This window comes from Marinobacter orientalis, assembly GCF_004792665.1.
In the GTDB taxonomy this organism is placed as follows: Bacteria; Pseudomonadota; Gammaproteobacteria; order Pseudomonadales; family Oleiphilaceae; genus Marinobacter; species Marinobacter orientalis.
The window spans coordinates 338,408-453,750 of the sequence record NZ_SRZX01000001.1; the positions used below are offsets into that span (position 1 = coordinate 338,408).

The 115,343-nt window shown below is 58.0% G+C and carries 108 protein-coding genes and 1 pseudogene (2 of these 109 running past the window's edge); 48 read left to right on the forward strand and 61 right to left on the reverse strand.

Translation table 11 applies throughout. The features are described from left to right. A protein-coding gene (locus tag DIT72_RS01660; RefSeq protein WP_135953464.1) for a nitrate reductase subunit alpha crosses the window boundary here: on the reverse strand, positions 1–282 show its 5' end (the start). Its footprint begins 3,462 nt before the window's first position; the window shows 282 of its 3,744 coding nt (coding positions 1–282); its start codon is at positions 280–282; its stop codon lies off the left edge, out of view. Positions 283–423: 141 nt separating this feature from the next. Then, the gene (locus DIT72_RS01665; RefSeq protein ID WP_135953465.1) at positions 424–1,698 is read right to left on the reverse strand and encodes an MFS transporter; all 1,275 of its coding nucleotides are present in this window, start codon (positions 1,696–1,698) and stop codon (positions 424–426) included. A 731-nt stretch (positions 1,699–2,429) separates the two neighbouring features. On the opposite strand from DIT72_RS01665, the gene DIT72_RS01670 reads away from it, so the two are divergent. From DIT72_RS01670 to DIT72_RS01690, 5 genes are all read left to right on the forward strand, one after another. Then, entirely contained in the window at positions 2,430–4,286 is a 1,857-nt protein-coding gene (locus DIT72_RS01670) for a histidine kinase (protein ID WP_135953466.1), read from the forward strand. A gap of 36 nt (positions 4,287–4,322) precedes the next feature. Further along, positions 4,323–4,982 (forward strand): two-component system response regulator NarL, encoded by a 660-nt coding sequence (gene narL / locus DIT72_RS01675; protein WP_135953467.1) that lies wholly within the window; start codon positions 4,323–4,325, stop codon positions 4,980–4,982. A 69-nt stretch (positions 4,983–5,051) separates the two neighbouring features. Beyond that, the gene (ubiT, locus tag DIT72_RS01680; RefSeq protein WP_168355000.1) at positions 5,052–5,534 is read left to right on the forward strand and encodes a ubiquinone anaerobic biosynthesis accessory factor UbiT; all 483 of its coding nucleotides are present in this window, start codon (positions 5,052–5,054) and stop codon (positions 5,532–5,534) included. A 63-nt stretch (positions 5,535–5,597) separates the two neighbouring features. Continuing rightward, a complete protein-coding gene (locus DIT72_RS01685) occupies positions 5,598–6,311 on the forward strand; it encodes a succinate dehydrogenase iron-sulfur subunit (protein ID WP_135953468.1) in 714 nt (237 codons plus the stop codon). Between the two features lie 120 nt (positions 6,312–6,431). Next, complete coding sequence (locus DIT72_RS01690; protein ID WP_135953469.1) at positions 6,432–7,601, forward strand: cytochrome P450; 1,170 nt, start codon at positions 6,432–6,434, stop codon at positions 7,599–7,601. A 67-nt stretch (positions 7,602–7,668) separates the two neighbouring features. Here the strand turns inward: DIT72_RS01690 and DIT72_RS01695 are convergent, their stop codons facing one another. Next, a complete protein-coding gene (locus DIT72_RS01695) occupies positions 7,669–7,872 on the reverse strand; it encodes a YgaP family membrane protein (RefSeq protein ID WP_135953470.1) in 204 nt (67 codons plus the stop codon). Positions 7,873–8,006: 134 nt separating this feature from the next. Then, complete coding sequence (locus tag DIT72_RS01700) at positions 8,007–8,369, reverse strand: DUF488 domain-containing protein (RefSeq protein ID WP_135953471.1); 363 nt, start codon at positions 8,367–8,369, stop codon at positions 8,007–8,009. A gap of 184 nt (positions 8,370–8,553) precedes the next feature. Between DIT72_RS01700 and DIT72_RS01705 the strand changes: the two genes are divergently transcribed. The 5 genes from DIT72_RS01705 (at position 8,554) to DIT72_RS01725 (ending at position 15,148) form a co-directional block, all read left to right on the forward strand. Beyond that, complete coding sequence (locus tag DIT72_RS01705) at positions 8,554–9,453, forward strand: mechanosensitive ion channel family protein (RefSeq protein ID WP_135953472.1); 900 nt, start codon at positions 8,554–8,556, stop codon at positions 9,451–9,453. A gap of 93 nt (positions 9,454–9,546) precedes the next feature. Beyond that, the gene (locus DIT72_RS01710) at positions 9,547–10,173 is read left to right on the forward strand and encodes a TetR/AcrR family transcriptional regulator (protein ID WP_168355001.1); all 627 of its coding nucleotides are present in this window, start codon (positions 9,547–9,549) and stop codon (positions 10,171–10,173) included. Next, positions 10,157–11,530: an efflux RND transporter periplasmic adaptor subunit gene (locus DIT72_RS01715; RefSeq protein WP_135953474.1), complete on the forward strand. Its 1,374-nt coding sequence runs from the start codon at positions 10,157–10,159 to the stop codon at positions 11,528–11,530. The genes DIT72_RS01710 and DIT72_RS01715 overlap by 17 nt, the downstream gene beginning before the upstream one ends. Next, positions 11,527–14,628 carry an efflux RND transporter permease subunit gene (locus DIT72_RS01720; protein WP_135953475.1) on the forward strand — a complete coding sequence of 1,034 codons (3,102 nt, stop codon included), beginning with the start codon at positions 11,527–11,529 and terminating at the stop codon, positions 14,626–14,628. The genes DIT72_RS01715 and DIT72_RS01720 overlap by 4 nt, the downstream gene beginning before the upstream one ends. A gap of 49 nt (positions 14,629–14,677) precedes the next feature. Then, positions 14,678–15,148, forward strand: coding sequence for a cytochrome c (locus tag DIT72_RS01725; RefSeq protein ID WP_168355002.1), 471 nt, complete (start codon positions 14,678–14,680; stop codon positions 15,146–15,148). A gap of 6 nt (positions 15,149–15,154) precedes the next feature. On the opposite strand, the gene DIT72_RS01730 is transcribed toward DIT72_RS01725, so the two are convergent. The 3 genes from DIT72_RS01730 to DIT72_RS01740 all read right to left on the reverse strand — a co-directional run bounded on the left by DIT72_RS01730 (position 15,155) and on the right by DIT72_RS01740 (position 17,363). Continuing rightward, on the reverse strand, positions 15,155–16,045 hold the full coding sequence (locus tag DIT72_RS01730; protein WP_135953477.1) for a U32 family peptidase: 891 nt from the start codon (positions 16,043–16,045) through the stop codon (positions 15,155–15,157). Positions 16,046–16,058: 13 nt separating this feature from the next. Then, positions 16,059–17,054 (reverse strand): ubiquinone anaerobic biosynthesis protein UbiU, encoded by a 996-nt coding sequence (ubiU, locus tag DIT72_RS01735; RefSeq protein ID WP_135953478.1) that lies wholly within the window; start codon positions 17,052–17,054, stop codon positions 16,059–16,061. Positions 17,055–17,180: 126 nt separating this feature from the next. Next, positions 17,181–17,363 (reverse strand): CsbD family protein, encoded by a 183-nt coding sequence (locus DIT72_RS01740; RefSeq protein WP_135953479.1) that lies wholly within the window; start codon positions 17,361–17,363, stop codon positions 17,181–17,183. A 309-nt stretch (positions 17,364–17,672) separates the two neighbouring features. Between DIT72_RS01740 and DIT72_RS01745 the strand changes: the two genes are divergently transcribed. Then, positions 17,673–19,694 (forward strand): methyl-accepting chemotaxis protein, encoded by a 2,022-nt coding sequence (locus DIT72_RS01745; RefSeq protein ID WP_135953480.1) that lies wholly within the window; start codon positions 17,673–17,675, stop codon positions 19,692–19,694. Between the two features lie 65 nt (positions 19,695–19,759). On the opposite strand, the gene hemN is transcribed toward DIT72_RS01745, so the two are convergent. Beyond that, on the reverse strand, positions 19,760–21,178 hold the full coding sequence (gene hemN / locus DIT72_RS01750) for an oxygen-independent coproporphyrinogen III oxidase (RefSeq protein ID WP_135953481.1): 1,419 nt from the start codon (positions 21,176–21,178) through the stop codon (positions 19,760–19,762). A 351-nt stretch (positions 21,179–21,529) separates the two neighbouring features. Here hemN and DIT72_RS01755 point away from each other — a divergent pair, with 351 nt between their 5' ends. Beyond that, positions 21,530–23,062, forward strand: coding sequence for a cryptochrome/photolyase family protein (locus DIT72_RS01755; protein ID WP_135953482.1), 1,533 nt, complete (start codon positions 21,530–21,532; stop codon positions 23,060–23,062). Between the two features lie 9 nt (positions 23,063–23,071). Here DIT72_RS01755 and DIT72_RS01760 read toward each other — a convergent pair whose 3' ends face one another. The 16 genes from DIT72_RS01760 to DIT72_RS01840 all read right to left on the reverse strand — a co-directional run bounded on the left by DIT72_RS01760 (position 23,072) and on the right by DIT72_RS01840 (position 40,120). Further along, positions 23,072–24,760: an HAD family hydrolase gene (locus DIT72_RS01760; RefSeq protein WP_135953483.1), complete on the reverse strand. Its 1,689-nt coding sequence runs from the start codon at positions 24,758–24,760 to the stop codon at positions 23,072–23,074. Between the two features lie 162 nt (positions 24,761–24,922). Continuing rightward, the gene (locus tag DIT72_RS01770) at positions 24,923–26,425 is read right to left on the reverse strand and encodes a complex I subunit 5 family protein (RefSeq protein ID WP_206081038.1); all 1,503 of its coding nucleotides are present in this window, start codon (positions 26,423–26,425) and stop codon (positions 24,923–24,925) included. Then, positions 26,422–27,918: a complex I subunit 5 family protein gene (locus DIT72_RS01775; protein WP_135953484.1), complete on the reverse strand. Its 1,497-nt coding sequence runs from the start codon at positions 27,916–27,918 to the stop codon at positions 26,422–26,424. The genes DIT72_RS01770 and DIT72_RS01775 overlap by 4 nt, the downstream gene beginning before the upstream one ends. After that, a complete protein-coding gene (locus DIT72_RS01780) occupies positions 27,915–29,384 on the reverse strand; it encodes a complex I subunit 5 family protein (RefSeq protein ID WP_206081039.1) in 1,470 nt (489 codons plus the stop codon). Before DIT72_RS01780 ends, DIT72_RS01775 begins: the two co-directional genes overlap by 4 nt. Beyond that, on the reverse strand, positions 29,381–29,701 hold the full coding sequence (locus DIT72_RS01785; RefSeq protein ID WP_135953485.1) for an NADH-quinone oxidoreductase subunit K: 321 nt from the start codon (positions 29,699–29,701) through the stop codon (positions 29,381–29,383). Before DIT72_RS01785 ends, DIT72_RS01780 begins: the two co-directional genes overlap by 4 nt. Continuing rightward, positions 29,698–30,399 carry a Na(+)/H(+) antiporter subunit B gene (locus DIT72_RS01790; RefSeq protein ID WP_135953486.1) on the reverse strand — a complete coding sequence of 234 codons (702 nt, stop codon included), beginning with the start codon at positions 30,397–30,399 and terminating at the stop codon, positions 29,698–29,700. The genes DIT72_RS01785 and DIT72_RS01790 overlap by 4 nt, the downstream gene beginning before the upstream one ends. Continuing rightward, complete coding sequence (locus DIT72_RS01795; RefSeq protein WP_135953487.1) at positions 30,396–30,671, reverse strand: Na(+)/H(+) antiporter subunit B; 276 nt, start codon at positions 30,669–30,671, stop codon at positions 30,396–30,398. The genes DIT72_RS01790 and DIT72_RS01795 overlap by 4 nt, the downstream gene beginning before the upstream one ends. Beyond that, the gene (locus DIT72_RS01800; RefSeq protein ID WP_135953488.1) at positions 30,664–30,984 is read right to left on the reverse strand and encodes a cation:proton antiporter; all 321 of its coding nucleotides are present in this window, start codon (positions 30,982–30,984) and stop codon (positions 30,664–30,666) included. The genes DIT72_RS01795 and DIT72_RS01800 overlap by 8 nt, the downstream gene beginning before the upstream one ends. Next, positions 30,981–31,292, reverse strand: a complete 312-nt coding sequence (locus DIT72_RS01805; RefSeq protein WP_135953489.1) for a monovalent cation/H+ antiporter complex subunit F — start codon at positions 31,290–31,292, stop codon at positions 30,981–30,983. The genes DIT72_RS01800 and DIT72_RS01805 overlap by 4 nt, the downstream gene beginning before the upstream one ends. Further along, positions 31,289–31,789, reverse strand: coding sequence for a Na+/H+ antiporter subunit E (locus tag DIT72_RS01810; RefSeq protein ID WP_135953490.1), 501 nt, complete (start codon positions 31,787–31,789; stop codon positions 31,289–31,291). The genes DIT72_RS01805 and DIT72_RS01810 overlap by 4 nt, the downstream gene beginning before the upstream one ends. A gap of 54 nt (positions 31,790–31,843) precedes the next feature. Beyond that, positions 31,844–32,404: a flavin reductase family protein gene (locus DIT72_RS01815; RefSeq protein WP_135953491.1), complete on the reverse strand. Its 561-nt coding sequence runs from the start codon at positions 32,402–32,404 to the stop codon at positions 31,844–31,846. 96 nt (positions 32,405–32,500) lie between these two features. Next, positions 32,501–33,622, reverse strand: coding sequence for a CapA family protein (locus DIT72_RS01820; RefSeq protein WP_135953492.1), 1,122 nt, complete (start codon positions 33,620–33,622; stop codon positions 32,501–32,503). A gap of 60 nt (positions 33,623–33,682) precedes the next feature. Beyond that, positions 33,683–34,537 (reverse strand): YihY/virulence factor BrkB family protein, encoded by an 855-nt coding sequence (locus DIT72_RS01825; RefSeq protein ID WP_135953493.1) that lies wholly within the window; start codon positions 34,535–34,537, stop codon positions 33,683–33,685. A 9-nt stretch (positions 34,538–34,546) separates the two neighbouring features. Next, the gene (gene ftsH, locus DIT72_RS01830) at positions 34,547–36,565 is read right to left on the reverse strand and encodes an ATP-dependent zinc metalloprotease FtsH (protein ID WP_206081040.1); all 2,019 of its coding nucleotides are present in this window, start codon (positions 36,563–36,565) and stop codon (positions 34,547–34,549) included. 42 nt (positions 36,566–36,607) lie between these two features. Further along, on the reverse strand, positions 36,608–38,716 hold the full coding sequence (locus DIT72_RS01835) for a 3-hydroxyacyl-CoA dehydrogenase NAD-binding domain-containing protein (RefSeq protein WP_135953494.1): 2,109 nt from the start codon (positions 38,714–38,716) through the stop codon (positions 36,608–36,610). A gap of 48 nt (positions 38,717–38,764) precedes the next feature. Next, positions 38,765–40,120: an acetyl-CoA C-acetyltransferase gene (locus DIT72_RS01840; RefSeq protein WP_135953495.1), complete on the reverse strand. Its 1,356-nt coding sequence runs from the start codon at positions 40,118–40,120 to the stop codon at positions 38,765–38,767. A gap of 171 nt (positions 40,121–40,291) precedes the next feature. On the opposite strand from DIT72_RS01840, the gene thpD reads away from it, so the two are divergent. Next, on the forward strand, positions 40,292–41,197 hold the full coding sequence (thpD, locus tag DIT72_RS01845; RefSeq protein ID WP_135953496.1) for an ectoine hydroxylase: 906 nt from the start codon (positions 40,292–40,294) through the stop codon (positions 41,195–41,197). A gap of 79 nt (positions 41,198–41,276) precedes the next feature. Here the strand turns inward: thpD and DIT72_RS01850 are convergent, their stop codons facing one another. The 5 genes from DIT72_RS01850 to DIT72_RS01870 all read right to left on the reverse strand — a co-directional run bounded on the left by DIT72_RS01850 (position 41,277) and on the right by DIT72_RS01870 (position 46,338). After that, positions 41,277–41,993, reverse strand: coding sequence for a glutathione S-transferase N-terminal domain-containing protein (locus tag DIT72_RS01850; protein WP_206081041.1), 717 nt, complete (start codon positions 41,991–41,993; stop codon positions 41,277–41,279). Positions 41,994–42,020: 27 nt separating this feature from the next. Next, positions 42,021–42,482: a universal stress protein gene (locus DIT72_RS01855; protein WP_135953497.1), complete on the reverse strand. Its 462-nt coding sequence runs from the start codon at positions 42,480–42,482 to the stop codon at positions 42,021–42,023. Continuing rightward, positions 42,442–44,073, reverse strand: a complete 1,632-nt coding sequence (locus tag DIT72_RS01860; protein ID WP_135953498.1) for a BCCT family transporter — start codon at positions 44,071–44,073, stop codon at positions 42,442–42,444. Before DIT72_RS01860 ends, DIT72_RS01855 begins: the two co-directional genes overlap by 41 nt. A gap of 79 nt (positions 44,074–44,152) precedes the next feature. Further along, positions 44,153–44,677, reverse strand: coding sequence for a hypothetical protein (locus DIT72_RS01865; protein WP_135953499.1), 525 nt, complete (start codon positions 44,675–44,677; stop codon positions 44,153–44,155). Positions 44,678–45,267: 590 nt separating this feature from the next. Further along, positions 45,268–46,338, reverse strand: coding sequence for a YncE family protein (locus tag DIT72_RS01870; protein WP_135953500.1), 1,071 nt, complete (start codon positions 46,336–46,338; stop codon positions 45,268–45,270). 529 nt (positions 46,339–46,867) lie between these two features. On the opposite strand from DIT72_RS01870, the gene DIT72_RS01875 reads away from it, so the two are divergent. Beyond that, positions 46,868–47,869, forward strand: a complete 1,002-nt coding sequence (locus DIT72_RS01875; RefSeq protein ID WP_228260707.1) for an ATP-grasp domain-containing protein — start codon at positions 46,868–46,870, stop codon at positions 47,867–47,869. A gap of 12 nt (positions 47,870–47,881) precedes the next feature. On the opposite strand, the gene DIT72_RS01880 is transcribed toward DIT72_RS01875, so the two are convergent. From DIT72_RS01880 to DIT72_RS01975, 19 genes are all read right to left on the reverse strand, one after another. After that, positions 47,882–49,234 (reverse strand): NADH-quinone oxidoreductase subunit N, encoded by a 1,353-nt coding sequence (locus DIT72_RS01880; protein WP_135953502.1) that lies wholly within the window; start codon positions 49,232–49,234, stop codon positions 47,882–47,884. Next, entirely contained in the window at positions 49,234–50,703 is a 1,470-nt protein-coding gene (locus DIT72_RS01885; protein ID WP_135953503.1) for a complex I subunit 4 family protein, read from the reverse strand. The genes DIT72_RS01880 and DIT72_RS01885 overlap by 1 nt, the downstream gene beginning before the upstream one ends. A gap of 15 nt (positions 50,704–50,718) precedes the next feature. Further along, positions 50,719–52,542, reverse strand: a complete 1,824-nt coding sequence (locus DIT72_RS01890; RefSeq protein ID WP_135953504.1) for an NADH-quinone oxidoreductase subunit 5 family protein — start codon at positions 52,540–52,542, stop codon at positions 50,719–50,721. Continuing rightward, the gene (nuoK, locus tag DIT72_RS01895) at positions 52,539–52,850 is read right to left on the reverse strand and encodes an NADH-quinone oxidoreductase subunit NuoK (RefSeq protein WP_135953505.1); all 312 of its coding nucleotides are present in this window, start codon (positions 52,848–52,850) and stop codon (positions 52,539–52,541) included. Before nuoK ends, DIT72_RS01890 begins: the two co-directional genes overlap by 4 nt. Next, entirely contained in the window at positions 52,847–53,383 is a 537-nt protein-coding gene (locus DIT72_RS01900) for an NADH-quinone oxidoreductase subunit J family protein (protein WP_135953506.1), read from the reverse strand. The genes nuoK and DIT72_RS01900 overlap by 4 nt, the downstream gene beginning before the upstream one ends. Continuing rightward, complete coding sequence (locus DIT72_RS01905; protein ID WP_135953507.1) at positions 53,383–54,279, reverse strand: complex I subunit 1/NuoH family protein; 897 nt, start codon at positions 54,277–54,279, stop codon at positions 53,383–53,385. The genes DIT72_RS01900 and DIT72_RS01905 overlap by 1 nt, the downstream gene beginning before the upstream one ends. Next, entirely contained in the window at positions 54,276–56,039 is a 1,764-nt protein-coding gene (locus DIT72_RS18390) for a heavy metal-binding domain-containing protein (protein WP_228260708.1), read from the reverse strand. The genes DIT72_RS01905 and DIT72_RS18390 overlap by 4 nt, the downstream gene beginning before the upstream one ends. After that, positions 56,036–56,398 carry an NADH-quinone oxidoreductase subunit A gene (locus DIT72_RS01920; protein ID WP_135953509.1) on the reverse strand — a complete coding sequence of 121 codons (363 nt, stop codon included), beginning with the start codon at positions 56,396–56,398 and terminating at the stop codon, positions 56,036–56,038. The genes DIT72_RS18390 and DIT72_RS01920 overlap by 4 nt, the downstream gene beginning before the upstream one ends. Before the next feature lie 97 nt (positions 56,399–56,495). Beyond that, positions 56,496–56,885 (reverse strand): cytochrome b5 domain-containing protein, encoded by a 390-nt coding sequence (locus DIT72_RS01925; protein ID WP_135953510.1) that lies wholly within the window; start codon positions 56,883–56,885, stop codon positions 56,496–56,498. Then, entirely contained in the window at positions 56,882–58,183 is a 1,302-nt protein-coding gene (locus DIT72_RS01930; RefSeq protein ID WP_135953511.1) for a ferredoxin reductase family protein, read from the reverse strand. Before DIT72_RS01930 ends, DIT72_RS01925 begins: the two co-directional genes overlap by 4 nt. 91 nt (positions 58,184–58,274) lie before the next feature. Continuing rightward, positions 58,275–58,661 (reverse strand): DUF302 domain-containing protein, encoded by a 387-nt coding sequence (locus DIT72_RS01935; protein ID WP_135953512.1) that lies wholly within the window; start codon positions 58,659–58,661, stop codon positions 58,275–58,277. A gap of 62 nt (positions 58,662–58,723) precedes the next feature. Next, entirely contained in the window at positions 58,724–59,965 is a 1,242-nt protein-coding gene (locus tag DIT72_RS01940; RefSeq protein WP_135953513.1) for a permease, read from the reverse strand. A gap of 99 nt (positions 59,966–60,064) precedes the next feature. Continuing rightward, positions 60,065–62,422 carry a heavy metal translocating P-type ATPase gene (locus tag DIT72_RS01945; protein WP_135953514.1) on the reverse strand — a complete coding sequence of 786 codons (2,358 nt, stop codon included), beginning with the start codon at positions 62,420–62,422 and terminating at the stop codon, positions 60,065–60,067. After that, positions 62,415–62,642 (reverse strand): hypothetical protein, encoded by a 228-nt coding sequence (locus tag DIT72_RS01950; protein WP_135953515.1) that lies wholly within the window; start codon positions 62,640–62,642, stop codon positions 62,415–62,417. Before DIT72_RS01950 ends, DIT72_RS01945 begins: the two co-directional genes overlap by 8 nt. Positions 62,643–62,671: 29 nt before the next feature. Further along, on the reverse strand, positions 62,672–64,027 hold the full coding sequence (locus DIT72_RS01955) for an APC family permease (protein WP_135953516.1): 1,356 nt from the start codon (positions 64,025–64,027) through the stop codon (positions 62,672–62,674). 11 nt (positions 64,028–64,038) lie between these two features. Continuing rightward, positions 64,039–64,395 (reverse strand): hypothetical protein, encoded by a 357-nt coding sequence (locus DIT72_RS01960; protein ID WP_135953517.1) that lies wholly within the window; start codon positions 64,393–64,395, stop codon positions 64,039–64,041. A gap of 159 nt (positions 64,396–64,554) precedes the next feature. Next, positions 64,555–65,304 carry a copper resistance protein B gene (locus DIT72_RS01965; RefSeq protein ID WP_135953518.1) on the reverse strand — a complete coding sequence of 250 codons (750 nt, stop codon included), beginning with the start codon at positions 65,302–65,304 and terminating at the stop codon, positions 64,555–64,557. Next, positions 65,301–66,977: a copper resistance system multicopper oxidase gene (locus DIT72_RS01970; RefSeq protein WP_135953519.1), complete on the reverse strand. Its 1,677-nt coding sequence runs from the start codon at positions 66,975–66,977 to the stop codon at positions 65,301–65,303. The genes DIT72_RS01965 and DIT72_RS01970 overlap by 4 nt, the downstream gene beginning before the upstream one ends. Positions 66,978–67,065: 88 nt before the next feature. Then, on the reverse strand, positions 67,066–67,593 hold the full coding sequence (locus DIT72_RS01975) for a cupredoxin domain-containing protein (RefSeq protein ID WP_135953520.1): 528 nt from the start codon (positions 67,591–67,593) through the stop codon (positions 67,066–67,068). 200 nt (positions 67,594–67,793) lie between these two features. On the opposite strand from DIT72_RS01975, the gene DIT72_RS01980 reads away from it, so the two are divergent. From DIT72_RS01980 to DIT72_RS02000, 5 genes are all read left to right on the forward strand, one after another. Then, positions 67,794–68,459 (forward strand): response regulator transcription factor, encoded by a 666-nt coding sequence (locus tag DIT72_RS01980; RefSeq protein WP_135953521.1) that lies wholly within the window; start codon positions 67,794–67,796, stop codon positions 68,457–68,459. Then, positions 68,446–69,774 carry a sensor histidine kinase gene (locus tag DIT72_RS01985; protein ID WP_135953522.1) on the forward strand — a complete coding sequence of 443 codons (1,329 nt, stop codon included), beginning with the start codon at positions 68,446–68,448 and terminating at the stop codon, positions 69,772–69,774. Before DIT72_RS01980 ends, DIT72_RS01985 begins: the two co-directional genes overlap by 14 nt. 301 nt (positions 69,775–70,075) lie before the next feature. Further along, positions 70,076–72,352: a copper amine oxidase gene (locus tag DIT72_RS01990; protein WP_135953523.1), complete on the forward strand. Its 2,277-nt coding sequence runs from the start codon at positions 70,076–70,078 to the stop codon at positions 72,350–72,352. Between the two features lie 85 nt (positions 72,353–72,437). Then, the gene (locus tag DIT72_RS01995) at positions 72,438–73,760 is read left to right on the forward strand and encodes an alginate export family protein (RefSeq protein ID WP_135954701.1); all 1,323 of its coding nucleotides are present in this window, start codon (positions 72,438–72,440) and stop codon (positions 73,758–73,760) included. Positions 73,761–73,795: 35 nt separating this feature from the next. Continuing rightward, positions 73,796–75,205 carry an aldehyde dehydrogenase family protein gene (locus tag DIT72_RS02000; protein WP_135953524.1) on the forward strand — a complete coding sequence of 470 codons (1,410 nt, stop codon included), beginning with the start codon at positions 73,796–73,798 and terminating at the stop codon, positions 75,203–75,205. A 57-nt stretch (positions 75,206–75,262) separates the two neighbouring features. Here the strand turns inward: DIT72_RS02000 and feaR are convergent, their stop codons facing one another. Further along, entirely contained in the window at positions 75,263–76,177 is a 915-nt protein-coding gene (gene feaR, locus DIT72_RS02005) for a transcriptional regulator FeaR (RefSeq protein ID WP_135953525.1), read from the reverse strand. 279 nt (positions 76,178–76,456) lie between these two features. Between feaR and DIT72_RS02010 the strand changes: the two genes are divergently transcribed. Then, positions 76,457–77,020, forward strand: a complete 564-nt coding sequence (locus DIT72_RS02010; RefSeq protein ID WP_135953526.1) for a ferritin-like domain-containing protein — start codon at positions 76,457–76,459, stop codon at positions 77,018–77,020. Positions 77,021–77,028: 8 nt separating this feature from the next. On the opposite strand, the gene DIT72_RS02015 is transcribed toward DIT72_RS02010, so the two are convergent. Beyond that, positions 77,029–77,949: an AEC family transporter gene (locus DIT72_RS02015; protein WP_135953527.1), complete on the reverse strand. Its 921-nt coding sequence runs from the start codon at positions 77,947–77,949 to the stop codon at positions 77,029–77,031. 190 nt (positions 77,950–78,139) lie between these two features. Between DIT72_RS02015 and DIT72_RS02020 the strand changes: the two genes are divergently transcribed. Genes DIT72_RS02020 through DIT72_RS02045 form a run of 6 tightly spaced genes read left to right on the forward strand, consistent with a single transcriptional unit; the run spans position 78,140 to position 83,692 of the window. Further along, positions 78,140–78,589, forward strand: a complete 450-nt coding sequence (locus DIT72_RS02020; protein ID WP_135953528.1) for a c-type cytochrome — start codon at positions 78,140–78,142, stop codon at positions 78,587–78,589. 10 nt (positions 78,590–78,599) lie between these two features. Continuing rightward, the gene (locus DIT72_RS02025; RefSeq protein WP_135953529.1) at positions 78,600–80,015 is read left to right on the forward strand and encodes a cbb3-type cytochrome c oxidase subunit I; all 1,416 of its coding nucleotides are present in this window, start codon (positions 78,600–78,602) and stop codon (positions 80,013–80,015) included. Positions 80,016–80,073: 58 nt separating this feature from the next. Then, complete coding sequence (locus DIT72_RS02030; RefSeq protein WP_135953530.1) at positions 80,074–81,030, forward strand: 4Fe-4S binding protein; 957 nt, start codon at positions 80,074–80,076, stop codon at positions 81,028–81,030. Positions 81,031–81,039: 9 nt separating this feature from the next. Beyond that, complete coding sequence (locus DIT72_RS02035; RefSeq protein ID WP_135953531.1) at positions 81,040–82,863, forward strand: nitric oxide reductase activation protein NorD; 1,824 nt, start codon at positions 81,040–81,042, stop codon at positions 82,861–82,863. Positions 82,864–82,867: 4 nt separating this feature from the next. Continuing rightward, the gene (locus tag DIT72_RS02040; protein ID WP_135953532.1) at positions 82,868–83,440 is read left to right on the forward strand and encodes a cytochrome c oxidase subunit 3; all 573 of its coding nucleotides are present in this window, start codon (positions 82,868–82,870) and stop codon (positions 83,438–83,440) included. A gap of 12 nt (positions 83,441–83,452) precedes the next feature. Beyond that, complete coding sequence (locus tag DIT72_RS02045) at positions 83,453–83,692, forward strand: cytochrome C oxidase subunit IV family protein (RefSeq protein WP_135953533.1); 240 nt, start codon at positions 83,453–83,455, stop codon at positions 83,690–83,692. A 139-nt stretch (positions 83,693–83,831) separates the two neighbouring features. Here DIT72_RS02045 and DIT72_RS02050 read toward each other — a convergent pair whose 3' ends face one another. From DIT72_RS02050 to DIT72_RS02070, 5 genes are all read right to left on the reverse strand, one after another. Beyond that, positions 83,832–84,206, reverse strand: a complete 375-nt coding sequence (locus tag DIT72_RS02050) for a hypothetical protein (protein ID WP_135953534.1) — start codon at positions 84,204–84,206, stop codon at positions 83,832–83,834. Next, positions 84,172–84,960 (reverse strand): CbbQ/NirQ/NorQ/GpvN family protein, encoded by a 789-nt coding sequence (locus DIT72_RS02055; RefSeq protein ID WP_135953535.1) that lies wholly within the window; start codon positions 84,958–84,960, stop codon positions 84,172–84,174. Before DIT72_RS02055 ends, DIT72_RS02050 begins: the two co-directional genes overlap by 35 nt. Then, positions 84,957–85,721, reverse strand: coding sequence for a type 2 periplasmic-binding domain-containing protein (locus tag DIT72_RS02060; RefSeq protein ID WP_135953536.1), 765 nt, complete (start codon positions 85,719–85,721; stop codon positions 84,957–84,959). The genes DIT72_RS02055 and DIT72_RS02060 overlap by 4 nt, the downstream gene beginning before the upstream one ends. After that, complete coding sequence (locus DIT72_RS02065; RefSeq protein ID WP_407657963.1) at positions 85,711–86,886, reverse strand: cytochrome D1 domain-containing protein; 1,176 nt, start codon at positions 86,884–86,886, stop codon at positions 85,711–85,713. The genes DIT72_RS02060 and DIT72_RS02065 overlap by 11 nt, the downstream gene beginning before the upstream one ends. 68 nt (positions 86,887–86,954) lie before the next feature. After that, entirely contained in the window at positions 86,955–87,305 is a 351-nt protein-coding gene (locus DIT72_RS02070) for a c-type cytochrome (RefSeq protein ID WP_228260709.1), read from the reverse strand. A gap of 230 nt (positions 87,306–87,535) precedes the next feature. Here DIT72_RS02070 and DIT72_RS02075 point away from each other — a divergent pair, with 230 nt between their 5' ends. The 9 genes from DIT72_RS02075 (at position 87,536) to DIT72_RS02115 (ending at position 95,784) form a co-directional block, all read left to right on the forward strand. After that, entirely contained in the window at positions 87,536–89,260 is a 1,725-nt protein-coding gene (locus DIT72_RS02075; protein ID WP_135953538.1) for a nitrite reductase, read from the forward strand. 27 nt (positions 89,261–89,287) lie between these two features. Next, the gene (locus DIT72_RS02080) at positions 89,288–89,752 is read left to right on the forward strand and encodes an AsnC family transcriptional regulator (RefSeq protein ID WP_135953539.1); all 465 of its coding nucleotides are present in this window, start codon (positions 89,288–89,290) and stop codon (positions 89,750–89,752) included. Then, entirely contained in the window at positions 89,749–90,261 is a 513-nt protein-coding gene (gene ahbB, locus DIT72_RS02085) for a siroheme decarboxylase subunit beta (protein WP_135953540.1), read from the forward strand. The genes DIT72_RS02080 and ahbB (DIT72_RS02085) overlap by 4 nt, the downstream gene beginning before the upstream one ends. Continuing rightward, the gene (locus DIT72_RS02090; RefSeq protein ID WP_135953541.1) at positions 90,245–90,736 is read left to right on the forward strand and encodes an Lrp/AsnC family transcriptional regulator; all 492 of its coding nucleotides are present in this window, start codon (positions 90,245–90,247) and stop codon (positions 90,734–90,736) included. The genes ahbB (DIT72_RS02085) and DIT72_RS02090 overlap by 17 nt, the downstream gene beginning before the upstream one ends. Then, the gene (gene ahbB / locus DIT72_RS02095) at positions 90,711–91,226 is read left to right on the forward strand and encodes a siroheme decarboxylase subunit beta (protein ID WP_135953542.1); all 516 of its coding nucleotides are present in this window, start codon (positions 90,711–90,713) and stop codon (positions 91,224–91,226) included. The genes DIT72_RS02090 and ahbB (DIT72_RS02095) overlap by 26 nt, the downstream gene beginning before the upstream one ends. Positions 91,227–91,239: 13 nt before the next feature. After that, positions 91,240–92,436 (forward strand): heme d1 biosynthesis radical SAM protein NirJ, encoded by a 1,197-nt coding sequence (gene nirJ / locus DIT72_RS02100; RefSeq protein WP_135953543.1) that lies wholly within the window; start codon positions 91,240–91,242, stop codon positions 92,434–92,436. Positions 92,437–92,447: 11 nt separating this feature from the next. Then, positions 92,448–93,311: a uroporphyrinogen-III C-methyltransferase gene (gene cobA, locus DIT72_RS02105; protein WP_135953544.1), complete on the forward strand. Its 864-nt coding sequence runs from the start codon at positions 92,448–92,450 to the stop codon at positions 93,309–93,311. After that, the gene (locus DIT72_RS02110) at positions 93,308–94,804 is read left to right on the forward strand and encodes a nitrite reductase (protein WP_135953545.1); all 1,497 of its coding nucleotides are present in this window, start codon (positions 93,308–93,310) and stop codon (positions 94,802–94,804) included. Before cobA ends, DIT72_RS02110 begins: the two co-directional genes overlap by 4 nt. Before the next feature lie 272 nt (positions 94,805–95,076). Then, a complete protein-coding gene (locus DIT72_RS02115; protein WP_135953546.1) occupies positions 95,077–95,784 on the forward strand; it encodes a Crp/Fnr family transcriptional regulator in 708 nt (235 codons plus the stop codon). 44 nt (positions 95,785–95,828) lie between these two features. On the opposite strand, the gene wrbA is transcribed toward DIT72_RS02115, so the two are convergent. After that, positions 95,829–96,428 (reverse strand): NAD(P)H:quinone oxidoreductase, encoded by a 600-nt coding sequence (gene wrbA / locus DIT72_RS02120; RefSeq protein WP_135953547.1) that lies wholly within the window; start codon positions 96,426–96,428, stop codon positions 95,829–95,831. Between the two features lie 170 nt (positions 96,429–96,598). On the opposite strand from wrbA, the gene trhA reads away from it, so the two are divergent. The 4 genes and pseudogenes from trhA to DIT72_RS18395 all read left to right on the forward strand — a co-directional run. Beyond that, positions 96,599–97,288, forward strand: a complete 690-nt coding sequence (gene trhA / locus DIT72_RS02125; RefSeq protein WP_228260710.1) for a PAQR family membrane homeostasis protein TrhA — start codon at positions 96,599–96,601, stop codon at positions 97,286–97,288. A 64-nt stretch (positions 97,289–97,352) separates the two neighbouring features. Continuing rightward, entirely contained in the window at positions 97,353–98,486 is a 1,134-nt protein-coding gene (locus tag DIT72_RS02130) for an NnrS family protein (RefSeq protein ID WP_135953548.1), read from the forward strand. A 256-nt stretch (positions 98,487–98,742) separates the two neighbouring features. Continuing rightward, positions 98,743–100,335, forward strand: a complete 1,593-nt coding sequence (locus DIT72_RS02135; protein ID WP_135953549.1) for an MFS transporter — start codon at positions 98,743–98,745, stop codon at positions 100,333–100,335. Positions 100,336–100,507: 172 nt separating this feature from the next. After that, positions 100,508–101,052 (forward strand): annotated as a pseudogene (locus DIT72_RS18395) (integrase core domain-containing protein); the annotation flags it as partial. Between the two features lie 265 nt (positions 101,053–101,317). On the opposite strand, the gene DIT72_RS02150 reads toward DIT72_RS18395, so the two are convergent. Both DIT72_RS02150 and DIT72_RS02155 read right to left on the reverse strand, forming a co-directional pair. After that, positions 101,318–102,820 (reverse strand): MFS transporter, encoded by a 1,503-nt coding sequence (locus DIT72_RS02150; RefSeq protein WP_135953552.1) that lies wholly within the window; start codon positions 102,818–102,820, stop codon positions 101,318–101,320. 27 nt (positions 102,821–102,847) lie between these two features. Continuing rightward, positions 102,848–103,309, reverse strand: coding sequence for a universal stress protein (locus DIT72_RS02155; protein ID WP_135953553.1), 462 nt, complete (start codon positions 103,307–103,309; stop codon positions 102,848–102,850). A 313-nt stretch (positions 103,310–103,622) separates the two neighbouring features. Here DIT72_RS02155 and DIT72_RS02160 point away from each other — a divergent pair, with 313 nt between their 5' ends. After that, positions 103,623–104,984 (forward strand): MFS transporter, encoded by a 1,362-nt coding sequence (locus tag DIT72_RS02160; protein ID WP_135953554.1) that lies wholly within the window; start codon positions 103,623–103,625, stop codon positions 104,982–104,984. Between the two features lie 136 nt (positions 104,985–105,120). Then, positions 105,121–105,951, forward strand: a complete 831-nt coding sequence (locus DIT72_RS02165; protein ID WP_135953555.1) for an ion transporter — start codon at positions 105,121–105,123, stop codon at positions 105,949–105,951. Between the two features lie 18 nt (positions 105,952–105,969). On the opposite strand, the gene DIT72_RS02170 is transcribed toward DIT72_RS02165, so the two are convergent. Beyond that, a complete protein-coding gene (locus DIT72_RS02170; protein WP_135953556.1) occupies positions 105,970–106,341 on the reverse strand; it encodes a SirB2 family protein in 372 nt (123 codons plus the stop codon). Between the two features lie 129 nt (positions 106,342–106,470). Here DIT72_RS02170 and DIT72_RS02175 point away from each other — a divergent pair, with 129 nt between their 5' ends. Continuing rightward, on the forward strand, positions 106,471–107,655 hold the full coding sequence (locus DIT72_RS02175; RefSeq protein WP_135953557.1) for an NnrS family protein: 1,185 nt from the start codon (positions 106,471–106,473) through the stop codon (positions 107,653–107,655). Positions 107,656–107,697: 42 nt separating this feature from the next. Here DIT72_RS02175 and DIT72_RS02180 read toward each other — a convergent pair whose 3' ends face one another. Continuing rightward, positions 107,698–108,210: an SRPBCC domain-containing protein gene (locus DIT72_RS02180; RefSeq protein ID WP_135953558.1), complete on the reverse strand. Its 513-nt coding sequence runs from the start codon at positions 108,208–108,210 to the stop codon at positions 107,698–107,700. Between the two features lie 180 nt (positions 108,211–108,390). Between DIT72_RS02180 and fabA the strand changes: the two genes are divergently transcribed. Together fabA and fabB are read left to right on the forward strand one after the other, a co-directional pair. Beyond that, positions 108,391–108,900 carry a bifunctional 3-hydroxydecanoyl-ACP dehydratase/trans-2-decenoyl-ACP isomerase gene (gene fabA, locus DIT72_RS02185; RefSeq protein WP_135953559.1) on the forward strand — a complete coding sequence of 170 codons (510 nt, stop codon included), beginning with the start codon at positions 108,391–108,393 and terminating at the stop codon, positions 108,898–108,900. A 10-nt stretch (positions 108,901–108,910) separates the two neighbouring features. After that, on the forward strand, positions 108,911–110,122 hold the full coding sequence (gene fabB, locus DIT72_RS02190) for a beta-ketoacyl-ACP synthase I (protein ID WP_135953560.1): 1,212 nt from the start codon (positions 108,911–108,913) through the stop codon (positions 110,120–110,122). A gap of 63 nt (positions 110,123–110,185) precedes the next feature. Here fabB and DIT72_RS02195 read toward each other — a convergent pair whose 3' ends face one another. Beyond that, positions 110,186–110,539: a helix-turn-helix transcriptional regulator gene (locus tag DIT72_RS02195; RefSeq protein WP_135953561.1), complete on the reverse strand. Its 354-nt coding sequence runs from the start codon at positions 110,537–110,539 to the stop codon at positions 110,186–110,188. Between the two features lie 180 nt (positions 110,540–110,719). On the opposite strand from DIT72_RS02195, the gene trhP reads away from it, so the two are divergent. The 4 genes from trhP to sufD all read left to right on the forward strand — a co-directional run. After that, positions 110,720–112,039: a prephenate-dependent tRNA uridine(34) hydroxylase TrhP gene (trhP, locus tag DIT72_RS02200; protein WP_135953562.1), complete on the forward strand. Its 1,320-nt coding sequence runs from the start codon at positions 110,720–110,722 to the stop codon at positions 112,037–112,039. A 493-nt stretch (positions 112,040–112,532) separates the two neighbouring features. Beyond that, entirely contained in the window at positions 112,533–113,981 is a 1,449-nt protein-coding gene (gene sufB / locus DIT72_RS02205; RefSeq protein WP_135953563.1) for a Fe-S cluster assembly protein SufB, read from the forward strand. A gap of 393 nt (positions 113,982–114,374) precedes the next feature. After that, a complete protein-coding gene (gene sufC / locus DIT72_RS02210; protein ID WP_135953564.1) occupies positions 114,375–115,145 on the forward strand; it encodes a Fe-S cluster assembly ATPase SufC in 771 nt (256 codons plus the stop codon). A 12-nt stretch (positions 115,146–115,157) separates the two neighbouring features. Then, a protein-coding gene (gene sufD, locus DIT72_RS02215; protein ID WP_135953565.1) for a Fe-S cluster assembly protein SufD crosses the window boundary here: on the forward strand, positions 115,158–115,343 show its 5' portion. The gene runs 1,101 nt beyond the window's last position; the window shows 186 of its 1,287 coding nt (coding positions 1–186); the start codon lies at positions 115,158–115,160; its stop codon lies beyond the right edge, outside the window.

Genomic DNA, 115,343 nt, shown 5'->3' on the forward strand with positions numbered 1-115,343 from the left:
GGGGCAGCCGCGGGGCTCGTGGTTGGGCAGATCCGGACGGGTACGTGGGTAGTCGGTCTGCTGGGTTTCCCAGGTAACCAGACCGTTCTTGACGTAAATCTTCCAGCTGCAGGAGCCGGTGCAGTTGACGCCGTGGGTGGAACGCACAACCTTGTCATGCTGCCAGCGCTGGCGGTAGGTGTCCTCCCACTCGCGGCTGACATCATGGGTTTCGCCGTGGCCGTTAGCGAACGACTCGCGCTTTTTCCTGAAGTAGCTCAGTTTATCGATCAAATGACTCATGGTCTCTCTCTCCATCTGCCCGTCTGCCGGATCACTGTTCCGATTCAGCTCCGATTTGAGACCATTGTGTGTGAGAAAAGCCCTGAAATCTGCGTGGTTACTACCACATAACCCGCATCTACCCCCCAGGTGGTAGAAGCACTATATACCCCTGTGTAACAGCGCCTGACGCTCCCTGTGGCGGTAGTCCCGGGCGAACAGCAACAGGTTGCCGGCCAGCAACAGGAAAATAATCATGAACATGGCTGTCCCCACCCCGAGCCAATGAATCATGGCGCCGAAAAGCACCGGCAAAAGGAAGGCAACCGAACACGCACTAAGCAACAATACTCCGGCCGCAAAGGCCGCCGCCTCACGATTTTCAGCTACCACCATGCGCTGAAGGCCACCCATTGCGCAGCCAAGTGCCAGACCAAGCAGTACGATGAAAATGCTCTCCACAAAGAGCGGCAGGGCGAACTCCACGTTAATCACCGTCTCTACTCCCTGCACGGACAGGGTCATAGGTGGATAAGACAGCACAAACAGGGCGACAAGACAGATCGCCAGTGACCGCACCACCACCCTGACAGCGCCATAGCGGTCCGAAAATGCTCCCCCTATGATCTGGGCCAGGGCACCGGGTATCACAAACCACAACGCCAGCCGTGCGCCTGTCTCCACGGTCAGCAGGAAACGGGACGACATGAAATCCGGCAACCATAACGCCAGAGCAAAAAAACTCCCCGCCACTACACCAAACTGCAGGCCCAGTCGCCACACCCGCAGGTTTTCAAAGCGACGGAGTAATTGGCCGGTCGTCGCTTCAGTATCGGGATCGGCATTCGCATCCGAATCGTCCGTCAGTAACACCAGGAGAGCGGCCACCAATAAAAGCGCAACCAGATAGGCAAGCGGCACGCCCCTCCAGGAGAATGCCTGTAAAATCAGCGGAACCAGATAATAATTGAAGCCAGCGCCCGTCACGCCAGCACCAAATATGCCCAGCACAAGCCCTATATGCCGGGGGGGCGCGTGGCAGGTCACAAACTGGAGACCGGCACTGTAAAACCCGCCCGCGAGGCCGAGGCCGGCGGCGACCACCAGGTACCCTGCCCAGGACTCCACCAGCAAAAGCAACCCCATGCAGACGGCAAGTCCGAGCAGGCAGGCAATCATCACCCGTCTGGCCCCCACCTTCTGGGCCGCGATACCTGCTGGCACCGCCAGCAGGGCCCCCACCGCCATGGGCATTGCCAGCAAAAGGCCGAATTCCAGGGCCCCCAGGGCCAGGGCATCCCGCAGGTGCGCGCCGGCCACAGCGAAGATGGTCCAGCAGCCGGCAGCTACAACAAAGCCGACAACCGCCAGCGGAAGAACCACCGCCAGCGAGGTCAGGTTGTCATCTTCATGATCACGAATGGAGTTGGACTGCATTGGCTCACTCGCAAAAAAATACCAATTTTCAGTTTCCTGCTTTGCCCTGCATAGGGTCAAAGACTATGATGGGCTATTGCCAATGGGGGTAATTGACTATCCTCAAGGAGGTACACTCCCATTAGAATTCAGGCGGGAATTATGTCCGGGTTACCTCGTTACCATATGAAGGAGGGGGCCATACAGATTCATTGCAAGACGCCCTCCTACCCGGACCACTGGCAGGCCCTGGTCGATCAGCAGCGTGACCGTGGTTTGGCGGCCAGAGTTCTGCGAGCACAATTGAATCGACGCCCGGGCAAGCCGGTCATGTTAGCCCTGCCAATCTCCTTCTGAGAAGGCGAAATCAAATATTGATGCCAGCTTTACCCACGGGCCGGGCTCCATATCGATGGCACCAGCAGAAGAGTCCTCCGTGAATATCTGCTTGCCTGAGTGCCGGATCGCAAGGCCATTTTTTTCAGCGACGCCTGCCGCAAATCACGATGCTTGTTGATCAATATCAAAAAAAATGTAACCTTCTGTTGGATACCGAACAGACAACGTCAGCAATTGGCGTTCTTGCGGCATCATGGAGGAAGAAGCTGATGCAAGCGGCACTGAGTAAACGACAGATGGAAAGGTGTAGCGCTCCAACTACAAAATCTTGCCAGGCTTGCTCAGGGCCCTGCATGATATGACGTTAAGGTAAGCCCACTATGTCTTGGAATGGACGAATATGAAGATAGCAGATGCGACGAAACAGCCCCCTCGTTAAACGGATTGCCATTGTTACCGGGGCCATTGTGCTGACAGCCATGGTGAGCATGGCAACGACACTCGCGGTGTCCCGCAGCATTGAGGGTAATGCCACGGCAATCAATATTGCCGGATCATTGCGCATGGGCGCTTATGAACTGCTTGCCCGCTTCGCTGCTGATCTTACTGTTGATCCATCCAGGGTCAAGACCCGGCTGGATGCTCACGAGGCACGCATGGCCCATCCCGAATTCAGCCGTGTAATCCCCGATGTTGCCGACCACCCGCTGGCAGAACAGCACCGGGAGATGGAATCACTGTGGCAGGATGTGCTCAGGCCGGCACTGATTGCCAGTGCAGCCAATGGCACCCGCGTCACCGACGAACTGATTACAGCTACGGAGCGTTATGTTGCCGAGGTGGATGGGCTGGTCAGCATGCTGGAGCACCGGACCGAGGCCCGCATTGACCTGTTGCACCTGATACAGATCATCAGCCTGGTGTTCTCCATAGTGATAATCTTCGGGCTATTTCTGGATCTCAAGAACCGCGTGCTGCGGCCACTGCGCAAACTGGTGAACATCGCCGACGCGGTAAAGGAAAAGGATTTTTCGCACAAGGCCAATCTGAAAGGTTCGGATGAGCTGTCACAACTCGGCACTGCCTTTGACCAGATGACCAGTGAACTGGCATTAAGCTACCGCGAACTGCAGGAAGAGGCGTTAGCAAAGACCCGTGAACTGGAGAAGAGCCACGCTGCCCTGGAACTGCTCCACTCTTCCAGCCGCTCCCTGTTCGCCAATCACGACCTGTGCAACGGGGCTATCCCCATGCTTCATGATCTGGAGCAGTTGCTTGGAATTGGCCCCATCCGGTTATTTCTTCATGACAAGAACACCAGTGAGCCGGTAGAAGCCATTACCACCTCGACCCTGGAACGGCCTTTCTACTGCAAGGATCATCATTGCAATGCCTGCCTGATAACACCGGAAGTGTTTGACGACCTGCCCTCTGAGGACAACGACGGCCGCAGGCTGCTGTTACCCATTCGCATACCGGGGCAGCTTCTGGGCACCCTTGAAGTCTGGTATCCGGCCAGCAAAGGGCTTTCCCAGACCTCCCGCCGTTTGCTGGAAACCCTGAGCGATCAGCTGGCCACGGCAATTTTCCTGGAGCGGCAGATTACCGAAGAGCAGCAACTCACCCTGGCCGAGGAGCGCACGGTAATTGCCCGGGAGCTCCACGATTCCCTGGCCCAATCCCTGTCCTATCTGAAAATGCAGGTTGCGCGGCTTCGCCGCCTGGACATCACAGGGGAACATGAAAAAATCCACAATGACATTCTGGAAGAACTGAGCACCGGGCTGAACAGTGCCTACCGCCAACTGCGAGAACTGCTGACTACCTTCCGGCTGAAACTGGATACCCCCGACCTGGCCACGGCCTTGCGGCAAACTGCGGAAGAGTTCTCTGAGCGGCTGGGCAGTGAAGTACAGCTGGAATACCGCCTGCCACCGCAGACACTGTCACCCAATGAAGAAATCCACACCCTGCAGATCGTCCGTGAGGGCCTGGCTAATGCAGTGAAACACTCTCAGGCATCGGAGATTCTGGTGCAGGTGCTGTTTGAATCTCCGCGGGTACAGGTCAGAATACTCGATAATGGCAAAGGGCTCCCGGCCGGGGACCAGCCGGCACAGCACTACGGCCTGATCATCATGCAGGACCGGGCCCGCACCCTGGGTGGTAAAGTCAACGTCCGCAACCGTGACAGCGGTGGTGTGGAAGTGGCACTGAGTTTTGTACCCAAGAGCAGGCACCTGATCACATCCGAAGCCGCCAGCGGCTGAGGGTTGCAACACTATTTTCAAAAAATGAGAGGAACCATGGCTGACTCACCGGCGAGCATCCTGTTGATAGACGATCACCCTTTGCTTCGTCAGGGCATAAAGCAACTGATCGAGATGGAAGACGACATGCAGGTGGTTGGCGAGGCCAGCAACGCGGCTGACGGTATACGTCTGGCACAGCAACTTGAGCCCGACCTGGTTCTGATGGACCTCAACATGCCGGAAATGAACGGTATTGAGGCCCTGAAAAAACTTCGGGAAGAAAGCATCAGCTCCCGCATCATCATGTTCACGGTGTCCGATCATGAAGACGACGTGGTAGCAGCCCTGAGAGCGGGAGCCGACGGTTACCTGCTCAAGGATATGGAACCGGACGACATGATCCAGCAGTTGCACCAGGCTGCTGTAGGCAAAATGGTGATCAGCGACCGCCTGACTGCCCTGCTGGCCCAGGCACTGCGCTCCCAGAAACCCCAGCAGGCTGCGCGCCCGGACTTTGACAGCCTCACCCCGCGGGAGAAAGACATCCTCCGCCTGATTGCCGAGGGCCTGTCCAACAAGATGATCGGCCGCAAGCTGGACATCAGCGATGGCACCGTGAAAGTCCACGTGAAGCACCTGCTGAAGAAGCTGAGCCTGCGCTCACGGGTGGAAGTCGCGGTATGGGCGGTAGAGGAAGGCCTGCATAAGGGCTGAGTTATATCAAATCACTGACGCATGGTTTGGATTACTCTGGGCAGGTTTTCTGACCGTCCGGAGTAGCTCATGGCTTTTTCATTCCCTGCATTTTTATCTGCCAACAGTGCCCTGTTCGAACAGTCGCTGGCGGTCCTGAAAGAGTACCTGCCCTCACCTGTGCCAATGCTGGGCGTTATTGACCGAAAGATTCCGGTTCCCTGCAAACAGATGTTCGCCGAAGCGCCGCTAAACCGCCTGTTTGCCGATGCAATCGCTGAGGGTGAATTTGACGACTTTGAGGGCCGCCGTATCCGGCTGGAAATTAATGGCGGACAGCCAGGCATTACCATCGGATACTGGGCCGGCCGGCTGCGGGTTATCGAGGGCCCGGGGGAAGCCACTATTCGCGGTTCTGTGTCGGCATTCAAAACTCTTGCAGAACGCCGGCAGGATCCGGATCAACTGTTTTTCCAGCGGCGCCTGGTTATCGAGGGTGACACGGAACTCGGGCTGGGCGTGAAAAATCTGCTGGACAGCCTGGAGTGGAGTTTCACACCATTCAAGCGCTAGCACTGAAGCAATCCTCTGCTAAGATTCATTTCATACCCTTTTAAAAGCCCGGAAGGTGCCCTCATGGCAAATTTCACTGTTCGCCTGTTCCGCTACCACCCTGAACATGACGAAACACCTTACAGCCAGGATGTCGAGGTTGGTGAAGAATTCCGCAACCGCATGGTGCTGGATGTGCTGGAGCACCTGAAAACCCGTGATACCACCCTGACATTCCGGCGCTCCTGCCGCGAAGGCGTCTGTGGCTCCGACGGGCTCAGCATTAACGGCCGCAATGGCCTGGGCTGTATTACCAACGTAGCGGATGCCCTGGGCAAAAAAGATGTTCTGGAAATCCGGCCACTTCCTGGCATGCCTGTGATCCGGGACCTGGTGGTTGACCAGTCACTGTTCTTCAAGCAGTACGAACGCGTCATGCCCTGGCTGATCAACGACACGCCAGACCCGGCGATTGAAAGGCTGCAAAGCCCGGAGGACCGCGCAAAGCTCGATGGCTTATATGAGTGCATTCTCTGTGCGTGCTGCACCTCCGCCTGCCCCTCCTGGTGGTGGAACCCGGAAAAATACATCGGGCCATCGGGGCTGTTGCAGGCGTATCGGTTCCTTGTGGATTCCCGGGATACCGCCACAGGCGAACGCATGGAAAAGCTGGAGGACCCGTTCAGCGTATTTCGCTGCCGTGGCATTGGAAACTGCACAGCCTACTGTCCCAAGGGCCTCAATCCCATGAAAGCCATCGGTCATATCAAGGCCATGCTGCTCCGGGAACAGATCTGATTGCCCTTGCCAGCTCACTGATTCGTAGTGTTTAACCTGGCAGCAATTGATTTATCTTCAAGAAGACAATGCGGCTCCCTGTTAATCTGGCAGAACCTGTTTTCTTCCCGAGGATTAGCAATGGCAGACGATCCCCGCAGCCCTGACTGGAACCCCAGAAGCGATGAGGTCCTGGGTGACCAGATACGGGCGTACGATACCATGCGCGCCCAGTGTCCGGTCGCCTGGAGCGACTACCAGCACTGGACGTTGTTCAGACATCGCGACGTTATGCGAGTGCTGGAAGATCACCAGACTTTCAGCAGTGCGGCATCAAACCATGTTTCCGTCCCCAATGGCATGGACCCGCCTGAGCACACCCCCTATCGACGGGTAATCGAGCCTTATTTTTCAAAACGGGCAATGAGTGAATTTGAGCCAACCTGCCGCAGTATTGCCCGCAACCTTGTCAATAGCCTGCCCGACGGTCAGCCGTTTGATGTCGTTGAAAAATTCAGCAGAGCCTTTGCCCTGCAGATACAATGCGCGTTTATGGGGTGGCCGGACTCCCTTCACGAACCACTGCGACAGTGGGTACTGAAAAACCATCGGGCCACCCTCGCCCGTGACCGCCAGGCCATGGCTGAGGTTGCCCATGAATTCGATGACTATATTCATGATTTGCTGGAAACCCGACGCCAGGCCGGAGTTAATGCCCCCGCGGACGTCACCACGTCGTTGATGGAAGAGAGGGTCAATGGCCGCCCGATGACCGATGCAGAGCTCACCAGCCTGTTGCGGAACTGGACTGTCGGCGAACTGGGGACAATCAGCGCCAGCGTATCGATTCTGCTGAATTACCTGTCTGAACACCCGGACATCAGGCAGAGCCTTGCCAACGGTACCGCTGGATTGTCGGACGCTATCGACGAAATACTGCGCATGGACGCGCCTCTGATGTCCAACCGCCGGATCACAACCCGGGATGTGGAGATTGGAGGGAGGCAGATTCCGGCAGGCGAGAAAATCACCATTTTGTGGGCATCCGCTAATCGTGACGAGAGGGTCTTCGGTGACCCGGATGCGTTTTGCCCGAAGAAGAACCGTGACCAGAATCTGCTGTATGGTGCTGGCGTTCACGTCTGCCCTGGTGCCCCGCTTGCCAGGATGGAGCTCAGGATTGTGATGGAGGAATTTCTGGCCGCTGTCGACACCCTGAAACCTGCACCCGATGAGCAGCCTGAGCGGGCAGCTTTCCCGACTGGCGGCTTCAGTTACCTGCCGATGATCATTGGGAAACGTCAAGGATAAGGGGCGCAGCACCTGGCTCCTTAAATACAGCGGCCCCCTATGGCGGCATAATCAGTCGTCCATAGGATCAGTTAACCGGTTTTTCTTCCCTGAAACCCAGTTTCTTGAGAACCACCATAGCCGGGCACCATTTGGTGAAGGAAGACTGGATCAGGTTAAGGGCAATAAAACCGGTAAAGAAAAGCCAGTACGGACTTACATAGTGAGCCAGCAGAATGGAAATCAGTGTGAACACACCGGCTATCAGGCGAAGACCTTCATTGACTGTCATAGTGACCTCCTTTATGGAATATCGTTATACCCTCAATGAATATGGCTCACTACGCAATGACTTAAATCATGATTTACACACAAGGACGCGAAACTGATCCGGTCAAACACTGCCTGACAGCGGCTGCGTCAGTTTCATAGCCGGTTATCCAGAATAAAATCCCGTAGCGCTACCGCATTGTTATGCTCGGTATCTTTTGCCGCGAACACCAGCGTAATCCGGTTGTGTTCTTCAACCAGGTTTTTGAGCTTCTCAAGATCTTCAACCGCGTCTTCCGAGGCCAGCTCGCTGAGGTATCGTTCCCGGAACTCCGACCATTTATCCGGATCGTGGCCGAACCATTTCCGCAATTCAGTGGACGGTGCCAACCCTTTCAGCCAGTGGGCGATATCGGCATCGTCTTTGGCCACCCCCCGGGGCCAGATGCGGTCTACGAGTACCCGCGGGCCGTCTGAACGGGCGGGGACTTCATAGGCTCGTTTAAGGCGGATGTCCATAATTCCCTCCCTCCTGGTTATGCGAGTGTATTGTCGAGGTTACTCCCTGAATTCCATGCCCGCAAAACGTCAGGTCATCTATGGACAGCACTTACAGCTCTTGACAAGCCTGTTCATAAGCGATGTGATCGAATAACAGTTTTTCAAGGGATACATCCGGACTAGTCATCATCAGGAGGATGAAATGGACGCTCTCGTCAATTCCCTGTCCGCCATCAGTTGGCACAACATCCTTGCCGCAGGACTCCGGATACTGATTGTCCTGGTAGCTGCCTGGATTGCAATGCACCTCCTCCGCCGGGGCCTGCATCGCCTCGAACGTCAACTGGCACTTCGCACCCGCAAAGAAGGCGAGCCGCTGAGCGAGTCGGCCAAGCGCATCGACACCCTGATCCGGCTTTTACGCCAGGGCATTTACCTGGTTCTCTGGGTAATTGTGGTCCTGCTGATTTTCAGACAGGCTGGCATTGACATTACGCCGCTCCTGGCGGGCGCCGGCATCATTGGCCTCGCGGTAGGCTTCGGGGCACAGAGCCTTGTGAAAGATCTGATTTCAGGTTTTTTCTTCCTCCTGGAAAATCAGGTCCGCGTTGGTGATGTCGCCATGGTTAACGGCACCGGAGGCCTGGTCGAAGCGATCAACTTCCGGACCATCATTCTCCGGGATCTATCCGGGACCGTGCATATTTTCCCCAATGGCAGCGTCACAACCATGGCGAACATGACACGTGAATGGTCTGCCTACGTGTTTGAGCTCGGCGTGGCCTACAAGGAAGACACGGACAGGGTTGTGGCTATCATCAACCAGGTTGGCGCGGAAATGAAGGCGGACCCTGCCTACGGCCGTTTCATGCTGGATGAATTGCCGGAGCTGTTCGGGGTGGACAAATTCGGCGATTCGGCAGTGATCATCAAAGGCCGCCTGAAAACCACACCCATCAAACAATGGGAACTTGGCCGCGAATTCCTTCGTCGCATCAAGAAAGCCTTCGACGACCAGGGTGTGGAAATTCCCTTTCCTCATCGAACGCTTTACATGGGTGATGCCAGCAAACCCTTCGACATCAGAACCTCGGAAAAGTAAATCGCCTAAAAACATGCTTGAAAAATACCGGTTATTCGATCAAAGTAGAAGTAATTAATTACTTTCTTTTGTGAGATACGGACGGCTATCCCCTTGGAACCCACCAGACGCACTTACCAAAGTACCGAACAGCGCCAGTCCGAAACTGTCGAGGCAGTGGTGCACCTGTGTGCGGAGCAAGACCCTTCCACCCTGACCACCACCCGCATTGCCAGTGAGGTGGGGCTTTCCCAGGGCGCGCTGTTCAAGCACTTCCCCAACAAGAACAGCCTGTGGGAGTCGGTGGCAGTCTGGGTATCCGAGCAGCTCACCCAGCGGGTTTTCAGTGTGGCGGATCAACATGATCACGCCGACCAGGCCCTGGAAGCCATGTTTCTGGCTCATATCGGCTTCATTGCCCGTCACCCGGGCATTCCGCGGCTGATGCTGGGAGAACTCCAGAAGCCGGGAAATGGCGCGGCCAAACGGATCGTTCGCGAAACTCTGGCCAACTACCGTCAGAAGGTCATTTCTCTGCTGAACCTCGGTATCGACCAGCAGCGCATTACTGCCACCATCGACACCGAGGCTGCCGCAGTGCTCTATCTGGGGGCCATTCAGGGGTTAGTGGTCCAGGGCATGATAGGCGGTGATATTCGCAGCCTCGAACAGGCCGCACCGCGCATTTTCAGACTTTTCAGTGCCAGCTTTCAGGAGATTCCGGATGCACCGCAAACATAAGTTCATCGTAGCCCTGACGCTGATCGCGGGTATCGCCTTCGTGGTAATAATGGCGAAAATGAAGCAACCACCTGAGCGCACAGCTGAACAGCCCTCAGCAACACCAGCGACAATCCTTGAGGTCACTCCCCTCACCGTTCGCACTGAAGCCCGCGGCTATGGCCAGGTGTTACCGGCGCGAAGCTGGCAGGCAGTGGCCAACGTAGGCGGGCGTATCATCTGGAAGCACCCGGATCTGGAAAGCGGCAACATGATTTCCGAAGGCACCCGCCTGCTGCAGATCGACCCGACCCGTTACGAACTGGCCGAGGCATCCGCCAGGGCGGATATTGCCGCTCTTGAAGCGGAACTGCGGCAACTGGATCAGGAGAAGCGCAACACCCGGGAGCTGCTGGAACTGGAAAACCGGCGGCTGGCCCTGGCCCAGCGGGAACTGGAACGGGCAAAAACCCTGGTGGACCGTGGCGCTCTGTCGGAAACCCGGCTTGATGAACAGCAGCGGGCTACCCTGCATCAGCAGCAGGCGGTGCAGTCGCTGAAAAACCAGCTCAACCTGATTCCCGTACGCAGGGATACCCTGAAAGCGCGCCTGGCCCGGAGTGAATCGGCATTGGCCAACGCCCTGGAAGATCTTGAAGATACCCGCTTCGGGGCCCCATGGGATATGCGGGTTCACCGGTCTGAAATCGAAACGGGGCAACAGGTCAGTCCCAATCAGACCCTGCTTGTTGCGGATGACATCACCGCTGCGGAAGCCACAGTGCAGCTGCAGATGTCTGAGCTTCGCAATGTGCTGTCCCAAATCCCGGGTGCGCCTGATCCGGCAGACAATGACGAAACACACCGGGGTTTTACCGACTTCCACCGGCAGTTGCCGCTGGATTCGCTGACCGTATCCGTGCAACCGACCAGTGCGCCCGACAGTCACTGGCGCGGCAAGCTGACCCGGATTACCGGCAGCCTCGATCCGGCCACCCGCACCATCCAGGCAGTGATTACAGTGGAGGAGCCATACCGCGACGCCAATCCCCCGGCCCGGCCGCCGCTGGTGCGAAACATGTTTGTGCAGGCAACGATCGCAGTGCCGACACCGGAGCCGGTGCTGGTGGTGCCGGCCAGCGCGATTCATCAGGGCGAGGTATATCTGGCCGATGACAATGACCGCCTGCAACGGCAGCCGGTTACTCTGGCCTGGCAACAGGGTGAGCTTGCGGTGGTCAGCGACGGACTGGAAGCCGGCGATCGGCTGATACTGGATGACCTGGTACCCGCCATAGAAGGCACGCTGCTGAACCCCCGGCCAGATGAACAAACCCGTCAGTGGTTGCAGAAAAAGGCTGCAGGAGAGCAGCCATGATCCGCTGGTTTGCCGGCCACCCTACCGCGGGCAATCTGCTGCTTGTTCTGATTCTGGCAATGGGCCTGTTTGCCGCGCCACAGCTGACCCGGGAAACCTTTCCGGAATACCTGCCGCCGGAAGTCAGCATTACCATGGAATACCGGGGTGCGACTGCAGCGGATGTGGAAGAAGCCATCTGCCAGCGCCTGGGTGAAGCATTACAGCGTGTGGACTACATGGAGGAAATCTCCTGCACCGCCCGGGACAATCAGGCCCGGGCCATTGCCAGCATGGCGCCCCAGGGCGATATGGGCCGCTTTCTGGATGATATCCGCACCGAAATCGAAGCCCTGACCGATCTGCCCGAAGAAGCCGAAGATCCGATCATCCGTGAGCTTTACCGCACCAGCCTGGTGGCCGCCATCGCGGTTTACGGGCCCATGAGCTTTTCGCATCTGGAGACTTACACCAACGAGCTGGAAGACCGGCTTTTCGCCATCGATGGCGTGGCTGATGTCATTCCCGTTGGCCTGTCCCAGCGCCAGTGGCACATCGAGGTTTCCCGGGACCTGCTGCGCCAGTACGGTCTGGGTGTGCGCGACATTGCCCGCGCCATAAACAGCCAGAACCTGGACATGCCTCTGGGCAACATTGAAACCGACAACCAGGATATCCAGCTGCGGTTTGTGGACGAGCGACACTCGCTGCAAGCCCTGGCCCAGCTTCCCGTTATCGGCGGCGAAGCCGGGGCCGTGCTCACCCTGGGGGACCTCGCCAGCATTACCGAGACCCATGAACGGGAAGAAGAACGGGTGGAATTCAACGGCCAACGCGCCATCGTTCTTGAGATCCACAAGAACCGGCACGACGATGCCCTGCGGGTAATGGATTCACTGCAGGCCTTTGTTGATGAGGAAGAGACCCGCCGCGGTGGCACCGTGGAACTGGAAATCACCCAGAACATGACCTCTATCGTCCGCGACCGCTTGCAGATGCTCGTGGGCAACGGCATCACCGGTTTGCTGCTGGTGGGCCTGGTGATGGCGCTGTTTTTCCGCCCCCGCCTCGCCTTCTGGGCCCTGTTCGGCCTGCCATCCGCCTTTGCCGGCGCGTTTGTGATGATGGCTGTTACCGGTCTGTCCCTGAACATGATCACCCTGGTGGCTCTGCTCATGGCTATCGGTATCGTCATGGACGACTCCGTGGTGATCACCGACAACATCGCCCGGCACGCTGCCGAGGGCTGTGGCGCTCTGGAAGCGGCAGTCAAAGGCACACAGCAAATCCTGCCAGGCGTGCTGTCGTCATTTCTGACCACGGTTTCCGTGTTTATCCCTCTGGCGTTTCTGGCCGGAGAACTGGGCGCGGTACTGGAGGTCTTGCCGGTTGTCCTCATTGCCGCCCTTGCCACCTCACTGATCGAAGCTTTCTGGATACTGCCCCATCACCTCAAAAGTGGCCTGGGCAAAAAACGCGAGCGAGCACCTTCCCGCTTCCGTACGGCATTCGATAATGGCTTTGGAAAGGCTCGTGAGAAGGTGGGGCGCTTAGCTGACGGCGCCATCCGTTTCCGTTATGGCGTATTGGCTGCGATGCTGCTGGTAATCCTTGGCTCAGTGGGCCTGATGGCCGGCGGCCATATCCGCATGGAAGCCATGCCGGAGATCGAGGGCGATGTGCTGGAAGCGCGGGTACTGATGCCCCAGGGCACTCCCCTGCACCAGACCCGGGCCATTACTGACCGTATCACCGCGGCCATGAACAGGCTGAACCAGGAATACGCGCCGGAACAGCCAGGCCAGCAGGCTCTGGTGCAAAACATTCAGACCCGCTTTAACCAGCACGCCGGGGCTGGCGAGAAAGGCGCCCATGTGGCGACTGTGATGGCCGATCTACTAACCGCCGAAATCCGCACCGTGGATCTGGCCACCCTGACCGACCGCTGGTACCAGGAAATCGGCGAAATTCCCGGCCTGATCGCCCTGAACATCCAGGAACCCGGCTTCGGCCCGGCCGGCATTCCCATCGAAGTTCGCCTGCAGGGCACAGATCTGGAGGAGCTTAAGGCCGGGGCCCGTTACCTGAGTGAGGAAATCGCCCGCTATAACGGCACGTTCAACGTGCTGGATGATCTCCGCCCCGGCAAGCCGCAACGGATCCTGACACTGAAAGACAGTGCCCTGTCCCTGGGCCTGAACGCCGCCGAGGTGGCCCGCCAGATCCGCACCGGCCTGCTCGGCGATATCGTGGATACGGTACAGATCGGTGACCAGCACATCGAAATCCTGGTGCGCCAGACCAGCGCCGAACGCAACACCCGCGAGTTCCTGGAAGATGCCGTGATCACCACCGGGGAGGGCCGGATGGTTCCATTGCGCGAAGTGGCCACCATCACCAGGGAGCGGCAATGGTCACAGGTCACCCGTATTGACGGCCTGCGTACGGTCACGGTAACGGCCGATGTAAACAGCCGTCGCACCAACGCCAATGCCATTGTGACCGATCTGCAGAACCGGGTGTTCCCGAATCTTCGTGAGCGCTGGCCAGAAATCAGCCTGCAGGTGGAAGGCCAGACCGCCCGCTCCCGGGAAACCGGCCAGTCCATCGCCCGGGGGCTGTCGATCGGCCTGCTGGGGATCTTCCTGATCCTGTCGTTCCAGTTCCGCAGTTACCTGGAGCCGATCATTGTCATGCTCGCTATTCCGGTGGCCTTTATGGGAGCCGTGTGGGGCCACCTGATCATGGGCTACAACCTGTCCATGCCGTCACTGATCGGCGCGGCCTCGCTGGCGGGTATTGTGGTGAACAACGCGATTCTGCTGGTGCAGTTCATCAAGGGTTACCGGGAACAGGGCATGAGTGCCGGAGAAGCCGCCGGTGCCGCCAGCCGCGCCCGCTTCCGCGCCATCCTGATCACCACCAGCACCACCGTGGCCGGCCTGTTGCCCCTCCTGACCGAAACCAGCACCCAGGCTATGGCAGTCATTCCGCTGGTAATTTCAGTGGTCTTCGGACTACTGGTGTCCACCGTCGTGATACTGGTGGCGTTGCCGGCACTCTACGCGATTCTCGAAGATCTTGGCTGGGCGAGAGTGCCAACCCATGACAGGCAGTAACATCACTGCTATGTTGTTTTTAAACCTGCAAATAAAAGGAATCATTCAAATGACAGCTAGAACCGGAAAATTCCTGGCCGCCGTACTGTTGGGCCTGACAGTGTCAACCAGCTCACTGGCGGCGGAACCTGTCACACCGAAACTCACTGATAAACTGAGCCAGCTGCTTCAGAAGGAGATGAGAGCTGTGCAGGGGGGTATGGCCTCCATTCATTCCGCCATGGTAATGGGCCAGCATGAGACTGTTGCAGAGAATGCCCAACAGATTCACGACAGCTTTATCCTGCAACAGGAGCTGACGGAGGAGGACCGCAAAGACCTGATGTCCGCTGTTCCGAAGGGCTTTATCAAACTGGACAAGGAGTTTCACAAGCTCGCAGCTTCACTGGCAGAAGCTGGAAGAAACGAAGACACCAAAGAACAGCACAAGCTGTTCAGCAAAATGACGGGCAACTGTATTCAGTGCCACAGCAAGTACGTGTCTGACCGTTTCCCTGGCGTTAAATCCGTCAAGGAGTGATCGGCCCTAGCCGACCAGATCCATGCCCGGCTTGCCATACCAGTATCCGTTGCACGGTGGTGCCTCCACCAGCTGCAACGGGTCGGTAACCGGTGCTTCACCACGACGCACCTGATCGAAGCGCCTGACCACCTCCTCCATACCGAGATGTTCCGGGCTCAGGCGCACGGTAGCCACGCCCATGCGCTCCATATCAGGCAGTTCCCGCATCAGGTCATAGCGCGAGCCAGACAGTGTGGAAATACCATTCAATCGGAACAGCTCCTGGCTTTCACGGGAACGCAGTTCCATGCCATCGGGATGCTCCAGGCAGCGGAATTCGCAGTTGTCTTTGGGCAGGTTGTAATGGCGGGCGGTAAAACAGCGGGAAGACCAGGCCAATGGCAGGAAGCCCCAGGCAAACACTTCCGCAGGCAAGTCCAGGCCTTCGTCTTTCAGGCCCCTGATAAGCTTCTCCAGAGATTCCCGGCCCAGCTCCACCGGCAGGTTCCAGCCCTTCAGGCCCTGTCTTGCCAGCACCTTCAATGAGGCGACATTGTAAAGGTTCATGGATGGGCCGGTCACAAACGGTATGTTATTGCGGATGGCAACCTGAAGGGCACTCTGGTCATTGGCTTCCACCATGAATTCGTTCTGGTCGCAGATCCGGCGCAGGCGCCTCAGGTCCGCGTCGGACTCGATCAGGGTCTGGGTAGAAAGTACCACCTCTTTGCCACAGGCTTTCAGATCACGGGCAAGATCGAACCAGTCATCGGGCTTCATTTCCCGCCGGCGGGAGCAAACGGCCTCTCCCAGATAGATGGTATCCACCGGCCACTCGGCGGCCTTGCCATAGAAATCAAAAACGCTTTGCTTGGACCAGAACCACAGGATGGGACCCAGGGATAACTTCATCATAATCGGCAAAACCTTATTTCCACTTGCGATGGTAGGCGCCCAGTGTCGTCAGGCCGCCTTCAGACAGCCCTGAAAGGGTATTTCTCCAGGCCGGATCAACCTTATAGTCATCCGGTCGGGCCTCCAGTTTGTCCAGGGCATGGCGCCACGTGCGGGCCACATCGGCAATGTACGCGGGGCTGCGTTGGCGGCCCTCGATTTTTACAGCACTGATGCCCAGTTCCTGCAGTTTTGGCAGCATATCCAGAGTGCTCAGACTGACCGGCTCCTCGATGGCATGATAGACGCTGCCTCCCACTTCGAAGCGGCCTTTACACAGGGTAGGATAACCGGCGGATTCACCCGGTCCATAGCGGTCAATCAGCACATTGTTCAGACGGGACTCCAGCCCCCGGGAAGTTTCCTGCCAACGCACGGCCTTGGCTGGCGAGCAGGCGCCACGGGTATTCGGGGATTCGTCGGTAAGATAGGAAGACAGGTAACAGCGGCCTTCCGCCATGATGCACAGGCTGCCAAAGGCAAACACTTCCAGCTCAACCGGGCTGTGTTTTGAGACGCCCCGGACCTGATCGAGGGAAAGCACCCGGGGTAACACGGCACGGCGGATATCAAAGGTGTTCTTATAGAAAGACAAGGCCTCGTAACTGGTGGCAGAGCCCTGGACAGACAGGTGGCGGGGAATATGCGGATACTTGTTGGCGGCGTAATCCAGCAGCCCCATATCGGCCAGGATGATGGCATCCACGCCCAGGCCTGCGGCACGATCTACTGCCCTTTTCCATTGTTCCCAGCCATCCGGCTGCGGGTAGGTATTGATGGCACAGAACACACGGCTGCCCCTGGAGTGGGCGTATTCAATACCTTCACCGGCGCGCTTGTCATTGAAATTCAGCCCCGCAAACTGGCGGGCATTGGTGCTGTCGCGGAAGCCGAAGTATACCGCATCAGCGCCGTTGTCCACGGCGGTTTTCAGGGCCGGCAGGCTGCCGGCGGGGCATACAAGTTCCATGATTTTCTCCACTGCGAGAGTGCAGATACCATACCGCTGCTCCTGCAGGAAGTGCCTTGACCTTTGTCAGCGTGCGGCTCGAGCGGACACCCCGGGGGTCTGTTTCTTAGCGACAGGTTCCTGGACCTACTCCTCAGTCCAATCACAGATGATGGTGGACCGTTCCTTCACCAGGCCCGCCTGCTGATCCTGGCAGCCCTCGGCCTGCGGCAACCCGTCTTCCGCCGGTTTGCCCCAGGACTGCTTTGCTTTGTCGATCTGTTGTTCACACCTGCCTTTCATGCCATCCGCACTGAACAAGCCCATCATTACGCCTCTCTGGTTTGTCGCTTTGAAATGTTGAAATGAGAGTAGCGTGCTACCCATTTCCGGTCTGTACGGTGGCACACCGAAGGCGGGGGCTGCTGACTCAAACTTCCGGGCGTCGGGCTACCTCTTCGAGAGTACCCTGCCCAGAATGACCTGGTGTTAGATTTCTCATTTAAACTCATGGAGATAACATTAAATTACAGAGACTTACAGGCCAGTGACTACCACCACAGCTACCCACTCACGTGAATACCACCCCCTTCGATTCTTCCGGACAATCAGCGCACGTTTCACAGATGAGAATCGACAATGGGCCTGATCAACAATCTTTCCATGCGGGGCAAGCTACTGGCACTGGTATTGCCGGCGCTTGTCGTTATCGCCTACTTTGCAAGAGACACGATCGCCACCAGCTACGATGAGCTGGGCAACATGCGAGAACTGCGCACTATGGTGGAGTTGGCTGATATCAGTGACCCGCTGATCGAAACCCTGCAGAAAGAGCGAGGCCGATCGGCTGTGGCTTTTGCCAGCCGGGCAGGAACCGATACTGCCAAACAGGCAAGCCGGGATCTGGGGATGCAACGGCAACAAACAGATATCCGTTTGCGGGGGTACAGCGCGCAGCTGGATACTCTGATGGTGGAGGCAATCTTTGACGCCAGCGTCAGCGATAACATCCAGTCTGTGCAGCAAGCACTGGGTAATCTGAACTCCCTCCGCCAGTCGATAGACAGCCGGAGCATTGCCGCCACCGAGTCCGCCGAGCGCTATACCGCGCTTATCATGGAGCTGCTGGAGCGAATCCCCCTGATTATCCGCCGCTCAACCGACGCAGGTCTGACCCGGAAAGTGAACGCCTACTACGCCCTTGCAGAAGCCACCGAGCGGGCTGGCCGCGAGCGGGCGGCGGGCGCTTCCCTGATTCGCAGTGGAGACTTCGACCTGCCCTCCATTCGACAGATCGCCGCCCTCGGCGGACAGCAGGAGGCCTACCTCAATCAGACCCTGAGCATGCTTTCTTCAGATGCCCCACTGACCACCACCCTCAAAAACCTCGGGCAAACGGCAGCCAGCCGTGAACTTATGGAGATGCGCGAAACCCTGTTCAGCAGCCCCTCCGGCCTGTACGCGCTGGATGCGCCGGGGTGGTTTGCAACCACCACCCGTCGTATCGAGGCTCTCAACCAGGCCCGGGCGGACGAGCTGGAAAAAATACTGGCGCAGGCTGACAGAGGTGTTGCTGCCGCACGCGGTGAGCTGGTTACTGCGTCGACTATTGCGCTGGCTGCCATTCTTGGCGTCCTGGTGGCGACGGTGTTCATCACTCGTGTCATCAGCCGTCAGGTCGCCGAATTGCTTGCGACCGTCCGGTTTGCCATGGACAACAAGGATCTGACCCGCCAGGTTTCCATATCCAGTACCGATGAAGTTGGCACCATTGGCAAGGCCATCAATGAACTGTTCGGCCGTTTCGGTAGTGCTCTGCAGCACATCGACAAGGCCAGTGTTCAGTTGGCAACAGCCACCGAAGAAACCAGTTCCACCGCCGACCAGAATGCCGGCCAGGTAAAAAATCAACAGCAACAGATTGAACAGGTCGCCGCCGCAACCGAGGAAATGTCTGCGACATCCGAAGAAATCTCACGCAATACCCAGCAGGTGGCCGATGCTGCCGGCAGCGCCATGGAAAAGAGCCGCGCTGGCGAGGAAGTTTTGCACGGCAGTGTGCGCAGAATCCGATCCCTGGCCACGTCCGTGCAGGAGGTAAACGCGGTGATTAAGGAGCTGGAACGCCGCAGCACCACGATCAGCGATGTGGTGGATGTGATCCGCCAGGTGGCGGACCAGACCAACCTGCTTGCCCTCAATGCCGCTATCGAGGCTGCCCGTGCCGGCGAGCATGGCCGTGGTTTTGCAGTGGTTGCTGATGAAGTGCGGACCCTGGCACGGCAGACTCACGACTCCACAACCAAAATTGAAGGCATTATCAATGGCTTCAAAGACGTCACTGACAGCGCCAGCCGGTCCATCACCGCCAGTCACAAACTGGCCAATGAGACCAGTGAGCAGGCATCGGAACTGGAGCAGACGTTTGCCGATATACTCAGCGACGTAAACAGCATCTCTGACATGGCTTCCCGGATTGCCGCGGCCTCTGAGGAACAGGTGTCAGTGACCCGGGAGCTTGCGGGCAACATGGAGTCCGTGAGTGAGGCAGCAATCCTGACGCTGACCGGCTCCCGGGAAATCACCCAGGTAACGGGGGAACAGGCACGGCTTGCACGCCAGCTCCAGGACCTGGCCAATGAGTTCAGGGTGCCGGCCTGAGATTCGGCGAGCGAAAACAAAAGGGGTAGCCGCTCGGCTACCCCTTTTGTTTGCTCGTTGTCCCCTCAGATAATCCGAGAGAACCGCTGGCTCGCCCCTTCCTTCCGGTACAGATCAAAAATCTGGCAGATTGCCCGAATCAGCAACCGGCCAGCGGGCTGAACCTGCAGTGTGTTGCCATCATCCGCGATCAACTCATCCTCAATCATCGGCTTCAGGCGGTTCAGTTCATCGGTGAAATAGCGGTCCAGGTTCTCCCCCCACTCATTGGCAAACTGCTGGCGATCCAGCCGGAACTGGCAGATCAGCTGACCGATGACCCAGCGGCGGATACGGTCGTCCCGGGTCAGGTTCACGCCCTTGGTGATGGCGAGCTGGCCGGCATCGATAGCGGCTTCCCAGGAAGGCAGGTCATGATTGTTCTGGAAGTAGGCATCGTCGGTCTGGCCGATGGCGGACACACCCAGCGACACCAGGTCGCAATCAGAGTGGGTGGTATAGCCCTGGAAATTCCGGTGCAGCCGCCCTTCCCGCTGAGCCACTGCGAGACTGTCGTCCGGCTTGGCAAAATGGTCCATGCCGATGTATTCATAACCTGCCTCCAGCAGGCGATTAATGGTGTTGTGCAGGATGGTCAGTTTCTGCTGAGGCGTGGGCAGCGTGTCTGACAGAATACGGGTCTGCGGGTAGAAGCGGTCCGGCAGGTGGGCATAGCTGAACACCGAGAGCCGGTCCGGCGACATCTGGATCACCGCCTCCAGGGTTTCGGCAAAGCTTTCCGGCGTCTGGTGCGGCAGACCGTAGATCAGGTCCAGGTTGATGGAACGGAAACCGAGTCGGCGGGCTTCGTTGAGCACGGCCTCGGTCATTTCCCGGGGCTGGATGCGGTTAACGGCTTTCTGCACCTTTGGATTTACATCCTGCACACCCAGGCTGATGCGGTTGAAGCCCAGGTCCCAGAGTGTCGGCAGAGTATCCTGGTCCACTTCCCGCGGATCAATTTCCACGCTGTAATCCCGATCATCACCGGTCTGGAGGTTGAACAGTTGCCCGTACCCCGCCATCAGATGTTCCATGACATCCTTCGGCAGGAAGGTGGGTGTGCCGCCACCCCAGTGCAACTGTTTCACCGGCCGGTCCGCACCGAATAGCCGGGACTGGATCGCGGCTTCCTTCAGTATCCGCTCCACGTAGGGCATGGCCTTGTCGCGCTTTTTGGTGATCACCTTGTTGCAGGCACAGTAGTAACAGAGGTGGGCGCAGAACGGCAGGTGCGTATAGAGCGACAGGGGCCTGCCGCTGGCCTTGCTGCGAGCCGCTGCCTTTACCATGTCTTCTACCGGATAATTCTGCTTGAATTCCACTGCCGTGGGGTAAGAGGTATAGCGCGGGCCGCTGAGATCATAGCGGCGGATCAGCGCTTCGTCCCAGATGAATTCCGGGAGGGTGGATTCGGTGGCTTTCAGTGTGGCGGTGGCGGTCATAATACGAGCTCTGGTTCAAAAACGGGGGTCATCCGGGTAATGTCGACATTCTGGCGCATCCCGGCGCTTCGCATTTTGATGCGGGTCAGCTGAGCGATGGTTTCAGTTTACCAGCCCCCTTGATGAACCACCCTTGGGCTCTTGGCGTATCCTTGCTACCTCTTTTGGGGAGTATTTGGTGTTTGGCGCCCGGCAAGCGGAGGGGGTGCCCTGCCAAAATACGCTGTAAATACGTCCCTGTACGCTCGGCTCCGCCATCCATGGCTACGCACGATTTTGGCAGGGCACCCCCTCCGCTTACGTGACTATTCTGCCAAGCCCGCAAACCAAAAACGGAGCCTACCCTCTGCCATGCCAAACCTGATTCTGATTCTCGGTGACCAACTGACCACCAACATAAGCGCGCTGGAAGACGCTGACCGAAAGCAGGACCGGATTGTGATGGCGGAGGTCCATGACGAAGCCACCTATACCAACCACCACAAGAAGAAAATCGTGCTGCTGTTCAGTGCCATGCGTCATTTCGCGCAGCGGGTGGAGGCGGATGGCTGGCAGGTACATTACCAGGCCTACCATCCGGACAATCACGAGCAGAGCCTGGAGGCCGTCGTCGCCCGCCAGCTCAGAGAAACCGGAGCGGACAGAGTAATCACCACCGAATGCGGGGAGTGGCGGCTGCATGAGCAGATGAGTCAGTGGCATGAAAGGCTTGACGTGCCGGTGGAGATCCGCCCGGATACCCGCTTTATCGCCAGCAAGCAGGAATTTGCAGACTGGGCAGAGGGGCGCAAGCAGCTTCGGATGGAGTTTTTCTACCGGGAGATGCGGCGGAAAACCGGTTTGATGATGACTTCCGGGGGCAAGCCTGAGGGTGGGCAGTGGAACTTTGATGCGGACAATCGCCGCAAATGGACCGGCAAGCCACCCGCTCCTGCTCCCTTCCGGGTGGAACCGGACGAGCTGACACGGGAGGTTATTGACCTGGTGGAGGAGCACTTTGCAGATCATTTCGGTACCACGGAGGACTTCCATTTTGCGGTGACGCCGGAAGACGCTGAGCGGGCGCTGGATCACTTTATCGATTTCGCCCTGCCCTGCTTCGGCGACTTCCAGGATGCCATTTCTGATGACGAGGACTGGCTGTTCCATTCCATTCTGTCGCCCTATATCAATTGCGGCCTGCTGGATCCGTTAGCCGTGTGCGAAGCTGCCGCCCGGGCCTGGCATGCCGGGCGCGCGCCGATCAACGCCGTGGAGGGGTTTGTCCGGCAGATCTTGGGGTGGCGGGAGTTTGTGCGCGGTATCTACTGGATGAACATGCCGGGCTATGCGAAGGAAAACCGGCTCGGCAATACCCGTGCACTGCCCTGGTTCTACTGGACCGGGGATACCAAGATGCGCTGCATGCACAAGGCAATTGATGCCACCCGTCGCAACGCCTATGCCCATCATATCCAGCGGCTGATGGTCACCGGCAATTTTGCGCTGCTGGCCGGCGTCAGGCCGGAGGAGATCTGTGACTGGTACCTGGCCGTTTATGCCGATGCCTATGACTGGGTGGAACTGCCCAACGTGCTCGGCATGGTCATGCACGCCGACGGCGGCTACCTTGGTTCAAAACCCTACGCCGCCAGTGGCAAATATATCCAGCGGATGTCGGACCATTGCAGCAACTGTCATTACAAGGTAAACAAATCCACGGAAGCGGATGCCTGCCCATTCAACGCCCTGTACTGGCACTTCATCGACCGTCACCGGGATGATTTCGCCAGCAATCCGCGGATGGGCATGATGTACCGGAACTGGGACAGGCAAAAGCCGGAACGGCGGGAGGCTCTGCTCAGGCGTGGCGATGACCTGTTAATAGACCTGGAGCAGCTTTGACAGGGGTGCTCACGGCGGCCCGACCTCACAGGCCAGCACCAGCGCCCAGAACTCCGAAAAGTCATTGACCACCACATCGGGTTTGTCCGGATGCTTGTGGGTGCCGGGAAAAATCCGGTTCAGCCAGGGCAGATCCCATTGCGCGCCGTTGAAGAACACGGCGGTCATACCCGCACGCTTGGCGGCAATCACATCTGTGGTGCTGTCACCCACGTACCAGACGCTGGGATCGGGCGGATAATCCAGTTTTTGCACTGCAAGATAAAGCTGGTCCGGGTGGGGCTTTCTCAACGGCGTATCATCACCGCAAACGTCCACATCGAACAGGTGGGTCCAGCCGGTATCGTCCACCGCTGCGAGTTCGTGCTCGAAAAACTCGCGATCGCGATTGGTAATGACACCCACCTGGATGCCCATGCGGCGCAAACCTTCAAGCACCGCCCGCACTTTGGGCTCGAACGCCTTCACCGTGCCGTAGTGTTCCCGATAGTGGCGGTTGAACGACTTGTGGGCAATCTGTTTCGCGTCCTGGTCTTCACCGAACAGCACTTCAAAAATATCCGTGCGTGAAATCTTGCGATCCGCCCGGACTTTAGGGTGCAGCCTGGCAAATTCGCGAACATAAGCCACCAGGCGGGCGTCCTCGGGGGTTTTGCTGTCTTCCGGTGCCAGCATCCGATCGATCAGGCCCAGTTCCTCGAACTCCGGAAACATGTCATCCACCGCGTGGTACATGGCATCGAGCGTGTCCACCAGCGTGGCATGCCAGTCGAACAACACCACCGAGGGGCGAATCAGGCTGACTACCGCCGGGTGCCAGTCAGGCTCAATACGGGGCTGTGGTGGCTCCGGGCGAGGGTATGGTCGTGGCCGGACTTCCGCAGGGGTTGCCCGGAAAGCGTCGGGCTCCTGCCGTTCCAGCAGTGCCAGCAGGTTGATCAGATCCTCAAAGCTGTCGAGAATCGCCGCCGGCGCATCGCGATAGCTGAACCAGCTGTCAATCCGCTCCGACTCCCAACAGGCACCGTTGTAAAACACTCCGGAAACACCGGCACGGTTGGCTGTGAGCATGTCCACGTAACTGTCGCCCACGTACCAGGCGCGCCCGTCTGCAGGGAGAGCCAGCTTCTCCAGGGCGCGGACGATCACTTCCGGATCAGGCTTGTACCCGGTAACGTCATCGGCACAGACCGTGACATCAAAGAGGTTCTGCCACCTCCCCTCGTCCACCGTTTTCAGCTCCCTGTCCAGGAACTCCCGGTTGCGGTTGGTGGATACCGCCAGCCGGATGCCCATTGCTTTCAGGGCCGTGAGATATTCATAGGCGCCCTGCTGGAAGGGCCTCACCTTTCCGAAATACTTCCGGTAGCAGTTGTTGTAGGCCTCATGGGCGATAAGCCTGGCTTCTTTATCGTCACCGAAGATCGCGTTGAAGATATCGGTGCGGGAAACGCGACGCTCTGCAAGGATTCGCGGATGTAGCCGCCGGAAAATCCGGATGTAACGCACCAGGCGGGCATCGTCCGCAGTGCGGCATTTATCTTCAGGCAACAGCCGGTCCACCAGCCCCAGATCCTCCAGTTGCGGCAGCATCTCCTCCATGGCGCTGAACATGGCATCGTGGGTGTCCACCAGGGTGCCATGCCAGTCGAACAACAGCACCGATGGCGCAGGCAACCCGTCACTGAATCGGGCCATCAACAATCCCTCATGGCATGGAAAGCGTAAAGATGTTCATAGTCAGTAAAACCTATTTGGACCATATGCACAAAAACCCCACTTACCCGAAAAAACCTGCATAGTCTGTGAATGCCCCTTCTTCTGGCGCAAGAAGTGGGCGCGGGACTGGGCCAATGTGCGCTATTGCAGCGAGCGTTGTCTGACCAGCCGGCTTGCCAGCAGCGCCACCGCTGCCAGCGCAACAGCGATCAGCATTGGCCATGCCAGTGCCCACAGCTGGTATCCTGCCGGCAACCACTCCGGTGACTTGACCAGCCCTTCAACCTCCCAGGGCATCCACCAGAAAGCGACAAGGCTTACGCCAACACTTGCCAGCCAACCGGTCACCAGCATTGGCGGGTTTCGGCCGGTTTCGATCTTGCCGTTAAGCGTCCACAAATACCGCAGTACCAGTAGCAGGGTGGCCACCGCCCCGGCAACCATCAGAGGAGACAGGTAACCGGCCACGGCAAACTCCAGCCTCTCTTCCAACAGGCTTTCTTTCATCGCCAGTTTGGCGAGCGCACCGCTGGTGAATGGCAGCCCGGCCAGCGACAGGCCGGGCAAGGCAATGAGCAACCAGACAGCTGCCCTGCGCATGGCTCCCGAGGGCAAGGTTATACCCGCAGACAGGAACAGGCTGCCCTTGGCAAGGCCATGATGAAGAGCGTACAGGGCAATGATGGAAAACAGGACGGGTGCGCGTTCGGAATCCGCCATCGCGGCACCCACCATCAGTACGATCAATCCCATCTGGCTGATACTGGAATAGGCCAGTACCGTCTTCGGTTGTTGTTGACGTACGCCCAGAACAGCAGCACCGATTGCACCCACTGCCCCGGCTACTATCATCAGAGCTCCCCACCCCGGCAAGGCCGCTTCACCAAACGGCAGTGTAACCAGCCAGCCCAGCAACCCGGCCTTGATCATCGCGCCACTAAGTACGGCACTGGCCGGCGTGGGTGCCACCGGGTGGGCCAGTGGCAGCCAGAAATGCAATAACGGCAAACCGGCTTTAACACCGAAACCCGCTATCAGCAGTGCAATGATCAGATCCCTGCGGGGCGAACCAGCGATGGCCCTGGGCAGATCCGCAAGCATCTGACTGTCCGCGGCCACAGAGGCCAACAACAACCCTGCCAGAATCGCCATTTCCCCCAGCACAGCCATTATCAGATAGACCCGCCCGGCGTGAGTCGCCTCGTCCGTTCCCTCATGCACCACCAGGCCATAGCCGGCGAAGGTCATCAATGCGAAGAGGCTGTAGAAGCTGCCAATATCCACAGCCACCGTCAGGCCCAGATTCCCCGCCAGGGTCAGACCCCAGAACACGCAGAACCGTCGCAGATGATGAGCCTTCAGGTAACCCGCGGCGTAGATGCCGGCGACGGTCCAGAGCACGGCCGTCAGCAGCAGGAACAGCCGGCGCAGTTCATCCATCGCCCACAGCCCCCCATTGAGCAACCATGGCAGCTCCAGTTGCCAGCCGGGATCGGCGCCAACCGCCAGTACCAGAGCCGGCAAAGGCAAAAGCGGCAGCGCGAAGCGCATCGCCCTCACCCAGCCCGCATTCAGAGCCATCGCCGGATACAGTAACGGCAGAGCCACCGCCAGCAGAGCCAGAACCGACGCAGGAGACATCATGGCGAATACTCCCGTAGTGCGATCAGTTCAGCCCATGACAGGGGGCTGAACGGCAACGAAGCCAGTACACCGACCATCACCGTCATTACCGCCGTCAGCAGCGGCGGCCAGAACAGCCAGGCACTGGTTTCCAGGCGTCCCCAGTGGCGTTCCTCGGGCCAGCTTCCGGCAGGCTCCCGGAACCACAGCCGGTGCATGACTGGCAGAAAATAGGCGGCATTGAGCAGGCTGCTTGACAACAGCACCACTATCACCCAGTCCATATTGGCCGCCAGTGCTCCGGAACCCATGGTCCATTTGGTGATAAAGCCGGCCAGCGGCGGCGCACCAATCATGCCGAAAGCGCCGATGGTAAAGGCCACGGAAGTTCCGGGCATACGCCGCCCGGCACCGTCCATTTCATCAATGCGGTGGATGCCCAGTGTTTCAGCGTAGTTGCCGGCACAGAAGAACAGGGTGATTTTCATGATGCCCTGATGCAGCAGGTGAACCAGCCCGCCGGCGGCAGCAACCGGTCCGAACAGAGAAATCCCGAGGATGATATAGGACACCTGGCTCACCGTGGAGAATGCCAGCCTGCGCTTGAGATCAGTCTGCGACAGCGCGCGGAACGAGCCATAAAGAATGGTGAAGGCGGCCAGCCAGGCCAGCGGTTCCAGCACACCTAACGCGGAGGAAGCCTCAACGCCATAGATATCATAAACCACCCGCACAATGCCGAAGGCCCCCGCTTTCACCACTGCCACGGCGTGCAGAAGCGCACTGACCGGTGCTGGCGCCACCATCGCCTGGGGTAACCAGCCATGCAGAGGAAAAATCGCGGCTTTTACCCCCAGCCCGGCCACGAGCAGGATGAATATGAGAATCAGCGAACGGTGAATGTCGGGATCGGCATCCATGAAATGGCCACCTTCACGGAAGGGCAGGTCACCTGCCACGCCGTGTAGCCAGGCAATCGCCAGCAGCAGCACTGCACCACCGGTAAGCGTGTAGATCACATAAGTCCGCCCCGCCCTCAGGGCCTTTTCGGTACCCCGGTGCACCACCAGCGGATAGGTGGACAGCGTCAGCATTTCGTAGAACAGGAAGAAAGTGAACAGGTTGCCTGCCAGGGCGATGCCCATGGTGCTGGCCACGCAGAGGCTGAAAAAACCGAAAAAACGGCTGCGGTTGGGCGAATCTTCAAGATACCCGACAGCATAGATGGTGGTCAGCAACCAGAGCACCGCCGACAACCCCGCAAACATCATCGACAGAGCATCGGCTTTAAGAACAAACGTCACGCCGGGCACCATGGTGAAGCTCAACCCGTACTCCACGCCCTGAAACACGCCCCAAACCATGACGACCACCAGGCTGAGTTTCACCAGAGCAGCGCCGAGGTTCACCCACGTCCGCAACCGGTAGCCCTTTTCAGGCAGGGCAAAGATCACCAGCGAGGCAATCAGTGACGTCATCAGGGCAAATACCGGTATCCAGGCATTCAATGTCATGGCGAGCCCCCCTCTTCGAACGGCAGCGCCATAACCGACAGCACCTGATCTGACGCCAGCCCCAGGCCCAGGGCCAGCAAAGCCAGAATCATCGGGATGACCTCCAAGCTCCTGGCCGGATGGTAGAACCGGTCCGGCCCCGCGCTCTCCAGGAAAGAGGCACGGTAAATGCGGAACACATAAGCCGCCGAGAGCAGGCCGCCGATTAACATAACCAGTATCCACCACCACTGACCACTGCCCAGGCTGGCCTGGAGTAACAGCCACTTGGCTGCGAACCCGCCGGTCGGTGGCAGGCTCATCAGCGACACCCCGGCCAGACCAAAGGAGAACAGCGAGAACGGCAGGAAGCGGCTGACACCGGTCAACGCATCTACGCGATTACTGCCCGCGGAAAGGATCAGATTGCCGGCAGCAAGAAACATCGCGGCCTTGGCCAGGGCATGACTGATGACCTGCAGAGTAATACCCTGCTGGGCCTGTAACGATACAGATTCAGACACCGAGTACGTCAGCGGGAACAACAGGAACAGATAACCGATCTGGGCCACGGAAGAGTAGGCCACCACCTGTTTCAGCTGTGGCTGGCGGCATGCCAGCCAGCTGCCCCAGACCACCGCCGCACTACCCAGCAGGCCAACCAGTTGTGCCGCAGCCAGGTTACCCAGCGGCTCGCCCAGTTCCAGCCACAGCCTGGCCGCCATATAAAAAGATGCCTTGACCACCAGTGCCGACAACAACGCGCTGACCGGAGATCTGGCGATGCCATGGGCCGGTGGCAGCCACCGGTGAAGGGGAAACAGCGCGGTTTTCAAAGCCAGGCCCGTGACCATCAGCGCCAGTGCCAGCCCGGAACCTGCCGGCACCGGATGGACACCGAGCCAGCTGACCACACCGGCGATGGACAGGGTGCCGAACTGACCGTACATCAGAGCGACGCCAAGCAGATAAACCAGCGATCCCAACAGTGCCGCCAGCAGGTAACGGAGTGAGGCACGCAATGCGTTGGCCTTGCCTCCCAGAGCCACAAGACCAACAGCAGAGAGGCTGATTAACTCCAGCCCGACATAGAGGTTGAACAGATCCCCGCCAAGCCAGACCACGTTAAGGCCGGACCAGAGAAACCAGAACAGGGGCCAGAAATACCGGTGCCAGGGCTTGTCAGGGTCGATATAGACGCCGGCGTGGAGGCCGCAGGCACTGGCCACCACAGCAGTGAGCAGCACGAAGGTAACCGCAAGCCCATCCACGCGCAGTTCGATACCCAGCGGTGCTTGCCAGCCGCCCAGGCCGTAATGGAATCCCCCGTCCCGGGCAACCGTCAGCCATAGTCCCAGTGACACCAGAACCTGAACCAGAATGCCGCCCCAGGTAACCAACCGGCCCCGGCTGAAATCCGTCAACAGGGTCAGCACCGCCCAGGCCAGCGGAGTGAACAGCAATCCGGCCATCAACCACAGCGTCATTCCGGGCCCCTTTCCGGGGAGGCAGGCTCATCTTCAAGACCGGTCATACCGGACAGATGGAAATAACGCCTTATCAACACGACGGCCAGTGCAGTGGCGGCGATTGCTACCACAATACCGGTAAGCACCAGGGCCTGGGGCACCGGATCCGGCCCGCCCTGGTGCTGGGGTAACCCCACCATCACCAGAAACACCCCGGACCCCATGATATTGAAGGCCAGCAGCTTGCGGAGCAGGTGCGACAACCACAGCAACCCGAACAGGCCGATACCGCACAGGATGGCTCCTGCCAGTGCATACAACAGTGACGACGTCATGATGAGGAGCCCTCTTCGGGATCCTCAGCATCATTGACCGGGGCAGACACAAAAAGCGCCAGTAACACCATGGCAATGGACAGGGTCAGGACCGACTCGATAACCACAATCAGGGTTTTGGTCATCCCCGGCGGATAGGCCAGAAAGGCGTCGCCCGCTATGGCACTGGCCACCGCTACCAGCAGAAACACCGTAAAGCCCAGTGCCAGACCCAGTCGCAACAGCAGGCCCGGGCGAAGAAACTCCATGGGAACACCCCCAAGGCGCAACAGCACACCGGTGGCCGCAAGCACCGCACCGGCCTGGAACGCTCCCCCTGGCCGATCGGCACCGGCCCACAACAGATATCCCGCCAGCACCAGCATCAACGGCACGAACCAGCGCTGCAAGGCATAAAGCAGTGAATCGGCTGTACGCAGTTGCGGGTCTTCCAGCGATGCGGTTTTGGCCATCGAGATACCGGCAATGCCGGCAATCACCAGAACGCCGATCTCAAGCAGGGTGTCATAACTGCGGAAATTCAGCAGCACTGCCGTGACCGGATGTTCAACACCACTGCGGTCCAGGTTTTCAGAGAGCAGTTGCGGCAGGTTCCCGGGGTCAGAGTTGCCGGCTATGGTCCAGATGCTGGTCGCCAGCATGCCCGTGAACGCAACGCAGGCCAGAGTAATCGCAAGGATTCGCAAAGTCCGGATCATTGCCTGCCATCTCCCGGCTTGTGCGCCCGGCGCCGCTTGCCGCCGAGGTGGCTGACAGCGTCAAGCAAGAGCACTCCGGTAAGCCCGGCGCCGATAGCCGCCTCCGCCAGGGCAATATCCGGTGCCCGCAAGCGGACCCATGCCACTGCCATCAGCACCCCGAAGGCAATGAACACCACCACGGCCCGGAACAGCTCCGCGGACCAGAGCGCCGCCGCGGCTGTCACCACCAGCGCCAGAACCAGCAAGCCATCCAGCAACCACTCAACCATCGCGGCTTCCCTTCTCGATATCCGCCCTTTGCCCGGACCTGACCGCCCGCGCAACCAGGTGCGCCGAGGTAGCACTGGCGGCCAGCGCCACCACCCAGATCAATACCACCTTGAGGCCCGCCGTCACTGACGGGGCCAGGGGCAACAGGGCGAGGACAATAAAACCGAGCCCCAGATTATCAATCTTGGTCAGGGCATGGATGCGGCACAGGGTATCCGAAAACCGGAATAGCCCAAGGGTGCCAACACCGAAGAACAGGCACCCCACCACCATGAGCACCACCTGGGCAACCAGGATGACCGGTTCAGTCATGGGCGCTCACTTTCAGGTCTGGCCGGGTCAGACCGGGTTTTCTCTGTGCTACGGTCTATTCCCACCACCCGGGTAACAAAGGCCACAACCGCAAGCACTGACAACAGGGCCAGAATGAGGGCCACATCCCTGAGTGAAGGCATACCCTGGGCCTGGGCCAATACCAGCAACAGAGCCACCCCCGTGGTCCCGAACAGCTGTGAGGCCAGCATGCGGTCGGCAGCGTGCGGCCCGCGCCAGATGCGCACGAGCGCCACCAGCAGGTTCCCCAACAGGAATACCGCAACCACATTCAGCATCAGTGTCATGAGGCGCTTTCCTCTGTGCCCGCTTCGCCCAAACCAAACACCCCGGCGACCTTCCTCTCGGCCGCGCGAACGTCTTGATCGATGGGCAGGTCCAGGTCAAGGCAATGAAGTTCCAGGCTGGTACCCTGCAGGCGCACACTGAGAGTGCCGGGCATTAGTGACAGGGTATTGGCCAGAAGCCAGCGGGGACCGCCTTCCGGCAGGCTGGTCTTTACCCGAAGATATCCCGGATTAAGCGGGAGGGAGGGCGACAGCAGACGGCGGACAACGTCCAGGCCGGCGATGACGGAGCGCAGGATAAAATATCCGGTAAAAACCAACATCCCGACCGGACGGAGGGCATGGCTGGATGGCGGATACAGCGTGCAGGAAAACCATGCCACAATCAGCACAATCACTGCACCCGCCCCCAGCCCGGATGAATCGCCTTCGGTCAGCACCCACCACACGAGGAAGAAGGCAGCCGCACGTACGCAAAAGGCTCTGAGTAAAGCCATAAACACTCCCTGTGGGTTTGCAGCAAGCCGGTCCCCCGGCCTCCTCCCAAAAGCTCACAGCATCTGCGGCAGGAACTGCTCACGCCGGCTGATGACCTCACCGGCCACCATAAACACACCGTCGCCGGTGTAATGCAGGGTTTCAGGGTATTCCGGCGAGGTCGCGGCCTCGGCGTTAACCACCTCCCATATAAAGAAGTTATACCGGTCTACCAGGCTGTCATCCACCAACCGGCACTCAAAATTGGCGTAACATTCATGGATTAGCGGAGCCGACACTTCCTTTGCCGCGCCGGCAGAGAGACCAAACTCCTCGAACTTGTCGATCTCGGCGCCACTGCTGTTACCAATCCCGATCACCTGGTCGGTCAACTCCGTTGTCGGAAGGTTGATCACACACTCGCCACTACGGCGAACCATGTCAAAACTGTGGTTGCCGGCGGCAATAACACATCCCAGCAGCGAAGGTGAAAAAGCCATGACCGTGTGCCACCCCATGGTCATGATATTGCGCTGTCCCTCCCAGGCTGAGGAAACCAGTACGATAGGCCCTGGCTCAAGGTAACGCCGTACCTTATCGAGGGGAACAGATTTTTTCGGGGTTGATGATGTCATCGTCTGCCTCCTGCAGGACGAAATCTTTATTAAGACCCTAGCTGACCGGTGCTTGTCGCTGCAAGACATAATCCAGCTCCCGGCTATGCCGCAGCCTTACTTCCAACCCAGCACCAGGTCACCACCGCCATCAACTGTGCAATGGGTGCCCAGATCCTGACCAACCCGGCTAAGGGTTGTCGCCAGCCACTGGCGATCCTGCTCCTCTGCATGGTGCAGTTGCAGCCGCCCCAGCTGCATGGCCACCATGCTCAGGGACTGAAGCTTACCGGTCTGGCGGGACACCACGGGAAAATACATCAGCGTAAGGTCGCCCCTGTAGTCCTCATCGCCACCAATGCCTTCATAATCATTGAGGAAGTCACCGCAGCCGTAGAGAATCAGCTTGCCCTGGTAGACCTCGATGCCACGGGGATGATGGGAGGAGTGGCCATGGATCAGGTCAACGCCGGCTTTTTCGATCAGCGAATGGGCGAACAGCTGCTGTTCGGGCTCGATCCGATAGCCCCAGTTGCCTCCCCAGTGGATGGACAGCATGACAAGGTCGCCGGGTTTGCGGGCCGCGCGAATCCGGTTTGCAAGGCTGTCCACCGACCGTCCTGACAGGTCCGGCAAGCGATAGACTCCGCCATGGCTTGATGTGGCTGCCCAGTTTTCAGGCACGCCGCTACTCTCAAGACAGCAGGCGAACACCAGAATACGCTGGCCACCTGTCAGGGAAAATACGCCGGGCCGGGCGGCCTCCGTTTCATTTTTGCCGGCACCAACAGGGATGATACCCGCCCCGGTCAGGGCTTCCAGAGTGCTATCGAGGCCGTCAAGGTCCCAATCCAGCACATGGTTGTTGGCAAGGCTGCAACCGTCGGGCCGGGCGGCCTCCAGGCAACCGATGTTGTCCGGGTGCATCCGGTAGTGAATACCCTTGCCCGGCCAGGGCGTCTGGCTGGTGGTGATACTGGTTTCGAGGTTGATAAAACGCAGGTCTGGCTGACGACCGTCCAGCTCATCCAGGGCGTCGCCCCAGATATAACGATTGCTGACCGGTTGCTGAACAGGCCCGCTGTGAATTTCGGCCAGGGCCACATAGTCACGGGCATTCTTGACCCAGGGTTCGTAGAGCTCGGGGGAACAGGGATTGGCCTGCACCTGGTCGATGCCACGGCCGGTCATTACATCGCCACACAGGAAAAGGGTGGTAGTTTGCTGTCTGTTGGTCATGACGGCGCCTCCTTCTCTCGTTGCATTCTGAAACAGGCATCAGTACCACAACGGCATCCGTCAGTCCGGGTTGACATACCATGGCACCGTGGCCCGCTCGCTGCGCTCCAGCTCTGCAATAACCTGGGCCCCCAGCAAAAGGATGACGGAGCCCACCTCCAGGCTGATCAGCAGGACAATAATGGTTGCCAGTGACCCGTAGATCACATTGACGAATGAGATATTAAGAAAGTAGTACATCATGATCAGCCGCGTCGCCTCCCACAGGATGGCGGCTACCAGCCCTCCGACCACTGCCCTGCGTGGCGATATGTGAGAGATGGGCAACACCTTGTAGATGGCGCTGAACATGATAAAGACGCTGACAAAGCTGAGCAGGTAAAGGATAACCCCCGGCTCCTCGTAAAGCGTATTGATGAAAGCAAACAGCAGGGTCAGGGTAAGCAGGCCGGCACCCAGCACCAGCATGAACGCATAGGGTAGTACGGCTGAAAGCCAGAAACTGCGCCGAGGATTGTCGGAACGGTGGAAGATAATGGCGATCGAATCTTCCAGCATCCGGAACGCAAACGAGCTGAAGAACAGCAGCACCGGAATACCTGCAATGCCGATGATATCTCGCGATTCCATGAAGGCGCGCACCGCATCCAGCCATACATCAGCGTGGGCAGGTGCGAAGTGCTGGGCCTGGATTGCCATGACCTCCAGCAGTTGCTCCTCTTCCACCACCCTGGTCAGCAGAACCCCGAGCAGCGCCAGCAGGGGCACTGCTGACAACAGCACGTTGTAACCGACGCCACCTGCCAGCAGAATTCCCCGGTTGCGCAAAAAGTTGCCCAACACGCGGCGGGAAAACAGCCAGAGTCGCCGCATGAATACAGCCGGGGAAACGCTACTTGCCGTCTTGTCAGTCATGGCCCCGGCTTAGCTCTCTGCGCTGTCTTTATTCTTTTTTTCCTTCCTGTCTTCGTCGTTGCCTTGGTCGTTGCCTTGGCCTTTGCCTTCATCACCGAGCTTGATCTCCAGCAATGAGGCGATCTCGCTGGCCTCAAGGGTTTCTTCCTCGAACAGTGTATTGGCCAACCGTTCCAGCCGATTGCGGTTCTCTTCCAGCCGTTTGTTCACCTCTTTTTCAATATCGGTGATGAGCTTCCTGACCTCGTCGTCAATCTTCTCGGCCGTCGCTTCGCTGTACTCACGCTCGCGGGAGATCTCATGGCCCAGGAACACTTCCTCCTGGCTCGAGCTCACCGACATGGGCCCGATAACCTGACTCATGCCCCAGCGGGACACCATCCGGCGAGCCAGTTTGGTGGCCTGTTCGATGTCGTTTTCGGCACCACTGCTCACCTCATTGAAGATCAACTGTTCAGACGCCCGACCACCCAGCATGACGGCAATCCGGTCCCGTGCATAACTGGCCGTCATGTTCAGGCGGTCTTCATCCGGCGCCTGTTCGGTCAGGCCCAGAGCACGGCCACGGGGGATAATGGTGACCTTCTCCAGGGGATCTGCCTTGGGGAACAACAGCGCCGTCAGTGCGTGACCGGATTCATGGAAGGCAATCACCTTCTTCTCCTCGTCACTGAGATTCTGCTCCCGTTTGGCCCCCATCAGTACCTTATCCCGCGCCATGTCAAAGTGCTTCATGCGAACCACCTTGCTGTCATCACGGCCAGCGAACAGAGCAGCCTCATTGGCAAGGTTTTCCAGATCGGCGCCGGAAAACCCCACCGTCCTGCGTGCCACCGCTGCCAGGTCCACATCATCCGCGAGGGGCATGGCCTTGGTATGAATTTCCAGTATTTTTTCACGTGCCTGCTTGTGGGGACGATCAAGGGTTACCTTGCGATCAAAACGACCGGGGCGCAGCAGGGCCGGGTCCAGAACATCGGGACGGTTGGTAGCGGCAATCACTACCACGGTTTCGTGGGGGGAGAAGCCATCCATCTCGGAGAGGATCTGGTTCAGGGTCTGCTCACGCTCATCATGGCCGCCACCAACACCCGCTCCCCGCGACCGGCCGATGGCATCCAGCTCATCAATGAAGATGATGGAAGGCGATTCCTTGCGGGCTTCCTCAAACATATTACGTACACGGGATGCGCCTACACCCACGAACATCTCGATAAACTCGGAACCGGAAATGGAGAAAAAGGGAACATCCGCTTCACCGGCCACCGCCCGTGCCATCAGGGTTTTCCCGGTGCCGGGCGGCCCTACCATCAACAGCCCCCGCGGCAGTTTGGCGCCAAGGCGCTGATAAAACTCAGGATGTTTCAGATAGTCAACAATCTCGGTCAGATCCTTCTTGGCATTGTCCGAACCGGCAATATCCTTGAAGGTTTTGCCGGGCTCATCCCTGCTAAAGCGCTTGGCTTTGGACTTGCCCATATTGAACATGCCTCCGGCCTGCTGCCCGCCCCCCATCTGACGCTGCATCCGCTGCCAGAAGAAAACCATCAGGCCGATAAGAATCAGCCAGGGCAGGAAGCTGACCAACAGCCGGGACAATATATCCGGACCGGACTCCTCGGCCCTGATGGTGACGCCATTCTCCTCCAGCAGGTCCACTATCCGGGTCTCACCAACCTCGGGAATATAGGTGCGGAACATTTGCCGGCCCGAGGGGTCATCCGAGCCTCCTGCGTCCTCCAGCATTCCCGTGACCTGATGCCCCTCGATGGTTACTTCAGAGACTTTCCCGGACGTTACCCTGTCCTTGAACTCGTTGTAGCTCAGCTCCTGGGAACCCGATTGCGATACCAGTTGAATGGCATAGAAAATCACAAAGGCCAGTAACAGAAAATTGAGTACCCGGGCCCACTGGGGGGGTTCGTTCTTCTGTCCTGCCTCATTCATCGGATCAAGGGGGTTACGCTGACGCTGATCCTCTCGCTTCTGATCGTTTTTCCGATCGAATCGCTTGGCGTCATCTGACATGAAAGATTCCTCAGTTATGAATACTCGTTACCATTACCCGGATCAGCTTCTATCCGACCAGCCCTGATCTGGCTTGAACCGGTCGCCGTGCTTGTCTGCCAGGGTTTCCAGTGATTTCCGGATATCGTCAAAGCCCCGCTTATGGGCGTAATTCATGGGGCCGCCACGGAAGGGCGCAAAACCGGTACCGAAGATCATGGCGCCATCCACCAGGGCCTCGTCCCCGATCACGCCCTCGCGCAGGCAGGCCATGCAGGCATTCAGCATCGGTAACAGTAACCGGTCGAGAGTCCCCTCCGGAGCTGCTTCCGTCTTGTCCTGCTTGTCGGCTTTGCCTTTTTTCCACTGGTACAGGCCTTCTCCGGATTTCTTGCCCAGCTTGCCATCCTCGACCTTCTGTTTGAGCCAGTCCGGCACGGGTGGCATATCGGTATCCAGCCGCTCACGCAGCATGTCTGCCACACTCAGGCAAATATCCAGGCCAACCTGGTCAGCCAGCTCTATCGGCCCCATGGGCATGCCGAAATCTTCCGCCACCCGGTCGATGCTTTCAGCGGCAACCCCTTCATCCAGCATGATCATGGCTTCCACCAGGTAAGGCGTCAGCGCACGATTCACCAGGAAACCGGGTGCGGTTTCAACCGGTGCCGGCAATCTGTCAATCTGGCCAACAAAGGCATGGGCCCGATCCAGTACTTTTTTATCCGCCTTGTCGTGGTTGACAACTTCAACCAGAGGCATCAGCGCAACCGGGTTAAAGAAGTGCAACCCAACCAGACGTTCCGGATCACCGAGTTTCTCGCCCAGGGTTTCCAGAGGAATACTGGAGGTGTTTGTGGCCAGAATGGCGCCCTGCTTCATCCTCGGCTCCACGTCTTCGTAGACCTTCTGCTTGATATCCACCTTCTCGGGCACTGCCTCGATCACCAGGTCGGCCCGTTCAACACCCCGGTTGGCAAAATCCGGTGTCAGACGATCCAGGATGTCCCGGCGCTGGGAGTCCGACCGGTGTTTCTTTTCGCACAGCTCGGCCAGTTTCCTGACTGCATCCGCCAGCTTGTCCGCCTCCATATCAAAGAGCGTCACACTCAGCCCCTGGAAGGCGCACCAGCCGGCAATGTCGGCCCCCATCTCACCGGCACCCACCACGTGCACATGCTTGACCGATGCGGCCCCGGTGCGGGTCAGGCCTTTCAATTTTTCACGCAGGAAGAACACTTTGACCAGATTACGGGAGGTGTCGGTCGTCATCAGCCTGGCAAATGAGGCGATTTCCTTCTTGCGCATGGCTGGGCCGGAGTCACCGCCGTACTGTTCCCACAATTCGATCAATGCCTCGGGGGCGGGATAATGCTGAGGGGGCGCTTTCTTGGCCGCCTGTGAACGCATCTGGCGCGCTTCCAGTTGCCGCGCCGGTCTGGTGGTAAGCACGCGGCCACGGATGCCGCTGCCGCTCTGTTCGATATCGCCCGCAATCGCGGCGTCGACAGCTGCAGCAACATGACGTTCCTCCAGCACCTGATCCGCCAGCCCCAGTTTCTTTGCCTTGAAATCAGGGACGGTCTTGCCGGTCAGCATCATGGTCATCGCTTCAATCGGATCCGCCAACTCTGTAAAACGGGCGGTGCCACCCAGGCCCGGATGCAGGCCCAGTTGCACCTCGGGGAAGCCCAGCCTGGCGCCGGAAATGGCAAACCGGTAATCACACGCCAGGGCAAGTTCTAGGCCGCCTCCGAGGCATGAGCCATGGATAACGGCGATGGTGGGAAATGACAACGCCTCAAACCGGTCAACCACCTCATGGGCCTCGGTAAGCCTGTCCACCAGCTCTGTTTCCGACTTGAGCTCAGAGAACTCCGAAATATCCGCTCCGAGGCAAAAACCTGTGGGCTTGAAAGAGCGCAACACCAGTCCTTTTGGTGGCTTGCTCTCAAGCTCATCCACAATCCTGCCGAGCTCTTCAAGCACGCCGGCGGAGAGAACGTTGGCTCCGGCATCCTTCTTGTCGAAGATCAGCCAGGCAACATCTTTTTCGTCCCGATCAAGGTGCCAGTGCTGCCAGTTTCCCGCCTGTCCTGTTTTATCTGCACCCTCAAACGGCCCCCGGGCCATCTCACGGGCGCTCAGGGCTTTCATAATATGACCTGTCATTGTTGCCTCCTGCATCTTGTGGCTAAAGCGTGGCTGCTGTGACGGGCGTTACACTGCCTCGATCAGCATGGCTCCGGACTGGCCGCCACCAATACATTCGGTGGCAATGCCCCGCCTGACACCCTTGCGGTGCAGGGCATTCATCAGGTGCAGGACTATCCGGTTGCCGCTGGTGCCAACCGGGTGACCGATGGCCACGGCACCGCCATCAATATTCAGGCGCTCGGGATCGAGTTTGCCCATGGGCTTGTCCAGCCCCAGGGCCACCCTGCAGAATTCCGGGTCATCCCAGGCTTTGGTGCAGGCCAGCACCTGGGCTGCAAATGCTTCATTGATTTCCCACAGGTCAATATCGTTAAGGCCTGCATTGTGTCGTTTCAGCAACGCGGTAGAGCTGAGCACCGGGCCAAGCCCCATGATCCTGGGGTCCAGGGCCGCCCACTCACTGTCAACCAGAACGGCCCTGGGTTTGAGTCCGTATTTTTCTACCGCCTCCTCGGATGCCAGTATCAGCCACGAGGCTCCGTCAGTAACCTGTGAACTGTTACCGGGGGTCACCTGCCCGAACGGCGGCTCAAAAGCCGCCTTGAGCTTGCCAAGAGCCTCGGTGGATGTGTCGGCACGCACGCCGTCGTCGTGCCTGAACAATTCCCCCTCCGGCGATATGGCGGGTTCGACCTCGTCATCCAGCCAACCTTCTTCCTGCGCCCGGGCAAGGCGCTGGTGGCTCGACACGGCATACTCGTCGGCCTGCTGCCGGGTAATGTTGAACTGCTGGGCCAGTACTTCGGCGGTCTGCCCCATACTCAAGCCGACAATGGGATCGGTGAGCCCCTTTGCCAGGCTGATTTCCGGCTTGAAGTCCTTCGGGCTGAACTGGCCGAGCTGGCGCGCATAATCCTGGGGAGAGGAAGCGGCATTCAGGCCTGCCAGCCACTCCACCGCCCCGGTCTGAAGAACCATGGGGGCATGGCTGAGGGCTTCTGTGCCGCCGGCCAGGATCAGGTCGCTGTCGCCATCACGAATGTATTTAAAGGCGGTATCGATGGATTGCATGCCCGAGCCACAGTTGATCTGGACAGTAAACGCCGGCATGGTCTCGCCCATGCCAAGACGCAGGGCGGCAATGCGTGCCGGGTTCATTTCCGACGGCACGACATTCACGCATCCCAGAATCACCTGATCGAAGGCGTCCGCCGGCATCGGCTGGCGAAGCAGTAAAGGCCGTCCGCACTGGACAGCGAAATCTACCGGTGAGAACGGACCTGGACGGCCCCTGGCTTTCAGAAAGGGTGTCCGAGCTCCGTCAACAAGATAAACCTTGCGCGGATGGCTCTGCTTTCGAGCGCTGGAATTGCTGTCTGTTTTGTTTTCCTGGTTGTTCTTTTCCTGGTGCTGTGCCATTGAGATCCCTCCGTAGGCCTTGCCGGGCGCTCTGCATGCCCGAACCGCAACTTATCTATATAACTCTGGCCTCTTTCGTCAGGGTTTCAAGGGCAAATCGGGCCAGCGGGTTGAAAAATCCGACCCGTGAAACAAAGTATAAGCCTCTATGTTGAAAAAAGGAGGCAACTTATGATTCGCGCACAAGATCTATTTCCAACCCGACTGGAACGTAAGCTGGGCATGTTCGAACGCCTTGATCCGGTTGTCCACACGCCGGAAGAACGCCTGAGCGACGGTCCGTTATCGGAAGAAAAGGTTCGTGAATTTGATGAGCGCGGCTTCCTGTTCTTCGACTCGTTTTTCGACAAAGGGGAGATGGAGAAATTCGTCCAGGAGCTCCAGGAGTACGAGGAAGATGAAGACCTGAAAGTCTCGGAAGGCACTGTTCTCGAGCCCGGCAAACAGGAAATCCGGTCTATCTTCGGGATCCACGAGATTTCTGAACGTTTTGACCGGCTGACCAGAAACCCGCAATTGTTGAAGATCGTCCAGCAGTTACTGGACAGCGATGTGTACATTCACCAGTCGCGCATCAATTACAAGCCCGGCTTCAAGGGCAAGGGCTTCAACTGGCATTCTGATTTCGAGACCTGGCACAGTGAGGACGGCATGCCGCGGATGCGCTGCCTGAGCTGCTCTATCGTGATGACCGACAACAACGAGTTCAACGGTCCGCTGATGCTGATTCCCGGTTCGCAAAAATACTTTATCCCCTGTGTTGGCAGGACACCGGAAGACAACTACAAGGAATCACTGAAGATCCAGAATCTTGGAGTGCCTGATGCCGCGAGCCTTACCCAGCTGATGAATAAAAATTCCATCGAAGCACCGAAAGGCCCACCGGGTTCTTTGATCATTTTCGAATGCAATACTCTGCATGCCTCCAATGCCAACATGTCGTGCTGGCCGCGCAGCAACCTGTTCTTCGTCTATAACAGCGTTCACAACACCCCGGGGGCGCCATTCTGTGGCAACAGACCGCGGCCGGAATTTCTGGCCAACCGGAAGAATTGGGCCCCACTCAAACCGGTGTGATCACCTTGCAGGCTGAGACCTGAACCTGGTTTTCGGGTAAAAAAGGGAGCGTGGCACGGTGCCACCTCCCCTCGCCGGTTCAGGGCAGAACGCTGCCGCCTCCTGCCGGCCCTTTGAGCGGCGCCCGCTGGGCTGCGTCCTGCTTCTGCTCATCAGTGGGGATCTCCATACCCCGCTGAACCGCTGGCCGGTCTCCGACCCGTTTTAACCAGTCAAGCAACGGCTTCAGGCCGGCGACGGACTCAGCATCTTCACTGGCCAGTTCATCAACCGCAGTTCTGGCCCAGGCATAGCTGGCGACATCGGCGATGCTGTAGTCGGATCCGCCAAGATACGGCGTTACGCCAAGGCGTCCGTTCATCACTTCCAGCAAACGCAATGACTCTTCCCGGTATCGTTTGATGGCAATGTCGCTCTCAACAGGCGCGGCATCCTTGAACCAGTGCCACTGCCCCACCATTGGCCCGAGGTGTCCCACCTGGAAAAACAGCCAGCCCAGCACCTCGGTGCGGGCTTCACCGGACTCCGGCAGCAGACTACCTGTTTTCTCGGCGAGGTAGATCAGGATATTGCCCGACTCAAAAATCCGTCGTGGCTGACCGTCAGCACCCTCGGCGTCATGATCCACCAGCGCCGGGATCTTGCCGTTCGGGCTGATTCTCCGGAATTCCGGGTCGTGTTGCTCACCCTTGCTGATATCAACTGCAGTCACACGATAAGGGAGGCCGGTTTCCTCCAGCATTATGGATGCCTTTCGGCCGTTCGGGGTACTCCATGTGTACAGGTCAAGCATCATGAGTGCGTCCTCCTTTTCAATTGGTATTCAGCTCTCTTCTTCCTCTGTCTCCGCCCCGCACTTTTTCAGGGACGGCAGCACCAGAACCGGACACGGGGCATTCACCGAGACATACTCCACGGTTGCCCGGCGCATGGACCAGCGCCCACTACTACCACGGGATACCAGCATCAGCAGGTCGGCACACAATTGGCCCGCAAGACCCACCAGTTTTTCGCCAGCGTTACCTGCCACCACGTGCAAGCTTGCACCGCGGTTCAGCGGCAGATATTTCCGCGCCAGAAGGTCCAGCACCTCACGGACCTCCTTCTCTTTTTCCTCCGGCGCCTCTTCCGTTACATGGGGGAAAAAACCACCACCGCCCGGGCTGTAGGCACTGGCAAGGTGAAGTTCACCGTCCTCGTCCAGCAGGTCCATAGCGGCCTCCAGTGCACGCTTGCCCTCGCCGTCATCGTCCGGGTCGATGGCGATCAGCATTTTCCGATACATACTCGTTCTCCTGATTGGTTTCGGAGTTAGCCTCCACTTCCGGGAAAGCCCGTCCCCGGACAAGCTCATTCATATTGTAGCCCCGATAATCCGCCCGCAGCGCCCTGAACAGCGCCACTGCCATAAACAACAGCAAAATGCAGAAAGGCAGGCCCAGGGAGGTAATCACGTTCTGCAGGGCATCCAGTCCGCCGGCCAGCAACAGGGTGGCGGCAATCATGCCCTGCGCTGCCGCCCAGAAAATGCGCTGGCGCACCAGAGAGGGCTGATCATCCCGACGGGTCAGCAGATCAATCACAAGGGACGCAGAATCGGAGGATGTGGTAAAGAAAATAACAATGATGACCACACTCAGAGCCGACGCTACTTTGGCAAACGGGAAGGCCTCCAGAAACGCAAAAATGGCCACGGACGGATCCTCACGCACCTGCTCAGCCAGATCTATCTGGCCATTCATCTCCACCTGGATGGCGGACAACCCGAAGATTCCAAACCACACGAGAGTGAAAGCGGTGGGCGCGAACAGAACACCGGCGACGAACTCGCGTATGGTCCGTCCGCGGGAAATCCGGGCGATGAAAATTCCGACATAGGGCGCCCAGGAAATGGTCCATGCCCAGTAGAACAGGGTCCACTGCCGTTGCCAGTCAGTTTCTCTGAAAGTCTCTGTCCAGAACGCCAGCCAGGGTAAGGCATCGAAATAATCACCAGCACTCTGGACCATTCCCTCGGCAATAAACAGGGTTGGGCCGACAGCAAGCACAAACGCGAGCAGGACCATGGCCAATATGATGTTGAACTGAGACAGCCTGCGCACACCCTTGTTGAGGCCGAGGGCCACGGATGTCGCGGCAATACAGGTAATGATCGTGATGAGCATGACCTGAACCGGGCCGGTGGAAGGCAAACCAAAGAGATAGTTCAGGCCACTGTTCAGTTGAAGGGCGCCCAGGCCGAGCGATGTGGCCACACCAAAAAGGGTCCCCAGTACGGCAATCACATCGACCGCCCAGCCCCAGGGCCCGAAGGTGCGCTCCCCGAGGATAGGGTAGAACAGGCTGCTGATGCGCATGGGGAGATTGTGCCGATAGGCAAAGTAACCGATTGCCAGACCCGGCATGGCAAAGATAGTCCAGGTGTGCAGGCCAAAGTGATAGAGCGCCACTGTCATGGCATCACTGGCAGCCTGTTCCGATTTCGGCTGCACATCGCCGAACGGCGGCGAGGCAAAATGGGAAACCGGTTCTGCCACGCCCCAGAACATCAGGATGGTACCGATGCCGGCGGCAAACAGCATGGTGAACCAGGTCAGATTGGAATAATCAGGCCGGCTGTCGTCGGCTCCCAGACGGATATTCCCGTAGCGGCTCACCGCCAGGCCAAGCAGAAACACCAGTAGTGAGGTAACCGCAAGGATGTAGAACCAGCCCAGGTTGCGGGCTACCCACCCGGTCAGCAGACCAAAACTGTCAGCAACATATTTATCAAAAGGGATTGCCAGGACGACGAAAAGCGCAGCCGCCCCGGCAGAGGTGAAAAACACCCCGGGTATTGTCTGCAGCCCCAATTGGCGTTGCAGTCGTTCCAGCACAAGAGCCTCCGGTCCTCTCTGAAAAGATACAGCGAAGGCCTTACGCTAGCACATAAGCCGCCCTGTCAGCGGACTGAAATCAATTTTTGTCCAGTTGCCGCTGATGCTCCAGCATCTGCTCCATCATGAGCTGCATCTGGTTCATGCGATTTTCCATCATGTTCAGACGTTGCTCAGAACTCATGCCGGCGCCATCAGAGCGATTTCCCTGGCCATTGCCAGACTGTTTTTTACCCTGATTGTTACCCTGGTTATTCATCATGCCCTGCTGACCATCGCCCATCATTCCCTGACCCTGGCCCATCATTCCCTGGCCCTGGCCCATCATGCCTTGGCCCATCATTCCGCCACGCATCATGCCCATGTGTTCCTGCATGGACTCCATGTGCTTCTCGCGAATTTTCTGACGTTCGGCATCCGATGTGGCGCTACGCATTTCCTGCATCATGCCCTGCATTTGCGACATGTTTTCCTGCATTTGCTGCATCTGCTCCTGGTTCATCATGCCACCACGGGGCATCTGCTCGGAATTCCCCTGCGCCAGAACCAATGTAGGCGCTGCTACCAGAACGGAACACGCGATTAAACGGCTAAATCTGTTCATGAGATCCTCCTTTCGTTTAAATCATCCCCAGTAAAGACCATGAAACTGAATCGGAACTGAAAATCGAGATTAACTTGAGATTACATCAACGGATATTGATCTGCATCACGGCACCGGAATTACGGCGCTGATCATCCCCCGACCACCGGTGCTGCAATTCGCCTCATAACTTCGGAGCCAATGCCGGTACCAATCATTATAGACATAAGGCCACCAAAGATGGCGGTTCCGGTCATCATCAGAGGACGCACCCGCATACCGGCGCAACGAAAAAAACGCCTCGTCCAGAGGAACATCGAATTCGATCGATTCAATCAGGATGACCGTGCGGGATCCGGGATTATCCGCATCCATCATCGTCCAGCGTGTAGGTATCCGGCGCCCCGTCCATGGTTTTGATCTGGTCGTAGGTCAAACGCTTGACCACCTGATCCCGCTTCCCGTAGTCGGCTACCGACACTGGAATAGCGCCGCCGCGAACTTCGAATTCAAGCCGGCATGGCAAAAACAAGAAGAGCGCTTATCCAGAATCTCATCGTCAAAGTCCTTACTCAGTAATCTTCGGGCCTGGTGTCGCGTTTCCCGCAACGTCACTGGGTCTCAATTGATATCTGATGACCTATCCCGTCCAGTGGAATCTCATCTACCGTAGCAAGGGAAACCGGATCCAGTACCCAGAGCTTTGCCTCTCCGCGACTGGTTACCAGTATCTGGCCATCCACAGGAGAAACTGCCACGTGGTAGGGAGCCGGTGTCAGTTGCACACTTGTTCGGGAATCAGGCTGGAGCTCTATGCGAACGATTCTTTCATCGCCCTGACTGGTCGCAAAAAGAACCTGCCCATCAGCACTCAGGCCCAGACCATGAGGTGCCTCCCCAATTTCGTAACGTGCAGTGACAGCGCTTTCAGAAAGCTTGAGAGCAACTGCTTCACCGGCGGCAGCGTCATTGATGTAAAGATGATCCTCGTCGGGGGCGAGCGCCATGTGCTCGGGTGCCCCGCCAATGCGGACATTCCGTTTGACGAACCAGTTCCGGGTATCCACCTCGCTAACCGTGCCATTACCGGTATTGCTGACGAACAACGTCTGGCCGTCGCCTGTTACCGCCATATAGTTGGGAGAGGGGCCTGTGGCTATGACTTCAACAACTTCCCCGGAATCCAGGTCAACAACACTGATACTGCCGCCCATGGGGTGTGTGGAAACCGCATAACGGCCATCCGTGGTTACCAGAACGTGATGCACTGGTCCCGGCACTTCAAACACGCTGTCAATTTCATAGGTGCTGGTATCCACCACGTAGATACGCCCCGTACCTGGCTGTTTCGCAACCGTGCCGCCCTGTGCCCCATGGTGCGCAGCATGCTCGTCTTCCGTCACGCCCTCCGGACGAACGGGCTGTTCCTGATTGTCATGGGCCGTCAAACTGCCCACAATAAGGTAGCGACCATCCGGGGTCAGTGCGGAACCATGGGTGTTAATCGTGCCGGATATCGTCGACGTCAGACGATGGCTTTCCAGGTCCATAACACCTATGGAATCTGTCGTCCCCATGGGAATAAAGGCGCGACTACTTCCCGCCGACACTGCCAGTGGTAGACTCATCAAGAGCGCGGCGGTAAGACCTGCAAACCACTGCTTGCGTAACTCGCATTTCATAAGCTCACCTTGTGATCGGAACGACGGAATGATTATTTATCATCGGAGAAGCGACGTTTACGCATTTGCCAACATAAAAATGCTTCACTCTGAGTTGAACATGCCAGCCTGAAACAGAGCTGAAAACCGTTCCGAACGATACGTCGATTTGACGTGGGTCAGTATCAAGAGCCGACGCCCGGCTATAGACCAAAATTCAGATTGCAGCCAATTGCTAAAGTTACTCCCTGACACTGGTGTCCGAATGCACGACGAAACCAAAAACATTCAGCAAACAGTCAATACCAAGGCAGACCGACTCAATCGCCATTGTTACTGCATCACCCTTGACCAAGACGTCCTCAAGTCAACTCTTCGGGATCAATTTTCGGATGCTGGCATCGGTTTCCCCTCGACAGCAATCCCGGAGCTTGATCAGTTCTTCTCAAACACAGCCGTCTTTGTTCCCGAGACTGACATTTTGACAATGGAGAGAATCGTTCAGGCGATCGAGTCGGCAAGTAAACTCCCGTCTTACCTGACACAAGTCTTGTCATGGGCTCCAGACATCGCACAGTTCGATCCCGGCCCTGCCGGGGCGCTTATGGGCTATGACTTTCACCTGGGGCCCGAAGGGCCTCAGCTGATCGAGATCAACACCAATGCCGGCGGTGCTTTTCTTAACGCTGTGCTTGCCCGTGCGCAAAGCCGATGTTGCCACCCACCCGCAACCAGCCCAGCGCTGGACAAATTCGACGACGCTATCTTCGCCATGTTCAAACAGGAATGGCAAAGGCAGCGTGCAGACTCAATGCCCGAGCGACTTGCCATTGTGGATGACGCTCCGGAGAGTCAGTTCATGTTCCCGGAATTCCGCCTGGCCCAACGACTGCTATCGGCCCGGGGAATAGATACCCTGGTCCTTGATCCCAGCGAGTTCGAGTATGCCGATGGTGAGCTTAGAGCCGGCGGGCAACGCATTGACATGGTGTACAACAGGCTGGTGGATTTCGCACTGGAGGCCCCACATCATGAAGCGTTAAGGCGTGCCTACCTCGACGGCGTAGTCGTGTTGACGCCGCACCCCCGGGCACATGCGGTGCTGGCCGACAAACGGAACCTGACCCTCCTGTCGGACTCACAGACTTTGCGGGAATGGGGTCTGGATACGGAGAAAGCGGAGCTACTGGAAAGGGCTGTTCCAAAAACGAGGCTGGTTTCCCGGGATGACGAGACCGAGTTATGGCGTGATCGCCGCGGACTCTTCTTCAAACCCGTTTCCGGCCATGGCAGCAAGGGTGTCTACCGGGGTGATAAACTGACCAGGCGTGTTTTCGAAAACATTCTTGAAGGCGATTATATTGCCCAGGACTTGGTCCCCCCGGGGGAGCGAGGCCTCAAAATTGACGATACCGTGACGACCGGAAAGGTCGATATTCGCCTGTACACCTACGATGGGACCACACTGCTTACCGCTGCCCGCATCTACAAAGGGCAGACCACAAACTTTCGCACCCCTGGGGGCGGATTTGCCCCGATTTTTCAGGTTTAGGTCAGCATTGGCCTAGACGATGAAAAGCTGGGCCGCCAAGCCGATAATAAGCGTAGCTGCAAACGCTGTAATCACCACGATTCCATGCGATGGGTCCGTTGCAGCGGACGCCGACTCCCCCCGCCGGTACATCGGCACGATGATACGCAGATACACCGCCAGCGACAGCACGCTGTTAACGATTGCCACAACCGCCAGCCAGGTAAACTGGACATCGATGGCAGCGGCGAAGAGCATAAATTTGCCGACGAAGCCGGCAAGCGGGGGAATGCCGACCAGCGACAGCAGGAAGATCACCATTGCAATTCCCATGAGCGGCCGTGCACGGCCCAGCCCGCCGAAACCACTCAGGGTTCGCCCGGTTGCGGCGGTAACGGCGAAGGCACCCAGGTTCATGGCCGCATAGGCGGCGGCGAACAGAATGATTGATGGTAATGCAAGCTCACTGGAGCCCACCGCCACGATGCCCAGAAGAAAATACCCGGACTGGGCAATCGACGAATAGGCCAGCAAGCGGATAACGTTATCCTGCACCAGCGCAGCAAGATAACCATAGGTCATGCTCAACACGGCCAGACCCGCGATAACGGCGGTCCAGCCGCTATCGGCGGGCAGCTCGCGAACCACCTGCGTCAGCGCAAACAGAGCACCGACCTTGGGCACCACGGACAGGTAGGCGGCAATCGACAGGGGGGCGCCCTCGTAGGCGTCGGGTGCCCAGAAATGAAACGGAACCAGCGATGCCTTATAGCCCAGACCCACAACAACAGCTACAAACCCGAGAATGACAGCCATCGGCATCGTATCCATGCCCGGCAGATCCGCAAGCAGCGTGGAGCCGGAGGCGCCGAACCAGTAGCTGAGGCCAAAAATCATGACCGCAGTTGTGACCGAAGCAAACACAAAGAATTTCATGGCGGCTTCAGTAGCCGGGTCGGTGTCCGGATAGGCAACCAGGGCGAAGGTCGCCAATCCGGTCAGCAGTGTACCGAGTACCAGGAACATGGTGTCGCCTGCCCCCGCCAGAACCAGGGCGCCGAAGGTGGCAAAGCAAAGCAGACTGTAGACTGTGCCCTCACGTGCGCTTCCGCAAACATCCACCCGCGCCAACAGCATCGAAAGCACCGTAGCAGGTAGCAGGATGAGTTTGGCCCAGGTACTCAGCGTATCGACCCGGAAGCTACCTCCAAACACCGTGGTGTCTGTGCCCACCAGGCGCAGGGTCAGCCCTGTGGCAACGAGCAGGCCGATTACCGCGACGACCAGCGAAATTCGGGGCCGACGCAGCATTTCCGCGATCAGCGCAGCGATGGCCGTCAACAGGACGGCAATTTCCGGGGTCAGTAATGCGAGATCCGGACCCATTACAGCACCAGTGCCGATGTGGTCCGGTGAATGATGTCCAGCACCCAGGACGGCGCCACGCCAGTGGCGACGGTGAGCACCAGCAAGGGCGCCACCGCAAGAATTTCGCGCAGGCTCAGGTCGGGCATCCTGTTCCAGCGCTGCCGGGACTCGCCCAGAAAGGTTTCACGGAGTGCCTTGAGAAAGGTCCCGGCGATAATGGCAATACCCAGAATCACCGCAACCGCGATGGGAGTGGTACCCAGGGTGGCGAGAAATATCTGGAACTCAGCCGGGAAGTGCGCCAGGCCGGGCAAACCGAGGGATGCAAAGGCGGCCAGCACAAAGGACCAGCCAAGCAGGGGGACCGTTTTGAGCAGGCCGCCAAACTCACCCATTTCACGGGTATGGGCCCGCTCCTGAATCATGCCCACCAGCAAGAACAGGGCACCGGTGACCAGACCGTGACTGAACATCTGCAGCACGGCGCCGTCCAGAGCGGTGGCGCGCACCGAGGGATCCAGCGTCAACGCGGCCACGGCGACACCAACGATCACATAGCCCATGTGGTTGACTGACGTATAGGCAACCAGGCGCTTGAGATCCGTCTGTGCCAGGGCGGCAAAGGCGCCGTAAAGCGCACTGACAACACCGAAGACCAGAACGACAACTCCGGCATCGCGGAAAGCCTCGGGGGCCATTTGCAGGGCAAAGCGCACCAGCCCGTAAGTGCCGAATTTCAGCATGATGCCGGCCAGAATGACACTGCCGACAGTCGGCGCCTGAACATGGGCGGCAGGCAGCCAGGTATGCAGCGGCACCGCGGGAATCTTGACAGCAAAGGTGATCAGCATGGCGATCAGCGCCCACATGGCCGCCGCCCCCTGCAACGGAGGATCTGCAATCCAGGCTCGCATGTCAAAGCTGGGTTCGGGGCTGCCGAGGTAAAGCCCCAGAATAGCCAGCAACAGCGGCAGGCTGCCCAGCAGAGTGTAAATAAAGAACATCAGCGCTGCGCGCTGACGGTCCTCATGCCCCCACCCGGCGATCATGAAATACATCGACACCAGGGAGACCTCGAAGAAAACATAGAACAGAATCCCGTCTAGGGCCGTAAAGGTACCGATTGCCGTGGTCTCCAGGAGCAGGACCAGAGCCACATAGGCTCGCGGACGATCGCGGAGAGACGAAGCGTAGATAAGAGCAACCAAAAAAAGCACGGCACTCAGTAGCACCAGCGGCAGGCTGATGCCATCAACCCCGACCCGATAAGCGGCACCGATGGACGGCATCCATTCCAGCTCTTCGACCTGGGAAAAGCCCTGACCACTCACACCCTGCAGCCACATGGCCAGCGCGCCGACCAGGGTCAGCGCGGCACTGGCGATCGCTATGCTGTGCACCGTCCGTGCTGCCGGCTTTGGCAAACACAGAATCAGCACGGCGCCGGCGAGTGGCAGGAACAGCGTGAGGGATACAAGTGGCAGCATGGGTACGGGTTTCCTCTAGAAACTTAATGACGCTGAAAAAAGAATGACAAGTAACACAGCGGTGGCTGTGGCGCTGATAGCCAGACTGTGGTGGATCAGGCCACTTTGCAGGGTTCGCGCTCGCGCGCCCAGACCGCGCACACCGGCCACCAGAGAAAAGATCAGTCCGTTGATAAGACGCTCATCGCCGACCCGCACCTGGCGAGCCACAGCGAGACTTGCACGGCCAGCGCCAAGCACGGCCGCATACAGACGGCCCTCCAGACGATCACATCCCCGGGCAACGGCCATTGCGGGCCGACCTACCCCGGCCGTAAGCCCCCCGCCAACCGCAAGTCCGCGTTGTGCCCATCGGTAAACCGGTCCAAGCAGGTGCGGCGCCGACACGAGCCAGCCCAGTGCCAGGCCGATCACCGCGGCAAGGAGTCCAAGTACCACGACTGAAGTGCCTTCGGCTTCCGCGACAGGCAGCTCAATAATGGCCTCGATGGGACCAAAGGCAAAGCCAAGGACCACGGCCGGAATCACCAGGCCCCAAATGCCCACGCGCATCCAGGCACTGCCGGCAACAGGCTGATTCTCGCCTGAACCTTGCCACAACAAGCGCAAAGCCCGGGCCATGTAGGCGCCGGTCAGCAAAGTTCCCGCCAGAACCAGAGGGCCAAGCCAGGGCGCACCAGACGCCGACAGGGCGGCGGCGATCACCGCATCCTTGGAGAAGAACCCGCTCAGCGGCGGGATGCCGGCCAATGCCAACGCCGCCAGCACGAAGCCGGCGAAGGCCCAGGGTCTGGCGCGGCCAACACCCTTCAACTGATCGAAAGCGGTGCCCCCGCGGGCATGCTGGAAGTCGCCGGCGGCAAGAAACAGAGCGCTTTTGATGGCAGCGTGGGCCAGCAGATGTAACAGCGCGGCGAGCGGGACTCCGGCGCCCACTGCGATCAGCATCAGGCCGTATTGGCTGGCCGTGGAAGCCGCAAGCAGGCGTTTGAGATCATGCTCGGCAAGCGCAATCACCCCGGCTGCAACAGTGGTGATACCACCAACAAGCCCGACGGCGAACAGCACCTCGGGAGTCAGCAACGGGGCCGACCGGATCAGCAGAATAGCGCCCGCCGCCACCAGCGTGGCCGAGTGCAGCAACGCCGAGACTGGTGTCGGGCCGGCCATGGCTCGCATGAGCCAGTCCTGCAGGGGAATCTGTGCCGACTTGCCCATAGCGGCCAGCAGCAACAGAAGCCCGGCAGCGGTCGAGACACTACCGCCAGCCTCCAGGGAGACAGCAATCTCACTGGTACCTGCCGAGCCAATCAGCAGGAACACCGCAACGTAAAGCCCCAGATCGGCGCTGCGGGTATACAGGAACGCGCGACTGGCTGCATTGGCGGCTTCGGGGCGCTGGAACCAGAAGCCGATCAGCAGGTAACTGCACAACCCGATCAGCTCCCAGGCCGCCAGCAGCAGAATCCAGTCGCCCGCCAGCACCAGCGCCTGCATGGCGGCCAGGAACAGGGACATCACGGCATAAAAGCGCGCCTGGCCGGACTCCCGCCTCATGTAACCGACGGCATGGATCAGCACAAATGTACCCACCGTGGCCACCGCCACGGCCAATAACGAGGTCAGCGGCCCGGGGACCAGTCGCAGCGGCATGTCCGGCAGACCGGGCAGAAGCAGGGTTTCGGCCTGACCGTTGGTGACCCGAACCAGCAGCCAGAGGCTTCCTGCCAGGCTGAGCGTTGCGCCAGCCAGGGCCAGCGCAGGCAACCCACGGCGCAGTATCAACACGGCCAGGGCGGCGATCAGCGGCGGCAATATCGGCAGGACTACTGCATTCATCCTTTAAGGTCCTCCGCTTCTTCCATTTCTACCGAGCCCCTGGCGCGGAAGCGGGCGATGGCGACGCCGAAGCCAACTGCCATCTCCAGCGCCATGACAGTCATCACCACCAGCACAAACATCTGGCCGGAATAGGCTTCGGGATGCAGAAAGCGCCAGAAAGCGACCAGGTTCACCATCGAGCCCGCCAGCATCAGCTCCACACCCATCATGATCATCACCAGATTGGTCTGGGAGAGCGCGCCATAGAGGCCAATACCGAACAGGATTGCGCCGGTCAGAAGCGCCACTATCAGAACTGCGGTCATTCCGATGCCTCCGTGTCGTTTTTACTGGCCGGGTTTTGCACCGGAATCGCCACCGCAGTGGCCGCGATCATCGCGGTCAGGATGGTGATGCCGGCGGTTTCGAAGATCAGCATCGAGCGGCCGAGCAGTTCCATGCCCAGCGCCCGTGTCTGCGCTGCCGCGTCCGGCACCTGATCCGCCGCGGGGCCCCAGTCGGAAAGTAGCGCAACGGCAATGGCAATGACGGCGGCACTCACCCCGGCACCAATAGAGAAGCGCTTCTGGTGGCTCATGTCCATACCGCCAAGCCCGCCGGGATCCATCATGAACATCACCATGAAGATAGCCATGATGCTCATCTCCGTAGCCATCATCATGATCTGCAGCACGCCCAGGAATTCGGTCTGCATCGCCAGAAACATGCAGCCGACGGCAGTCTGCGAAAACAGCAGCGCCAGCGCCGAACGAACCATGGATGAGGTGCGAAACACCACCACGCCGAAGCCGATTGCGGCGAGCCCGAAAACGGCAACAAAAAAAGCCTGAGCGTACATTATGGAACCACCAGAACCAGTAAACCGACGATAATGATATTAACCAGGGCCAGGGGAATCCCCAGAGTCCAGCACCACCGCATCAGATCCGCCTCGCGAATGCGCGGCAGATAGCGACCGGCCAGCAGCATCGACATGGCCACCGCCAGGGTCTTGATGAGGCTCCAGGCCCAGGGTGGCAGCAACGGCCCGTGCCAGCCGCCGAGGAAGAACACCGTGGTCGCGGAAGCCAGCGTAACCACCAGCGTCAGTCGGGCCAGGCGCAATACCGCCAGGCGCACGCCGGTGTATTCTGCGTCCACGCCTCCGGCAAGTTCCCCCGCGGCGATCGGCAGATCGAATGGCGCGCGGAACGCAAGTGCCATGGCGGCAATGAAAAACAGCACGAACCCCAGCGGCTGGTAGACGATGTTCCACAGCCCCGCCTGGGAGCCAACGATCGCGGTGTTCACCAGGGATTCGGCGCGCATGGCCACGGCCGTGATGGGCATGACAATCAGCATGGAATAGGCAATAAGCTGGCCCAGAAAGCGCCAGCCGCCGATCATCGCGTAGGCGCCATCCGGCCCCCAGCCAGCCATGATCAGCGCGACCAGCACATAGGCCAGGGCGGCGTTGATGAACAGCGCACCGGTGCCCAGGTCCGCGATGATCAGGTCTGGCGCCAGCGGCAGAACTGCTGCGCCAAGTACCGCGACAACCAGGAGCAGCACCGGCGCGGCCTCGAAAAAAACCCGGTCGGGCGAGCGTGGCACAATGGATTCACGGCCGAGGTGAGCGAGACCGCTGAGCACGGGTGCGGCCAGACTGAGACGGCCAGTTGTCGTCCAGCCCTCAATCACAGCAAGCAGCCAGGCACTGCCAAACAACGCCATCAGTACGACAGCAACGGTCACGAGATTACCTCCCACGGCGAAAGGTCAAGTGACCCGACCGCTACCAGCGCGTCGCCCAGTTCCCGGCCCTCCACAAGCCCCGCAACCAGGCCTATATGGTGGCTGCAGGCGGTATCCAGCCGGTAAGACTTCACTTGGCCGCGCTCCAGTTTCAGGCTCAGACGGGCCTCGCCACGCGGCGTATCAACGGTTGCCTCACCTGTCCCGGATACATGACCGATGTTGCGCAGGGCCGGCAGCCTGGGTTCCTCAGCCTCCTTGATAAGGTCGAGGCTGGCCGATATCTCGCTCAGGCGTTGCCAAAGTCGTGCCCAGGCATCCCCGCCTTCATCTGCAGCACGCACTATGGGGCCGCGCAGCTCGGTAGAGTCCGGGGGCAGCATACCGATCCCCCTCAGTCGTGATTCAAGCAAAGGCGTTCGACCGAGACGGGCAGCCAACGCTCGCAGCGCCGGCTCCAGCTCGGTAAGTCGCTCTCGGCTGGCACTCTGAATCTCCAGTTGCAGAGTCGAAGCACGTTCCGTCAGCCAGGCGAAGCCAAGCTGACGTCCCAACTGAGCCAGCCAACCAAGGTGACTGGCGATGCGCTCGCGTTCAAGGGCGGCGGCCCGGGGCCCGGCGGTTGCAGGATCGTCTTCCAGACCAGCCACACGCTCAATTGCCAGGCATGCCAACAGACGGTAGCTCACCGGCGCCAGCGGCATTGCAGTCGACAGATGTTCGAGGAAGGTCTCGACATCCATATCCATATCCATACCTTCATCTTCACCCGCAGTGCTCATGCCCACCAGGGACATCGCCTGCCCCTCGGTTACGCCGTCGCCATCCAGCGTCAGCGTCAACTTCAGTCCGCCGGGCAAGCCGGGGAAGACCGGACCGAACGGCACCTCAAGCCAGTCCATTTGCAGGCCGTCGGCGCTGCGCGGCAGATCCTTGGTCACTTCGATCATGGACATGAATCCCGAGCCACCATGATCATGCCCGCTGTGGTCGTGCTCACCGTGATCGTGGCCGGCATGTTCATCTTCATGATCATGGTCCCCGTGCTCATGCTTCTCGTGCTCATGGTCCTGATGGCCCTGGTGCCCATGATGCTCGTCATCATGGCAGTGCTCGTGCTCGTGCTCGTGCTCGTGCTCGTGCTCGTGCTCGTGCTCATGATGTTCGTGATCATGATGATTTTCATGCTCGTGGCCGTGCTCAGGGGTCGATTCCCCGGCTTCGCGGGCTACCAGATCCATGCCGCATTTGGGGCAGCTGCCCGGCTCGTCTTCGACAACCTCCGGATGCATGGGGCAGACATACTCGATGCTGGCGTGCAGAACAGATGAATCGAAGTCCTCCGGCGAGGCTGCAAAGGCGCCCTCAGCCAATGCCCGTTGCAGCCGACCTATGGCTTCGGTCAGCTCCTCCTGTGAGAAACCTGCGGAAATATCGGCGTCAGGCAAAGTTGACGGTGTCTGTCCGCCCACCATGAGAATGGCGCGCGGCCGGGGCATCTGCGCGTAGAGCACCGCCGCGGCATCGCCCATTTTCTCTGACAGCCCTCCGATAATGAGGAGTACGCCCGCATCGCGGGGCGTAGAGGAGATGCGCATGCCTGCAGCCTTCACGTCCAGGCCATGAGCAAGGGCCACTTCCGGCCCCGGTACGATCAGGCAGCTCAGGTTGCGCGCCAGGGCCCGGGAGACCAGCTTCTGCAGCACTGAAGACCGCTTCTGTCGAGTGCCCGTTGCGGTTATTGACGGATCGGATGTCATTGCCGTCTTAGCGCCCCCTGACTCCATCCGTAAAGCAGGCCGAGAAAGAGAATGGCAAGAAACACGCCCATATCAAGCAAAGCAACCAGCCCTACTTCCTTGTACACGACTGCCCACGGATACATGAAAGCCATCTCCATGTCGAAGGCCAGGAACAGCAGTGCATAGCCGTAGTAGCGGGCGTGATAGCGCCCCCATACTGGATCCCGGGACAGTATTCCCGCGCTTGCCGGCACGTCCTTGCCCGGCTCACGGCGAGTCCGGCCCATGCTGCGGGCAACGCCGTAAAGGCTCAGAACCACACCAACGGTGCCAAGCGCTATGCCCAGCAGCAGAACGTATTGTTGCGTAGCGCTCATAGTTCCTCCCACTTACTTTCCACGCGGCCGTGAGATACTGATCCGCTAATGTCCCGTCTGGCCAGTACAAGTCCAGACAACAAGTGTAGACGCAGACTCACCCTCCTTCAATGACACCAATCCGGTAAGACTCAAGGCGCGCAGCGGCACGCGGGCTGTGGGGACGGCCATTGCCCTTGTCCTGCCACGCGGAAGTCGCCTCTTTGCCGCACCAGCGGGTGAAGGTTTCTTCCTCTGTCGGATGACTGGGCAGATACCCGGTAAGGTCATACACAACGCCATCAATCACTTTCCAGCAACTGCTGGCACTGTCATGTTCTGCCACCTGATCAAGGCGATAAACCGTCTCGCCATTCCCACCCTTATCACCATCCTCATCGGCAGGTTGTGAGTCAGGGCTGCGCTGCACCATGTTCACAACCACCAGAGTCAGCAGCACACTGACAAAGGCAACAAATCCGGTATAGGCAATCCGGTTACTGGTCATAGGAAGTCAAAAGCCTCCGTGTGAATGCGGTTGGCAGGCACACCTTCATGCCTGAGCAGGGCCTGCAGATGGTCAATCATGCCGGGTGGCCCACACACGTAAACCTCGCGCTCGGCGAAATCCGGGCAGTGTTGTGCCAGATAGTCCCGGGTTATTGCACCCTCCTCATTCATGTAATGGGCGAAAACCGTAAAGGTGTCGCAGGCTTCGGCGATGCGGACAAGTTCATCCAGGTAATAGGCCCGTTCGGGCCGGTTGGCCAGGTAGAACAGACAGACATCGAGACCTGCGGCCGCACCGGACATCCTGTCCCTGGCGCCAGACACAAACGGTGTAATGCCAATGCCGCCCCCCAACCAGAGCTGTTTTCGCTGCGACCCCGGCGGCCCGGAGCCCGCCGTCTCAAAAAAAGTCCCATAGGGGCCCTCAATGCGAACTTCAGCACCCGGTTTGATATTCACCAACGCCTGAGTGGCATCCCCTACCGCTTTGATGCCTATCCGCAGTTCATCATCCCCCGCGGCAGAGGCAATGGTGTAGGGGTGTTCTTCCCGATACCCGGCCGCCAGTGAACGGTCCATCGGCGTCAGGTAAACAAACTGGCCGACCTGCCAGCGAATCCCTTTACCCAGGGGACGCAAACGCAGTTCCACCACATCGCGGGCAAGGGTATCGACTTCGTCGACCACATAGGGTTTCCTGGCAAGCCACGGCGATAACAGCTTACGCCAGGCAATGGCCGCCAGGGCCAGCGCTGACAGCAGCCACCACACCCAGGCCACCGACGACAGCGTCAGGGTATGGATCAACGCAAGAACCAGCGCCGGCGCGGACAGCAGGTGCAACCGCTTCCAGTGCTGATAATGCAGGGTGCCAAAAAAATCGAGGGTGGGCGCGATGAAAATAAGCATGGTGACAAAGGCTGCCCAGCCGGCCCAGACCTCCCAATCACTGAGGGGCGGGAACACGGTCTCGATACTGCGGCCAATCGAGAAGGGCAAGGTGGCCAACGCCAATAGCAGCACATGGGCCATCACCAGCATGAAGGCGGAAAAACCCAGCCAACGGTGTATGGTCCAGACCCGCACCAGCCCACCAAACCACGGATCCGTACCGGGAATACGGGCTGACAACATGCCTGCCAGCAGAAACGCGGACAGGGCCAGAACCCCGACCAGTTCCGCCAGAGAATACAGCCAGGCCTGACCGCCCCAAGGCAGGCCCGGAACGGCTACGACAACCGGCAGTAGAAAAACACCCAAGAGCAGGACATCACCCGGATACCCTTTGAGCCTCATAATTCTTCTCTGTCAGTGGAGCGGATCACCGCCCTTTCAGGCTCTGCGCCTGATGGTCCCGGCATTTACTCCATTATCAGCCCTGAGCCAGTCAGATCGCCTGAACGACCTCAGAAAGCATATCCCTGACTTTCCCGGCAACCTGCTTGAGTTCGTCATTATCAATGGCAGTCATTGAAACCACCGGGTCTATCGCGCTGACCTCCACACCCTCCGGCACCTCACGAAGAATGACGTTGCAAGGCAGCATGGCACCAACGCGAGGTTCGATGCCAATAGCCTCCCAGGCCATAGCAGGGTTACAGGCGCCAAGTATGAGATACGCCGACATATCCTTATCCAGCTTTTTCTTCATCGTGGCCTTGACGTCTATTTCCGTCAGCACCCCGAAGCCGTGGTCGGCAAGCGTCTGGCGCGTTTTCTTGTCGACGTTATCGAAACTCTCATCCTTGATAATCCGATCAATAGTGTATGACATGGTTATCTCCAATAAATCAGAAGTTCAGTGCTTGAGCCCAACCGCCGTTAAAACGGGTGCACTCATGCGCCGCCGGCAGATACTCCGCCGGTCACTGCGAAGGCTATCATCCCCAGAACCACGCCGGTAATGAAGACGAGCACCACCCAGTCCTGGAAAGAGAACCCACCACCGTGATCATGGTCATGGTGACTGTGTTCACCTCCGGCCTGATAACGGCGATGCAGGAAGATCATCCCCCCGGCAAGCGCCACAAAGGCAATGTTCAGGAAAAACGTATAGTCGATAGCAAATTGCTCGCTCATCACTGCGCTTTGCACTGCGTCCGGAGTCAGGCCCAGCGCAGCGAATCCGAAGTGCAGGATCAGCGCGGTGGCAACGATTGATACAAACATGATCCCGGCAATATACAGGGCAACCCGCCAGCCATAATACTTTGCATTGACGCGGACCAGTGGTGGCACCATAAGGTCAGAATAGATGAAAGCCATCACTCCGGCAAAGGTTACACCCGAGCCTGCCAGTACTGTTGCCAGAGGAATATTTCCCATCGAGCCGATAAATGTCAGCGCCGCAACGAAGGGACCAACGATAGCGTTTTCCAGCACTATCAACAGTTCCGGCAGCGTATCCTGGTAGCCCTGAAGAAAAAGCGCCTTCCAGAACGCTTCCGGCACGAAAACTTTCATGAAGCCGGCTACGGTAAAGCCAATCAGGATCTCCTTCCAGACCATCTTCCATTCCATTACGAACTGGTTTCCGACCATCTGCCAGCCCCTGGCACTACGCATCCGCTCAAGCGGTGAAAATTCTTCCTCTTCGGGCGCATTTCCTTCAACCTTGTCGCGGGCCTGCTCTATCCAGCGCCGCGGATAGGTGGACCGAATGAGCACAGAGCTGATCAGGATCAACACCAGGCCACCAATAATTTCTGCCACCAGGAACTGCCAGCCCAGGAAAATCAGGATCAGGATGCCGAGTTCGATCACCAGATTGGTGGACGCAAACATGAAGGCCACCGCAAGGATGAAATGGGCGCCCTTGGCAAAAAGAGCGCGCGCCGCCGCCAGTGCTGCGAAGGAACAGCTGGAGGAAATGGAGCCGAACGCAGTAGCCAGGGTGGTACTGCGCAAGGAAAGCTCCCCCATATGCCGGACCAGCCGATGCTTGGGCACGAACACCTGGATCATCGCGGAAATTGCGTAACCCATAACGAATGCCCAACCGGCTTTCCAGAAGAAACCCAGGGCGGTCTTGGCAGCTTCACCATAAAGTTGCCAGAAGGTTGGATCAGCGGACTCCATGCTCGCTCCTTTTATTCATTCAAAACAGGATGTCAGGGCATCGGGAATTTACGCATCGCCAGGATTAACGATACCGGCCAAAGCGACACAGATCCGATGTTACTCATCCGAGATTCTGACCACCCTCAATCGCAGCGCATTCACAATCACGCTGACCGAGGACAGCGACATGGCGGCCGCTGCAAAGATCGGTGACAGTAGTATGCCGGCAAACGGGTACAGAACCCCTGCCGCAATGGGCACACCAGCGGAGTTGTACACAAAGGCAAAAAACAGGTTCTGCCGGATATTGCGCATGGTCGCCAGAGACAACCGGCGCGCTTCTACAATACCCATCAGATCGCCCCGCAATAATGTAATACCGGCACTTTCAATGGCCACATCGGTTCCGGTGCCCATGGCCACGCCCACATCCGCCGTTGCCAGGGCAGGCGCATCGTTAACACCATCGCCAGCCATGACCACAATGCGGCCTTCGTCTTTCAGGCGCTGGACAATCTTGCCCTTGTCCTCCGGCAGAACTTCCGATTCCACTTCATCGATATGCAGTTTGCGGGCAACCGCCTGCGCGGAGGTACGGTTGTCGCCAGTCAACATGACCACCCGGATGCCGTCTTTCTGAAGAGCCGAAATGGCAGCTTCAGTGGTTTCCTTGACCGGATCCGCGATGGCAAGCAGGCCGCAGACTTTGCCGTCCACTGCCGCGAAAATCACGGTGGCCCCATCCTCGCGAAGCTGGTCTGCCTCACTTTCAAAGTCAGCCGTATCCACCTCTTCGGACTCCATCAGCAGACGATTTCCAATCAACACCTGCTGCCCTTCGATCCTGCCGGTCACGCCCTTGCCGTTGGGGGAGTCGAAGCCTTCAGCATCCGGCAGTTGCAAGTCCATCGTTTTGGCTTTATCAAGAATGGCGTGAGCCAGCGGGTGCTCACTGCCCTTCTCGAGTCCACCGGCAAATCGCATCAGCTCTTCCTCGCTGAATCCCTCGGCCGCAACTAGCCTGGTCACCTGGGGTTTGCCTTCGGTCAGTGTGCCGGTTTTGTCTATCACCACGGTGTCGACCTTTTCCATCCGCTCCAGCGCTTCCGCATCGCGTATCAGTACACCGCTTTGAGCACCCCGCCCGACACCGACCATGATCGACATGGGGGTTGCCAGACCCAAGGCACAGGGGCAGGCAATAATCAGTACACTGACCGCTGCGATCAGCCCGAACGCCATGGGCGGCGTTGGTCCGAGGAAAGACCAGGCGATAAAGGCGATAATGGCGATCACGATCACGGCTGGAACAAAGTAACTTGCAACCTTGTCTGCCAGACCCTGAATCGGCGCGCGGCTGCGTTGAGCGCTGGCCACCATCTGCACAATCTGGGACAGCATGGTATCCCGGCCAACCTTGTCGGCTCGCATGATAAAGCTGCCCTGCTGGTTGATGCTGCCGCCGATTACCTGATCGCCAGTCTTTTTGCTGACAGCCAGGGGCTCGCCGGTCACCATGGACTCATCCACATTGGAGCTGCCTTCGAGCACCTCGCCGTCCAGCGGCACCTTGTCCCCCGGGCGCACCCGCAGGCGATCGCCAACCTCGACCTGATCCAGCGATACATCGGACTCACTGCCATCGTCGTCCAGCTTCCTTGCCGTCGCGGGAGCCAGATCGAGCAAGGCCTTGATGGCGCCGGAGGTTTTCTCCCGGGCTCGCAATTCCAGCACCTGCCCAAGCAATACCAGTACCACAATGACCGCAGCTGCCTCGAAATACACGGCAACCGAGCCATCCTCCTGCCTGAAGGCATCGGGGAAAATCTGGGGCGCCAGTGTCGCCACCAGACTGTAGATCAACGCCACGCCGGTACCGATGGAGATCAGGGTAAACATGTTCAGGTTGCGGCTGACCACAGATTTCCAGCCCCTGACAAAGAAAGGCCAGCCACACCAGGCCACTACGGGCGTTGCCAGCACCAGTTGAATCCAGTTGGACGTCTGAGGGGCCATAATCCGGTCAAGCCCGATGATGTGCCCACCCATTTCCAGTACCAAAACCGGCAAGGCCAGAACTACGCCGATCCAGAACCGGCGGGTCATGTCCGAGAGTTCTTCGGAGGGCCCGTCGTCCAGGCTCACCTCCTCCGGTTCCAGAGCCATGCCGCAAATGGGGCAATCACCGGGGCCCTGCTGGCGAATTTCCGGATGCATGGGGCAGGTGTACATGGTGCCTGGCGCTACCGGCTCTTCCCGCTTCTGCTCCTCACCGAGGTAATGTTCCGGGTCTTCATCAAACCGGGACTGGCAGCGTGAGGAGCAGAAGTACCAGGTTTTACCGTCATGCTGGCTCCGATGCTTCGCCGTGTGCGGGTCCACCGACATGCCGCAGACCGGATCCTTGACGGTATGCTCGCCAGCTTCTTCCTGGTCGTGATGCCCCTGGTGATGGGTGTGCTGGTGCTCAGCCATTACGATCTCCCTTCTTGTCTGCCGGCCAATCCGCAAATGCGAGGAAATAGAGCAGAATGAGGTTAACGACCGGAAACAGTATCAGCACGCCCATCCAGCCCGGATAGCCCGTGCGCTGACAAATACGACAGGCAGGAATCACCACCACAATGGCAATCACCAACATCCATAGCCAGTGCCCTGCCCACATGGTGTGGCCAAACATGTCATTTTCCATCATTGTGCGAATCTCCGTTCGGATGTCTGGTTTCAGTGGTGGTCATGGGTCTGGGAATCGGCGCCTTTTGGTGGCTCAATCCCGCCGGTTCTCTTCAGAAAAATCTGCTCCGCGATAGCGATCGCGATCATGGTGGCGGCAGCGACGCCAAGCACAAAGGGGTCGGTATTCAGTTTGACCCAGACAAAGCCTCCCAGCGCGAGCAGATCGAGAACAATGGCTGTAACCGGCACCCAGACGTTGGCCCTTATATCCCTGCGCAGATAGCGCAGAACCCCCCAATGGATGGCAATGTCCATAATCAGGTAAAACACGATACCCAGCGCCGCAATCCGGGAGAGGTCAAAGAAGGCTGTCAGTAGCACCCCCAGCACCACAGTGTAGACCAGCGTGTGCTTCTGGATGCTACCTGGCATGCCAAAGTGCCTGTGGGGGACCAGCTTCATTTCCGTGAGCATTGCCAACATGCGCGATACGGCGAAAATGCTGGCCAGAATGCCTCCCGCAGTGGCCATCATGGCAATGGCAACGGTGAACCAGACGGCATATTCCCCCAGTGCCGGGCGCGCGGCAGCGGCGAGAGAATAATCCCGGGTTTCGATTATTTCAGCCAGCGACAGATTGCTGGCGACAGCAAAACCTACCAGTGTGTAGATCACCACGCAGGCCGCGATGGAAATCACAATGGCGCGCCCTACGTTCCGCTTGGGGTCTATTACTTCGGAACCGCTGTTGGTAATAGTGGTGAAGCCCTTGAACGCCAGAATTCCGAGCGCGGTTGCACCCAGGAAGTTGCCCACCGTTCCGGCCTCTCCAGTGCTCGAGAAGTCGACTGACAGGCTGTCGGCGACCCAGACTCCCACTATTCCGAAAATCAATATGCCCCCGATTTTCAGGATCCCGATGACGGACGCAGCACCCTGAATCATTCGATTGCCCAGCAAATTGATGAGAAAAGCTGCCAGTATCAGTGATACCCCGAGAATGGGCACCATTCGCCCGCTGTCATCACCTCCGAAAAGCTGCATGGTGTAAGAACCGAAGGTACGGGCCAGAAAGCTCTGGGCGATCACCATGGAAAAATACATCAGCAGCGCATTGAACGCGGTCGGCAGTCGGTTTCCGTAAGCCTTGTGCAGATACATGCCAATGCCACCCGCAGACGGATCCGCATTGGAGATCTTGATGTAGGAATAAGCGCTGAAGCTGATAATCACGGCGGCCGCGAGAAACGCCAGCGGGAAAAGAGCACCCGTCATCTGTGCCATCTGCCCGGTCAGCGCAAAGATCCCGGCCCCGATCATGACACCGGTGCCCAGCATAACGGTTCCCGGCAGGCTAAGGCTGCCTTCCTGGTAGCGAGTGGTTCTGTCCTGCTCCTCGGCCATTCAGACTCCAGTCATTTTCGTTTCATGGGTGGAATTTTGGAGCAGCAAAACGGATCATGTTTGGCATTGGCGCGAACATTATCATCCGTAAACCGATACCAGGCCAGTTTCCGCCGGGTCCACCACCCGGACTTCAACCGACCGCCGTGGGCCTCGATCAGCTCCAGTAACTCGTCGACCGACCAATGGGTTCCGTCGTAGGTGACACGCAGCTGGTTATTCGGTTTACGCTCGGCAAAATCAACACAGGGATGGTGGTTGAGTTCGTGGATGAAATCGTCCCACTGACTCTCACCAAGGCCCTCGACGGTCAGTTTCCGGCGTAACAGGAACTGCTCCAGATTGGTCGCTTTGTGTGCTTTGGTCATGGGATGGCACCTCTTCGCCTGATTGCCTTTTCTCTATCACAACATCCCAACCTGAATTGCGACTGAAATCCGGGGAAGAGGCGTCCGGTGGATTTGATGTACATCAAATCGTAGTTGAAAAACGGGCCGAGGCAATGCCCGGGCCCGTCAGAACCGACATCAGAAGGCGATGCGAGCACCAATCACGGCAAACCAGTCTTCAGTACCACCACCTTCGGCTTCAGCAAAGTCAGCGGTGTCACCGTACTTACGCTCATGCACCACACCCACGTATGGTGAGAAGGCGCGATCGACCAGATCGTAGCTCAGCCGCAGGCCGGTTTCAGTGGAAACAAGCCCTTTGCCAACGCCAATTTCCCGGTCCTCACTGAACGCCACAGTGGCATCCAGAGTGGCCGAAAGAATCCAGTAATTGGTCAACAGCAACTCGTATTCGGCATCCAGCTCGGCCGATGTCTCGCCCTCGTCGCTCAGATAAAGGTTGGCATCAATCTCGAACCATTGCGGTGCCAGCCCGGCAACACCCAGAACAGCGTAGGTACGATCTGGCCCCTCGGGTGTATCGAATCGCACACCGGCTTTGGCGTCAAAGAACTTGGAAATGGGAACCTGCCCGACCAACTGGTTTTCCAGTCCCTCGTAGGCCTGCTCTTCAATGGCATACTCGCCCTTGCTCAGCCAGCGGACTTTGAACTCATCAGTGCCGTAGAAGAAGTCCGCACTCCAGACGCCCAACTCTTCATCGTCATCACTGTAACGGTATTCAAGCTCCTCGAACTGCACACCCCAGGAAGTCAGAGCCTGCTTGCGGGCGCTGGTATCGGCTATCATTTCCTGGGCGGCTACCGCGCCCGGCAGCAGTGTCGAGCCCAACAGGCTGAACGCCACAAAAGATCGGATACGACTCATGCATCACCCCCAACTTCCGTCGTAGCTTCGGTCTTTGCCTGAGTCGAATCAGGACCACCCTCAACAATCACCTTGCGGAACATGCCGGCTGCTGCGTGGTAGGACAGGTGGCAATGGAATGCCCACTGCCCTGGCGCATCCACTTCGGTTTCCATATACACCGTCGTGCCGGGCTGAACACTGACGGTGTGCTTGATGGGATTCCACTCACCGGCACCCACATCCAGTATTGACCACATGCCATGGAGGTGCATGGGGTGCGTCATCATGGTTTCGTTGACGAATTTGAAACGGACGCGCTCGCCGTACTTCAGGCGGATAGGGTCTGCATCTTCGTATTTCACGCCGTTGATACTCCAGGTATAACGTTCCATGTTACCTGTCAGGCGCAATTCGATTTCACGGGTCGGCTCCCGCTCTTCATAAAGAGGCTTCTGGGCCTTGAGGTCCGCGTAGGAAAGAAACTTGCCACCGTTCGCCGCGGTCGGGGCGATTCCACTTCCCTTGGCGTAAAATGGGTCACTGGTGCCTGCCATCATGGCACTGTGGTCCATCTCGGACATATTGGAATGGTCCATATCACCCTGGGCTGCCATATCTCCGTGGTCCATGTCGCCATGGTCCATTCCGGGCATTCCGCTCATATCAGCCATGGTCAGCCGGGCTGCATCACGCATCTGCGGAACCGGTGCCGCCATGCCCTCCTCCGGAGCCAGTGTCGCCCTGGCATAGCCAGAACGGCCCATAGACTCGGCGAAGATGGTGTAAGCCTGCGCGTCTTTCGGGCGGACGATCACATCATAGGTTTCCGCGACGCCGATTCGGAACTCATCCACGTTAACCGGCCGGACATTATTGCCGTCGGCCTGGACAACGGTCATTTCCATGCCAGGAATCCGAACGTCAAAATAGGTCATTGCAGAGGAGTTGATGAACCGCAGCCGGATGCGCTCCCCGGGCTCAAACAAACCGGTCCAGTTCTGTTCCGGCCCCATGCCATTAATCATGCCGGTAAAACCCTGCACGTCCTCAACATCAGCCTTCATCATGCGCATGTCGCCCCATGCCATACGGTCCCGAATGGTGTCCATCAGACCGTTTTGGGAAGCCTCCGAGAAAAACTCTCCCACCGTCTGCTGCTGACGATTATAGTAATCGGGCATCATTTTCAGGTTCCGCATGATGCGATCCCCGGAGTGGGGGTGTTTGTCCGTCAGCTGAACCACGTATTCGCGATCGTATCGGAACGGCTCCCGCCCCTCAGGCTCTATGACGATGGCACCAAATGCGCCGTCGGGCTCCTGAAAACCGGAATGGCTGTGAAACCAGTAGGTGCCGGCCTGGACAATCGGAAACTCATAGGTAAAGGTCTCACCCGGTTTGATGCCGGGGTAGCTGATGCCGGGCACGCCGTCCTGTTCAAAGGGGAGGATCAGCCCGTGCCAATGAATGGATGTCATCTCATCAAGGTTGTTGGTCACGTTGATCCTGACGTTTTCTCCTTCCTTGAAACGCATCACCGGCCCCGGGGATTTCCCGTTGTACCCGATACCCTCTTTCACGAAATCGCCGGTATCAATTTTGACACGGTCGACCGTCAGGTCGTATTCGCCGGCAAGAGCCAACGCCGGCATTAACAGGCACAAAAGCGCTGTTACTAGGCGTGTTTTCATCCATATCTCTCCAAATCACACTGCATTAAAATCCGGACTGGAGAAGCAGCTGTCAGCCCGGCAATCATCGCTCTGTCAGTAACCCGGGTTACTTGAAGTTGACTTCGCCGTACATCCCGGCCTGGTAATGCCCGGGCACGTTGCAGGCAAATTCGATATTGCCTTTCCCGGTAAACGTCCAGACTATTTCCTGGCTTTCGCCCGGCTCCAGCAGTACGCTGTTGGGGTCGTCATGCTTCATGGAGTGGCCGTTACCCATGTCCATTTCCATCATGTCGCGATTGAGCTTGCCGCCCTGGATAACGCCATGCTCAACCATCATCATCATTTCTTCCTGATGGGCCTCGTGCATGGAGGGAGTGCCAATGTTGAATTCGTGAACGAGGTTGCCCTTGTTCTCGACGACAAACCGCACCGTTTCTCCGGCTTTCACTTCAATGGTTTCCGGCTCGTAATAGTTGTCGTACATTTCCACGGTAATGGTCCGACTGGCCTCTGAAGCTTTACCCGGCTCACCGCTGCCCATCCCGTGCCCATCGCTGTGAGCACCCGCCGCAAAAGCCGTTGCGGAAACCGACATCGCGGAAGCCAAAATCAAGAGCTTTGATAGATTCATCCGGTCTTCTCCTGTGAAATAATGTGCGTTAAAAGGCCAGTCGGCTCGCTCCGAAAATTGAGCAATGCCAAGAAACGATTGCTACCATCGCGCACTAACCTGAATTCTTTCTGAAAATGTCGAACTATTTGTCGTTCAGGCTGAATTCAGGTCGATCGGGGACACTGGCACGCTGCGTAAACTCCGCAAAGGACAGACCCATGCGTTTACTGCTTGTTGAAGACGACCGTTTGCTGGCTGAAGGGTTAAGCGGTCAGCTGGAGAAAGCCGGTTTTAGTGTTGATACAACTTACACAGCCAGAGAAGCGATTATTCTGGGGGAGCAGGAAGATTACCGTGCAGTCGTTCTGGATCTGGGCCTGCCCGATGGCAATGGCCTGGACGTGTTGAGAAAGTGGCGAATGAACGGTGTCAGCTGTCCGGTACTGATCCTGACTGCAAGAGGTGACTGGCAGGACAAGGTCAATGGGCTGAAAGCCGGGGCAGACGACTACCTGGCCAAACCTTTCCAGACGGAGGAACTGATCGCCCGCCTGAATGCCATCGTGCGTCGAAGCGAAGGAAGAGTCCATTCTCTGGTGAAGGCTGGCCGCTTTGAGCTGGATGAAAGTCGCCAGAGCCTGAAAGTGGGGGATGGAACAGAACACAGCCTGACCGGCACCGAATTCCGTTTGCTGCGCTGCCTGATGAGCCGTCCTGGTCATGTTTTTTCTAAAGAACAGCTTATGGAACAGCTCTATAACCTGAGTGACAATCCCAGTGAAAACGTCATCGAAGCCTACATTCGCCGATTGAGGAAACTGGTGGGCGCCGATACCATCTCGACGAGACGTGGTCAGGGATATCTGTTCAATGACGTTGTTTAGAAAGCCGGCGTCAGTCAAGGGAACTCTGCTTGCCCTGCTACTGCCGGCGGGCATTGGCCTGATGGCTCTTGCATGGCTGGTGCATGGCTTGTTGCTTGACCGGATGGCGCGGGAATTCGTCGAGACCCGGCTCAAGGACGAAGTCGCCTTTCTTGAACACCAGATCCGTGATTCCGATGGTAAACTGGATACCCTCCAGACCGGCGATTACTTCCAGGAGGTCTTTCATCACGCCTTCGCCATACGATCCCTTTCCCGGACCATCATCTCACCAGACTCCTGGGCGCCGCTGTTAATGCCGCTGCTTGAATCCGGGCCCGACGGAACCCGGCGTGTGCATGACGCAGAAGCTGCTGGCGCACCCTCCGATATTCTGGCCTATCGAAAGTCATTTCGTGTGGGCGAAATACCTGTTGTGGTAATTGTTTCAGAGGATCTGGGAGCCTTGAAACGCAGCCAGGCAGAATTGCACGCGTGGACGGCAATCGTTTCCGTTTTGCTGATACTGCTTCTGGTTGCCGTGTTATGGGTTGGCATTACCTTATCCATGCGTCCTGTTGTAACTCTCAAGGCTGCACTGAAGAGGCTTCAGGATGGCGAAATTTCGCGCATTGACGTCCAGGCCCCCGAGGAGTTCCATCCTCTCGTTCAGCAGCTTAACCAGTTGCTCGACTCCCTGGATCAACGGCTGGAGCGCTCACGGGAGGCCCTCGCCAACCTGTCCCACAGCGTGAAGACCCCCATCGCAGCAGTTCGCCAGATCCTGGAGGATAACAGCCGCCCCCTCGACAACGATCTGAGGCATCAGATGGCATCGCGGCTTGGTGACATCGACAAACAGCTCGAAGCGGAAATGCGTCGTAGCCGATTTGCGGGACCACAGGTTGGAAAAAGTGCCTACCCGTTGAAGCAGGCACGGGATCTTCTGTGGATGCTGGGGCGGTTGTACCCGGAAAAATCCTTTGAACTGTCGAGCTCACTCCCCGAGGAAACCCGCTGGCCGATTGAAGAGCATGATCTCAACGAAATACTGGGAAATCTTCTCGATAATGCGGGCAAATGGTCCTCACGATGCGTAGAGCTTTCTTTGGAGCAGGGCAAGGAATTAACACGGATAACCGTTACCGACGACGGGCCCGCCGTTGAAGCGAAAGAAATGGCCAACCTTGGCCAGCGCGGATTAAGACTCGACGAGCAAACGCCCGGGCACGGGCTAGGTCTTGCCATCGTCCGGGATATAGTCGCCCGCTATGGAGGACAAATCCATTTTTCGACCGGCTCAAAGGGTGGTTTACGGGTTATGGTTGAGTTTTGAGGCTCCCGCTGGCTCTTTAGTCAGGAGGGTTTAAAAGAGCGCATTAAAGCCCGGGGCAATAAGGATAACAGAGCTCTCATACGAGAGACGGTACCGGATTATCTGATCCGGACGCAAAGTGGGTTCGGCACGATTTCAAAAGAGTCTGGCAGCCATTCAAAAGCCGCCCACCTCCAACCGTGATATTCATACATCTACTGATAGCGCAGTTGGGCGCGATCCGGGCTGCAACCGCAGACCTGACATCGCTAACCCTTCTGAAGCATTTTCATGCCCCTCGTAAATAGTGTCAGGAGTCACCATGTATAAAAAGAAAATCGCACTCTCCGTAGCCCTTGCCTCGTCATTGTTACTCTCCAGTCCGACTACCATGGCCCATGGCGGCTCACCGGATTACCTGCCGATAACAGAAGCGCTCAAGTCATCAGGGGCCAGTTATCAGCTCAGTGAGGATAAAAGCGAATTGCTGATTACCTCGGGCGATGCAGACATCAGGGTACCGCTGGGGGAAAGTGAGGCTTTTTACAACGGGAGGCCGATACAGCTCTCGGCTCCGGCAAAAATGCATGACGGCGAGGTTTTCGTCGAGAGGGCATTTACTCACGAGCTGTTCAAGGACCATGTCCAGCAGAACATATCCACTGGCGACGCGAGCCACCCGCTTGATTCATTGACAGCAGAAGAAATCACCAAAGCTTCAGATGCCATCAAGGCCTCCAAATACTACAAGGACAACATTCGCTTCACGGAAATACGACTGGCGGACCCGGCCAAGGAAAAAGTCTGGAAATGGTCTTACGGCGAATCCCAGGACTTTGAGCGCCTGGCCAGATTTACTGTGGTCGATGGCAGAAAGGTCATTGAAGGAACGGTTGATCTTGCCACCGGAACCGTTCATGGCTGGGAGCATATCGAAGGCGCCCATGGCATGGTGACTTTCGATGACTTTATCGCTGTGCAGGAGATCGTCGCAAGCAGTGACGCGTATAAAGCTGCGCTCAAAAAGCGTGGTATTGACGATGTTAACAAGGTCGTTGCAACTCCCCTGACGGTCGGGTACTTCGGTGGGGATGATGGCCTGGAGCACGAGTTAAAGCTGTTAAAAGTGGTTTCCTACCTCGACATAGGCGACGGTAACTACTGGGCACATCCGATCGAGAATCTGGTGGCCGTTGTGGACCTGGAGAAAAAGAGCATTCTGAAGATCGAAGACGATGGCGTCATACCCGTGCCTATGGCTCCCCGCCCCTATGATGGACGTAACCAGGACAAGATTGCCGATGTAAAACCGCTGATGGTCGTGCAGCCGGAAGGAAAGAATGTTTCCATGTCCGGCAATACCATTAACTGGCAGAACTGGGATTTCCATTTAAAGCTGGACGCGCGCGTCGGCCCCGTGATTTCCACACTGACCTACGACGATCAGGGCGACAAGCGAAAAATCATGTACGAAGGTTCATTGGGTGGCATGATCGTGCCCTATGGTGATCCTGACGTAGGCTGGTACTTCAAGGCCTATCTGGACTCGGGCGAGTATGGTATGGGCAACCTGACCTCGCCCCTTGTGCCCGGTACCGATGCACCCAATAACGCTACCCTGCTACCGGCCACCCTTGTAGACAACAATGGTGACCCTTTCACTATTCCCAATGCCATCGCGGTATTCGAGCGCTACGCCGGACCAGAGTTCAAACACAATGAGATGCTCGGCAGCAGCCCCGGCAATGAAAGCCGCGAGCGCAGGGAACTGGTTGTGCGCTGGGTCAGCACCATTGGCAACTACGACTATATGTTCGACTGGATCTTCATGGCCAACGGCAACATCAAGCTGACCGTCGGTGCATCAGGCATTGAAGCCGTCAAAGCCGTGAAATCACGTACCATTCATGACGAAACCGCAGAGGAAGATACCCGTTACGGCACCCTGATTGACCACAACATCGTGGGCACCACCCATCAACATATCTATAACTTCCGCCTGGATATGGATATTGATGGCACCCAGAACAGCATGAGGGAAATTGACCCGGTAGTTGCTGAAAACACCGCCGGTGGCCCGCGCAAAAGCGTGATGATCACCAACGAGCGAGTGGTACCCACGGAGCTTGAAGCTGTCCAGAAATTCGATCCTTCAACCATCCGCCTGCTGACCAACCCCAACAAGGAAAACCGCATGGGTTATCCGGTTGGTTATCAGGTCATACCCTTTGCCGGCGGAACCCATCCGATTGCCAAGGGAGCACTCTTCAGTGAGGACGAGTGGTTGTTTAAACGCGTTCAGTTCATGGATAAGCAAATCTGGGTAACGCAGTACAAACCGGAGGAACGTTTTCCCGAGGGGAAATACCCGAACCGGGCCAAAACCGACGCCGGGCTGAGCGTCTTCGTTGAGGATAACGAGTCCATTGAGAACACCGACACCGTGTTGTGGATGACAACGGGTGCAACGCACGTCGCCCGTGCCGAGGAGTGGCCCATGATGCCAACCGAGTACGTCCATTCCATGCTCAAGCCATGGAACTTTTTCGATCAGACACCGACGCTGAACCTGCCCGACCCGGAGAACCAGGAAAACTGATCGACACAGGACAAAATGCTCCAGGCAGGGAAGCCTGACCACAAATCAAGACACACGGGAATCAGAAACAATGAACAAAAATCGTATTACACAAAGTCTCGCCTGTCTCGCTCTGGTCGGGCTGTCTGCCCCGGCCTCTGCCTACAATTTCTACAAACAGGACGGAACCGAACTGAACCTCGATATCGAGGCGATGCTGGGCGTTTTCTCCAGCCAGGAAAGTTATGTACCCAATTCGGAAGCCGGTGAATCAACCTGGCAGGAAGGCTTCATCAAGTACGGGCTGTCGGGAAGTCATATCATCGGCGCAAACAGCAGTATCTACGGAGCACTGAATCTGGTTTCTTCCGGGACATGGGGCGATGGCGATGCTGGCGGATTCTCTTCCGGCGATGAACGCAGAACCGCGCTGGAAGACGCCTACCTGGGCTGGCGCTCCGGCGACCTGATTCCGGCGCTGGGCCAGGATGGTCTCGATATTTCCGTCGGGCGGCAAGCGTTCACCATTGGTGATGGCTTCCTCATCAATGGCGACTCCCTGAATTTTGGTGATTCCCTGAATCCCGTGCTGGGAGTCGATGTGGATCGGGGCGGCGCATACTGGCTGGCGGCACGCAAAGCCTTTGATCAGACCGCCATTGCCCGCATCGGCGGTTCGGAAGGGCTGCGTGCGGACCTGTTCTGGCTGGACTCCGACAATAAGGCACAAGCGGAGATGGAGATGGCAGGCGCCAATGCAGAGTATGTGACCCCCAGGGGTACCTTTGGCCTGGCGTATATCGAGGGCCTGGACGTTGACGACGAAGTAGCGCCATTGCTGGGTTACAGCTCACGCGACGGCCAGCAAACCGTAAGCCTGCGATATCAGGGCAATGCAGGCATCGAGAATCTGTTCCTGTCCGGCGAATTTGTGACTCAGGAGCCGGGGGACAATTCCTTCGATGATGCCATCGGGTGGTACGCGGAAGCAGGATGGACCTTCAGTGATGTCACCTGGTCACCCAGCGTCAACTATCGGTACTCCAGCTTTGAAGAAAATTTCGACCCGCTCTTCTTCGGCTTTAACCGTGGCTACGGCACCTGGTTTCAGGGCGAAGTCGCCGCCAATTATGCAGGGCCCTTCAACTCCGACGCCGACGTGCACCACGTGGGCGTGAAGGCCGCACCATCAGAAACACTCAGTGTGGGCGCGCTGTTCTTCAACTTCCGCGACACCGCCGGCGGCAGTGGTAACCTGAACGCAAACGAGATCGATATCTATGCCGAATGGGTAGCAGCGCCCCATTTGATCCTCAGTCCGCTGGTCGGTTTTTATACCCCCGACAACAGCTTCGCTGAGGGTGGCACCCAGATCGGTAATGATGACACCAATGTCTATGCCCAGATCATCGCCATTGTTCCGTTCTGACCCGGTAACACTTATAGCTTCAAGAGAGCACCACCATGAAGACTTACACTAATTCGGTGAACGGCCAGTCTGTCGAAGCGGCCGATCACCAGGAAATTTTCAATCCCGCCACAGGGGACTCCCTCGGGTTGGCCCCGCTAAGCACCGAGTCCGACGTGGGTTCCGCTGTAGATGCCGCCCGCCTGGCACAGCCCGGCTGGGCGACAATCAGCGACCAGGAGAGAAGGGACACCGTAGCCCGGGTCGCCCAGGTACTGGAAGATAATTCGGAGTACCTGGCTGAACTCATTACCCGTGAGCAGGGCAAGCCCCTATCCGGTCCGGGCTCCCGCTTCGAGATGCAGGCCTGCGTGGGCTGGACCCAGGTGCCAGCGGCGCTGGAGTTACCTCCAGAAATCGTGTTTGAGGACGAGAAGCGCAAGGACATCCTGCATCGGGTGCCCCTGGGTGTCGTGGCGGCCATTGCGCCCTGGAACTGGCCCCTGATGATTGCCATCTGGCAGATCATTCCTGCCATTCGCATGGGCAATACGGTAGTCCTCAAACCGTCGGAATACACGCCGATCGCAACCCTGGAGATGGTGCGGCTGATCAATCAGGTATTGCCGCCGGGCGTTCTCAATACTGTCTCCGGAGATGGCCGTATCGGTGCAGCGCTGACCAGCCACCCGGGAATCGACAAAATCATGTTCACCGGCAGCGAGGCCACAGGTCGACGGATTATCGAGGCTTCCACCCGCAACCTCGCGCCCATTACCCTTGAGCTCGGAGGCAATGATGCGGCCATCATCCTTCCCGGCACCGACGCCGGCGCAATAGCCGAGGGCCTGTTCTGGGGTGCATTCCTCAACATGGGCCAGACCTGCGCCTGCATCAAGCGTCTGTATGTTCATGAAAGCGACTACGAGGCCGTGGTTGGTGCACTCAGCACCCTTGCCGGGCAGATGCCGGTTGGCGATGGCATGGATGAAAGCAACCTGATCGGTCCACTGCAAAACGAGATGCAATACAACAAGGTAAAAGAACTTGTTGCGGATGCCCGCGCTAACGGCTGCGAGGTCATGGAGTTCGGAAATATGCCGGACACCGGCTACTTCCTGCCGCTGACGCTGGTGGGGAATATTCGCGACGGCCAACGACTGGTGGATGAGGAACAGTTCGGCCCTGCCCTGCCTGTTATCCGCTACCAGAGCGTCGACGAGGCTGTGGCGTCAGCGAACGGCCTGGGAGCCGGTCTTGGCGCCTCGGTCTGGGCCAACGACCCGGAGCAGGCCCAGCAAATTGCCTTAAACCTGGAAGCGGGAACGGTCTGGATCAATCAGCACGGCGCCATACATCCCATGGTGCCATTCGGAGGCAACAAGAACTCCGGCTACGGCGTGGAATTCGGTCTGGAAGGACTGAAAGCCGTTACTCAACCCCGGGTTATCAGCGTCAAGAAGTGATGTTCAGCCTGGTTCGTTTATGAGGTCCGCCAGATGCAAAGTCTGGCGGACCTCATTTCAGACGGCACAGTTCTTACAGTAGCCGGTCGGGGTAACACCGAAGTACTGTTTGAAGGCAGTCGAGAACGCGCTTGGACTGGCAAAGCCGAACCGGTATCCGACTTCAGTCAGACTCAGCTTGCCCTTCGAAGTTTTCATGTAATCGGCACACATCTCCATACGCCGGGTTTTAATGTATCCGGAGACGGTCAGGGAACGGACGGCGAAGGCCCGGTAAAGGCTCCGCACCGATACGCCTGTTGTAGTGGCCACCATTCGTGCACTCAGCTCCGGCTCGCCAATATGGTTCTGAATAAATGAAGCTGCTTGCAGGAAAATCCGCTCGTTGGGGCTGCTGTCCGACAGACTTCGAATCACTGAAGGTTTGATCAGCATGATCAGCGAATCAACGATCGCCGCGCCTTCTTCTTCGTCCAGGCTGTCGTAATGAGCGGCCTCGGCAATCAACCGGTTGGCGACACTGGCAATATGACTGTGGGATGGAATCCGGACACCGAGTTCAATACCGGAAAGATTCAGGGTGCGCTCAATGACTGCTCGAGGCAGGATCAGAGAAATTTGCCGGGACTCATGATCGTAAGTGAAGCTGAAGGGCAGCGCCGAGTCGACCAGGACTATATCTCCGGTCTGGAGGATGGAACGGTTCCCCGCCTGCTCTACGCGTGATGTCCCCTGAAGCTGGAAAACACAGAAAAACTCGGGCGTTACACACTGGCGTATCTCGTTTCGGCCACGAACAAGCCGGGCTCCCCGGATCGACACCCGCGACATGTCTATAGCGCCACCGCCCATCTTGTGAATATCACCAGAAAACTTCCCTTCAAGGGGCTCTGCCGAAAAAGGACCGCAAATCTGGTTAACATCACTGATCCAGCGGTCAAATTGCGCCGCTGCGAAAGGGCTTCGAACCATGGCTAGTCTACCGGAACGGGTTTTTTATAATATTGTGCTCAGAGATTGGCCAGTTTCTGCGCATATGTCAAGCCAACCCATAGCTGCCGACAGAGAGCAACCAACATCAACCACGATACAGTTTAAAAACATTCTGATTGTTTTCATGAATCATAAAGTTGGCAGACCTGTTTCCCTGGCCGCACAGTGCACTGATCCCTTTCGGATGCTAAAGTTATTTCACACAGACTGATAGCAATGCGCACCAGCAGCCAGAATAAGCCAAGGAGGAGTTGTGACATGAGCACACCGAAAAATACTGCAACCAGCGATAAGCAGCCGTTTCTTTCCGACATCAAGAATATACGGGAACGCGCCCGCGCGAACATGCGTGACGGCGCAATCACCGACGGCTACAAAGCCGACCGCGAAACGGTAATCAAGATTCTCAACGAGGCGCTCGCTACCGAGATTGTCTGTGTGCTGCGCTACAAGCATCACTACTACGCCGCTGACGGGCTCAACGCTGAAGCCGTGGCGCAGGAGTTTCTCGAGCACGCACAGCAGGAACAGGAGCACGCCGATCAGATTGCCGAGCGTATTGCCCAGTTGGGTGGCAAACCGAATTTCTCTCCAGACAGCCTCTCCACACGCAGCCATTCGGAATACATTGAAGGCGATACACTCAAGGAGATGATTGAAGAGGACCTGGTGGCAGAACGGATTGCTATTGACAGCTATCGCGAGATCATTCAGTACTTGGGCGACGACGACCCGACTACACGCCGGTTAATGGAAGAGATTCTCGCGGTCGAGGAAGAGCACGCCGACGACATGGCCGGTCTGCTGCAGGATTACGCCTGAACACCTGCTTACCCGAAGACCCAGGCGATCATTACAGGAATAAACGCCAGCGCGAACAGGGTACTCAGTAACGTGGTACCCGCCGCCTGGCGTGGAGAGGCATCCAGCAGGGTGGCAATGACCACGGTATTGGCCGCAATCGGCGTAATGGAAATCAGGAAAATGGCCTGGTGCACAGCCAGGTCGTATACACCTAACCAGTTTGCATCCAGCCACCAGAAAGCCATAGCCAGAAGCGGCCAGGAGACAAATTTCCCGAAAAAGGCCAGCGCGGTGAACGAAGGATTACCAGCCAGGCCGCGGAAGCTGAGAATGCCCATTCCGATAATCATCATACCCAGAATACTGTAGGCCCCCTTAAGATTATCGAAAAGGGGCACGAACACCTCCGGTATGGACAAGCCGGCAAGATTAAAAACCACCGCAATCAGAAATGCATAAACCGTTGGCAGCCTCGCAACCCGCGCCAGCGCATCACCGATGCTGTATTTACCTCTTGCCGCCAGATACAGACCCACCGAGTTTTCAAACAGGGTGGTCCCGAGCATGCAGACAATGTAGATCGCCAGCCCCTCCTGACCAAACAGCAACAGGGCCACGGGAATACCGAAGTAGCCGGTGTTGCCGGTAGCAACCGATAACGGAATGATCGACGCACTGCCATCCGACAACCATCGTCTGGCCAGAGCCATGTGCGCAAACGCAATAAACATGCAGAAGCCGAAAACCAGTGCCGGCAGCAGAATCACCTCCGGGCTCAGCGGTGCAGTCATTACGCCAGAAAACACCACCGAAGGCGTCACGATGTACAGCATGATGCCGGCAATGTGCTTGCCGCTTGCCTCAAGATAGCGCCCTGCAACCCAGCCCAGAGCGACCGTTACATAAAGAGGCAGGAGTTTGACGAACAGGGCCAGCGCTGCAGACATGGGTTCTCCGGGACGAAACCTTGGAAATACGGAGGCGACCGCAGTCTATCACTTACCCCTCAAGAGGTAACTCCCCGGCGCAATGGTGAAATCTCCCTGCATGCTTGACAATGATCAACAGCATTATGGATGCATCTTTATATCCTAGCTGGGCAGTCAGGTATTTCACAAAGACCAAGGAGAGAGAACCATGGCCGAGCGCTTTACCAAAAGCATGGCCAGGAACATATATCTGGGAGGAAGTGCGTTCTTCGTCCTGCTGTTCCTGGCACTGACTTTGGACACTCAGGTGCGGGCGATGCCCGAGCGGGACAACCGCGACCAACTCACCGATCAGGTGGTTCGTGGCAAACACGTCTGGGAGAACAACAACTGTGTTGGTTGTCACTCCCTGATGGGTGAAGGTGCGTACTTTGCGCCGGAACTTGCCAATGTATTCAACCGCCGCGGCGATGGTGACAGCGAAGTCTTCCAGGCATACATGAATGCCTGGATGAACGCCATGCCCACCAATGTGCCCGGCCGCCGACAAATGCCGAATTTCAATCTGACCGATGAAGAGATTGAAGATCTTGCAGTGTTCCTCGAATGGACCTCCAAGATTGACGACAACGACTGGCCACCCAACATCGAAGGCTGAGGGCACCGATATGAAATACGAATCTCAAAGGGTGGCAATGCCCTACTTCATCTTTGCCCTGGTTCTGTTTGCGGGGCAGATTCTTTTCGGCCTGATCCTGGGTCTCCAGTACGTCGTAGGCGATTTTCTGTTTCCGGAAATCCCCTTCAACGTGGCGCGCATGGTTCATACCAACCTGCTGATTGTCTGGCTGCTGTTCGGCTTTATGGGGGCAACCTACTACATGGTTCCGGAAGAAGCGCAGACGGAACTGCACAGTCCGCTGCTTGCGTGGATCCTGTTCTGGGTGTTTGCCATTGCCGGCACCCTGACCATTCTGGGTTACCTGTTTGTGGACTACGCCACCCTGGCGGATGTAACCATGAACAAGCTCCTGCCAACCATGGGGCGGGAATTCCTGGAACAACCTACCATTACCAAGATCGGCATCGCACTGGTGGTTGTCGGGTTTCTCTACAACGTCATGATGACTGCCCTGAAGGGCCGTAAAACCGTCGTCAACATTGTGCTGATTACCGGCCTCATCGGCCTGGCGGTACTGTGGATGTTTGCCTTCTACAATCCCGGCAACCTGACCCAGGACAAGTACTTCTGGTGGTTCGTGGTGCACCTGTGGGTTGAGGGCGTCTGGGAACTGATCATGGGGGCCATCCTGGCCTATGTGCTGATCAAGCTGACCGGGGTTGACCGGGAAGTCATCGAGAAATGGCTGTATGTGATCATCGCCATGGCGCTGATTACCGGCATCATTGGTACCGGGCACCATTTCTTCTGGATCGGGCCGCCCGAATACTGGTTATGGCTGGGTTCCGTGTTCTCCGCCCTTGAGCCCCTGCCGTTCTTCATGATGGTGATCTTCGCCTTCAACATGATTAACCGGCGCCGCCGCAACCATCCCAACAAGGCCGCCATGCTGTGGGCCATGGGCACTGCGGTCATGGCCTTCCTGGGCGCCGGTGTGTGGGGCTTCCTGCATACCCTTGCCCCGGTGAACTACTACACCCATGGCAGCCAGATTACTGCAGCCCACGGCCACATGGCCTTCTACGGGGCTTACGTAATGATCGTGCTGACTATCATCTCCTACGCTGTTCCTATCATGCGTGGCCGGCCTTACGGCAACAGCAATACGGCACAGATCGTCGAGATGTGGGGATTCTGGCTGATGACCGTCTCCATGGTGTTTATCACGCTGTTCCTGACCGGCGCTGGCGTATTGCAGGTCTGGCTCCAGCGGATTCCGGAAAGCGGTGAAGCACTGTCGTTCATGGCAACCCAGGACAACATCGCCCTGTTCTACTGGGCGCGCCTGGTCGCCGGCTGCTTCTTCATGGCCGGCCTGGTGGTGTACTTCGGCAGCTTCTTTATCAAGGGACAGGCATCCCCGGCGGAAGAGGTGCGCGGGCCTGCCCCACAGGAAGCGTAGCAACTGCAGGCCGGGGCCAACCGCTCCGGCCTGCCCAAACCCTTAACGGACACTTGCCGTGCATGAACAGACGCTCCCAGACAAGGACACTCTCCAGAAGAAACGGTTGCTGACACGCACCGCGTTCTTCGGGCTGTTTCTGCTCGCGCCGGTGCTCAATATTTTTCGATACGACCTTACCGAAACCCACTTCGTACTTTTCGGGTTTCCCCTGTCATTCAATCTCGAGCTGGCCTGGGTCAGCCAGAGTTCACCGGCGGAAGTGGCCGGACAGATCCTGTTCTGGTTCATACTCCCCATCACGCTGCTGGTTCCACTGGTACTCTGGATTGCCTGGAAATGGGGGCGAATCTACTGTGGCTGGCTGTGCCCCCACTTCTCGGTGGTGGAAACCATCAATCACCTGATGACCCGGGTCACCGGCCGGCCCACGCTTTACGAAGCTCTGCGGAAAGGCCGCCGGGGCAAGGCCCTGCACTGGGCCGGGCTGGTTCTGGTATGCACTCTGATCGGCTTCTCCTGGGCGCTGGCCTTGCTGTCTTACCTGTTGCCGCCGCTCCCGCTGTATACCGACCTGGTCACAGGCAATCTGGCGCTGTATCCGATGATTTTCCTGGCGGTGGCCACGTCATTGTTTACGCTGGACTTCCTGTTTGCCCGGCACCTGTTCTGCAAATACGGTTGCGCCTTCGGCGTGGTCCAGAGCATTGCCTGGATGGCCAACGGCAAAGGCAAGGTTGTCACCTTCGATACCAAACGGGCTGCGGCCTGTCGCGACTGCACCAGGGCCTGCGATGAAGCCTGCCCCATGCGGCTGCCGACCCGCAGCCACAAGCGGGCAAAGTTTACCTGCACCCAGTGCCTGCAGTGTGTCAGCGCCTGCCGTGAGGTGCAGAAAAACAATCCGGAGGGCTCTCTGTTGAGCTGGGAAACCGGTGAGCCTGGCAGGCAGACCGTTCTCATTCCGGTTCGCCAGGTTGATCCGCCACCACGCCAGCAACGCGCCGGAACCTGAGGAGTTGAAATGGAAGAATGGGTAGGTTTCAAATGGCACGAGTACATCACCCGGCAGGCCATGGGGGAGTTTCCCGAGCACGCGGTTCATCTGAAAGATGAGGCACGAACTCTGGGCGTGCTGTTCCGGGCTCTGGGAGGCGACCCGGCACTCAGCCTGGTAACTGCAGAACCGCGACATTTCCGTACCCGACGTCGATTTTTGCAGAAGCTGGCGGGCACCCATAAAAAGTTCGAACTGGCCTGGCGGGATGAGCAAAGCGTTCGTCTGCCGGAGCGCCTGGCCCTGTTTCCATCGAAAAAAGTTAACCGGGACCTGTATCTCTGGCTGGCAGCCCTGGCCTCCATTGGAGAACTCACGGACTCCGACTGGCTGACCGGCAACCAGGCCATGGTCCAGACCCTGCTGGCCAAATGGCCGGGGCTGGAACCGGTTTACCAGCGCCTGGTGCGCCATACCCTGCAATGGCGCCCGACCCCCGACTCCCTGCCGGCAGCGGAAGGTCGCCGCGAAGAAGCCATTCGCCGGGCGCTGATCGATCCTGGCAGCGTAGAGACCCTGCCACGGGCAGAGTCCGACCCCTGGCCGGTGATTATCTGGCTTTACCCCACCCTGGCGCTTGGCAAGGTTACCGGCCAGATTATTGGTGACGACAACCTGACGTCGACACCGGGAGGACTGGCAAAGAAGCGCAAGCGCCGGCGTGCCGAACGGGTCGATGCCTTCGATAAAGATCAGGGCTTGATGCTGTTTCGCCTGGAAAGCCTGTTTTCCTGGAGTGAGTTCATCCCCGTGGACCGGGCCAGCGACGATACCAAAGAAGACGATGCCGACGCCGTGGCCGACGACATGGACATGATTTCCGTCTCCAAAGACCGTCGCGAGGCGTCCTCCGCCATCAAGTTTGACCTCGACCTGCCCTCGGAAGAAAACGACGACCTGCACCTGGGGCCCGGCATTCATCTGCCGGAATGGGACTGGCGCAGCCAGAGCTACCGGGAAAATTTCTGTTGCCTGCAGCCGATGCTGAGCAAGGAGTCAATTCCGACCAGGCTACCGGATCACCTGTCCAGATCCGCCACCAGACTGCGCCGCCAGTTCAGCGCCCTGAAACCCCTGCGACAATGGGAACGCCGGCAGACCGAAGGCGAGGAACTGGACATGGATGCCTGTATGGAACGGGAAGTCCAGCACCGGCGGGGCATCGGTGTCATCGACCAGAAGCTGTTCCGCCGCTGCAAACAGAACCAGCGGGACCTTGCCTGCCTGATCCTGGCGGACATTTCCATGTCCACCGATACCTTCATCAACAACAGCCAGCGGGTCATCGACATTGCCCGGGATGGCCTGCAGCTACTCAGCGAAGCGCTGCAGGCAAGCCGCGACCCCTTTGCGATTTTTGCCTTCTCCTCACGCCGCCGGGAGCATGTGCGCTTCCATCACATCAAGTCATTCGACGAGCCCTACAACGACGTCAGCCGCGGCCGTATCCAGGCGCTGGAACCCGGTTACTACACCCGCATGGGGGCCGCCATCCGGCAGGCCACCCGGTTACTTCAGGGCCGCCACGAACACCAGAAAATCCTGCTCCTGCTCACCGACGGCAAACCCAATGACCTGGACCTGTACGAGGGCCGGTACGGCGTGGAAGACACCCGAATGGCCGTTCAGGAAGCCCACAAGGCCGGCCTGACACCCTTCTGCGTCACCATCGACGACGACGCCAACGAATACCTGCCCTATGTCTTTGGCAGCAACCATTTCGTGGTTATCAAGGACCCGGTGCAACTGCCGCTGCAGCTACCCAAACTCTACATGAACCTGACCCGCTGAGCCCATGCAAGCATCCGGTCCGACAACCCGCCACCTACCCGGCGACCTCGCTGTCTGGTTCTTCATCTTCGCGGAACTGACGGTGTTCGGCATCCTGTTCATCGGCTTCGGCGTAGCCCGCAGCCTCGACCCGGACACGTTCGCCGCCGGCCGGCAGGTGTTGCACCCCTGGACCGGCCTGATCAATACCATCGGCCTGATCACCGCCAGCTACCTGGTAGCCGTCGCGGTCCACCGCCTGCGCCACCGTCAGCCTGCCGTCACCCTGTTGCTATGGGGCGCCGTCGCAGCCTCGTGCATCTACACCTTCGGCAAAATCTGGGAATATGCAGACCTTTATGGCAACGGCTACAACCTCGGCACCGACACATTCTTCATGTTCTATTTCTTCCTCACCTTCTTCCACTTCATGCACGTGGTACTGGGCCAGATTATCCTGGTGGTTCTGGCTGTGAAGGTTAAGAGGGGCGAATACAACGGCGACGATATGAACGGCATGGAGTCCGGTGCATCCTACTGGCACATGGTGGACCTGGTGTGGCTGGTGCTGTTTCCGATGCTGTATGTGCTGGCGTAAGGAGGAGAGCAAATGCTGGCGGTATACATAGCCCTGATGGTCTGCACCATGACGCCGGTGATTGCCATGCAGGCAGGCGCCGATGCTTCTGTTCTGGTGTGGCTGGTGTTTGCACTGGTAATCGTAAAAGCGGTTATGCTGGTCGATCATTTCATGGAAATGCGACACGCACCTGTCGGTTGGCGCGTTGCCACACAGGCATGGGCGCCCGTTGTCGTCTTAGCGCTAGCCGTCATTCATTGGCTAAACTGACCAAGCCAGTAGGAGTGGCCGGGCAGGCCTTTCCAAAACCGTGCGGAGCCATGGATGGCGGAGCCGAGCGTACAGGGAGGTATTCACAGCGTGTTTTGGAGAGGCCTGCCCGGCCACTCCGCCACCCAAGCTTAGATGTTCAAAGATAACGCTGCGGAAAGTAGGGCGGCTTATCACCAATCGCCTGAGCCAGCGCAACCATGCCCCACAGAACAAACGACGTATGCAGAACGATGGCCCAGACAATGGCGCCCGTCCAGAAGTTGCCGGTATTGCCGAACAGCAGCCAGAATACCCCCACGCCGGAGAAAATCAGCGCCGCACCGGCGATCGACATGTAAAATGCTGCTCTGGTATGGGCCCGTTTCAAAGCCGGTGCCTGATCAGCCCGCAGAAACAACCATACCAATACCGCAAATCCGATAACCGGCAGAAGCAGCAGGTTCAACAAGTACCAGACCACCGGTACTACTGTGCCACTACTGGCTTTCGTCTGACTTCCCGAATACTGCATAGACCACCTCCATAAGTGCGCTGACTGTTGCTTCGTCGTCCGATAATGGCTCTATCATCCCCGCACGGCAGGCCTCGCTGACCGGCACACCGGCCCGGACCAGATGAGCGGTATGAATCAGCAGCCGTGTCGATGCTGCCTCCTCCAGATCGTGATCCTTCAGATTACGAACCGACCGCGCCAGGTTAACCAGCTGTTGCGCCAGTTCCCGATCGCAACCGGATTCTTCGATGACAATGATCTGCTCAGTCCCGGCGTCCGGGTAATCGAAACTCATTGATACAAAGCGCTGCCGGGTGCTGGGCTTCATGCCTTTGAGCAGGCTCTGGTAACCGGGGTTGTAGGACACTACAAGCATGAATCCCGGCGCCGCCTTCAACACCTCCCCGGTTCGCTCGATCGGCAGCTCCCGGCGATCATCCGCCAGCGGGTGCAAGACCACCGTGGTGTCCTTGCGCGCCTCCACAACTTCATCAAGGTAGCAGATACCGCCTTCCCGAACCGCCCGGGTCAAAGGCCCATCCTGCCAGTAGGTGCCGTCCGGGCCAATCAGGTGACGGCCCACCAGGTCGGCGGCGGTAAGATCATCGTGGCAGGCAACGGTGTACACCGGTCGCCCGAGTTTTTCTGCCATGAACCGGACAAAACGGGTCTTGCCGCAGCCGGTTGGCCCCTTGATGAGCACGGGCAGGCCGTTGCCGGCTGCGGCTTGAAAGAGTTCTATCTCATTGCCTAGCGGTTGGTAAAACGTCATTGAGCTATATCCTCTGAATACTGGGTGTTGGGCAAGGCAAAGCTGTATACCCATTCCGGAAAGATCGCGAACATCTGCGAATCATCGGGCCGCTGTGGCCTGGCCAATGCCCGTTCACAAACTTCCGCTTTGCTGTTCCAGCCGTCCCGGCGATACCATCCTGCGGCCTTTATCGGCTCCCCACGCCAGCTCACCACAAGGCTGTTCCTTGTAATGAAGGGTTTCAGAAAACCCAGTTCCGAAACCGCAGCGTAGGTGTTGTTATGAAGCAGTAACCCCAGCGCAGAGCTGTAGTCACCGGCTTCGTATAGCTGCCCGGGCGCGGGTATGATGCCCTGTTTCCGGAGCGCGGCCAGCGGCAGGCTCGCGCCCAGCGGATCGCTGCCGGCAACTGTGGCAAGGTCACGATCCTTCAGTTCACTGATATTCCTCACCCCGGACGTTTTGCGGGTAACCCAGACGGGAACCGGAAGCCTGCCCTCCCGGTTCACCGCCTCCAGTATCGGTGCCGTTGCGGTATCACCGGCGATTCCCGACAAAAAGGCCAGCGCAAGCCCCGGAGCTTTGGTGCCGAGCCGGATATCTGCTTCGCAGCCCTGAGCCTGCAGATACTCCGTCAGGCGGTAACGCGCCACCGTGGCCGGACCGTTGGCAGACTCAATTCCGATCAGGACCGGCGCATCTTCAGCGCTGCTATGCGCTGTAAACAGCAAACCGGCCAGCACGACGCCCGGCAATGCCCGCAACCCGTTAAAGACCAAGTGCGTGGGCCCGGCTGGTGAAAAAGATGCCGCTGGGTTTTTCGGCGCTGACCGTTGCGACCGGCTCAAGCGTACGGGTGTTATATATAGTTACCTGATTACTGTCGCGGGCAGATATCCAGACTTCTTCGCCCCGGGGGGTAAATTCCATGTGCAGAACCGCTTCGCCCGGCTCCAGCGTGCGGACAATTTCACGGGTCTGTGAATCGATCACCTGAACCACATCGTTGTCCGGATGGGCAAAGCTCACCCAGATCTGACGGTTGTCGGGGCTGGCCATCACAAACACGGGCTGGCCCTGTACCGGAATACGATCGGTCAGTGACCAGTCCTTCATGTCTGCCATCAGCACCTGATGATGGCCAACAGCCGGCACAAACGCTTGCCCGTCGGCAATGGCCCAGCCTTCCAGATGAGGCATCTTGTACACCGGTAACTTCTGCTCGCCCTTACCATAATCCGGCAGGATTTCTGTCACTCCCTGCTCCGGGTTCCACAGATCCAGCAGCGACAGTCCGTCTTCACCAAAAAGGCCGGCAATGTAATAACGACCATCCGGGGTAATCAATGCGTCGTAGGGGGATTCTCCGGCCTCGAAACGGCTGATGTCGGCCGATTCATCGCTCATGTCGAGGGTCCAGATTTCTCCGGCCTCGAACAGGCTGAACACAAACAGGTTCCCCGGGGCATCCACCAGACCAACGGTTTTTGACTGGCCGCTTTCACCATCTCCGCTGGTGTAGGTGGCAGGCACGTCCGCCACCAGTTCCAGGGTCTGGCTGTCAAAAACTTTTACCCCGCCCGGTTCGTAATTGGATACCGCAACATAACGGCCATCCTGGGAAATCGCACCGCCAATGCTGTTACCGGACTGGATAACGCGGTCGACGATGGACTGGCTCAACAGATCCACCTTGGTAAGGCCACCGTCCCGACCGAACACATACCCATAGCGGGCGTCCCTGGAATAGACCACAGAAGCATGGGACAGATCTCCCAACCCCTCGACCCGACCCACAACTTCGTGCCGGGAGGTATTGATGACCAGCACCGAGCCGGTTGCCCGCTCAACGATCAGCCCCAGATCGCCAGTACCCATGATTTCGGGGCGAGCATCTGATCCTGAAAGTGCCTGACAACCACTCAGTCCGAAGACCAGGAGCAATGCCAACGCCAGTTTAGCGGGTGCCTTGAAATCGAGACCCATGATTGATCATTCCTCCAGATTGGCCCTCAGGGCGAAACCAGCGTACCGGACTTGAGTTGTTCGCTGATCCAGTGAATTTCTTCAGGGGATAACAGTGGTTTCCAGGGTGGCATGGCAGAACCCGGGACACCCTCGCTGACAATGGCGGCAATAGCTTCCACCGGCAGATGGCCGAGATCCTGCGGTCGCAATGGCGGGCCGAGGCCCCCGCGGAGAGTCAGCCCATGACAGGAACCGCAATCCTGGATCACCAGGTTCGTCAGCCGGGCCTGCTCAGATGATGAATCCCCGTTGTCACCGCCAAGCAACCTCACAGGGGCAAGCATCAACCCGACAGACAGCATGCCGATAACCAGTTTTTGCCGTTGATCTGCCAACCAGACTCTCCTCAATGCCTGCTTCCTCCCGAGTGTTGCCAGCATCCTGACGGCAGCAGAAACCCCTATCCTTGATATTGGTTAAAACAACAAACCAATGCCAGAACTCTTTGGGCATACCCCTCTTTGGGTAAACTCTGGACAAAACCCGGACATCTGACATTAATCAATGTTCATGAAGATAAAGAAGGGAAACCTAGAGGGACTCTTAAATCCAAGGAGAGAACCTGATGAGAGTAATCAATCCGTTTTTCAAACCTCTGGCGCTGGCCGTTGCCGTTGCATCCCTCGGTGCAATGACGGTTCATGCCGCACCGAAAGATCCCGATCCCTCAGCATCCGCTTACGAGGGCACCTCCAGTCCGATAGACCCCGAGTCCGCCCAGGTTGTCCGGACTCCTGGCGCACCAGACCTCACCGATGAAGAATTCCAGGAAGCCAAGCAGATCTATTTCGAGCGTTGCGCCGGCTGTCATGGTGTTCTGCGCAAGGGCGCTACCGGCAAGCCATTGACTCCCGACATCACCCAGGAACGGGGCATCGACTACCTCAAGACGTTTATCAGTTATGGCTCGCCGGCGGGCATGCCGAACTGGTTGACCTCCGGTGATTTTACCGAGGACGAAGTGGAGCTGATGGCCAAGTACATCATGCATGAGCCGCCTCAGCCTCCCGAGTACAGCCTTGCGGATATGAAGGATACGTGGGAAGTAGTCGTTGCACCCGAGGATCGCCCCACCGAGCAGATGAACGACCTGAACCTCAAGAACCTGTTCAGCGTGACGCTGCGGGACGCCGGCCAGGTTGCGCTGATTGATGGCGATACCTATGAAATTGTCCATATCATCGACACCGGTTACGCCGTGCATATTTCCCGGATGTCCGCTTCCGGCCGTTATGTTTTTGTTATTGGTCGGGATGCCCTGGTCAACATGATCGACCTGTGGATGGAAGAACCCGATACCGTAGCCAAGATCAAGGTCGGAATGGAAGCCCGTTCAGTGGAGACCTCCAAATACGAAGGCTGGGAAGACAAGCTTGCGATTGCGGGCACTTACTGGCCGCCACAGTTCGTGATCATGGACGGAAAAACACTGGAGCCGAAGAAGATCGTCAGCACCCGCGGCATGACGGTGGATGAGCAGAAATACCACCCGGAGCCACGAGTCGCCGCTATTGTGGCATCCCACGAACATCCGGAATTCATCGTGAACGTGAAGGAAACCGGCAAGATCATGCTGGTGAATTACGAGGACCTGGAAAACCTCTCCATCACCAACATCGATGCCGCACGGTTCCTGCATGATGGTGGCTGGGACAGCAGCATGCGTTACTTCCTCACGGCAGCCAACCAGTCCGACAAGATCGCTGTAGTGGACTCCCGGGACCGTAACCTTGAAGCCCTGATAGACGTGGGCAAGATTCCCCATCCTGGCCGCGGCGCCAACTTCGTGGATCCGGAGCACGGCCCGGTATGGGCAACCAGTCACCTGGGCGACCCGACCATTCAAATGATTGGTACCGATCCGGAAGGCCATCCTGACAAGGCCTGGAAGGTAGTCAGAACACTGGATGGCCAGGGTGGTGGCTCGCTCTTTATCAAGACTCATCCGGAATCCAGTAACCTCTGGGTTGATACCGCGCTGAATCCGGCCGAGGCGATAAGCCAGAGCGTCGCAGTATTCGATATCAACAATCTGGAAGCGGGCTACGAGGTCCTCCCCATCGCGGAATGGGCTGACCTGGGTGAAGGCCCGAAACGGGTCGTGCAGCCGGAGTACAACGTTGAAGGGGACGAGGTCTGGTTCTCGGTGTGGAACACCCAGGACAAGAAGTCCGCTCTGGTCATTGTCGACGACAAGACCCGCGAGCTGAAAAAGGTTATTACCGACGAAAAACTGGTAACACCGACAGGCAAGTTCAACGTCTATAACACTCAGCACGACGTGTACTGATCGGTTCCGGCCAGGAGGAGAACACTGATGAGACTGGACACCACTGACAGACAGTTGATCAACCTTTACCAGCGGGAATTGCCGGTCTGTGAGAGGCCTTATGAGGAAATGTCCCGACAACTGGGCATCGCCGAAGAGGAGGTTATTGAGCGGCTCCAGTCGCTCCAGGATAGTCAGGTTCTCAGCCGGGTCGGGCCGGTTTTTGAACACAGCCGGGCGGGCGCGAGCCTGCTGGCTGCCGTGGCGGTGCCAGAGGAACAGCTCGATCTGGTCGCCGCCCGCGTTAATCGTGCTCCGGGCGTGAATCACAATTACGCCCGCGAGCACATCTACAACCTCTGGTTTGTCATGACCGCGCCGGATGAAGATACTCTGGATGACCGGCTTGATGAACTGGAACACCAACTCAGACTCCCCATGCTGCGCTTGCCGATGGTGGAGGGTTATCATATTGATCTGGGCTTTGATATTGACTGGGAGGCCCTGCCATGATGCCGGAAACCGCCGCAGGCGGTCCGGTCAGTGCCTGGGCCTTGCTGCGGCTCCGGCGACAGCTGGAACTTGGTCTTCCGCTGACACCACGCCCTTACCTGACGCTGGCAGAAATGACCGGGCTGTCCGAGCAGGAGGTAATGTCGGCAATCAGGCAGTGGCAGAGCCAGGGGCTTATCAAGCGACTCGGGCTGGTGGTCCGCCACCGGACGCTTGGTTACACCGCCAATGCCATGGTGGTCTGGGACATCCCCGATGAACAGGTACAAAGTCTTGGCCAGAGGCTGGCGCGCGCACCCTTCGTCACCCTCTGTTATCAGCGCCCGCGTCAGCGCCCGGACTGGCCCTACAATCTGTTCTGCATGATTCATGGCGTTGACCGGCAACGGGTTCTGGACCAGCTGACAACCCTGATCGCAGACCATGGCCTGGAACAGATACCCCACGACGTGCTGTTCAGCACCAAAGCCTACCGGCAAAGGGGAGGCCGTTATGTCAGCGGTGACTGAGCGTCAGCCGGAATTACAGGCAACTCCCCAATTCACTGACGCAGAGAAAGCGGTTATAAACCGGCTGCAGGTGGGCCTGCCACTGGTGCATGCCCCCTTTGCGGCAGTAGCGGGCGAGCTTGGCATGACCGAGGAGGCGCTTCTGCAGATCCTTCAGGACCTCCTGAACCGTCGCATTCTCACGCGGTTCGGGCCCATGTTTCATGCCGGCGAAATGGGCGGTGCCCTGACCCTGGCCGCCATGCGCATCCCCGAGCAGGACTATGAGACGGTCACTCGCAAAGTTAACGGCTTCGACGAGGTAGCCCATAACTACCGCCGGGAACATGAGCTGAACATGTGGTTTGTGCTGGCAACGGAAACCCCGGAGGACATAGCCCGGGTTATCGCCGGGATCGAGTCCGTGACGGGCTATCCGGTCTACAACATGCCCAAACAGGAAGAGTTCCATGTCCATCTCCACTTCCCGGTCTGATCAGGATTACGTGCTCTGCGCGCTCGACCGGAAACTGATCCTGGCCACCCAGAGCGGTTTGCCCCTGGTACCGGATCCCTGGGCCACCCTGGGGAAGGAACTGGGGCTCTCGGCAGACGAGGTTCTGGCCCGTTTTCAGCGCATGCAGGACGCCGGCGTTATCCGGCGGGTTGCCGCCGTGCCCGATCACTACCGCCTGGGCTACCGTTTTAATGGCATGACAGTCTGGAATATCCGTGATGACGCCATTTCTGACATGGGCCGGCAAGTGGGCGAACTGCCTTTTGTCAGCCATTGCTACCGCCGTCCACGTCATCTGCCCTACTGGCATTACAACCTGTTCGCCATGGTTCACGGCACAAGCCGTGAAGAAGTAGAAGACAAGGCTTCGCAGATAAAGGCCGTACTCGGAGACACCTGCGAGGGCCATACCATTCTTTACAGCTCGGCCATCCTGAAGAAGACCGGCCTGCGGCTGCGGAAATCATGAAAGGGGAAGCACCATGTTCAGAATGACCCGCTACATCAAGAGCCTGATGAACCCGGCTCCGGTGCGCCCGGTCCCTAAACCGGCCGGCCCGGTGGTGATCTGGAATCTTATTCGCCGCTGCAACCTGACCTGCAAGCATTGCTATTCCATCTCCGCCGATGTGGATTTCAAGGGTGAGCTGAGTACCGATGAAGTCTACACCGTGATGGACGACCTCAAGGCCTTCGGCGTGCCCGTGCTGATTCTGTCCGGTGGCGAGCCGCTGATGCGCCCGGATATTTTTGATATTTCCCACCGCGCCAAATCCTTGGGCTTTTATGTGGGCCTTTCCACCAATGGCACACTGATCACCGAGGAAAATATCCAGCAAATCGCTGACGCAGGTTATGACTACGTGGGCATCAGCATCGACGGCCTGGAGCAGACCCACGACGAATTCCGCCAGAAAAAGGGCGCCTTCGCAGCGTCCATGAAGGCGGTGGAACTCTGCAAGAGAGCGGGCATCAAGGTTGGTCTTCGATTCACCCTCACCCAGGACAACTTCCCCCAGTTGCCGGACATGCTCAGGCTGCTGGACGAACATGACATCGACAAGTTCTATCTGTCACACCTGAACTATTCCGGCAGGGGGGGCCGCAACCGCAAACGTGATGCCTGGTACGACATGACCCGGGATGCCATGAACCTGCTGTTCGATCACTGCCACGATGAACTCCGGCGCGGCATCGAGCGCGAATACGTGACCGGCAACAACGATGCCGATGGTCCCTTCCTGCTGCAGTGGGCTGCGGAACATTACCCGGACCAGGTTCCGCTTCTGGAACAGCGACTGAAGTACTGGGGAGGCAACTCCTCTGGCGTCAATATCTCCAACATCGACAACCTGGGAGAAGTGCACCCGGATACCTTCTGGTGGGACTACAACCTTGGCGACGTCCGCGACAAACCCTTTTCGCGGATCTGGTCAGAAGCCAGTGATCCGCTGATGACCGGCTTCCGCCGGAGCCCGCGCCCGGTCAAGGGGCGCTGTGCAGACTGCCGGTATCTGGCCATCTGTAATGGCAACACCAGAGTCCGGGCCTACAACATTTCCGGTGACTTCTGGGAAGAGGATCCTGGCTGTTACCTCACCAATGAAGAAATCGGCGTGCTCGATATGCCCCGGCGCGTTGCCGCCCCGGTCATCGAAATTCCGGTTCACAACCTGTAAGGACGAGCATCATGACAACCAGCCAAAGGAAGAAGTGCCTGGTGGAATTCCAGTTGGCGGAACAACCCTTACGGGCCGGTGAGGTCGCCATTGTCGGAGCAGGTCCCGGCGACCCGGGCCTGCTGACCCTGCGTGCACTGATGCTGATACAGCAGGCCGATGCCATCGTTTATGACCGTCTGGTGTCGCCCCAGATCATGGAACTGGTCAATCCCGGAGCCGACCGCATTCATGTTGGCAAGGCCAGCGGATGCCACTACGTGCCCCAGGAAGACACCAATGAGCTGCTGGTACAACTGGCCGTGAAACAGCGCCGGGTGGTCCGTCTCAAGGGCGGCGACCCCTATATTTTCGGCCGGGGAGGAGAGGAAGCGGAGTTCCTGGTGGATAATCACATCGACTTCCAGGTGGTACCGGGCATCACCTCCGCCGCCGGCTGCGCTTCATACTGCGGCATACCACTGACTCACCGTGATTACTCCCAGAGCGTGACCTTCGTAACCGGCCACCGCAAGGCCGATCAGTCCCTGGAACTGAACTGGCGTGTGCTGGCAGCACCGGGCCAGACGCGGGTATTTTATATGGGGCTGCATAACGCCCCCACCATTGTCAGCGAGCTCATCGCCCATGGTGTGCCCGGCGACTGCCCGGCAGCCCTTGTGGAGAGGGGAACCACCCCGCAACAACACATGGCGGTCACCACACTGGAAAACCTGGAGGCCACCATTCTCAGTGAAGGTTTCCAGCCCCCGACACTCATTATTGTGGGTGAGGTTGTCAGGCTGGCGGAAAAACTGGCACGGCCCAACGAAGCCGGTTGGTATTCCGGCCAGAATGAATCCGTCGCAGCCATCGCAGGAGGCCGGGCAGTATGATGATCCGGAAAGAGCCTCTGTTGATTCTTGCCGTCAGTCTGCTGATTCCTGCTTTCCTGCAAGCCAATCCCGATCCTGAGACCGAAGCGCTGTATCAGCAACACTGTGCCAGTTGCCACGGCTCTGACCGCCTTGGCGGCATGGGCCCTGCCCTGCTACCGGACAACCTTTCCCGGCTCAAAAAACCCCAGGCCGTAGACGCCATCGGGGACGGCCGGCCAGCAACCCAGATGCCCGCCTTTGCCGGTATTCTTGAGCCGGAATCGATCACTGCGCTGGCAGACTACATTTACCGGCCCCCTGCCAGCACACCGACGTGGGGACAGGCCGAAATCCTCGACAGTCATTTATTACCCCACCCGCATGGCACCTTGCCCGATGAGCCGGTGTACCAGGCCGACATGATGAACCTGTTCCTGGTAGTGGAAATCGGTGACCATCACGTCACTCTTCTCGACGGCGACGAAATGGAACCCATCCACCGCTTTGCGAGTCGCTATGCCCTGCACGGCGGCCCGAAATACAGTCCCGACGGTCGTTATGTCTACTTTGGCTCACGGGACGGCTGGATCACCAAATACGATCTGTACAACCTGAAAGTGGTGGCAGAAGTGCGTGCCGGCATCAACATGCGCAACATCGCCGTCTCCGCCGACGGCAACTACGTTATGGCCGCCAACTATCTGCCTCATACTCTGGTGATGTTTGACGCCACCAATCTCGAACTCATGGACATCATCCCGGTGGAAAACGATGCCGGCGACAGCTCCCGGGTCAGCGCTGTTTATGCAGCACCACCCCGTGACAGCTTTATTGCCGCCCTCAAGGACATCCCGGAGGCGTGGGAAATCACCGTGGAAGATGGTGAGCCCGGCATCCGCCGGATGCAGACCGACACCTGGCTCGACGATTTCTTCTTTGACCCCGGCTATGACCACCTGATTGGCGCTGCCAGAGACGGCAAGCACGGCCTGGTCATCAACCTGGACACCGGCAAAACCGTCGCCGACCTGCCACTTCCCGGCATGCCACACCTGGGCTCCGGTATCACCTGGGAGCACCAGGGGCGCCGTGTCATGGCTACGCCCCATTTCCGCACCGGCGCGGTTTCCATCATCGACATGGACAACTGGGAAGTCATCAAGACCCTTGAAACCGAGGGGCCCGGCTTCTTCATGCGCAGCCACGAAAATTCCCGCTATGCCTGGGTTGACGTGTTCTTCGGTCCCAACAGGGACAAGGTCCACGTTATCGACAAGCAGACCCTGGAAATCGTCAAAACCCTGCAGCCGGCTCCGGGCAAAGTTGCTGCCCATGTCGAATTCGACCGCTATGGTGAAAAGTTGCTGCTGAGTGTCTGGGATAAGGACGGGGCTGTGATTGTGTATGACGCCGATACTCTGGAGAAGGAAAAGCGCATCCCGATGAACAAACCGTCCGGCAAATACAACGTCTGGAACAAGATCAATTACGAGGAAGGGACCAGTCACTGAGGAGCTGGCCTCCAAAACCTTCACAGTCCACCTGAGATTGGGACCGGGCGTGGGGGTGTCTTCCGAAACACGCTCCTTCGGCACGTCCATGTGACGCTTGAGCTCCGCCATCCATGGCTCCGCACAGTTTCGGAAGACACCCCCACGCCCGGCCCTTCCGCTAACCCTCTGCGTTAATCGATTCAGTGAAAAAGGCTTAATGATTTAAGTCATTTCAGAAGATGCTTTTTTGATACCATAATTGAGCTGACACTCATCAACGGGTCAATGCCATGAACAGCATCCTAAGGCCAAACGTATCCTCTGCCCCATGCATGCTGGGTGATAACAATCCGGACATTATCGCGCAAGATGCTGCGCCTGAGTCAACGGCTCTGCTGAACGGGCTGAGCCGGGTTTTCGGTATTCGTCTGGCAGGGCACGAAAATGATCCGGACGCACGGTTTCTTGCGGACCTTACGCGGCTATTTCACCAGTGCAGGGTTGATGCGGAAACCACGATGGAGAAACACGACAACCCTTGGGCCAATATTTACCTGATCCAGTACGGCATTTTGCGGCTGTTCCGGGAGGCACCCAGTGGCAAAGTCGCGGTGCACCACTTCTTTTCCGAGGGTGATATGGTCTGGCCCGTCTTCGGCCGCAGCCGTACTGTGCGAAACACTCTCTGTCTAACCAGCGTAACCCCTGTCACTGCCTGGGTAGCTGACTTTTCCGCCTTCCGTTCCGCGATACAGTCTCATGATGACGGGCTCTGGCCCAGGTTCGCCCTGGTCCTGACCGAAGAAATGGCGGAGCTGACCAGTATGAGGGAATTCCGGAAACAGACCATGTCCGCCCGGGAACGATACCTGTTGCTGCTGGAGGAGTATCCGGAGCTGGTCAAACGTGTGCCGGATAACCAGCTGGCTTCCTGGCTGGGAGTAGTGCCTGCAACCTTTTCCCGGCTGAAAACAGGCACTCTGGCGAGCCGGACGTAGTTTCTGCCCCAAAAACGCTCAACGCTCAATCAGTTCCGCAAATATCAGCCGTGCAGTTTAACGGCAAGCTCTGCCACATGCCTGCCCTGATAGCGGGCAATGTTCAGCTCTTTCTCACTGGGCTGGCGGGAGCCATCGCCACCGGCAATGGTCGACGCACCATAGGGTGTTCCACCGTTCATCTCTGACACATCAAAGAAATCCGCAATACCATACCCAAGAGGCACGATGACCATGCCGTGGTGGGCGAGCGTGGTCCAGAACGAGCTGATGGTGTGCTCCTGGCCGCCGCCGGTTCCGGTTGAGGTGAACACACTGGCAAGCTTGCTGTGGAGTTTTCCCTCCGCCCAGAGGCCGCCAGTCTGGTCCAGGAAGGTACGCATCTGGCCGGACATGTTGCCGAACCGTGTTGGTGTTCCGAAGATGATGGCGTCATATTCCGGCAGTTCTTGGGGGTCTGCTACCGGAGCGGACTGGTCGGATTTGCCTCCGGCGGCCCGGAATGCCTGGTCAGACATGGTTTCGGGAACACGCTTGACCGTCACTTCAGCGCCGGAAACACTCCTTGCGCCTTCGGCGACAGTGTCAGCCATGGTTTCGATGTGCCCGTACATGGAGTAATAGAGAACAAGTACCTTTGCCATAATGTAGAGCCCTGCCAGTTGCAGTTGATGAATGGGAATAGCCTACTCGCTGGGCAGACATCGAAAAACCGGAAGATTTCATCAGGGTTGTTCAGAATTTCTGACCGTTGTCGTGGCCGCGTCACAATTATGTCATTGCGTACACATGTACGCTGAAGTACCTTGATCCCATGACTGAACTGGAAACGACATCGATGAATGCTGCCGGCCCTGCCACGGAATCCATTCACTACCGCATAGAGGAATGGCTCAACAGTGCCACCCACGGGCTGGGTGCCATCCTCAGTGTTATCGGCACAGCTGTCCTGGTTATTGCCGCCAGTCAGCTGGGAGATGCCTGGAAGATTGTAAGCTTCAGCATTTTCGGTGCCTCTCTGATACTGCTTTATCTGACATCGGCGCTTTACCACGGCATCCGCCATCCACGGCTACGAGCTCTTTTCAAAACACTGGACCATTGCGCCATATTCCTGCTCATCGCCGGCAGCTATACACCTTTTCTGCTGGTTAACATGCGCGGCTCCACGGGTTGGACGCTGTTCGTCATTATCTGGTCACTGGCCGTTACCGGGGTAGTGCTCAAGATCATCTTCCAAAACCGCTTCAGGCTCGCTCGCGTGGGCATCTACATGGCAATGGGCTGGCTGATCACCTTCGCCTCATCCGATCTTGTGGCCAGCCTGAGCGAGACTGCCCTGTACCTGACCATCGCCGGCGGCGTGGTTTACACCACCGGAGTGATTTTTTACCTGGCTGACCGCATCCCCTATATGCATGCGGTCTGGCACCTGTTTGTAATCGCCGGCAGTGCCCTCCACTTCAGTGCCGTCTACTACGGGGTGCTTCCCTACACGGTCTGATCACCGCGCACAGGCGGTGAGCAACCGAGATGCTGCCGTCAATATCCGCTTAATGGCTCAAGCAATGGCAAAACCGTTCCACTCTTTCTGGCTGTTTTTCCCCGCGGCGGCAATATGGGCAATCATGGTTGTGCCCTTGTCCATTCATGCGGTGTTATCAGGCTCCGGGTGGCCGCCCGGCCTTCTGGGCCCGGGCCACGGCCATGAGCTGATTTTCGGATTTGCCCTGGCGCTGATCGCTGGTTATACCCTCGGCCCCCAACCCTGGAGGGTGCTTGCGCCTTTGTTTCTGCTGTGGCTGGTCGCCCGCCTTTGCTGGACGCTGGCGCCGGACAGCCTGATATCGCAACTGTTGAGCCCGGCTTTTGCCCTGTTGCTCGCCCGTTATGCGGTACCCAGGTTCCGCGCCGCCAAGAAATGGCGCAACAGGATAGCCGGCCCGCTGATCCTCGCTCTTTGTCTGCTGTCCGTGGTTTTCTGGATTGCGGCTGAAGCGCCTGCGAATCTCAAGCTTTTGTTACCGGACACAAGGCGTGTCATGTTGGCCGCCATTGTTGGTCTGTTGCTGCTGATGACATTCATGGGCGGCAGGATTATCGCTCCTGCTGTGGCGGGGACGCTGGAAAAACGCGGCATTCCCCTCCAGGCAAGGGTGCAACCGCGAATTGAAGGTTCGCTGCTGGTGATTCTTCCAGCGGCCGTGATACTGGCGTTCATGCCTGTGGCAGACCCTGTTACTGGCTTCCTTCTGGTGCTCGCCGCCATCCTCATTCTGACCCGCACCGCGCGCTGGAAGCTCTGGCATTGCATGAAGCGGCCGGATTTGCTGGTGCTGGCGCTCGGCTATATCTGGTTAGCTGTCGGAGCCGGCATTACCGGCGTTCGACTTCTACAGGCAGCGGACCCGCTGCCAGCACTGCATGTAATCACCATTGGCGCTCTGGGGACCCTGTCCATCAGTGTGATGCTGCGGCTGGCCTGGCAAAGAGCCAGGCGTGCTTTTCCTCCCGCCTGGCAGGTGCTCGGCACCGCCGGCGCAATCGCAATGGCGGTGCTGGCCCGACTGCACGCCGGTTCCATTCCGTTTGCACATCCGGCGGCGCTCTGGATATCAGCCCTGTGCTGGTCCATGGCCTACGGCCTGGTGGCGATACAGCTTGTTGCACTGTTTCGCCACAGCCAACAGCGCCGGAAATGATTGGCTACCTCTACTGCGCCAGGAATCGTGGCGGACTACTCCATCAGATGTATACCCGCTGCAAGTATATGATTTGTAAATATTATTATCAGGTCTAGGCGGGCGCCCGGAAAGCCGGAAAAGCGGAAACCAGGCAACTCACCCTGTCCTTGATATTTATCATGATCACCCGGCCCCTTCCGTTTGCAGAATAGCCCCATAGCCCACACGCCACCATTGCCGTGGCTCCGGGTCAGCAACCAGAGGAGCAGTTACCATGGCCAAAACCAACGCCGACATCGAACACTGGGATGTCGAAAATGAAGAATTCTGGGAAAAGGAAGGCAAGCGCATTGCTTCCCGCAACCTGTGGATTTCCATCCCCAGCCTGCTGATAGGCTTTGCCGTCTGGCTGATGTGGGGCATGATCACTACCCAGATGAAGAATCTGGGCTTTCCTTTCACCGTGGATCAACTGTTCACACTGACAGCCATTGCCGGGCTTTCCGGTGCTACGCTGCGAATTCCGGCATCATTCATGATAAAGATTGCCGGTGGCCGCAATACGGTTTTCCTGACCACTTCCCTGCTGATGATTCCTGCTCTGGGAACCGGTATTGCATTGATGAACCCGGATACTCCGTTCATCGTCTTCCAGGCGCTGGCACTGCTGTCCGGTATTGGTGGTGGTAACTTTGCCTGCTCCATGAGCAACATCAGTTCCTTCTACCCAAAAAGCAAGCAGGGATATGGACTGGGGATGAATGCCGGGCTCGGCAACTTCGGTGTTACCACCATGCAAGTGGTGATTCCCCTGGTGATGACCGTCGGTATATTCGGCGCAATTGCAGGTGGGCCGATGGAACTGCAAAGCCCGAGCGGCACTCTGATCGGGCGGATCGAGGCCGGTACCGATACCTGGATCCAGAACGCCGGCTTTATCTGGCTGGTCTTTCTGATACCCCTGGCTTTCGCCAGCTGGTTCGGCATGAACAACCTGCGCACCATTACCCCGAATCCGGGCAGCCCTGCTTCCGCCTTCGGCAAGATTATCGGCCTGTATGCGGTTGGCCTTCTCACCTCCGTGATCGGGGTTTACGCGCTGGGCATTCTGAATATGTGGGTGGCGCTGCCCCTCACCATCATCCTGACCCTGGTTCTCCTGCGCCTGATCCCCGGCGATATCAAGCCCAACATCCAGAATCAGTTTGCCATTTTCAGCAACAAGCACACCTGGGCCATGACGGTACTGTACATTCTGACTTTCGGCTCTTTCATCGGCTTTTCTGCTGCCTTGCCACTGTCCATCAGCGTTATCTTCGGCAACATGATGGAAGTGGCGGCAGACGGCACCGTGACCCGGGTCGTCAATCCTGACGCCCCCAGCGCGCTCACCTGGGCCTGGATCGGACCCTTCGTGGGGGCCCTTATTCGCCCGGTCGGTGGCTGGGTCTCCGACAAGATGGGCGGCGCCATCGTTACCCAGATCATCTCGGTCGTCATGGTGGTGGCGTCGGTGGCAACGGGGTATGTGATGATGCTGGCCTACAACTCAACTGATCCCAATAACTACTTCCCCGTGTTCCTGATTCTGTTCATCGTGATGTTTGCCGCCAGCGGTATCGGCAACGGCTCCACCTTCCGCAGCATCGGCGTGATCTTCAACCAGCAGCAAAAAGGCCCGGTGCTGGGCTGGACCTCAGCCGTCGCCGCCTACGGAGCCTTCATCGCACCCAGAGTGATGGGACAGGAAATCCAGGCCGGCACACCGGAACTGGCGATGTACGGATTTGCAGTGTTTTACGCGCTATGCCTGGTGGTTAACTGGTGGTTCTACCTGCGCAAGAATGCGTATATCAAGAACCCGTAACAGACAGCGACAACATTCACAGTTCAGGCCGGCTCCCTTCGGGGAGCCGGTTTTTTTTGTATCTGCGGCTTGAGGCGAGAGTGAATGACGGGCCGCAATCAGACGATAGTAATTCGCCCCAGCACCGGATTCAGATTCCGACCAGTCATTGTCAACGACTGCCTCGTGGCCGCTGGAGGAGGAAAACCAGCGCCTGAAACGGGTGGTGGCGGATCTGAGCATAAAGCCATGCTTCAGGATGTGCTGTCAGAAAAGATCTGAGACCGTCTCGTAAGCGTCAGCTGGTCGATGATCTCCGGAGACGATTCGGAGTCAGCCAGCGGCAGGCTTGTGCGGTCCCGGGATTCTCCAGAGCCTTCTACCACTACAAATCGGTGGCTCGTGACGCCTCTGCGCTATCGATGCGGATCCGGGAGATCACCCAGGTGCGGATCCACTACGGCTACTGTCGTGCCCACGTGTTGTTGCAACGTGAAGGATGGCAGGACAACCCCAAACGCGCATACCGGTTGTACCGTGAACAGGGCCTGTCTCTGCGCCTGAAAGCCCCAGGCGGAACAAGGCTGCGAATTCGCCAGCAAGGTCATGGACCGGTGGGCCTATGAGAGACAGATAGAAATTGATTTCTCTCGGCCCGGCAAGCCCACCGATAATGCGAGTGTGGAGTCATCCAACGGCAGACTCCGCCAGGAATGCCTGAACGAGAACTGGTTCCTGCCGCCTTATGTCGTTCCTTCCCGTCTTGGGCTGACCAGCACACCTTTCAACATGCTGGCTTGCAGGTCACATTGGATCATGGTGAGTATCCGGCCGTCGGCGATGTGACGAGCCAGCAGGCCCTTCACGGCCGTCACCGCCTACCGGCAGAGAGCCGGGCTTCCCGGGGCAAGACGCGTGACCTTCACACTTGTGCCTCGCGCACTAACGAAAACCCCGCCCGGATTGCTCCGGGCGGGGTTTTGGCTGAGGCTAACGATGGTGACTAACGAGCTGCAGCAGCCTGTTTCCGGCGCTCCTCCTCTTCGATCTCGAGGTCAACAGAGGACACCTGGTACTCTTCCGCAAAACCGGACTCCGGCTCTTTCAGCCACAGCAGGCACAGTAACCAGCTGATAAAGGCACCTGCAGCGATGATGTAGAAGAATTGCGTGGGGGTGACGAAGGTGAAGATAGTGAGATACACCACTGCACCAACATTACCGTAGGCACCGGCCATTCCGGAAATCTGCCCGGTAAGACGGCGCTTGATGGAGGGGATAATGCCAAACGTGGCACCTTCGGCACCCTGCACAAAGAAAGAGGTGAACACGGTTATGGCAACGGCAATGATCAGTGGCCAGCTGGAATTCATCAGGCCCATCAAAGCGAAGCCGATGGAGATACCGAACATATAGGCGAGCATGACAAACCGGCGATTACCCATGCGGTCGGAGACCAGGCCACCCATCGGGCGCGCCACCAGGTTCACGAAGGCAAAGGAGGCCGCAATCATGCCCGCAACGGCAGCGTTCAGGCTCCAGGTTTCTTCAAAGAACATGGGCAGCATGGAGACCACAGCCAGTTCCGCACCAAAGTTGGCAAAATAGGTACTGTTCAGTGCCGCCACACTGTTGAACGGGTACTTGTCATCCTCAGGCACGCCTTTTTTGAGGATAGGGACATTCACCCGCAGGATCTGGACAATCTGGTAGATCACAATGGCAGTAATGATCGCGTAGCAGATCAGCGCGCCGGTAGTGCCGATATACCCCATACTTTCGATGCGCCATACCAGGATGGCCAGCACGCCGATCAACGGAATGGTCCAAAGGATGAGCTTGATCATGTCACCCCAGGTGCTCACTTCCAGTGCAATGGCCTTGCGCGGCTTGCGGTGAACGGTTCCTGCAGGGCCGTCGGTAATGGCAAACCAGTAGTAAACACCATAAGCCGCCATGAAGATCGCACTCTGGGCGATGGCCCAGCGCCAGCCGTCTTCACCACCGTACATGTGCAGGGCAATGGTGGGCAGGGTAATGGCTGCAGCCGCAGAGCCAAAGTTGCCCCAACCGGCGTAAAAGCCCTCGGCGAAACCGATATCCCTGGGCTTGAACCACATTGCAGTCATGTGGATTCCCACCACGAAGCTGGCACCGATAGAACTCAGAACCAGACGGCTGACCAGCAACTGCATCATGGTAGTCCCGAAGGCAAACACCAACGCCGGGATCGCCATCAGTACCATCAGCACCGAGAACACCCGGCGTGGACCGAAGCGGTCCAGGGCCATACCCACGATAATGCGGGCGGGGATGGTGAGGGCAACGTTACAGATGGCAAACAGGCGGATGTCGTCTTTCGTCAGCCAGTCCACACTTTTCAGCATGCTCGACGCCAGCGGCGCCATATTGAACCAGACATAAAAGGTAATAAAGAATGCAATCCAGGTCAGGTGCAGTGCCCTGATTTCCGGATTGCGGACGTGGAATACGTCTGCGACTTTCATTTCAGCCTCCGGGGCTAGTCAAGGTTATTAAAGGCTGGGGAGAATGAGTAGTGGGCACTGCACCCTGCGCGCGAGGAAAGAGCTCACGCTGCCAAAGGTCATGTAATCCAGCTCATCCACAAAATAGGTCAGGGAGCGGGCGATAAAACCACCGTCAGGCTCATGGCTGTGGCGTGCTATCACCAGCATGTCAGGGCGAATTTTCTTTTCGGCTGCGAACAGCAGCATTTTGCGTGGATCTCCCTCAAGCGTCAGGGTTTCCGCGGCAATTTCCTCGTTCTGGCAGACATCCATGGCCTCCAGCAGATGCTGCTTGATTCCCTCCAGTTCCTCTTCAAAAAAATTTTCATTTTCCGAGGTAATATCGCGGGGATTTTCCGCCACCGCGACAAGGGTTATCTGCGGCTTCAGATCCCGAAACATGGTGATCGTCTGTGCCAGGGCCAACCTGGCATTTCTCGAACCGTCGTAGGCAATCATGATTTTCATCGTAGGCTCCAGATCTGTTGTGCCAGCGCGCCCGCCTGGCTGACTTAATAATTGTCAGTATTAGCCCACAATCGCCTGCTTCCAGGACTTGATATGCATCAAACCTGCGGGCGGGTACCCCACCAGAGACACATCGGCGATATCCCCCTGTCGCCTTTCAGGCCTCAATTGCTACCCCCCACCTGCCTTTAAGGGGTACCTCCAATGCCACGCCGGCAAAACCGCCTTTCTTGACATTATTCAATTAGCGCCATAGGGCCCGCGGGATACAGTCGAAACCATGTATCTGCAGTTCGGCGGGAGAGAGTTCATTATGGGAAACAGCGTATCGAAACGTGAACAGTACCGGGCACTGGGCATATCCACGTTTGCCTTCACGCTGTGTTTTGCGGTCTGGACCATCTTTTCCATTATCGGCATAAGGATCAGCCAGGACTTCGGCCTGTCGGATACCCAGCTGGGATTGTTGATGGCAACGCCGATCCTGACAGGCTCTATCAGCCGGCTCTTCCTCGGCATCTGGACGGATCGCTACGGTGGCCGCTGGGTTTTTGGCATATTGATGCTGACCACGGCGGCCTGTGTTTATCTTCTTACCTTTGCCAACAGCTACCTGATGTTGCTGGTGGGCGCCCTGGGAGTCGGCCTCGCCGGCGGTTCATTTATCGTCGGTGTCACTTACACTGCCGCCTGGTTCGAGCGGGAGCGCCAGGGTACTGCCTTGGGGATCTTCGGGGCGGGCAACGTAGGCGCGGCAGTGACCAATTTCGGCGCCCCTTTCCTGCTTGTCGCCCTGGGCTGGCAGGGCACCGCCCAGGTCTATGCCACGGTACTGGCGATCATGGGGGTACTGTTCATCCTCCTCGCAAAAGAAGACCCCATGGCGGAAGAGCGGGCCAGCAAGCAGTCCCAGACATTCCTGAAACAGATGGAGCCGCTGAAAGAACTGCGGGTGTGGCGCTTCGCACTGTATTATTTCTTCGTGTTTGGCGCGTTTGTAGCCCTGGCCCTGTGGCTGCCCCATTACCTCATTGGCGTCTACGGACTGGACATTAAAACCGCCGGCATGATCGCCGCGCTCTATACCATTCCCGCCTCCCTGTTCCGCGTTCTCGGCGGCTGGATATCGGATCGCTATGGCGCCCGCCGGATCATGTACTGGACGTTCATTGCGTCTGTGGTCTGCACTTTCCTGCTCAGTTACCCGCCGACCGAATACGTGGTACACGGCATTGATGGCGACATCCGCTTCTTCTTCGAAGTAGGCCTGGTGCCGTTTGTGGTTCTCATCTTTATTCTTGGTTTCTTCATGTCGTTGGGAAAGGCCGCCGTGTACAAGCACATTCCGGTGTACTACCCCACTCATGTTGGCGCTGTTGGCGGCGTTGTCGGCATGATCGGCGGCCTCGGCGGATTTCTGCTGCCGCTGATGTTCGGCGTGCTGAACGACATCACCGGAATCTGGCAGAGCAGTTTCATGCTGATGTTCGTCATTGTGGCTGCTGCCCTGGTCTGGATGCACTATGCCATCCGCTCTGCCGAAAGGGTGGAATGGGCCGGCCAGGAGTCCAAGACCGATCTGCCGGAACTGGCGTCTCCACAGCTTTTCTATCCGCTGAACCGGCCGAACCGGAGCGACGACCGGCGGACCAATGGCCATCCGCCCCTGAAGTAGGGCCGACAGTAACACCCTGAACTTGCAGCCTGACCTGCCTCCGTCCGTCGGAGGCTTTTTTGCAGGCGCTGTATCCAACCCGCCCTGCTCGCTTTAGAATTCAGGCTCACCAACTGTCTGGAGTTGCTGTTTGCCCATGTCCCCTCATCCAAGCCCTGCAACCGGTTTTGAAAAGCTGCGACGTATCGAGTCCAGCCGCATATTCCAGAGTGCGGTCATTGGCATCATCATACTGTCGGCACTGACCATTGGCGCAAAGACCTATGACTTGCCGCCTCTGGTGGAAGGCTCGCTGATCGCGATGGACAACGCCATCACTGTTTTCTTCCTGCTGGAAATCCTGTTCCGTTTCGCCGCCTGCCCCAACAAAAAACGATTCCTGATGGACGGCTGGAATCTGTTCGATACGATTGTTGTGCTTGGCAGCCTGATCCCGCTGGACAATTCCGATGCAGTACTGCTGGGCCGGTTGTTGAGAGTATTCAGGGTACTGCGGCTGATTTCCGTAGTGCCGGAACTGCGGTTTCTGATCAACTCGCTACTGAAAGCGATTCCCCGCATGGGCTATATCGCCGTGCTGATGTTCATCATTTTCTATATATACGCAGCCATGGGCTCCATGTTTTTTGCAAAAGTGGATGAGGAACTCTGGGGAGATGTTGCCATCTCCATGCTGACGCTGTTCCGCGTGGCCACGTTCGAGGACTGGACGGACGTCATGTACGCCACCATGGAGCAGTACCCACTGAGCTGGATCTATTACCTGACCTTCATTTTCCTGACAGCGTTTGTATTCCTGAACATGATGATCGGGGCGATCCTGGAAGTGATGAGCGAGGAGCAGAATGCCAAGGAGGCTCAGGAGGCCCATGACGAAAGGGGTGAGATTGCCCGCCAGCTGAAAGCGGTTCAGGAACAGTTGCAGGAACTGACCAGGCAGATGTCGGAGAAACCCGGGAGTCGCTGACCCCGGGCTGTGCCCGCATCAGAAGGGTCTGGCGATAGCCAGATGGAAAATGGCGGTGATCTGGACCAGCGCCAGTACCGCGGCTATCACCCGCACTTTCAAGCCAAGGGTTTCCTTCAGCGCGAACACTCCGGCCACAATGTAACCGACCAGCAGGACAATTTTCGCCGTCAGCCAGCCATGTACAAACGGCATCCAGGGCGTTACAAACAGCAGCCCGATGGCGGCCACCAGCAGGACCGTATCGTTGGCGTGCGGGATCCACCGCAGCGGAGTCCTGCGCCAGTCGGGCTTGCCCACCGCATCCAGCAGCAGACGCAGGGAGAACAGCACTACCGTAAGATAGGCTGCAAGCATATGGATACTTTTCAGGACCAGGTAGCTATTCATAAATTAATCCATTGGGAATCAAGTTGATAGCTCCATTGTACGCAAAACTACCGCCTCATGGGTATGTTATTCTTTTAAACATTTATCTAATATACACATTATATTCAGACAGCCAGTGGAGTCATTGTCATGCCGGCTATTCCCACCACCGAAACTGCAGGGGACGCAAGCGTCCGCCAGCTGTTCGGCTACCCGTTCCGCATTTTCTTCCTGTCCATGACGGTGCTGGCTATCCTTGCCATTCCCGTGTGGATTCTGCAGGTCAGCGGTGCCATTCAACTGCCGCTGGCCATGCCGGGGCTGTTCTGGCATCAGCATGAAATGCTGTTCGGCTTCCTGTCGGCAGCTATCGCAGGCTTCCTGCTGACCGCTGTCTGCGTATGGACCCAGACTGAACGCACCCATGGCTTGCGACTCGTTCTGTTGTGGGGTGTCTGGCTCGCAGGGCGACTGTTACTGGCATTCGGCGCGGGCCTGCCGGACTGGCTGGTTCATGGCGTGAACCTGGCCTTCCTGCCCCTGGTGATGCTGGATGCCGGCTGGCGCGTATGGCATGCGAAGCAGAAGCGGCAGCTGATGATTCTGGTGGTACTGGGCCTGCTCTGGCTGATGCAGATCGGCTTTGTAATCCGGCTTGATCCTGCCTTCAGCTACGGCGCTCTGATCATGGCCATGGCACTGATCAGCATCATTGGCGGTCGCATCACCCCGGCCTTCTCCGCAGGCTGGCTCCGTCAAAGGGGGCAGGATGCAACCCGGGTCAAAATGATCCCGGCCCTGGACATGGCCGCGCTGTTCAGCATGATACTGCTGATGGCATCACTGGTTTCAGGCTGGCAAACCGTAACAGCCATTCTCGCCATTACCGCGGCCGTGCTGATGCTGGTGCGTCTTGCCGGCTGGAAAGGCTGGCTGTTCCGCAAGGAACCACTGCTCTGGGTGCTACACCTGTCCATCCTCTGGGTGCCGGTTGCACTGTTGCTGCTCGCCGGTTCCCTGCTGGCCGGCTGGCCCACCAACGCCTGGACACATGCCGCCGGCACCGGAGCCGTTGGCTGTCTGATCCTGGGTGTTATCGCCAGGGTTTCCCTGGGTCATACCGGCCGCCCGCTGGTTCTGCCAGCGGGCATGGTCGCCGCATTCTGGATGATTCAACTGGCAGCCCTTGTGCGCGTGGTAACCGCTTTCGATGTCATACCCTGGCACGCGGGTGTGGGAGCAAGCTCCCTGTTATGGATGCTCGCATTTGCTGTTTTTTTGGCCCGCTATACCCGGATACTGGCGTCACCCCGGCCCGACGGCAAGGAAGGCTGAGCCTTCAGGGCCTTCACGAAGACCCTTGGGGAAAAGAGCCGGTCAGGCGGCCAGCTCTTCCCCGGCGATTGCAGTGAATGCTGCCCTCGCCTCGCGGAAGCGGTCAGCAGGAAAGTGGATGTGGATACCTTCCAGTGACGCCATCAACATTTCAAGGTGGGCGTCCCAGCCAGCGCAGGAAATTGCCACCCGATCGTCGTCCGGCAACAGCAATGTCAGCTCTATCAACGTTCCCTCCAGCTCCGGAACCAGACTCCAGCGCACTGGCCGTTGCGGCTCACTGCCGGCGCTCCAGGAATATTCCAGCAGCCGCTCGGGCCTGATAGCGCGAACGTAGCTGTCTATCGCCGAGCCACTCTGCCCAAAATCAATTTTCACCGAACCGCCCTGCCATTGCTCGACCGTGCCCGGAGCCAGCCAGTTGGCCAGATTGACCGGGCTGGTAAGCATTGCCCATACCTGCGCCGGACCATGATCTGTCCTGCGCTTCAGCGTTGCACTTACGCGGCCGTCCCTGCGGCTCAGTTCGCCCCAGGCTTCACTCTTGGCTGACATGGCAGCTCCTTGCATCTCTCAGGATCAGCCTGAAAAATAACCAAAAGCTCGGAAAAACACCTTGATCACCATCAACCACTAACCGCCATTTCCCTGAAAACTGCAACCAATGGTCAATAGCCAAATGCTGAATAACAGCTAAAGTATAGGAAACCATTTTGTAACAGGAACAATGGCATTATGACCCCCGATCACTTTGACAAGGCGGACTTGATCGCCTGCGGGCACGGCACACTTTTCCCGGGCAAGATGCGGCTGCCTATCAATGAAATGCTGATGATGGACCGCGTTACCCATTTCAGCGAAACCGACGGACTCTATGGCAAGGGCAGCATCGTTGCCGAGCTGGATATCGACCCGGACCTGTGGTTCTTCAAGGTTCATTTCGTCGACGACCCGGTCATGCCGGGCTGTCTGGGGCTGGACGCCATGTGGCAACTGGTGGGGTTTTTCCTGGCGGCAACCGGTGGTGAGGGCAAAGGCCGGGCACTGGGATGCGGTGAGGTGAAATTTTTTGGCCAGGTGCTGCCAACAAACAAACTGGTCCGCTATCACCTTGATATCAAACGGGTCATTCGCCGCAAGCTCACCATGGCGATCGCTGACGCCAGCATGGAAGTGGATGGCCGCGAGATATACACCGCCAAAGACCTGAAGGTCGGCATGTTCAATTCAACGGATGACTTCTAGGAGCCATTAAATGCGTCGTGTTGTCATTACAGGTATGGGGATTGTCTCCAGCCTCGGAACCAATAAAGACGAAGTGACCCGGTCATTGCGGGACTCGATTCCCGGCATCGGCTTCAGTCAGGAAGCCAAGGACAATGGCCTGCGCAGCCACGTCTGCGGCCAGATCGACCTGAACCTGCCGGAACTGATCGACCGCAAGCTGATGCGCTTCATGTGTCCGGCCTCAGGATACTCCTACCTGGCGATGAAGGAGGCCATTGAGCAGGCAGGGCTTACCGATGACCAGATCCGCGCCAACTCCACCGGCGTGATCATGGGTGCCGGTGGTGCCTCCACGGTGGAACTGATGGATGCGATTGATACCCATCGCGCCAAAGGCATCCGCCGGGTTGGCCCTTACCGGGTGCCTCGCACCATGGGCAGCGCCATCAATGCTTCCCTGGCAACCGCATTCGGCATTACCGGCGTTAACTACGGTATTACTTCCGCCTGCGCCACCAGCGCACACTCCATTGGTCATGCCGGCGACCTGATTGCTCTGGGCCGCCAGGACATCATGTTCGCCGGTGGCGGCGAAGATATTCACTGGACTCTGAGCCTGATGTTTGACGCCATGGGTGCACTGTCCACCAAGTACAATGACACTCCGGGAAGCGCATCCCGCACCTATGACAGGGACCGGGACGGTTTTGTGATATCCGGTGGTGGCGGTGTACTGGTACTGGAGGCACTGGAGCATGCCGAGGCACGCGGCGCCACCATCCTGGCCGAACTGGTCGGCTTCGGTGCCACCTCTGACGGCGCCGACATGGTCGCCCCCAGCGGCGAAGGCGCGATTCGCTGCATGCAGCAGGCGATGAAGAATGTGGACGGCGAGATCAGCTACATCAACACCCACGGCACCAGCACTCCCGCCGGGGATGTCACCGAGCTGAAGGCATTGAAGGAGACCTTCGGTGACAGGATACCCCCGCTGAGTTCCACCAAACCACTGTGCGGCCATGCCCTTGGCGCTGCCGGTGTGCACGAAGCCATCTACAGCCTGATCATGCAGCGGGAAGGCTTTATCGCACCATCCGCCAACATCGAGAACCTTGATGAGGGCGCCGAAGGCTATCCCATCGTGCGGGAACGGCGGGACAACGTCGACCTGCCCTTGGTGATGAGCAACAGCTTTGGCTTTGGCGGCACCAACGGCACGCTGGTGTTCAGGAAAGCCTGACAGCTGCCGGAACAATCGCCAGGGTATGCGCATTCGCTGCCCTGGCAGCCTGATCCGAGCCCTTTACGCTGCCATGGAGCGGTAGGCGCCGGGGGATTTTCCCATCCAGCGCTTGAAAGCACGACTGAACGCACTGAGCTCCGAGAACCCCAGCTGCTCGGCAATTTCCACCAGAGACTTGCTGCGGTCGTTCAGGTACGCCAATGCGCGCTCACGCCTGATTTGCTCCAGCAAAGCCGCGAAGGTGAGGCCCTCCCGCTTCAACCTTTTGTGAAGCGTATGCCGGCTCATGTGCAGCTGTGAGGCAATGGCTTCCACCCCTACCCGACCACGTTCCAGATGTCCGGCAATCAACGAAGTCACTCGCGCACTGAACGGTGCCTTCGCCGCGAGGGACTCCATCGGATCTGACTGCATGTTTCTTACTCCTGATATCTCAATGCGGGGCAATGAACAGTCCCGGACGTCAGCGTACACATGTTAGCCGAAAATAACCATATCCAGGCTTGAGGCGCATCAAGGGAAAACACGATCCGATAGGGCACTATGGGCCGCTTTTAACCTTTTGAACTACTGATGGCGTTATCCGGAGCCCCCATGCACACCCCAGAACTCCTCGCCCCAGCCGGCACTGCCGAACACCTTGAAACCGCCTTTGCCTATGGCGCCGATGCCGTTTATGCCGGCCAGCCCCGGTACTCGCTGAGAGTAAGGAACAACAGCTTCAAAAACATTACCGCGCTGGGTGCAGGCATCACCCGCGCCCACGAACTGGGCAAGCAGTTCTACCTGGTATCCAACATCGCGCCCCATAATGACAAGGTGCGCAGTTACCTGCGCGACCTTGAGCCGGTACTGGAATACCGGCCGGACGCCCTGATCATGTCTGACCCGGGGCTGATCATGCTGGTACGGGAGAAATGGCCGGACCAGCCCATACACCTGTCCGTGCAGGCCAACGCTGTCAACTGGGCAACTGTTGAATTCTGGCGCAGGCAGGGCATCAGCCGTGTCATCCTGTCCCGGGAACTGGCCCTCGACGAAATCCGCGAAATCCGCGAAAACGTGCCGCAAATGGAACTGGAAGTGTTCGTCCACGGCGCCCTCTGCATGGCCTACTCCGGCCGCTGCCTGCTGTCGGGCTACATGAACCACCGCGACGCCAACCAGGGCGCCTGCACCAACGCCTGTCGCTGGAACTACAAGAAAGTGGGCCACAGCCACGACCAGACAGGCGATCTCATCGCCACCTCGACCAATGGCGATGTCCGGACAGCCGAACCGCGGGAAATCCTGCTGGAAGAACCCAACCGCCCCGGAAGCTACATCCCCGCCTACGAAGACGAACACGGCACCTACATCATGAACTCCAAAGACCTCCGCGCCGTCCAGCACGTCGCCAGGCTAGCGGAGATGGGCATCCACTCCCTGAAAATCGAAGGCCGCACCAAAAGCACCTACTACGTCGCCCGAACCACCCAGGCCTACCGCCGCGCCATCGACGACGCCATGACAGACAAACCCTTCGACATGAACCTGATGGACCAACTCGAAGCCCTTTCCAACCGCGGCTACACCGAAGGCTTCCTGCGCCGCCACGTCCCCCAGGAATACCAGAACTACGAACAGGGCTCGTCCCTGAACGGCACCCAGCAGGTCGTCGGCACCATTGCCGACGTCAATGACCAATGGCTGACCATCGACGTAAAGAACAGGTTTGCTCCCGGCGATTCTCTCGAACTGATCACCCCGGCCGGTAACCTGCGGTTCAGCGCAGAAACCATGGAAAACCGGAACGGTGAAGTCATGGGGTACGCCCCCGGTAGCGGCCATATCGTCCGAATCCCGAAACCAGCACAGATCCCTGAATCCCTCGACTACAGCTACCTGACCCGAATTCTGCCATCGTCTACGTAACAGCGTTTCGGGTTGTGGAGACCAGCAATTAGTCGAAGGCATCAGGCGGCGCTGGCTCACAAAACCGTGCATTGCCAGGGATGGCAATGCCGAGCCCCCATGGATGGGTTCACGGCGTGTTTTGGGGGCCAGCGCCGCCTGACGCCCTCCCCGAACCATTCAGTCTTATAAACACCAAGGCTATCACCACAATTGCCACCCCCTTAGTGCCCCAAGGGACGATTAAGGTATAATCATGACGCGTACAATTTAATACCTGACTAATTTACTCTGGTATTGTATACTCACTCACCAGAAGAAACGGAAATTGCCCTTGGTTATCAACAGGGCAAACCCAAATCCGTCATCCAGAAACCGATTGCAGGGCGTACTCACTTGCTGGGCGACCATTGCAACACCTGAAAATTTACATCCGCGAGGTGGCTCCAAAGCAGGGCTACCGGCGACACCAGGGGCTAAAAAGCCCGAGATGAGAGAATACGGAGCGACGATCATGGCGACCACCGACAAAGAGGTGAACGAGCTGATCAAACGGGAATACGAACACGGTTTCGTAACAGACATCGAATCCGACACCTTCGAGCCCGGCCTGAACGAAGACGTGATTGCCCGCCTTTCCGGCATCAAGAAAGAGCCGGAATGGATGCTGGAATGGCGCCTGAAAGCCTACCGTCGCTGGCTGGAAATGGACGAGCCGGACTGGGCGCACGTTGGTTATCCGAAAATCGACTACAACTCGATTTCCTACTATTCCGCGCCCAAGCGCCCGGAAGACATGCCCCAGAGCCTGGACGAAGTGGATCCGGAGCTGCTCAGAACCTACGAGAAACTGGGCATTCCCCTGCACGAGCGTGAAAAACTGGCTGGCGTGGCAGTGGATGCGGTATTCGACTCGGTCTCTGTGGCAACCACTTTCAAGGAACCATTGGCCAAGGCCGGTGTGATTTTCTGCTCCATTTCCGAGGCCATCCAGGACTACCCGGAACTGGTCAGAAAATACCTGGGTTCAGTGGTTCCTGCCGGCGATAACTTCTTCGCCGGCCTGAACTCCGCAGTCTTCTCTGACGGCACCTTTGTTTACGTGCCCAAGGGCGTGCGCTGCCCCATGGAGCTGTCCACCTATTTCCGTATAAACGCGGCCAACACCGGGCAGTTCGAGCGCACCCTGATTATTGCCGAAGACAGCAGCTACGTAAGCTACCTGGAAGGCTGCACCGCCCCCATGCGGGACGAAAACCAGCTCCACGCCGCGGTGGTTGAACTGGTTGCCCTGGACGATGCGCAGATCAAATATTCCACCGTCCAGAACTGGTATCCGGGCGATGAGAACGGCAAGGGCGGCATCTTCAACTTCGTTACCAAGCGCGGTGCCGCCATTGGCAGGAACTCGAAGATCTCCTGGACACAGGTCGAGACTGGTTCGGCGGTCACCTGGAAGTATCCCAGCTGCATTCTGCGTGGTGACAACAGCGTGGGCGAATTCTACTCGGTGGCGCTGACCAACAATTACCAGCAGGCCGATACCGGCACCAAGATGATTCACCTGGGCAAGAATACTTCCAGCACCATCATCTCGAAGGGCATTTCCGCTGGCAGAAGCTCCAACTCCTATCGCGGCCTGGTGAAGTTCGGCCCCGGTGCGGAAGGTGCGCGTAACTATACCCAGTGTGATTCGCTGCTGATCGGCGACCGCTGCGGCGCCCACACTTTCCCGTACATCGAGAGCAAGAACAAATCCGCCATCGTCGAGCACGAGGCAACCACCTCCAAGGTCAGCGACGAGCAGATGTTCCTCTGCCGCCAGCGCGGTATCGACCCGGAGCAGGCCGTATCCATGATTGTGAACGGCTTCTGTAAAGAGGTGTTCAAGGAGTTGCCGATGGAGTTTGCCGTTGAGGCTGGCAAGTTGCTTGAGGTCAGCCTTGAGGGGTCGGTTGGCTAGTTTGGTATTGCCCCGTTGGCTTTGGTGAAGGTCAGCGAGCAGGTTGGCTATTCCGGAACACGCCGTGAATACGTCCATGTAGGCTCCTAAAAAACATCCCTGTTTTTTAGGGTTTCGGAACACCCAACCTGCTCACTGACCCGGACATCTAACGGGCACTAATATTCAGTCTTCCGAGCAACGTTATTTAGCTCCGGACGGCAAACACAAAAGTATGCGGAAGCCATCGGGCAGGCCCTTCCGGGATCGTAAAAATCAGGGATGATTTTTCCGAGCGTACATGGACGTATTCACAGCGTATCCCGGAAGGGCCTGGCCGAGGGCTGACTCCCCCACAGTTGGCAGTCAGCCCAAGGCACAAGAATTCAGACATCAGGAAGAGAGAAGCCATAAATGCTGAGCATCAAGAACCTGCACGCATCCGTTGAGGGTGAAGAAATTCTCAAGGGTATCGACCTGGAGATCAAAGCCGGGGAAGTTCATGCCATTATGGGCCCGAACGGCTCAGGCAAAAGTACGCTGTCACAGGTACTTGCAGGCAATGAGACGTTTGAGGTGACCGAAGGCGAGATTACCCTGAACGGCGATAACCTGCTGGATCTGGAAACCGAGGAGCGGGCCCGCGAGGGTATCTTCCTGGCGTTCCAGTACCCGGTCGAGATTCCTGGTGTCAGCAACCTTCAGTTCCTGCGCACCGCCGTTAACGCCATGCGCACACACCGTGGCGAGCCGGAGATGAACGCAGCTGAGTTCATGAAGCTGGCCAGGGAAGTTTCCAAACAGGTCGACCTGGATCCCGCCTTCCTCAAGCGTGGCGTCAACGAAGGCTTCTCCGGTGGCGAGAAGAAGCGTAACGAAATCATGCAGGCGCTGCTGCTTCAGCCGAAGCTGGCGATTCTGGATGAGACCGACTCGGGGCTTGATATCGATGCCCTGCAGGTCGTTTCCAAGGGCGTGAACGCACTGCGCGCGGATGACCGTGCCATTCTGATGGTGACTCACTACCAGCGGCTGCTTAATCACATCGTGCCGGATTATGTGCATGTTCTTGCCGGTGGCCGGATCGTCAAGTCCGGTGGCCGTGAGCTGGCGCTGGAGCTTGAAGAGCGCGGTTACGGCTGGCTCGGCGTGAAAGAAGAAGCCGCTCCCAGTGCAGCCAGCTAAGGAGGTCGCCGAATGAAACCAGCACCAACGCTTTCCAGCGCCTTCCTTGAGCCCGGTGGGCATTCGCTGCCCGCGCCGCTGCTGGAGCTGCGCAGACAACGGGGTACGGCCCTGGTGGACATGCCATTGCCAACCCGCAAAACCGAAAACTGGAAATACTCCAGCCGGTACCTCAAGCTGACGGACGGGCTGGCCGCG

Bases quoted from the DNA above. Each gene is read 5' to 3' on its own strand.
- DIT72_RS01665 (WP_135953465.1), bottom strand. From the start codon at position 1,698: ATGCAGTCCAACTCCATTCGTGATCATGAAGATGACAACCTGACCTCG.
- DIT72_RS01670 (WP_135953466.1), top strand. From the start codon at position 2,430: ATGCGACGAAACAGCCCCCTCGTTAAACGGATTGCCATTGTTACCGGG.
- narL (WP_135953467.1), top strand. From the start codon at position 4,323: ATGGCTGACTCACCGGCGAGCATCCTGTTGATAGACGATCACCCTTTG.
- ubiT (WP_168355000.1), top strand. From the start codon at position 5,052: ATGGCTTTTTCATTCCCTGCATTTTTATCTGCCAACAGTGCCCTGTTC.
- DIT72_RS01685 (WP_135953468.1), top strand. From the start codon at position 5,598: ATGGCAAATTTCACTGTTCGCCTGTTCCGCTACCACCCTGAACATGAC.
- DIT72_RS01690 (WP_135953469.1), top strand. From the start codon at position 6,432: ATGGCAGACGATCCCCGCAGCCCTGACTGGAACCCCAGAAGCGATGAG.
- DIT72_RS01695 (WP_135953470.1), bottom strand. From the start codon at position 7,872: ATGACAGTCAATGAAGGTCTTCGCCTGATAGCCGGTGTGTTCACACTG.
- DIT72_RS01700 (WP_135953471.1), bottom strand. From the start codon at position 8,369: ATGGACATCCGCCTTAAACGAGCCTATGAAGTCCCCGCCCGTTCAGAC.
- DIT72_RS01705 (WP_135953472.1), top strand. From the start codon at position 8,554: ATGGACGCTCTCGTCAATTCCCTGTCCGCCATCAGTTGGCACAACATC.
- DIT72_RS01715 (WP_135953474.1), top strand. From the start codon at position 10,157: ATGCACCGCAAACATAAGTTCATCGTAGCCCTGACGCTGATCGCGGGT.
- DIT72_RS01720 (WP_135953475.1), top strand. From the start codon at position 11,527: ATGATCCGCTGGTTTGCCGGCCACCCTACCGCGGGCAATCTGCTGCTT.
- DIT72_RS01725 (WP_168355002.1), top strand. From the start codon at position 14,678: ATGACAGCTAGAACCGGAAAATTCCTGGCCGCCGTACTGTTGGGCCTG.
- DIT72_RS01730 (WP_135953477.1), bottom strand. From the start codon at position 16,045: ATGATGAAGTTATCCCTGGGTCCCATCCTGTGGTTCTGGTCCAAGCAA.
- ubiU (WP_135953478.1), bottom strand. From the start codon at position 17,054: ATGGAACTTGTATGCCCCGCCGGCAGCCTGCCGGCCCTGAAAACCGCC.
- DIT72_RS01740 (WP_135953479.1), bottom strand. From the start codon at position 17,363: ATGATGGGCTTGTTCAGTGCGGATGGCATGAAAGGCAGGTGTGAACAA.
- DIT72_RS01745 (WP_135953480.1), top strand. From the start codon at position 17,673: ATGGGCCTGATCAACAATCTTTCCATGCGGGGCAAGCTACTGGCACTG.
- hemN (WP_135953481.1), bottom strand. From the start codon at position 21,178: ATGACCGCCACCGCCACACTGAAAGCCACCGAATCCACCCTCCCGGAA.
- DIT72_RS01755 (WP_135953482.1), top strand. From the start codon at position 21,530: ATGCCAAACCTGATTCTGATTCTCGGTGACCAACTGACCACCAACATA.
- DIT72_RS01760 (WP_135953483.1), bottom strand. From the start codon at position 24,760: ATGGCCCGATTCAGTGACGGGTTGCCTGCGCCATCGGTGCTGTTGTTC.
- DIT72_RS01770 (WP_206081038.1), bottom strand. From the start codon at position 26,425: ATGATGTCTCCTGCGTCGGTTCTGGCTCTGCTGGCGGTGGCTCTGCCG.
- DIT72_RS01775 (WP_135953484.1), bottom strand. From the start codon at position 27,918: ATGACATTGAATGCCTGGATACCGGTATTTGCCCTGATGACGTCACTG.
- DIT72_RS01780 (WP_206081039.1), bottom strand. From the start codon at position 29,384: ATGACGCTGTGGTTGATGGCCGGATTGCTGTTCACTCCGCTGGCCTGG.
- DIT72_RS01785 (WP_135953485.1), bottom strand. From the start codon at position 29,701: ATGACGTCGTCACTGTTGTATGCACTGGCAGGAGCCATCCTGTGCGGT.
- DIT72_RS01790 (WP_135953486.1), bottom strand. From the start codon at position 30,399: ATGATCCGGACTTTGCGAATCCTTGCGATTACTCTGGCCTGCGTTGCG.
- DIT72_RS01795 (WP_135953487.1), bottom strand. From the start codon at position 30,671: ATGGTTGAGTGGTTGCTGGATGGCTTGCTGGTTCTGGCGCTGGTGGTG.
- DIT72_RS01800 (WP_135953488.1), bottom strand. From the start codon at position 30,984: ATGACTGAACCGGTCATCCTGGTTGCCCAGGTGGTGCTCATGGTGGTG.
- DIT72_RS01805 (WP_135953489.1), bottom strand. From the start codon at position 31,292: ATGACACTGATGCTGAATGTGGTTGCGGTATTCCTGTTGGGGAACCTG.
- DIT72_RS01810 (WP_135953490.1), bottom strand. From the start codon at position 31,789: ATGGCTTTACTCAGAGCCTTTTGCGTACGTGCGGCTGCCTTCTTCCTC.
- DIT72_RS01815 (WP_135953491.1), bottom strand. From the start codon at position 32,404: ATGACATCATCAACCCCGAAAAAATCTGTTCCCCTCGATAAGGTACGG.
- DIT72_RS01820 (WP_135953492.1), bottom strand. From the start codon at position 33,622: ATGACCAACAGACAGCAAACTACCACCCTTTTCCTGTGTGGCGATGTA.
- DIT72_RS01825 (WP_135953493.1), bottom strand. From the start codon at position 34,537: ATGACTGACAAGACGGCAAGTAGCGTTTCCCCGGCTGTATTCATGCGG.
- ftsH (WP_206081040.1), bottom strand. From the start codon at position 36,565: ATGTCAGATGACGCCAAGCGATTCGATCGGAAAAACGATCAGAAGCGA.
- DIT72_RS01835 (WP_135953494.1), bottom strand. From the start codon at position 38,716: ATGACAGGTCATATTATGAAAGCCCTGAGCGCCCGTGAGATGGCCCGG.
- DIT72_RS01840 (WP_135953495.1), bottom strand. From the start codon at position 40,120: ATGGCACAGCACCAGGAAAAGAACAACCAGGAAAACAAAACAGACAGC.
- thpD (WP_135953496.1), top strand. From the start codon at position 40,292: ATGATTCGCGCACAAGATCTATTTCCAACCCGACTGGAACGTAAGCTG.
- DIT72_RS01850 (WP_206081041.1), bottom strand. From the start codon at position 41,993: ATGATGCTTGACCTGTACACATGGAGTACCCCGAACGGCCGAAAGGCA.
- DIT72_RS01855 (WP_135953497.1), bottom strand. From the start codon at position 42,482: ATGTATCGGAAAATGCTGATCGCCATCGACCCGGACGATGACGGCGAG.
- DIT72_RS01865 (WP_135953499.1), bottom strand. From the start codon at position 44,677: ATGAACAGATTTAGCCGTTTAATCGCGTGTTCCGTTCTGGTAGCAGCG.
- DIT72_RS01870 (WP_135953500.1), bottom strand. From the start codon at position 46,338: ATGAAATGCGAGTTACGCAAGCAGTGGTTTGCAGGTCTTACCGCCGCG.
- DIT72_RS01880 (WP_135953502.1), bottom strand. From the start codon at position 49,234: ATGGGTCCGGATCTCGCATTACTGACCCCGGAAATTGCCGTCCTGTTG.
- DIT72_RS01885 (WP_135953503.1), bottom strand. From the start codon at position 50,703: ATGCTGCCACTTGTATCCCTCACGCTGTTCCTGCCACTCGCCGGCGCC.
- DIT72_RS01890 (WP_135953504.1), bottom strand. From the start codon at position 52,542: ATGAATGCAGTAGTCCTGCCGATATTGCCGCCGCTGATCGCCGCCCTG.
- nuoK (WP_135953505.1), bottom strand. From the start codon at position 52,850: ATGACCGCAGTTCTGATAGTGGCGCTTCTGACCGGCGCAATCCTGTTC.
- DIT72_RS01900 (WP_135953506.1), bottom strand. From the start codon at position 53,383: ATGTACGCTCAGGCTTTTTTTGTTGCCGTTTTCGGGCTCGCCGCAATC.
- DIT72_RS18390 (WP_228260708.1), bottom strand. From the start codon at position 56,039: ATGACATCCGATCCGTCAATAACCGCAACGGGCACTCGACAGAAGCGG.
- DIT72_RS01920 (WP_135953509.1), bottom strand. From the start codon at position 56,398: ATGAGCGCTACGCAACAATACGTTCTGCTGCTGGGCATAGCGCTTGGC.
- DIT72_RS01925 (WP_135953510.1), bottom strand. From the start codon at position 56,885: ATGACCAGTAACCGGATTGCCTATACCGGATTTGTTGCCTTTGTCAGT.
- DIT72_RS01930 (WP_135953511.1), bottom strand. From the start codon at position 58,183: ATGAGGCTCAAAGGGTATCCGGGTGATGTCCTGCTCTTGGGTGTTTTT.
- DIT72_RS01935 (WP_135953512.1), bottom strand. From the start codon at position 58,661: ATGTCATACACTATTGATCGGATTATCAAGGATGAGAGTTTCGATAAC.
- DIT72_RS01940 (WP_135953513.1), bottom strand. From the start codon at position 59,965: ATGGAGTCCGCTGATCCAACCTTCTGGCAACTTTATGGTGAAGCTGCC.
- DIT72_RS01945 (WP_135953514.1), bottom strand. From the start codon at position 62,422: ATGGCTGAGCACCAGCACACCCATCACCAGGGGCATCACGACCAGGAA.
- DIT72_RS01950 (WP_135953515.1), bottom strand. From the start codon at position 62,642: ATGATGGAAAATGACATGTTTGGCCACACCATGTGGGCAGGGCACTGG.
- DIT72_RS01955 (WP_135953516.1), bottom strand. From the start codon at position 64,027: ATGGCCGAGGAGCAGGACAGAACCACTCGCTACCAGGAAGGCAGCCTT.
- DIT72_RS01960 (WP_135953517.1), bottom strand. From the start codon at position 64,395: ATGACCAAAGCACACAAAGCGACCAATCTGGAGCAGTTCCTGTTACGC.
- DIT72_RS01965 (WP_135953518.1), bottom strand. From the start codon at position 65,304: ATGAGTCGTATCCGATCTTTTGTGGCGTTCAGCCTGTTGGGCTCGACA.
- DIT72_RS01970 (WP_135953519.1), bottom strand. From the start codon at position 66,977: ATGAAAACACGCCTAGTAACAGCGCTTTTGTGCCTGTTAATGCCGGCG.
- DIT72_RS01975 (WP_135953520.1), bottom strand. From the start codon at position 67,593: ATGAATCTATCAAAGCTCTTGATTTTGGCTTCCGCGATGTCGGTTTCC.
- DIT72_RS01980 (WP_135953521.1), top strand. From the start codon at position 67,794: ATGCGTTTACTGCTTGTTGAAGACGACCGTTTGCTGGCTGAAGGGTTA.
- DIT72_RS01985 (WP_135953522.1), top strand. From the start codon at position 68,446: ATGACGTTGTTTAGAAAGCCGGCGTCAGTCAAGGGAACTCTGCTTGCC.
- DIT72_RS01990 (WP_135953523.1), top strand. From the start codon at position 70,076: ATGTATAAAAAGAAAATCGCACTCTCCGTAGCCCTTGCCTCGTCATTG.
- DIT72_RS02000 (WP_135953524.1), top strand. From the start codon at position 73,796: ATGAAGACTTACACTAATTCGGTGAACGGCCAGTCTGTCGAAGCGGCC.
- feaR (WP_135953525.1), bottom strand. From the start codon at position 76,177: ATGGTTCGAAGCCCTTTCGCAGCGGCGCAATTTGACCGCTGGATCAGT.
- DIT72_RS02010 (WP_135953526.1), top strand. From the start codon at position 76,457: ATGAGCACACCGAAAAATACTGCAACCAGCGATAAGCAGCCGTTTCTT.
- DIT72_RS02015 (WP_135953527.1), bottom strand. From the start codon at position 77,949: ATGTCTGCAGCGCTGGCCCTGTTCGTCAAACTCCTGCCTCTTTATGTA.
- DIT72_RS02020 (WP_135953528.1), top strand. From the start codon at position 78,140: ATGGCCGAGCGCTTTACCAAAAGCATGGCCAGGAACATATATCTGGGA.
- DIT72_RS02025 (WP_135953529.1), top strand. From the start codon at position 78,600: ATGAAATACGAATCTCAAAGGGTGGCAATGCCCTACTTCATCTTTGCC.
- DIT72_RS02035 (WP_135953531.1), top strand. From the start codon at position 81,040: ATGGAAGAATGGGTAGGTTTCAAATGGCACGAGTACATCACCCGGCAG.
- DIT72_RS02040 (WP_135953532.1), top strand. From the start codon at position 82,868: ATGCAAGCATCCGGTCCGACAACCCGCCACCTACCCGGCGACCTCGCT.
- DIT72_RS02045 (WP_135953533.1), top strand. From the start codon at position 83,453: ATGCTGGCGGTATACATAGCCCTGATGGTCTGCACCATGACGCCGGTG.
- DIT72_RS02050 (WP_135953534.1), bottom strand. From the start codon at position 84,206: ATGCAGTATTCGGGAAGTCAGACGAAAGCCAGTAGTGGCACAGTAGTA.
- DIT72_RS02055 (WP_135953535.1), bottom strand. From the start codon at position 84,960: ATGACGTTTTACCAACCGCTAGGCAATGAGATAGAACTCTTTCAAGCC.
- DIT72_RS02075 (WP_135953538.1), top strand. From the start codon at position 87,536: ATGAGAGTAATCAATCCGTTTTTCAAACCTCTGGCGCTGGCCGTTGCC.
- DIT72_RS02080 (WP_135953539.1), top strand. From the start codon at position 89,288: ATGAGACTGGACACCACTGACAGACAGTTGATCAACCTTTACCAGCGG.
- ahbB (WP_135953540.1), top strand. From the start codon at position 89,749: ATGATGCCGGAAACCGCCGCAGGCGGTCCGGTCAGTGCCTGGGCCTTG.
- DIT72_RS02090 (WP_135953541.1), top strand. From the start codon at position 90,245: ATGTCAGCGGTGACTGAGCGTCAGCCGGAATTACAGGCAACTCCCCAA.
- ahbB (WP_135953542.1), top strand. From the start codon at position 90,711: ATGTCCATCTCCACTTCCCGGTCTGATCAGGATTACGTGCTCTGCGCG.
- nirJ (WP_135953543.1), top strand. From the start codon at position 91,240: ATGTTCAGAATGACCCGCTACATCAAGAGCCTGATGAACCCGGCTCCG.
- cobA (WP_135953544.1), top strand. From the start codon at position 92,448: ATGACAACCAGCCAAAGGAAGAAGTGCCTGGTGGAATTCCAGTTGGCG.
- DIT72_RS02110 (WP_135953545.1), top strand. From the start codon at position 93,308: ATGATGATCCGGAAAGAGCCTCTGTTGATTCTTGCCGTCAGTCTGCTG.
- DIT72_RS02115 (WP_135953546.1), top strand. From the start codon at position 95,077: ATGAACAGCATCCTAAGGCCAAACGTATCCTCTGCCCCATGCATGCTG.
- wrbA (WP_135953547.1), bottom strand. From the start codon at position 96,428: ATGGCAAAGGTACTTGTTCTCTATTACTCCATGTACGGGCACATCGAA.
- trhA (WP_228260710.1), top strand. From the start codon at position 96,599: ATGACTGAACTGGAAACGACATCGATGAATGCTGCCGGCCCTGCCACG.
- DIT72_RS02130 (WP_135953548.1), top strand. From the start codon at position 97,353: ATGGCAAAACCGTTCCACTCTTTCTGGCTGTTTTTCCCCGCGGCGGCA.
- DIT72_RS02135 (WP_135953549.1), top strand. From the start codon at position 98,743: ATGGCCAAAACCAACGCCGACATCGAACACTGGGATGTCGAAAATGAA.
- DIT72_RS02150 (WP_135953552.1), bottom strand. From the start codon at position 102,820: ATGAAAGTCGCAGACGTATTCCACGTCCGCAATCCGGAAATCAGGGCA.
- DIT72_RS02155 (WP_135953553.1), bottom strand. From the start codon at position 103,309: ATGAAAATCATGATTGCCTACGACGGTTCGAGAAATGCCAGGTTGGCC.
- DIT72_RS02160 (WP_135953554.1), top strand. From the start codon at position 103,623: ATGGGAAACAGCGTATCGAAACGTGAACAGTACCGGGCACTGGGCATA.
- DIT72_RS02165 (WP_135953555.1), top strand. From the start codon at position 105,121: ATGTCCCCTCATCCAAGCCCTGCAACCGGTTTTGAAAAGCTGCGACGT.
- DIT72_RS02170 (WP_135953556.1), bottom strand. From the start codon at position 106,341: ATGAATAGCTACCTGGTCCTGAAAAGTATCCATATGCTTGCAGCCTAT.
- DIT72_RS02175 (WP_135953557.1), top strand. From the start codon at position 106,471: ATGCCGGCTATTCCCACCACCGAAACTGCAGGGGACGCAAGCGTCCGC.
- DIT72_RS02180 (WP_135953558.1), bottom strand. From the start codon at position 108,210: ATGTCAGCCAAGAGTGAAGCCTGGGGCGAACTGAGCCGCAGGGACGGC.
- fabA (WP_135953559.1), top strand. From the start codon at position 108,391: ATGACCCCCGATCACTTTGACAAGGCGGACTTGATCGCCTGCGGGCAC.
- fabB (WP_135953560.1), top strand. From the start codon at position 108,911: ATGCGTCGTGTTGTCATTACAGGTATGGGGATTGTCTCCAGCCTCGGA.
- DIT72_RS02195 (WP_135953561.1), bottom strand. From the start codon at position 110,539: ATGCAGTCAGATCCGATGGAGTCCCTCGCGGCGAAGGCACCGTTCAGT.
- trhP (WP_135953562.1), top strand. From the start codon at position 110,720: ATGCACACCCCAGAACTCCTCGCCCCAGCCGGCACTGCCGAACACCTT.
- sufB (WP_135953563.1), top strand. From the start codon at position 112,533: ATGGCGACCACCGACAAAGAGGTGAACGAGCTGATCAAACGGGAATAC.
- sufC (WP_135953564.1), top strand. From the start codon at position 114,375: ATGCTGAGCATCAAGAACCTGCACGCATCCGTTGAGGGTGAAGAAATT.